107 protein-coding genes, 1 tRNA gene and 4 pseudogenes (2 of these 112 running past the window's edge) are annotated in these 115,343 nt (G+C 32.6%); 60 read left to right on the forward strand and 52 right to left on the reverse strand.

Features of this window, described 5'->3' with window-relative positions; all coding sequences use genetic code 11:
* Positions 1–84: pseudogene (locus tag ACVEGE_RS15770) on the forward strand (transposase) (its annotated part extends 385 nt beyond the left edge of the window); the annotation flags it as partial.
* 160 nt (positions 85–244) lie between these two features.
* Here ACVEGE_RS15770 and ACVEGE_RS15775 read toward each other — a convergent pair.
* The 4 genes from ACVEGE_RS15775 to ACVEGE_RS15790 all read right to left on the reverse strand — a co-directional run bounded on the left by ACVEGE_RS15775 (position 245) and on the right by ACVEGE_RS15790 (position 6,203).
* Positions 245–1,327, reverse strand: a complete 1,083-nt coding sequence (locus ACVEGE_RS15775) for a PepSY-associated TM helix domain-containing protein (RefSeq protein ID WP_192501562.1) — start codon at positions 1,325–1,327, stop codon at positions 245–247.
* 10 nt (positions 1,328–1,337) lie between these two features.
* Positions 1,338–3,725, reverse strand: a complete 2,388-nt coding sequence (locus tag ACVEGE_RS15780) for a TonB-dependent receptor (RefSeq protein ID WP_192501563.1) — start codon at positions 3,723–3,725, stop codon at positions 1,338–1,340.
* A 540-nt stretch (positions 3,726–4,265) separates the two neighbouring features.
* The gene (locus tag ACVEGE_RS15785) at positions 4,266–4,442 is read right to left on the reverse strand and encodes a histone H1 (RefSeq protein ID WP_192501564.1); all 177 of its coding nucleotides are present in this window, start codon (positions 4,440–4,442) and stop codon (positions 4,266–4,268) included.
* 96 nt (positions 4,443–4,538) lie between these two features.
* Entirely contained in the window at positions 4,539–6,203 is a 1,665-nt protein-coding gene (locus ACVEGE_RS15790) for a helix-turn-helix domain-containing protein (RefSeq protein WP_192501565.1), read from the reverse strand.
* A gap of 334 nt (positions 6,204–6,537) precedes the next feature.
* Here ACVEGE_RS15790 and ACVEGE_RS15795 point away from each other — a divergent pair, with 334 nt between their 5' ends.
* The 19 genes from ACVEGE_RS15795 to ACVEGE_RS15885 all read left to right on the forward strand — a co-directional run bounded on the left by ACVEGE_RS15795 (position 6,538) and on the right by ACVEGE_RS15885 (position 23,100).
* Positions 6,538–7,233, forward strand: a complete 696-nt coding sequence (locus ACVEGE_RS15795) for a hypothetical protein (RefSeq protein WP_108741744.1) — start codon at positions 6,538–6,540, stop codon at positions 7,231–7,233.
* A gap of 316 nt (positions 7,234–7,549) precedes the next feature.
* The gene (locus ACVEGE_RS15800) at positions 7,550–8,422 is read left to right on the forward strand and encodes a helix-turn-helix domain-containing protein (RefSeq protein WP_108741742.1); all 873 of its coding nucleotides are present in this window, start codon (positions 7,550–7,552) and stop codon (positions 8,420–8,422) included.
* Positions 8,423–8,472: 50 nt separating this feature from the next.
* Complete coding sequence (locus ACVEGE_RS15805; RefSeq protein ID WP_192501566.1) at positions 8,473–9,675, forward strand: hypothetical protein; 1,203 nt, start codon at positions 8,473–8,475, stop codon at positions 9,673–9,675.
* Between the two features lie 173 nt (positions 9,676–9,848).
* The gene (locus ACVEGE_RS15810) at positions 9,849–10,322 is read left to right on the forward strand and encodes a hypothetical protein (RefSeq protein ID WP_108741740.1); all 474 of its coding nucleotides are present in this window, start codon (positions 9,849–9,851) and stop codon (positions 10,320–10,322) included.
* A 135-nt stretch (positions 10,323–10,457) separates the two neighbouring features.
* Positions 10,458–10,796 carry a DUF4134 domain-containing protein gene (locus tag ACVEGE_RS15815; RefSeq protein WP_108742576.1) on the forward strand — a complete coding sequence of 113 codons (339 nt, stop codon included), beginning with the start codon at positions 10,458–10,460 and terminating at the stop codon, positions 10,794–10,796.
* 12 nt (positions 10,797–10,808) lie between these two features.
* Positions 10,809–11,132, forward strand: coding sequence for a DUF4133 domain-containing protein (locus tag ACVEGE_RS15820; RefSeq protein ID WP_108741739.1), 324 nt, complete (start codon positions 10,809–10,811; stop codon positions 11,130–11,132).
* Between the two features lie 33 nt (positions 11,133–11,165).
* Complete coding sequence (locus ACVEGE_RS15825) at positions 11,166–13,640, forward strand: TraG family conjugative transposon ATPase (RefSeq protein ID WP_192501567.1); 2,475 nt, start codon at positions 11,166–11,168, stop codon at positions 13,638–13,640.
* Between the two features lie 55 nt (positions 13,641–13,695).
* The gene (locus ACVEGE_RS15830) at positions 13,696–14,385 is read left to right on the forward strand and encodes a hypothetical protein (RefSeq protein ID WP_016988471.1); all 690 of its coding nucleotides are present in this window, start codon (positions 13,696–13,698) and stop codon (positions 14,383–14,385) included.
* 12 nt (positions 14,386–14,397) lie between these two features.
* The gene (locus ACVEGE_RS15835; protein WP_192501568.1) at positions 14,398–15,024 is read left to right on the forward strand and encodes a hypothetical protein; all 627 of its coding nucleotides are present in this window, start codon (positions 14,398–14,400) and stop codon (positions 15,022–15,024) included.
* The gene (locus ACVEGE_RS15840; protein ID WP_192501569.1) at positions 15,024–15,659 is read left to right on the forward strand and encodes a TerB family tellurite resistance protein; all 636 of its coding nucleotides are present in this window, start codon (positions 15,024–15,026) and stop codon (positions 15,657–15,659) included. The genes ACVEGE_RS15835 and ACVEGE_RS15840 overlap by 1 nt, the downstream gene beginning before the upstream one ends.
* A 12-nt stretch (positions 15,660–15,671) precedes the next feature.
* Complete coding sequence (traJ, locus tag ACVEGE_RS15845) at positions 15,672–16,868, forward strand: conjugative transposon protein TraJ (RefSeq protein ID WP_192501570.1); 1,197 nt, start codon at positions 15,672–15,674, stop codon at positions 16,866–16,868.
* A 30-nt stretch (positions 16,869–16,898) separates the two neighbouring features.
* A complete protein-coding gene (gene traK, locus ACVEGE_RS15850; protein ID WP_016988475.1) occupies positions 16,899–17,507 on the forward strand; it encodes a conjugative transposon protein TraK in 609 nt (202 codons plus the stop codon).
* Positions 17,508–17,520: 13 nt separating this feature from the next.
* Positions 17,521–18,018, forward strand: coding sequence for a hypothetical protein (locus tag ACVEGE_RS15855; RefSeq protein ID WP_192501571.1), 498 nt, complete (start codon positions 17,521–17,523; stop codon positions 18,016–18,018).
* Positions 18,019–18,046: 28 nt separating this feature from the next.
* Complete coding sequence (gene traM, locus ACVEGE_RS15860; protein ID WP_370566996.1) at positions 18,047–19,330, forward strand: conjugative transposon protein TraM; 1,284 nt, start codon at positions 18,047–18,049, stop codon at positions 19,328–19,330.
* 18 nt (positions 19,331–19,348) lie between these two features.
* The gene (gene traN / locus ACVEGE_RS15865; RefSeq protein WP_192501573.1) at positions 19,349–20,194 is read left to right on the forward strand and encodes a conjugative transposon protein TraN; all 846 of its coding nucleotides are present in this window, start codon (positions 19,349–19,351) and stop codon (positions 20,192–20,194) included.
* Positions 20,195–20,220: 26 nt separating this feature from the next.
* Positions 20,221–21,024, forward strand: a complete 804-nt coding sequence (locus ACVEGE_RS15870; protein WP_108741730.1) for a hypothetical protein — start codon at positions 20,221–20,223, stop codon at positions 21,022–21,024.
* Between the two features lie 6 nt (positions 21,025–21,030).
* Positions 21,031–21,318, forward strand: coding sequence for a hypothetical protein (locus tag ACVEGE_RS15875; protein WP_074722156.1), 288 nt, complete (start codon positions 21,031–21,033; stop codon positions 21,316–21,318).
* Between the two features lie 73 nt (positions 21,319–21,391).
* Positions 21,392–21,553: a hypothetical protein gene (locus tag ACVEGE_RS15880; protein WP_159086048.1), complete on the forward strand. Its 162-nt coding sequence runs from the start codon at positions 21,392–21,394 to the stop codon at positions 21,551–21,553.
* Positions 21,550–23,100: a recombinase family protein gene (locus ACVEGE_RS15885; protein ID WP_192501574.1), complete on the forward strand. Its 1,551-nt coding sequence runs from the start codon at positions 21,550–21,552 to the stop codon at positions 23,098–23,100. The genes ACVEGE_RS15880 and ACVEGE_RS15885 overlap by 4 nt, the downstream gene beginning before the upstream one ends.
* On the opposite strand, the gene ACVEGE_RS15890 is transcribed toward ACVEGE_RS15885, so the two are convergent.
* The 5 genes from ACVEGE_RS15890 to ACVEGE_RS15910 all read right to left on the reverse strand — a co-directional run bounded on the left by ACVEGE_RS15890 (position 23,066) and on the right by ACVEGE_RS15910 (position 27,267).
* Positions 23,066–23,139, reverse strand: a tRNA-Arg gene (locus tag ACVEGE_RS15890). The genes ACVEGE_RS15885 and ACVEGE_RS15890 overlap by 35 nt on opposite strands.
* A gap of 117 nt (positions 23,140–23,256) precedes the next feature.
* The gene (locus ACVEGE_RS15895; RefSeq protein WP_173854586.1) at positions 23,257–23,397 is read right to left on the reverse strand and encodes an SsrA-binding protein; all 141 of its coding nucleotides are present in this window, start codon (positions 23,395–23,397) and stop codon (positions 23,257–23,259) included.
* Positions 23,398–23,482: 85 nt separating this feature from the next.
* Complete coding sequence (locus ACVEGE_RS15900) at positions 23,483–25,486, reverse strand: M56 family metallopeptidase (RefSeq protein WP_192501575.1); 2,004 nt, start codon at positions 25,484–25,486, stop codon at positions 23,483–23,485.
* Between the two features lie 3 nt (positions 25,487–25,489).
* Positions 25,490–25,849, reverse strand: a complete 360-nt coding sequence (locus ACVEGE_RS15905; protein WP_173854588.1) for a BlaI/MecI/CopY family transcriptional regulator — start codon at positions 25,847–25,849, stop codon at positions 25,490–25,492.
* A 197-nt stretch (positions 25,850–26,046) separates the two neighbouring features.
* The gene (locus tag ACVEGE_RS15910; protein ID WP_192501576.1) at positions 26,047–27,267 is read right to left on the reverse strand and encodes an MDR family MFS transporter; all 1,221 of its coding nucleotides are present in this window, start codon (positions 27,265–27,267) and stop codon (positions 26,047–26,049) included.
* Positions 27,268–27,363: 96 nt separating this feature from the next.
* Here ACVEGE_RS15910 and ACVEGE_RS15915 point away from each other — a divergent pair, with 96 nt between their 5' ends.
* From ACVEGE_RS15915 to ACVEGE_RS15935, 5 genes are all read left to right on the forward strand, one after another.
* A complete protein-coding gene (locus tag ACVEGE_RS15915; protein ID WP_173854590.1) occupies positions 27,364–27,966 on the forward strand; it encodes a DUF1684 domain-containing protein in 603 nt (200 codons plus the stop codon).
* A complete protein-coding gene (locus tag ACVEGE_RS15920) occupies positions 27,966–28,628 on the forward strand; it encodes a TatD family hydrolase (RefSeq protein ID WP_192501577.1) in 663 nt (220 codons plus the stop codon). Before ACVEGE_RS15915 ends, ACVEGE_RS15920 begins: the two co-directional genes overlap by 1 nt.
* A 59-nt stretch (positions 28,629–28,687) precedes the next feature.
* A complete protein-coding gene (locus tag ACVEGE_RS15925; protein WP_192501578.1) occupies positions 28,688–29,401 on the forward strand; it encodes a tRNA threonylcarbamoyladenosine dehydratase in 714 nt (237 codons plus the stop codon).
* Positions 29,402–29,478: 77 nt separating this feature from the next.
* On the forward strand, positions 29,479–30,132 hold the full coding sequence (locus ACVEGE_RS15930) for an HAD family hydrolase (protein ID WP_192501579.1): 654 nt from the start codon (positions 29,479–29,481) through the stop codon (positions 30,130–30,132).
* 79 nt (positions 30,133–30,211) lie between these two features.
* Positions 30,212–31,054 (forward strand): DUF2911 domain-containing protein, encoded by an 843-nt coding sequence (locus tag ACVEGE_RS15935; RefSeq protein WP_192501580.1) that lies wholly within the window; start codon positions 30,212–30,214, stop codon positions 31,052–31,054.
* Positions 31,055–31,131: 77 nt separating this feature from the next.
* On the opposite strand, the gene ACVEGE_RS15940 is transcribed toward ACVEGE_RS15935, so the two are convergent.
* The 11 genes from ACVEGE_RS15940 to ACVEGE_RS15990 form a co-directional block, all read right to left on the reverse strand.
* Complete coding sequence (locus tag ACVEGE_RS15940) at positions 31,132–32,859, reverse strand: sodium:solute symporter family protein (protein WP_192501581.1); 1,728 nt, start codon at positions 32,857–32,859, stop codon at positions 31,132–31,134.
* A gap of 117 nt (positions 32,860–32,976) precedes the next feature.
* Positions 32,977–35,508: a PIG-L family deacetylase gene (locus tag ACVEGE_RS15945; protein WP_192501582.1), complete on the reverse strand. Its 2,532-nt coding sequence runs from the start codon at positions 35,506–35,508 to the stop codon at positions 32,977–32,979.
* A gap of 146 nt (positions 35,509–35,654) precedes the next feature.
* Complete coding sequence (locus ACVEGE_RS15950) at positions 35,655–36,218, reverse strand: hypothetical protein (RefSeq protein ID WP_192501583.1); 564 nt, start codon at positions 36,216–36,218, stop codon at positions 35,655–35,657.
* A gap of 172 nt (positions 36,219–36,390) precedes the next feature.
* A complete protein-coding gene (locus ACVEGE_RS15955) occupies positions 36,391–36,840 on the reverse strand; it encodes a hypothetical protein (RefSeq protein WP_192501584.1) in 450 nt (149 codons plus the stop codon).
* Between the two features lie 290 nt (positions 36,841–37,130).
* Complete coding sequence (locus ACVEGE_RS15960; protein WP_192501585.1) at positions 37,131–38,924, reverse strand: BamA/TamA family outer membrane protein; 1,794 nt, start codon at positions 38,922–38,924, stop codon at positions 37,131–37,133.
* Between the two features lie 59 nt (positions 38,925–38,983).
* Positions 38,984–40,153, reverse strand: a complete 1,170-nt coding sequence (locus tag ACVEGE_RS15965) for an AI-2E family transporter (protein WP_173854600.1) — start codon at positions 40,151–40,153, stop codon at positions 38,984–38,986.
* Positions 40,154–40,331: 178 nt separating this feature from the next.
* A complete protein-coding gene (locus ACVEGE_RS15970) occupies positions 40,332–40,868 on the reverse strand; it encodes a mechanosensitive ion channel domain-containing protein (RefSeq protein ID WP_192501586.1) in 537 nt (178 codons plus the stop codon).
* A gap of 1 nt (position 40,869) precedes the next feature.
* Positions 40,870–41,454, reverse strand: a complete 585-nt coding sequence (locus tag ACVEGE_RS15975) for a Maf-like protein (RefSeq protein ID WP_192501587.1) — start codon at positions 41,452–41,454, stop codon at positions 40,870–40,872.
* A complete protein-coding gene (locus ACVEGE_RS15980; RefSeq protein ID WP_192501588.1) occupies positions 41,447–42,373 on the reverse strand; it encodes a geranylgeranylglycerol-phosphate geranylgeranyltransferase in 927 nt (308 codons plus the stop codon). The genes ACVEGE_RS15975 and ACVEGE_RS15980 overlap by 8 nt, the downstream gene beginning before the upstream one ends.
* A 116-nt stretch (positions 42,374–42,489) precedes the next feature.
* Entirely contained in the window at positions 42,490–43,017 is a 528-nt protein-coding gene (locus ACVEGE_RS15985) for a KdsC family phosphatase (protein WP_173857351.1), read from the reverse strand.
* Positions 43,001–43,774 (reverse strand): Rossmann-like and DUF2520 domain-containing protein, encoded by a 774-nt coding sequence (locus ACVEGE_RS15990; protein ID WP_192501589.1) that lies wholly within the window; start codon positions 43,772–43,774, stop codon positions 43,001–43,003. The genes ACVEGE_RS15985 and ACVEGE_RS15990 overlap by 17 nt, the downstream gene beginning before the upstream one ends.
* A gap of 548 nt (positions 43,775–44,322) precedes the next feature.
* On the opposite strand from ACVEGE_RS15990, the gene ccsA reads away from it, so the two are divergent.
* Positions 44,323–47,514 carry a cytochrome c biogenesis protein CcsA gene (gene ccsA, locus ACVEGE_RS15995; RefSeq protein ID WP_192501590.1) on the forward strand — a complete coding sequence of 1,064 codons (3,192 nt, stop codon included), beginning with the start codon at positions 44,323–44,325 and terminating at the stop codon, positions 47,512–47,514.
* Between the two features lie 61 nt (positions 47,515–47,575).
* Here the strand turns inward: ccsA and ACVEGE_RS16000 are convergent, their stop codons facing one another.
* The 3 genes from ACVEGE_RS16000 to ACVEGE_RS16010 all read right to left on the reverse strand — a co-directional run bounded on the left by ACVEGE_RS16000 (position 47,576) and on the right by ACVEGE_RS16010 (position 50,056).
* Positions 47,576–48,526 carry a tRNA dihydrouridine synthase gene (locus ACVEGE_RS16000; RefSeq protein ID WP_192501591.1) on the reverse strand — a complete coding sequence of 317 codons (951 nt, stop codon included), beginning with the start codon at positions 48,524–48,526 and terminating at the stop codon, positions 47,576–47,578.
* 205 nt (positions 48,527–48,731) lie between these two features.
* A complete protein-coding gene (locus tag ACVEGE_RS16005) occupies positions 48,732–49,526 on the reverse strand; it encodes an anti-sigma factor (protein WP_192501592.1) in 795 nt (264 codons plus the stop codon).
* Positions 49,526–50,056, reverse strand: coding sequence for an RNA polymerase sigma factor (locus ACVEGE_RS16010; protein WP_173854609.1), 531 nt, complete (start codon positions 50,054–50,056; stop codon positions 49,526–49,528). The genes ACVEGE_RS16005 and ACVEGE_RS16010 overlap by 1 nt, the downstream gene beginning before the upstream one ends.
* Before the next feature lie 221 nt (positions 50,057–50,277).
* On the opposite strand from ACVEGE_RS16010, the gene ACVEGE_RS16015 reads away from it, so the two are divergent.
* From ACVEGE_RS16015 to ACVEGE_RS16035, 5 genes and pseudogenes are all read left to right on the forward strand, one after another.
* A complete protein-coding gene (locus ACVEGE_RS16015) occupies positions 50,278–50,928 on the forward strand; it encodes a DUF4331 family protein (RefSeq protein WP_192501593.1) in 651 nt (216 codons plus the stop codon).
* A 26-nt stretch (positions 50,929–50,954) separates the two neighbouring features.
* Positions 50,955–51,557 carry a DUF4331 family protein gene (locus ACVEGE_RS16020; protein WP_173854611.1) on the forward strand — a complete coding sequence of 201 codons (603 nt, stop codon included), beginning with the start codon at positions 50,955–50,957 and terminating at the stop codon, positions 51,555–51,557.
* An 88-nt stretch (positions 51,558–51,645) separates the two neighbouring features.
* Positions 51,646–52,941 carry a tetratricopeptide repeat protein gene (locus tag ACVEGE_RS16025; RefSeq protein WP_192501594.1) on the forward strand — a complete coding sequence of 432 codons (1,296 nt, stop codon included), beginning with the start codon at positions 51,646–51,648 and terminating at the stop codon, positions 52,939–52,941.
* A 2-nt stretch (positions 52,942–52,943) separates the two neighbouring features.
* Positions 52,944–55,157 (forward strand): annotated as a pseudogene (locus ACVEGE_RS16030) (TonB-dependent receptor).
* A gap of 141 nt (positions 55,158–55,298) precedes the next feature.
* On the forward strand, positions 55,299–55,886 hold the full coding sequence (locus ACVEGE_RS16035; protein ID WP_192501595.1) for a glutathione peroxidase: 588 nt from the start codon (positions 55,299–55,301) through the stop codon (positions 55,884–55,886).
* A 60-nt stretch (positions 55,887–55,946) separates the two neighbouring features.
* On the opposite strand, the gene ACVEGE_RS16040 is transcribed toward ACVEGE_RS16035, so the two are convergent.
* On the reverse strand, positions 55,947–56,444 hold the full coding sequence (locus ACVEGE_RS16040) for a GNAT family N-acetyltransferase (protein ID WP_192501596.1): 498 nt from the start codon (positions 56,442–56,444) through the stop codon (positions 55,947–55,949).
* Positions 56,445–56,582: 138 nt separating this feature from the next.
* On the opposite strand from ACVEGE_RS16040, the gene menD reads away from it, so the two are divergent.
* Entirely contained in the window at positions 56,583–58,247 is a 1,665-nt protein-coding gene (gene menD, locus ACVEGE_RS16045; protein ID WP_192501597.1) for a 2-succinyl-5-enolpyruvyl-6-hydroxy-3-cyclohexene-1-carboxylic-acid synthase, read from the forward strand.
* A gap of 233 nt (positions 58,248–58,480) precedes the next feature.
* Positions 58,481–58,825: a DUF2853 family protein gene (locus ACVEGE_RS16050; RefSeq protein ID WP_173851841.1), complete on the forward strand. Its 345-nt coding sequence runs from the start codon at positions 58,481–58,483 to the stop codon at positions 58,823–58,825.
* A 63-nt stretch (positions 58,826–58,888) separates the two neighbouring features.
* On the opposite strand, the gene ACVEGE_RS16055 is transcribed toward ACVEGE_RS16050, so the two are convergent.
* On the reverse strand, positions 58,889–60,241 hold the full coding sequence (locus ACVEGE_RS16055) for a M28 family metallopeptidase (protein ID WP_192501598.1): 1,353 nt from the start codon (positions 60,239–60,241) through the stop codon (positions 58,889–58,891).
* A 329-nt stretch (positions 60,242–60,570) separates the two neighbouring features.
* Here ACVEGE_RS16055 and ACVEGE_RS16060 point away from each other — a divergent pair, with 329 nt between their 5' ends.
* The 8 genes from ACVEGE_RS16060 to ACVEGE_RS16095 all read left to right on the forward strand — a co-directional run bounded on the left by ACVEGE_RS16060 (position 60,571) and on the right by ACVEGE_RS16095 (position 69,608).
* The gene (locus ACVEGE_RS16060) at positions 60,571–61,425 is read left to right on the forward strand and encodes a CvfB family protein (RefSeq protein ID WP_173851845.1); all 855 of its coding nucleotides are present in this window, start codon (positions 60,571–60,573) and stop codon (positions 61,423–61,425) included.
* Positions 61,426–62,063: 638 nt separating this feature from the next.
* On the forward strand, positions 62,064–62,897 hold the full coding sequence (locus ACVEGE_RS16065; protein ID WP_370566999.1) for a 1,4-dihydroxy-2-naphthoyl-CoA synthase: 834 nt from the start codon (positions 62,064–62,066) through the stop codon (positions 62,895–62,897).
* A 33-nt stretch (positions 62,898–62,930) separates the two neighbouring features.
* Positions 62,931–63,446 (forward strand): PH domain-containing protein, encoded by a 516-nt coding sequence (locus ACVEGE_RS16070; protein ID WP_173857123.1) that lies wholly within the window; start codon positions 62,931–62,933, stop codon positions 63,444–63,446.
* Positions 63,446–64,951, forward strand: coding sequence for a PH domain-containing protein (locus ACVEGE_RS16075; RefSeq protein WP_192501599.1), 1,506 nt, complete (start codon positions 63,446–63,448; stop codon positions 64,949–64,951). Before ACVEGE_RS16070 ends, ACVEGE_RS16075 begins: the two co-directional genes overlap by 1 nt.
* 71 nt (positions 64,952–65,022) lie before the next feature.
* Complete coding sequence (gene menA / locus ACVEGE_RS16080) at positions 65,023–65,985, forward strand: 1,4-dihydroxy-2-naphthoate octaprenyltransferase (RefSeq protein ID WP_173851853.1); 963 nt, start codon at positions 65,023–65,025, stop codon at positions 65,983–65,985.
* A 24-nt stretch (positions 65,986–66,009) separates the two neighbouring features.
* Positions 66,010–66,687, forward strand: a complete 678-nt coding sequence (locus tag ACVEGE_RS16085; RefSeq protein ID WP_173857125.1) for a metal-dependent hydrolase — start codon at positions 66,010–66,012, stop codon at positions 66,685–66,687.
* A 198-nt stretch (positions 66,688–66,885) separates the two neighbouring features.
* Positions 66,886–68,085: a tetratricopeptide repeat protein gene (locus ACVEGE_RS16090; RefSeq protein WP_370566997.1), complete on the forward strand. Its 1,200-nt coding sequence runs from the start codon at positions 66,886–66,888 to the stop codon at positions 68,083–68,085.
* A 470-nt stretch (positions 68,086–68,555) separates the two neighbouring features.
* Positions 68,556–69,608 carry an o-succinylbenzoate synthase gene (locus ACVEGE_RS16095; protein ID WP_192501600.1) on the forward strand — a complete coding sequence of 351 codons (1,053 nt, stop codon included), beginning with the start codon at positions 68,556–68,558 and terminating at the stop codon, positions 69,606–69,608.
* Between the two features lie 106 nt (positions 69,609–69,714).
* Here the strand turns inward: ACVEGE_RS16095 and ACVEGE_RS16100 are convergent, their stop codons facing one another.
* The 27 genes from ACVEGE_RS16100 to ACVEGE_RS16230 all read right to left on the reverse strand — a co-directional run bounded on the left by ACVEGE_RS16100 (position 69,715) and on the right by ACVEGE_RS16230 (position 94,867).
* Entirely contained in the window at positions 69,715–70,533 is an 819-nt protein-coding gene (locus ACVEGE_RS16100; RefSeq protein ID WP_192501601.1) for a transporter, read from the reverse strand.
* Positions 70,534–70,649: 116 nt separating this feature from the next.
* Positions 70,650–71,885: a cation:proton antiporter gene (locus tag ACVEGE_RS16105; protein ID WP_192501602.1), complete on the reverse strand. Its 1,236-nt coding sequence runs from the start codon at positions 71,883–71,885 to the stop codon at positions 70,650–70,652.
* Positions 71,886–71,888: 3 nt separating this feature from the next.
* Positions 71,889–72,788, reverse strand: a complete 900-nt coding sequence (locus ACVEGE_RS16110) for a mechanosensitive ion channel family protein (RefSeq protein ID WP_173857128.1) — start codon at positions 72,786–72,788, stop codon at positions 71,889–71,891.
* Between the two features lie 2 nt (positions 72,789–72,790).
* Positions 72,791–73,600: a mechanosensitive ion channel family protein gene (locus ACVEGE_RS16115; protein WP_173851865.1), complete on the reverse strand. Its 810-nt coding sequence runs from the start codon at positions 73,598–73,600 to the stop codon at positions 72,791–72,793.
* 34 nt (positions 73,601–73,634) lie between these two features.
* A complete protein-coding gene (locus tag ACVEGE_RS16120) occupies positions 73,635–75,413 on the reverse strand; it encodes an APC family permease (RefSeq protein WP_173851867.1) in 1,779 nt (592 codons plus the stop codon).
* Positions 75,414–75,652: 239 nt separating this feature from the next.
* Positions 75,653–76,099, reverse strand: a complete 447-nt coding sequence (locus ACVEGE_RS16125; RefSeq protein WP_173851869.1) for a DUF1572 family protein — start codon at positions 76,097–76,099, stop codon at positions 75,653–75,655.
* Positions 76,099–76,569, reverse strand: coding sequence for a nuclear transport factor 2 family protein (locus ACVEGE_RS16130; protein ID WP_192501603.1), 471 nt, complete (start codon positions 76,567–76,569; stop codon positions 76,099–76,101). Before ACVEGE_RS16130 ends, ACVEGE_RS16125 begins: the two co-directional genes overlap by 1 nt.
* 180 nt (positions 76,570–76,749) lie before the next feature.
* Positions 76,750–77,094 carry a hypothetical protein gene (locus tag ACVEGE_RS16135; RefSeq protein WP_173851873.1) on the reverse strand — a complete coding sequence of 115 codons (345 nt, stop codon included), beginning with the start codon at positions 77,092–77,094 and terminating at the stop codon, positions 76,750–76,752.
* A 1-nt stretch (position 77,095) separates the two neighbouring features.
* Entirely contained in the window at positions 77,096–77,443 is a 348-nt protein-coding gene (locus ACVEGE_RS16140) for a phage holin family protein (RefSeq protein WP_192501604.1), read from the reverse strand.
* Positions 77,444–77,461: 18 nt separating this feature from the next.
* On the reverse strand, positions 77,462–77,758 hold the full coding sequence (locus tag ACVEGE_RS16145) for a YtxH domain-containing protein (protein ID WP_192501605.1): 297 nt from the start codon (positions 77,756–77,758) through the stop codon (positions 77,462–77,464).
* 42 nt (positions 77,759–77,800) lie between these two features.
* Positions 77,801–77,953, reverse strand: coding sequence for a lmo0937 family membrane protein (locus ACVEGE_RS16150; protein WP_173851879.1), 153 nt, complete (start codon positions 77,951–77,953; stop codon positions 77,801–77,803).
* 40 nt (positions 77,954–77,993) lie between these two features.
* Positions 77,994–78,629, reverse strand: coding sequence for a porin family protein (locus ACVEGE_RS16155; protein ID WP_173857130.1), 636 nt, complete (start codon positions 78,627–78,629; stop codon positions 77,994–77,996).
* Between the two features lie 172 nt (positions 78,630–78,801).
* Positions 78,802–79,242 carry a sll1863 family stress response protein gene (locus ACVEGE_RS16160; RefSeq protein WP_192501606.1) on the reverse strand — a complete coding sequence of 147 codons (441 nt, stop codon included), beginning with the start codon at positions 79,240–79,242 and terminating at the stop codon, positions 78,802–78,804.
* A gap of 353 nt (positions 79,243–79,595) precedes the next feature.
* Entirely contained in the window at positions 79,596–80,327 is a 732-nt protein-coding gene (locus ACVEGE_RS16165) for an MlaD family protein (protein WP_173851885.1), read from the reverse strand.
* Positions 80,328–80,351: 24 nt separating this feature from the next.
* Entirely contained in the window at positions 80,352–81,122 is a 771-nt protein-coding gene (locus ACVEGE_RS16170) for an ABC transporter ATP-binding protein (protein ID WP_192501607.1), read from the reverse strand.
* A 1-nt stretch (position 81,123) separates the two neighbouring features.
* Positions 81,124–81,882: an MlaE family ABC transporter permease gene (locus ACVEGE_RS16175; protein WP_173857133.1), complete on the reverse strand. Its 759-nt coding sequence runs from the start codon at positions 81,880–81,882 to the stop codon at positions 81,124–81,126.
* A gap of 97 nt (positions 81,883–81,979) precedes the next feature.
* Positions 81,980–82,444: a PA2169 family four-helix-bundle protein gene (locus ACVEGE_RS16180; RefSeq protein WP_173851891.1), complete on the reverse strand. Its 465-nt coding sequence runs from the start codon at positions 82,442–82,444 to the stop codon at positions 81,980–81,982.
* Between the two features lie 219 nt (positions 82,445–82,663).
* Entirely contained in the window at positions 82,664–83,566 is a 903-nt protein-coding gene (locus tag ACVEGE_RS16185) for a YihY/virulence factor BrkB family protein (RefSeq protein WP_192501608.1), read from the reverse strand.
* Between the two features lie 286 nt (positions 83,567–83,852).
* Positions 83,853–84,326: a Dps family protein gene (locus tag ACVEGE_RS16190; RefSeq protein WP_192501609.1), complete on the reverse strand. Its 474-nt coding sequence runs from the start codon at positions 84,324–84,326 to the stop codon at positions 83,853–83,855.
* A 45-nt stretch (positions 84,327–84,371) separates the two neighbouring features.
* Positions 84,372–84,587 carry a hypothetical protein gene (locus ACVEGE_RS16195; protein ID WP_173851897.1) on the reverse strand — a complete coding sequence of 72 codons (216 nt, stop codon included), beginning with the start codon at positions 84,585–84,587 and terminating at the stop codon, positions 84,372–84,374.
* 443 nt (positions 84,588–85,030) lie between these two features.
* Positions 85,031–86,395 carry an NAD-dependent succinate-semialdehyde dehydrogenase gene (locus ACVEGE_RS16200; RefSeq protein WP_173857136.1) on the reverse strand — a complete coding sequence of 455 codons (1,365 nt, stop codon included), beginning with the start codon at positions 86,393–86,395 and terminating at the stop codon, positions 85,031–85,033.
* A 407-nt stretch (positions 86,396–86,802) separates the two neighbouring features.
* On the reverse strand, positions 86,803–87,288 hold the full coding sequence (locus ACVEGE_RS16205) for a hypothetical protein (protein ID WP_173857137.1): 486 nt from the start codon (positions 87,286–87,288) through the stop codon (positions 86,803–86,805).
* Position 87,289: 1 nt separating this feature from the next.
* Complete coding sequence (locus ACVEGE_RS16210) at positions 87,290–87,973, reverse strand: peptidoglycan DD-metalloendopeptidase family protein (RefSeq protein ID WP_192501610.1); 684 nt, start codon at positions 87,971–87,973, stop codon at positions 87,290–87,292.
* A gap of 163 nt (positions 87,974–88,136) precedes the next feature.
* Positions 88,137–88,430 (reverse strand): putative quinol monooxygenase, encoded by a 294-nt coding sequence (locus ACVEGE_RS16215; protein ID WP_173851905.1) that lies wholly within the window; start codon positions 88,428–88,430, stop codon positions 88,137–88,139.
* Positions 88,431–88,612: 182 nt separating this feature from the next.
* Positions 88,613–91,021 carry an alpha-ketoacid dehydrogenase subunit alpha/beta gene (locus ACVEGE_RS16220; protein WP_173857500.1) on the reverse strand — a complete coding sequence of 803 codons (2,409 nt, stop codon included), beginning with the start codon at positions 91,019–91,021 and terminating at the stop codon, positions 88,613–88,615.
* Between the two features lie 187 nt (positions 91,022–91,208).
* The gene (locus ACVEGE_RS16225; protein ID WP_370566998.1) at positions 91,209–94,037 is read right to left on the reverse strand and encodes a gluzincin family metallopeptidase; all 2,829 of its coding nucleotides are present in this window, start codon (positions 94,035–94,037) and stop codon (positions 91,209–91,211) included.
* A 101-nt stretch (positions 94,038–94,138) separates the two neighbouring features.
* Positions 94,139–94,867 (reverse strand): LOG family protein, encoded by a 729-nt coding sequence (locus tag ACVEGE_RS16230; RefSeq protein ID WP_173851909.1) that lies wholly within the window; start codon positions 94,865–94,867, stop codon positions 94,139–94,141.
* Between the two features lie 366 nt (positions 94,868–95,233).
* Here ACVEGE_RS16230 and ACVEGE_RS16235 point away from each other — a divergent pair, with 366 nt between their 5' ends.
* The 19 genes and pseudogenes from ACVEGE_RS16235 to ACVEGE_RS16325 all read left to right on the forward strand — a co-directional run.
* Positions 95,234–96,745, forward strand: coding sequence for a hypothetical protein (locus ACVEGE_RS16235; RefSeq protein ID WP_192501611.1), 1,512 nt, complete (start codon positions 95,234–95,236; stop codon positions 96,743–96,745).
* A 202-nt stretch (positions 96,746–96,947) separates the two neighbouring features.
* Positions 96,948–97,331, forward strand: a complete 384-nt coding sequence (locus ACVEGE_RS16240) for a helix-turn-helix domain-containing protein (RefSeq protein ID WP_192502009.1) — start codon at positions 96,948–96,950, stop codon at positions 97,329–97,331.
* A 23-nt stretch (positions 97,332–97,354) separates the two neighbouring features.
* The gene (locus tag ACVEGE_RS16245) at positions 97,355–98,194 is read left to right on the forward strand and encodes an IS3 family transposase (RefSeq protein WP_458008648.1); all 840 of its coding nucleotides are present in this window, start codon (positions 97,355–97,357) and stop codon (positions 98,192–98,194) included.
* Positions 98,195–98,343: 149 nt separating this feature from the next.
* Complete coding sequence (locus ACVEGE_RS16250) at positions 98,344–98,955, forward strand: hypothetical protein (protein ID WP_192502053.1); 612 nt, start codon at positions 98,344–98,346, stop codon at positions 98,953–98,955.
* A 359-nt stretch (positions 98,956–99,314) separates the two neighbouring features.
* Positions 99,315–100,004, forward strand: a complete 690-nt coding sequence (locus ACVEGE_RS16255; RefSeq protein ID WP_217424442.1) for a DUF4349 domain-containing protein — start codon at positions 99,315–99,317, stop codon at positions 100,002–100,004.
* Positions 100,005–101,181: 1,177 nt separating this feature from the next.
* The gene (locus ACVEGE_RS16260) at positions 101,182–101,853 is read left to right on the forward strand and encodes a hypothetical protein (protein WP_173857499.1); all 672 of its coding nucleotides are present in this window, start codon (positions 101,182–101,184) and stop codon (positions 101,851–101,853) included.
* 280 nt (positions 101,854–102,133) lie between these two features.
* Entirely contained in the window at positions 102,134–103,483 is a 1,350-nt protein-coding gene (locus tag ACVEGE_RS16265; protein ID WP_458008575.1) for an erythromycin esterase family protein, read from the forward strand.
* Between the two features lie 176 nt (positions 103,484–103,659).
* Positions 103,660–104,151 (forward strand): hypothetical protein, encoded by a 492-nt coding sequence (locus tag ACVEGE_RS16270; RefSeq protein ID WP_173857496.1) that lies wholly within the window; start codon positions 103,660–103,662, stop codon positions 104,149–104,151.
* 198 nt (positions 104,152–104,349) lie between these two features.
* Positions 104,350–105,072: a DUF3667 domain-containing protein gene (locus tag ACVEGE_RS16275; protein WP_192501649.1), complete on the forward strand. Its 723-nt coding sequence runs from the start codon at positions 104,350–104,352 to the stop codon at positions 105,070–105,072.
* Between the two features lie 192 nt (positions 105,073–105,264).
* Positions 105,265–105,765, forward strand: a complete 501-nt coding sequence (locus ACVEGE_RS16280) for a hypothetical protein (RefSeq protein ID WP_192501648.1) — start codon at positions 105,265–105,267, stop codon at positions 105,763–105,765.
* 484 nt (positions 105,766–106,249) lie between these two features.
* Positions 106,250–107,101: pseudogene (locus ACVEGE_RS16285) on the forward strand (IS30 family transposase); the annotation flags it as partial.
* 80 nt (positions 107,102–107,181) lie between these two features.
* Complete coding sequence (locus tag ACVEGE_RS16290) at positions 107,182–108,402, forward strand: IS4 family transposase (RefSeq protein WP_192501455.1); 1,221 nt, start codon at positions 107,182–107,184, stop codon at positions 108,400–108,402.
* Positions 108,403–108,546: 144 nt separating this feature from the next.
* A pseudogene (locus ACVEGE_RS16295) lies at positions 108,547–108,675 on the forward strand (IS30 family transposase); the annotation flags it as partial.
* Positions 108,676–108,828: 153 nt separating this feature from the next.
* Complete coding sequence (locus ACVEGE_RS16300) at positions 108,829–109,656, forward strand: alpha/beta hydrolase family protein (protein ID WP_192501646.1); 828 nt, start codon at positions 108,829–108,831, stop codon at positions 109,654–109,656.
* Between the two features lie 162 nt (positions 109,657–109,818).
* Positions 109,819–110,739: a DUF4240 domain-containing protein gene (locus ACVEGE_RS16305; protein ID WP_192501645.1), complete on the forward strand. Its 921-nt coding sequence runs from the start codon at positions 109,819–109,821 to the stop codon at positions 110,737–110,739.
* Positions 110,740–110,973: 234 nt separating this feature from the next.
* Complete coding sequence (locus ACVEGE_RS16310) at positions 110,974–111,771, forward strand: helix-turn-helix domain-containing protein (protein WP_192501644.1); 798 nt, start codon at positions 110,974–110,976, stop codon at positions 111,769–111,771.
* A gap of 79 nt (positions 111,772–111,850) precedes the next feature.
* Positions 111,851–113,449: a S41 family peptidase gene (locus ACVEGE_RS16315; protein WP_192501643.1), complete on the forward strand. Its 1,599-nt coding sequence runs from the start codon at positions 111,851–111,853 to the stop codon at positions 113,447–113,449.
* 284 nt (positions 113,450–113,733) lie between these two features.
* Positions 113,734–114,168, forward strand: coding sequence for a hypothetical protein (locus tag ACVEGE_RS16320; RefSeq protein WP_192501642.1), 435 nt, complete (start codon positions 113,734–113,736; stop codon positions 114,166–114,168).
* Positions 114,169–114,542: 374 nt separating this feature from the next.
* Positions 114,543–115,343, forward strand: partial view of an IS1595 family transposase gene (locus ACVEGE_RS16325; RefSeq protein WP_192501064.1) — the 5' portion only. 93 nt of this gene lie beyond the right edge of the window; only the first 801 of its 894 coding nucleotides appear in the window; the start codon lies at positions 114,543–114,545; its stop codon lies beyond the right edge, outside the window.

The following is a 115,343-nucleotide window of genomic DNA, read 5'->3' on the forward strand; positions in this document are numbered from 1 at the left end:
CATTTTGAACTCATCGGCGGAAGCCTTGTTGCGGGAGATAGCACCAAACTTCGGGCTCAAAATTCAAAGAAAAACAATTTTAATCCAATATTTATAAAATTTTTAAATTAGACTTACTTTAAAAGGAAGGAGCCAAGTACAGCACTGAACTCATTCAAAAATCTAAATTAATTTAACCGACTAACTTTTGGGGCGGTTGCTGTTTTAAAAAAAACCTTTTTGTTCTGAATATTAGTGACGATATTTAATTGCCGTCAACCAGAAACTTCTTTTTCCTGCGCTTCTTGAAAAGATATATCCTAAAGCCAGTTATATACAATGTAATTGGAATAAGTCCAGCAATAAAAACAAGAATCCTACCAAATGGTCCTGCAATTTCACCAATGTGTACAGGGTAAAATTGTGCTGCTACACGGTTGCTAGTAGCATCATTCTTATAATCTGTTAAAGAGATTATTTTTAGGTTTGTGCTGACCGTCAGTTCTTTGGTTTTTCTAAGTCCTTGCGTTTTAAATCTACTCTCAATATACCTAAATCTATAGTTATCATTTGCATCGTTAGGATAATATATGGCACGCAAGGCATAACTTTTATCGGAATTCGACAAAATCGCTGCAAAGGAAGTGGGATTGCTGTTTTGTATTTCTTGTTTAAAAATTGTTTTACTATCTAGTACTGATAGCGCCTTTTTATAATAGGAATTATATGTAAAGTAGGCACCTGTAAAGGCAATTGTCAAAAGTGGGATAAAAAAGCTAATGCCCAATACCTTGTGAAGATCGAAGTTAAATTTCTTTTTCTTACTCTTCCATTTAATTTTAAAACCGTTTTTAAGGGTAGCACTATAGGTTTTGTACCAAATATAGATACCCGAAAGCAATATCACTAGAAGGAAAATAATGGTACTTGTTCCAGTCACATACTTTCCTATTTCTGGAATTAAAAGGGTACGGTGAAATTTTAACAAATTTTCAAAAAACACAATTGAAGCTGACCTCTCTCCTAAAAACTGCCCATTTTCTGAATTATAATAATTGATTTTCCCGTTTTTAAATTCAATAGAAATTGTTTGCTGCTCTCTATACGGCAAGAACATTTTACTAATACTATCTGAGTGTGTTGCTGTTAAAGAGGCTGCCGTTTTTAAAAAAACGGCCTCCTCTAAACTATCTATGTTTTTCATTTTTAATAGCTCTGGGTTAAGAGCCGCGCTGAGTTCTGGTTGCCACACATACATAGCACCAGAAATGCCAGAAATCGAAGCTACTAAACCACATGTAATACCTACCCAAAGATGAAATTTACGCACTATATTCCCTAAAGCCATCAATCAGAAATTAAAAATTATATTGTAAACTTACTTTAGCATTAGCGCCTTCGCCAGCTCCTGTGAATGTTTTTAATGGGGATGCCCATTGCGATCTTGCAGGTAGATAATATTCGTTTAACAAATTATTTATCGCTAAGGATACAGACAAGTTAGGTTCTAACTGGTATGCTAAAGAAAGATTAACTAAAGTATAACCACTTACTGGAAACTCAGTATGTCTAAATTCATAATTGTTAGTTTTTGCATTTAAAAAAGGATCAAACCTCGCTCTGTCTCCGGAATTGGTAACTCTAATAGAAGTACTTACTTTTGGCATCGGTTTCCAGTTTGCATATACAGTCAATTTTGGTGCAGAGATTACATCACCTCCCAAATAGCTTAAGTTATTTTCATCTCCTACATTATATTTTGTACCTTCAACATACGAATAAGAGGTTCCAAATTGCCATTTATCGTTTGGTGTAAAATAATCTACAGCAACCTCTGCACCATAAATGCGTTGTGGTTGTTTTGAAGGTTGGAATGTATTTAGCTCGTCAACGAATACAATTCCCGTACCCAAACTAGAGGTGCTGTAATATCCAACAGCCTCCAACTTCAGGTTACTAAATCTAGATAAAAAACCAAATTCATAGTTTTTAGTTACTGCAGCTTCTAACTGAATATCATTAATATTACTTGCTGTTGCAGAACGCAATACAGAACCTAAATCTGCAATTGAAAAACCTTGTGAATAACTTATATATGGTATAAATTCTTGGTGCTCAATATAGCGTACACCAAAATTAAAGGCGAGATTATTAAAGTTTAATTTACCACCTTGTACGTCTACAGACGGGGTAAAGTTACCATCACTCTTACCGGAATACGGCAAAGTACTATAATCAACAATATCCATATTAATATCATCATAACGCAAACCTGTTTTGACAACCCATTTTTCATTAAATTTAAGTGTAGATTGTGCGTAAGGCGCCCAGCTAGTCATTTCGATATTAGGCACCCATAACCTACCATCCAATAGCCCTTGATTGGTTTTATCTCTAAGTAAATCTACACCATACGTAAGTGTAATATCTGCCGCTTTGTTGTCTGACAACTTCGTGATAAAATTTGGTCTTAAGCCATATTTTTCTGCGTTTATTACCGATTGACCTCCGTTTTCAAACTTATCAGAATAAAAGAAAATGTTCTCCGTATTTTGGTAATACAAATCAGTTTGAAAGTCTGTGGTTTCAGAAAATATATTATTTAAATTATAGGTTAATTGTCCATTACCAAGGATCGAACCATTAGCTTTTTCTCCCACAATAGTCCCTTTTTTACCATATCCAGCTGTTATAGTATAATCTCCTTCCTTATTAAAAACTTCAACTTTTGCAGTTACAGGAATAAATGGAGAGTTTTGCACCGATTTATAAAAATTACCTCCTAGCGTTATTTTTTGATTTTCAGATAATTGATAGTCAATCTTTCCTAACGCACTGTATATTTTAGAATTATCAAATCCATAGGTTGGTAAAAGAGGAACGCCTTTAGCATCATATTTATTACCCGTTTCTTCATAACTCCCACTAATATAATAACTGAATTTATCTAAATTCCCTTGAAAGGATTGGTAAACTCCAAATCCTAATGCGTCTTTTGTTTCAGCGAGATTAGATGTACCCCAAACATTGGTGGAGCCTTCAATTTTTTTGAAAGAATTAGGTTTTTTAGTAATGTAATTAATAAAACCACCGTTACCACCGTTACCAAAAATAGAAGTAGCTCCTTTTATAACCTCCACGCGACTAATATCATTAGGAGTAATTGATTTTATTCCTAATTGCCCGTTTCTTAAAGGTGAAGACTGCGGAATACCGTCGACCATAACTAGTAAAGATCGGCCACGTAATGTTTGTCCCCAGTTAGAAAAAGTACCTGAAGACATCGCTAAACCTGGCACTGTAAACTCTAGTATTTCACTAATATTTGAAGTAGATTTAGCAAACTCTTGCAATTTAGCTTGTCCAACTACCGTTACAGAAGCTGGAATTTCTGATAAATATTCAGAATGCCGACTGGCAGAGATTACAACTTCATCTAAACGGCTTATATCATCTGATAATGTAACATTGTATACTATTGAGCTAGTACCATCAAACGTAAAACTCTTGACTTTAGTTTGGTAACCAAGCATTTCAATCCTAACTGAATAAGTTCCCCCATTTATGTTAGACAACAAATAATCTCCAGAAACATCTGTAATCGTACTATTTCCTATTTCTTTAATTTGCACAGTCGCCCCGATGACTGTCTGATTATTTTGATCTGTAATTTTACCTTTTAAATTTGATTGCGAAAATGCCTGAACTGATAGAAATGCAGCAGCAATTAAAATAATAATTTTCATTTTATTCTTATTTAGATTAATTAAATATAAAGCGCGAAAGTAAAACTAAAAAGAAAGTTAGCAAAGGAAAATTAAGTTTATTTTAAGAAATATATGATCATAGGCTAAGTCAAGTTTATGACCTGTTGAATAGCCGTATTCGTATAGATGATAAAGAATTTGCGTTGGATGATGGACTTTTACCTAAAAATTTAGCCCAAGGAAAGATAAGACAACAATTCTTTGTAATTACTGAGCATATAGGTATCAGTGAAAAAAAAGTTTAATGATATCATAGCATTCATGATATCGCAGAGGAAATGGTAGCAGCTTCTTTCCTTAATGAGGCTAGTAAGAGAAATTATTGGCAGTCTTACCAAGGCCGACTAAAACAGTTAATGAAATGCTAAACTTTGAATATAATAAAATGTACCACAGAATATGGAAAAGTAGTACTGAAGTTGTTGAATTATAACTCCGAAAATTTAGTTTGCATTACAAGTATAAAAACCTCGTTTAAAAATATTTAAACGAGATTTTTTTACAATCAAAAAAGAAATATTACTTTTTTGATTGTTCTACAGAAACTTTTCTAAATTCTTTTAATAGTTTCTCTAACTCTAAAGTGGCTTTACGAGCTCTTGCTCCAGCTGCTTTAACACCTTTTTCAGTTAGCGACTCGGATTCAGTTTTAAATGTTGCATACTCGGCATTAATTTTTTGAATAAGATCTTTCATGATTTTTTTTTATTAAGTTTTTACGTAAAAATAGTAATTTATGCTGTTGTTTAGAGTATAAAACATGAGTTATTCTCTTGTTTAGAATACCACTTTCTATTCTTCTTTATTAAGTTGTGCTATATAAAAAGCTGCAGGCATATTGGCTCTTGCTTTAAAAGCATTCGCAAAACGTTGGGTAGAACTAAATCCGATTTCATCAGCCAGTGCTTTATTTGTATATTGTTGCAGAATTTTACTTTCTTTGAGAGCGTTGATCAGATAATCAATTTTCAAGTCATTAACGTAGGTAACAAATTTCTTATGGCGGTGATGGTACACAACAAGAGAAAGATATTTAGTATTGGAGTTAAAAGTAGCGGCTAGTTTTACTAAGGTTATTTCTTTATCTAGGAATTTCTTTCCCTGTTCCCATTTTTCTAATTGCCTAATTAATTCATTAACCGCTGCAGTATTGATGTCAGCTATTCCAGCATGTTGTATTGGGGTGATTTCTTTTGTAGGCTGGATGCTTTTATTCATTAGTGCGTCATAATTTTTTTTGTATGTACTTTTGATTTTAAAGTTGCGATAGCTTACGAAAAGAAGAGTTAAGAATATTAATGTTACAAGGACTATGAAAATTAAGTTGTTGGATTTTTGTCCATTTACCTGTCCCTCTAATTTTTGTTTTTCAATCAAAATATTCTTATTATCATACTCCTTGCTCACTTTGGAAACCAAGTAACTGTTAGTTTCAAGCAGCAAATGATCTGCTTTAAGTAGTTGGTCTATATAATACAAATGTAGATTATCATCTTTTTTTGTTTTGTAGTAGTTAATTAATAACACAAAAGTTTCTAATAAATCTCGTCTTATAAATTGTTTACTGTTTAGAATTTGGTCTACTTTTTTAAAATATGGGATGGCACTTTCATATTTTTTAAGTTCCCAATAACTTTTTCCAATGTAAAAATTCCCTACAGCCTCATTGGCAAAATCGTTGTTACTTTCTATTTCAGGCATTGTACTTTTTAAATTATCAATAGCCTTTTGGTAATTATTTAGAAAATATTGGTTCACACCTTCCGAGTGCTGGAAATAAGCAATCATTTCTGGACTACTACGCTTTTCACTTTCTTTGACTCCTTCCTCGTTAGTTATGGAGCACAAGCCATAATTCCCCACTTTATTATATGACAGTCCCAGTGAATGGAGTGAATTTAGATATGCTCTATCATGATTGTTTTTATAGTAGGTGACACATTGTCTCAATAAAGAGATGGCTTCGTCATAAAGCCCCATGTTGTTCTTCAGCTGTGCAATGTTATATTTCACTTTATAAATCAGGTAGAAATCATTTATTTTGGCTATATATTCATTAGCAATTAGATAGTCATCTAATGCCTCTTTGTGTTTTTTAATGGAGAACAAAACTATTCCTTTGGTCAAGAATGCACTACCTATTGCAGCATTATCTTTTGACCTTTTTGCTGCATATACCATGCTGTCAGCGTAAATTATCCGCATTGATGAAGGGGACATGTGCATTAAGTTTTGATAACCGTTTTTAAGCTCCTGCCAGTTGTGTTCCCTTTTCGCTTTTTTGATATAAGTAAATAAGTATATGGCAGCTCTGGTACTGTCATTTTTAAACTGATCTATTCGGTCGTCCAAATAAGCAAAATCTTTATTTTGAATGGAGTCTGGAACTTTGAACGAGGTATTCTGAGATTGTATCCACAGGGGTACAAATAACAGTAGTATAGAAAATCTCTTCATAAACACATCAATTAAATTTGGGGTAGTTGCTAAACACTCCTTATGTATTAAGATATAGATACTGGAATATTTTCAACAAAGTGTATTTCAAAAATACTATAATCTACTGATAAATAGTGTTTTATTGGTTCAGAAAAACTGTATGGATTTCGTGAAATTCCATAGTTAAAATCGTGAAAACCCACCACTATATTGTTGTATAGGTACTTTAGAGCATATAGATTTGTTTCGAATTCAAAAGCAAAAAGTTTAGCATCGTGCTAAATAAAGGTTCTGCTTACCCGGGTAAATGAACGGAGATATTGTTCTCAGTCACATTTTATAACTAATAATTATGAAAAATTTATTTTTAGGTTTGTTTGTTGTTTTAGTAATGATTTCCTGCTCTACGGATGAATATGGAAATACAATTGAAGAAGTTAATAGTGTTTCTGCGCAAGCAAGTACATCGAAAACAATTGGTCCAGCAAATAATGCTAATCCTTACGATGAAGTTGGAAAAGAATATGGTTTTTGGCTTTCGGAGTACTATCAGATTCATGGATATTCTAAAACTATTCAAGATTTAGCGACTCAAGTAAATTACATCGGAGCAAAGTTAAAGGCTCCCGATGTTTTAGGTAAAAGCAATATATTGATTACGGAGGACGGTATTAGTATCAGTATAAATAATCCTGAAACTGTGGTTATATCAACACTAGCTTCAGGTACATTGAGCGAAGCGGCAGAAAGTAGTTTACTCGGTTTTTTTGTATCTCTCATTCAAAATAGGGAAGCAGAGTATAATCTATTGTATGATTTCATTACCACATATGAAGCTGGAATAATGGACTCTTCTAATCTAACAAGCTTCGAATTGGAAACGATTTTAGGAATTACCTCAGTTACCAGATACGCACTTGATGCAGAAGGGGGGCATAAAGATCGAGATTGGGAAATCTCCGTTGGGAACAAAAAAGTAGCATCAGGGTTTCATCCTTTTCAGGCTTCACTCATTTCTGTAATTGCCAATCTGCGTTATTACTTATAATCGGATAATCTTTTTATAACAAAAAATGATCTTGTTAATGATGAAACTAACCACTTACTTTTCTTTAATGTTGGTCATATTTAACCTTATTAGTCTCTATTTCATTATAGATTTATTAAGCTATGATGAAATAGTTGGCTATTGGTTTAACGGTCGCAAGAAAAGTGCGAGTATTCAAACGATGGGGTATTTACTTTTTGTAGTAACCCTATTAAATCTGTACTTTATTTTTTTGATTGTTGTCGAAAAATCAAATAAGAACGATTAGTACGACTTTAGTTTGCCAGCATTCTTTTTTATTTGAAACGAGTGAATTATGATAATGACTTTACTACATATCGATTTAAATGAACTTCCTGTTAAAGGCTTAGATGTTCAAATTCTAAACGAATGTACGATTAAAAAAGTGGGGCATAAAGCTTTCCTTATAAGTAATACGGCTGTACTACTTATAAAATCAGGCAGCCTAAGAATTTCTTTTCGTGACGTTTTTTTGGAGTTATTTGCTCATGATTTAGTGGTACTTTCTAAAGGGGGGGCTTTAGTCATTTTAGAGACGGATCCTCAGCTAAAACTGTTCTACCTTTCGTTCAGTACAGCCTTTGCGATAGAAAATTGTAATAAGCAAGCCCTTCTTAACGCTTTCTATTTTCTTAGTGGTAAAAGTATTGGAAAGGTGAGTTTAGATCTTAAAAGTTATTTGGTGGTATCGCTAATCTATAAGTTGATGTATCAAGTGAACAGTGATAAAGCAATTCGGCATGTAGCAACCGAGTTGCAGCGTATTAGTTTTAATCTCTTTTTGTATGAACTTCGATGCATTTATGGGTATTTTGTTAGTGATTATCACTTGAGTTTTACAAGAAATGAAAATTTGACTATTCAGTTTTTAAATATTCTAGCGATTCATTTTAAAGAGCAACACAGGGTACAGTTTTATGCAGGTGTTTTATATGTTACGGCTGGGTATCTGAACAAAGTGGTCAAGCAGACAGCAGGTAAACCAGTAAAGAGAATTCTTGAAGAAACCCTTATCATGGAAGCGAAAAATAGGCTTGATGATGATCAAATTACTATCAATCGGTTATCTGAGGAATTGGGATTTAATAGTCCTTCTTCATTTAGCACCTTTTTCAAAAAGCATGTTGGAATAGCACCGTCAGTATACCGTAGTAGTTTAAGCAAGTAGATTTGTCGCTGCCTTCTTTAATTGTTTTTCACAACCAATAAAACAATTCTATGATACATACAAAATACCCCTTAGAATGGTTCGATTGTTTAATAGTGCAGGAACTTAACCCCAAGAGAGGCGTGCTACAATCCATATCAATTGCTGAAAGCGAGGAACTGGTTACTCATATTAAAAAAGAATCTCGTAGGATTCAAATACAAATCAAGGAAGAAGTTTTTTCTATTCGAAAAAAGAGACAGTTTCGACTTTTGGTTCGGAAATACCACTCTAGTTTTATTTATCTTTTAGATTGCACTATTGAAAACCAACAACATGAGTATTTTAATGAACCCCATCTTCGTCATATTGGAGTTACCATTACATCTGTTTTAGAAGATTTAATATCTTTTGTCGAAAATCGATTTTACAAATATCTTAGTTTGGATGTACGTGTTCCAATCACCTATCAAATAGTGTCAAAAAGAGAAATACTGTCCAAGTTGGACGGGTTTAAAAGTAACACTGTAATGTCTTCTATAACAGAAAATCCTTTACAAATTGTTATGGCAAAACTGTATCAAAAATTAGCATCAGAGCATCGCAATAAGAGCACCTATAGGGAAATAGTCTATAGAAAGGAGTTATTGAATGCCTTAGCTATTGATACGCTAGAAGTTGTAAAAAGCAGTACATATTCGGCAGCAGATGAAATACTCATATGTTTTAATTTTAATTGTCAGGAATACAGTGCTTATCTTAAGAATAGGATTCTGCTCCAGCTCGATCACTATGATACCGTTGGCGACAGATTGGCCGCTATTTTACTTATTTACAAAGAATTTGGGCAGCTCTATTGTAAGCCGAAAAGAATGTTTGACCCCCAGGAACCTCACTTGAAAGAGGTTTTATTCACTTGGTTTCAACATGAAATTCGCTACTTGGAACAGCAAATAAAAACCAAAGAAGAAGCTGTTGTCGTTGCAACTCCTCAAAGCGACACAATAGCAATTGATTCCAATCTTAAAATGGAGTGTGATTTATCGTGTGATCAGATTGCTCTTATTTTGAGAGCTGCAGATGAGTCTCGTGTCATAAAAGCCCGTTCCATGAGTCAAGTATTTAAAAGTATTGTTCCTTATTTATCTACTCCGTTTAAAAAAGAGCTCTCCTATCAATCTGTAAGGAGCAAGTCTTACAATGCTGAAGACCGTGATAAAGCAGTTGCTATTAAGACGCTGGAGAAGATGATTACTAAAATAAATAGCTATTAATTCTTAATATATAAAATAGATCATATAGCTCTTTTAATCAGGGGTACTAAAGGGTACAACTTAAAGTTGTACTTGTGAGTAAAGTTAACTAATTGTTCTTTTGACTTATGAAATCAAACATCAATTTTTTGTTTGAGGAAAAAAAAGGAAGTTGAACATTTAATTAAGAAGCTATGTTTACAAACATTTCATGGGGCAATTACATCGTTGTGATTGTACTACTATTAGCCAGTTGGTATCTATTTATTGGATTTAGATATTATTTATTTGACATCACAGAAATTGTGACAGGAAAGCGGAAAATTCGTAAGCGCAGAATTAAGGATTTAGAAATTCATTATGATGTAGTTCATCCGCAAACTTTAACTGGTACTTCCAAACAAACATCTTTAGGAGAAACAGAAGAAACTATTCTTGATATAGATACTTTCGCCGAAAAGCTAAAAAATCTAGTAAAAGTTGCAAGTCAAAGAGAAGTTATCAAATCAGAATTTATTGGACATCTCAGTTTGCTATTTACCGAATACTCCAGTATTAAAAACTCTCCTTTTAGATCCTCAGTCAGTGAACTGATTATTTCAGAATGTGAAAAACTAGATACTATAAGTTTAAGTTATTTAGAGGTGGAGGACTTGTGGAATGAGTAAAAACAATGTTACAATGTGGAGGAATTGCCCCTGTCCGTTTCAGTGCGGTATGGCTTAGTGTGACAAGAATGAGAAATTGAGACAGCGGCATGCTCTACATTATTTTTAATGATTTTAACTTTAAAACAAAGTGTTATGAATAAGTGCAAATTGAATTTAGAAGGATTGAGTCGGCAAAAAATAATTATTGGAGTTTGCGTTGTGGTATTGCTGTTATTTAGCTCTCACGGCTATGGTCAGGATGGTGTTGCTGGTATCAACGAAGCGAATCAGAAGGTTCGGAGTTATTTTGATGCTGGTACGGAATTAATGTATGCAGTAGGGGCGTTGCTTGGACTAATTGGAGCAGTTAAGGTCTATCAAAAATGGAATGCAGGTGATCCTGATACCGGAAAAGTAGCAGCGGCATGGTTTGGTAGCTGCGTATTTCTAGTTGTTGTTGCTACCGTAATCAAATCCTTTTTTGGAGTTTAAAGCTTTGTATATATGGGAAATAGCGTCTATCGTATAAATAAAGGAATTAATAAGAGTATCGAGTTTAAAGGATTAAAAGCGCAGTACATCTGGTATTTTGGAGGAGGAATAGTAGTGTTAATGATTCTTTTTTCGATGATGTATTTTATCGGGTTACCCTCTTTTATCTCGTTGGGAATTATTGGTATAGCAGGAACGGTGATGGCTGTAAAGATTTATAAAATGAGCCACAAATACGGAGAACACGGAATGATGAAAGAGCTAGCGAAAAGACAATTACCTACGGTAGTTAAGACTCAAAGTAGAAGGATTTACAAAATGCGAATGCTGCAGTGAAAGGAATGAAGAATCAGTTAAATTTAAATGAAGATGGAAAAGAGGATGGAAGCTGTTTTACCGATAATGGATATAGAACACGACTGTATTCTATCAAAGCAAGGAGATGTTACCGTGGTGTTTAAAGTAGCCCTACCAGAGATATTTACATTATCAGATCAAGAATACGAGGCATTTCACCAAGCTTGGGTGAAAGCTATAAAGCTATTGCCAAAGTTTAGCGTTTTCCATAAGCAAGACTGGTTCATCGACAGCAAACATCAACCACATTTTGCCAACGACGACCATAGTTTTCTAAGTCGTTGTAGCGAGCGACTCTTTAATGAGCGTCCATTTCTAGATCATTCTTGCTACATTTTTTTGACTAAAAAGCCAGTGGGAAGAAAAACTTCTAGCTCGCTATTTTCTAGTTTAATTAGGTCTTCAATTGTCCCTGAGGAAACCTTAAAAGAACAAGTGCGTCAAGATTTTGTCGATAGCACAGGGCAATTCAGACGAATATTGGAAGACAGCGGATTTGTAAAGTTACAGCGTCTTAGCGATGATGAGCTACGAAGTCACAGCAGAAAGATTGGTATTATAGAACGCTATTGTTCCTTGTCAGAGAAACCGGAATCCTTTGTATTCAATGACATTGCTTTCAAGGATAGTTTACAGGTGGGAGACAAACATTGCCAGATTTATACTCTAGGAGATGCAGCCGATTTGCCTGCGTTATGTGGTTCTAGAATTAACTATGATCGGTATTCAACCGATAGGACCAAATTTAGCATTGGTTTTGCTTCTACTCTAGGTCAGTTACTTTCGTGTAATCACATTTATAATCAGTACATTTTTATAGAAGATTTCCAAAAAACCTTGAAGAAGTTAGAAAGTAAAAGACTGCGACTACAATCTCTATCAGCATATAGCAGGGAAAATCTAATTGCTCGCGATGCTACAAATGATTTTCTTAATGAAGCCATTAGTGAGCAACGGCTCCCTGTCAAAGCGCATTTTAATGTCTTGGTTTGGACGGATCAAAAAGAAGAATTGAAAGATATTAAAAACAAGGTTTCTTCTGCGTTAGTACAAATGGATGCAGCAGCAAAACAAGAAACAGTGGGAGCAGCCCAGATTTATTGGGCTGGGATTCCTGGAAACGCCGCTGATTTTCCGATGAATGATAGCTTTGATACGTTTGTGGAGCAAGCAAGCTGCTTTCTAAATATGGAAACTGGCTATCGTTCGTCACTAAGTCCCATTGGGATCAGACTAGGAGATCGTTTGACTGGAAAGCCAGTACATGTAGATATCAGCGATGAACCAATAAAAATGGGGATATGCACCAATCGAAATAAGTTTATACTAGGGCCTTCTGGAAGCGGAAAATCTTTCTTCACCAATCATATGGTTAGAAGCTATTACGAACAAGGAACCCATGTTGTACTTGTCGATGTAGGTCATAGTTACAAAGGGTTGTGTGATATGGTCAATGGATACTATTTCACCTATGATGAAAAGAATCCAATCAAGTTTAACCCCTTTTACATCAGTGAAGGCGATACTTTAGATACAGAGAAAAAAGAAAGTATAAAGACCTTGCTCTTGGCACTTTGGAAAAAAGACGATGAGACTTTTAATCGGATTGAATATGTAGCCTTATCGAATGCTTTACAATTGTATTATGAGAAACTAGCTATAAATCCGCAACTTTTTCCCAGCTTTAATACATTTTATGATTTTCTAAAAGAGGATTTTGTAAAAATATTGGAAGGGGATAAGGTAAAAGAAAAGGATTTTGATGTAAATAACTTTCTCTACGTACTGCGTCCGTATTATCAAGGAGGAGAATTTGACTACTTGCTCAATGCTACTCAAAATTTAGACTTGTTGCAAGAGCGATTTATAGTATTCGAATTAGACAATATTAAGGATCATCCGATACTTTTTCCAGTGGTTACTATTATTATAATGGAGCTGTTTATCAGTAAAATGCGGAAGCTAAAAGGGGTTCGTAAAATGATACTAATAGAAGAAGCGTGGAAAGCTATTGCTAAGGAGGGTATGGCAGAATACATTAAGTATTTATTTAAGACCGTTCGAAAGTTTTTTGGAGAGGCAATCGTAGTTACTCAAGAAGTGGAAGATATCATTTCGTCACCTGTAGTGAAGCAAGCTATCATCAATAATAGTGACTGTAAGATATTACTAGACCAGAGTAAGTATCAAAATAAATTTGAGCAGATTCAAGAACTATTGGGGCTCACAGAAAAAGAAAAAGCATTGGTATTATCTGTAAATAAATCCAATGATCCAGACAAGAAATACAAGGAAGTATTTATCTCACTGGGAGGAATGCTATCTAAAGTTTACCGAACAGAAGTTTCGCTAGAAGAGTATCTCGCTTATACCACCGAGGAAACGGAAAAACTAAAAGTCCAAGCCTATTCGAAAATGTTTGGAGGCGATATTCAAAAAGGAATCGCTGCATTAGCAGCTGACTTACGGGGGGAAGCAAAAGGATGAAAAAGAGACTATAACGCTCTAATAGAGGAGAAAACAAACCTAAATTAAATGCATTATGAAAACAAAGAGAAAAATAAGCTTGTGTTTGCTTTGTCTACTGCTGGTCAGTAGTCCAGCTAGGCCTGCAGCAGTCGTTGCTTTGCCTATAGTTGGAGTGATAACTGCCGCAATTAAAAAAGTGATTTTGGCGATAGACTTGCGAATACAGCGGTTGCAAAATAAAACTATCTGGCTTCAAAATGCACACAAGAAACTGGAGAATACGCTTTCCAAACTAAAACTAGGAGAGATTTCTCAATGGACACAGAAGCAAAAGGACTTGTATAAGAATTACTACGAGGAGCTGATGAAAGTCAAATCAATAATTAGTTATTACCAGCGCATTAGGGATATTACTCAGAAGCAAGTACGGCTAGTGGATGAATATGACAGAGCTTGGAATCTCATTAAACAAGACCCACATTTTAATGTGGCAGAACTGGAGTATATGCATAAAGTGTATTCAGGTATATTAAACGAGAGCCTAAAAAACATAGACCAGATTTTTCTAATTCTGGATTCTTTTACGATCCAAATGAGTGACGCCAAAAGATTGGAAATCATCAATACCGCCGCTGATCAAATTGATGCTAACTATGATGACCTTAGACTGTTCAATAGTCAAAATAGGCAACTCAGCTTACAAAGAGCAAAAACGAAGCATGATGCAGAGAAGATTAAGAAGCTTTACGGAATTCCTCACTAAAATAATAAGTCCATGAAAAAAATATTTTTATATCTACTATTTATAGGCTTGCTCACCAATAATTTACAGGGACAAGCTAAGCAAAGAAAAGTGTTGCTGCAGCAAATTGCTGCTTTAAGGATCTATACGGATTATGCACAAAAAGGATATTCTGTGGTCAAAAATGGATTAGTGACAATAGGAGATTTCAAGCGAGGGGAATTTAATCTTCACAGCAATTATTTCAGCTCTTTAAAAACAGTTAATCCAAAAATAAAAAACTATTTCAAGGTGGCCGATATTATTGCGCTACAGCTAAAGATAATTCATAGTTCCCGTTTCATTATTAAGCAAGTGCAGGGGGACGATTTATTTCACGGAGATGAAATAGCGTATATCAAAAGAGTAGTAGATCGTTTGATTGAAAATTGTGAAGCTAATATGGAGGAGCTCCTGACTATTGTAATGGATGGACAAGTTGAAATGAAAGAAGAGGAGCGAATCAAGCGCATTGACGCATTATATCTTAATATGTTAGAAAATTACAGTTTTGGTGAAAGCTTTAATAAGCAAACAAAATTATTGGCTTTGTCAAGAGCAAAAGAGAAGAATGATCTGAAAATAAGTCGTAGCATGTATGGTATTAATTCTAATTTCTAATGAAAAAGATAATAATTATAGGTGTTCTTTTGATGGGTTTCTTTTGCCCCCCTCGGGTTTCAGCCCAATCACAGGAAATGCAACAACTACTTCTCAATATAGAGAAGTTGGCGCAATTCAAACAGATACTTAGTGATATGAAAAAAGGGTATCAAATTGTTAGTGGAGGGTACAACACGATCAAAGATTTGTCTCAGGGTAATTTTAGCCTCCATGAAACATTCCTTGATGCATTGATGCAAGTAAGTCCAACGGTACGGAATTATAAAAGGGTAGGTGCCATTGTGAAATACCAATTGCTTTTAGTAAAAGAATACAAATCTGCATTTGAAGGATTTAGAAAGAGTGGCAATTTCAGTCCCGATGAAATAGCCTATTGCGCAAGAGTATATGATAATTTGCTGCAACAGAGCTTACGCAATTTAGACGAATTGATCACGGTTATTAGCGCTAATACATTAAGAATGAATGATGAGGAGAGGCTTACCGCGATTGATAAGATTTATGCAGATATGCAGGACAAAGTTTTATTTCTGCGAAGCTTTAATAACAATACTACTGTACTAGCGATCCAGCGTGCAAAAGAGCATAATGATGTGCGTGTAATGCGTAACATTTACAAGGCAAATAACTAAACAAAGAATGATATGGCAAAGACAAGTAAGGAAGTATTATTTACTGCCCTAGGAATACTATTGCCCTTTGCGAGTCAGGCGCAAAGTGTAGCGGACGACATGAATAGCTTACATGGTGTACTGGACCAACTCTACGAGGAGATGATGCCTTTATGTAATAATTTATTGGGCGTAGGTCAAGGAATTGCTGGTTTTGCAGCTATTTGGTATATCGGCTCAAGAGTGTGGCGGCATATTGCCAGTGCAGAACCAATAGATTTTTATCCGCTGCTAAGGCCTTTTGTTATTGGTTTCTGTATTATGATTTTTCCTTCGGTCTTGGACTTGATTAACGGAGTAATGAAACCTACCGTTACGGCAACAGCGGCGATGGTAGAAGGATCCAACAAGGCTATTGGATTGTTGTTGCAAAAGAAAGAAGAAGCTATTAAAAGTAGCAACTCTTGGCAGGTGTATGTAGGAGAATCAGGAAGTGGTGATCAGGACAGATGGTATAAATATACACACGACAATGCTAATCCTGATAATGAAGGAATGCTTGAAGGGATCGGAAACGATGTCAAATTTGCTATGGCGAAGGCATCGTTTAATTTTCGCAATTCGGTCAAGGAATGGATGAGTGAAGTACTAAGAGTATTGTTTGAAGCAGCTTCACTTTGTATCGATACTCTGCGTACATTTCAACTGGTGGTTCTTTCCGTATTAGGGCCCTTAGTATTTGGTATCGCTGTATTTGATGGTTTTCAACATACTTTGACCGTTTGGCTGGCAAGATACATCAATATTTATCTGTGGCTTCCTGTTGCTAATATTTTTGGTAGTATCATCGGTAAAATACAGGAGAAGATGTTACAACTGGACATTACTCAGGTAAATGATTATGGAGATACTTTTTTTAGTAGAACCGATATGGCCTATCTGGTATTCATGATTATTGGGATTGTCGGTTATTTTACAGTTCCCTCAGTAGCTAATTACATAGTTCATGCCGGCGGTGGCGGAGCATTGAGTCAAAAGGTAACCACCATTTTTAGTAATACTACAAATTCTGCAGTAAGTAGCGTGGGTACTGGTGCCAGTATGATGGCGGATGCGATGGGAAATGCAGCAAGTCGTATGTCTGAAAGCATGTCGGGATCTAGTATTTCCACTCCGTACTTCAGTGACAAGAATAGTCATATGGGTGATAAATTAAAAGGCAATTCTTAATCTCTAAATTGAAATATTATGTTTAGTAAAATGAAAAATATTGACACGGCTTTTCGATATGTTCGAGGCTTTACGATGCTAGTTATAATTGGATGTGTGATTCTCTGTTGCTTTGCTCTTTACAAAAGTTTTAGTCTGGTTTCGCAAATGCAGGATAAGGTTTATATACTGGCTAACGGTAAAGCATTGGAGGCATTCTCATCGGATAGAAAGGATAATATTTCAGTTGAAGCAAAGGATCATGTAAAGACCTTTCATAGACTGTTTTTTAGTCTTGATCCCGATGATAAAGTGATACAAATAAATGTAACCAAGGCGCTTTATCTGGCGGATGATAGCGCAAAAAGAATATATGACGATTTAAAGGAAAACGGATATTATTCTGGGATTATATCCGGTAATGTCAGCCAAACGATAGCTGTGGATAGTGTAACAATTAACATCAATGAATATCCTTATCAGTTCCGTTGTTATGCGACTCAAAATATCATAAGACCCACAAGTATTGCTTATCGAAGTCTAATAACGGAAGGCAATCTTCGCAATGTTTCACGAAGCGACAACAATCCACATGGTTTTTTAATTGAGCGGTGGAACACTATTGAAAATAGAGATTTAAGTTCAAAAAACAGAAAATGATAAAAAACTGATTATGAAATTCACATTTAAAAGAAACAGCAGAAATAATCCTGAAAGTGTCAAGTACAAAGAACGCTTTCTACTAGAACGATGCAACGAAGCCATTTTTTTGTTGCAGCATAAATGCGCTCAGTGGCTGGAACAGAAGACGGCACATCTATCTGCAAAAAGCTGGATCGTAATCCTATTTTGTTTTATAGTATTTACGGTCGGAGGGAACATTTATTTAATTGTAGATGGCCTAAATGGAAACTCAAACAAGATAGAGCGCAGTCTCATCAGTAGGTCTACCAATGCAGCAGCATTCGATACTAAAAATAAAACATTTAATACATCATTAAGTAAAACTGAATTAGAAAGAATGGCTCGTTTTCAGATGTACATGGATAGTTTGGGACGTAGTCCTACTGGAAAGCTAATACAGGACAGTATACTAAGATCTCGCCCTGGATTACTAGACAGCCTTGTTATCGTAGAGAATTATTATCGCTCACAATTTAAAAATCAATAGTATGGAACGAAAAACAGAATCATTAAAAATGCAAAGACAGCGAAAGATGTTTATGGTATTGCCGCTCTTGGTCCTTCCCTTTATTACAGCTCTATTTTGGATTCTAGGAGGAGGTAAAATGGATGCCGTTACTTTAGAATCAGTCGAAAAAACAGGCTTTAATACAAAGCTTCCAGATGTAAATGGGAGAGAAGCTATTTTCTTAGATAAGATGAAATATTACGAACAAGCTGCAATCGATTCGGCAAAGCTGGATGAACTTATCAAAAATGATCCAAATTACCTGAGCCAAACTTTTCAGGATGCTGGAACGGAAACCGTTACGGATACCACTTTTAAAGGAAGTAGTTATACCAATGGAAACGGTGGATTAAATACATCGATTTATCGAGATTCAAATGAAGAAAAAATTCATAAAAAACTGGAAGCACTTCAAAAGGCTATTAATAGCCCAACTATAGTTGAGGAACAGAATCCTAGTTCGAATCAATATGCAAAACCCACTACTTCAGAAATGCATTCTGAAGATATTAATAGGTTAGAATACATGATAAGTTCTATGGATGGACGAAAAGAAGAGCAGGATCCTGAATTGAAGCAGCTCGGTGGAATGTTAGAAAACATACTTGATATTCAGCATCCTGAAAGAGTGCAAGAGAGACTGCGAAAAGTTTCGAAAGAAAATCGGGGACAAGTATTTACGATTAGTACCAAAACGATGGAAGGGATGGTTTCTTTATTACAAAGCAGTCCTGAAAATCCGTTAGGCACTGATGGACAATCCAGGCGTAATGGATTTTATTCTTTTGATGAAAATACCAGTACGGTCGATATGCAAAATACGATATCGGCTGTGATTCATGAAACACAAACCATCGTTACTGGGGCGACAGTAAAGCTGAGGCTAACCAATGCGATTTATATAAATGGAGTCGCGATACCAAAAGATCATTTTCTATTTGGAATAGCTTCTTTACAAGGAGAGCGATTGAATATTAAAATTAATAGCATTAGATATAGTAACTCTTTGTTTCCAGTAGCACTTTCAGTCTACGATATGGATGGATTGGATGGAATTTATATTCCAGGCACTATTAATAGAGATGTTGCAAAAACAACTGCAGATCGTTCGATGCAGAGCATCGGAATGGGAACTCTTGACGATTCCTGGGGAGCGCAGGCTGCGGGAGCAGGAATAGAGGCTGCCAAAAGCCTACTAAGCAAGAAAGTTAAGTTGGTTAAAGTGGTTGTAAAAGCTGGCTATCAAGTATTGCTTCTCGATGGCAACCAAAAACAAAATGATTCGAATTAAAATCTAAAACTTAAAAACATGAAAAAAATTAATGTATTGCTAGTGGCTTTTTTATGGATCTTTTCCAATTTGGCTGCTGCGCAGCAAACGGAAGGAAATTATTTTGAAGAAGTAGCATCGGACTCGCTTTTTATAGGGTATTCGAAAACTACGACTATCGTATTTCCTTATACTATTAAAACCGTAGACCGAGGGAGTCAAGATGTATTAGTACAGAAAGCGAAAGGACTAGAGAATGTATTGCATATTAAAGCGGCACAGCAAGGGTTTATCCCAACCAACCTTACGGTCATCACTGCAGATGCTAAGCTGTATTCGTTTGTGATAAGCTACGATGAAGAATCGCCACAATTAAATCTCAGTTTGCATACAACTAAGGCAGGTAGTCCAGGAATGTACTTTTCCGCGGAAGGTGCGAACGAAGAGGAGGTACATAAATACTCTAATTTAGCTTTTTACCATCATAATAAAATCTCTGGTGCGATGAGTAAAAAGTTTGAAATAAAGTTCCAATTAAATGGAATTTTTATACGAGATGACATCTTATATTACAGGATAAGAGTGGTAAACAGTTCTAAAATAAATTATGATTTAGATCAGTTACGATTTTTTATCCGAGACAGCAATAAGATAAAGCGTACCGCTTCGCAAGAGATAGAAATCGTGCCAATAATCAGTTATAATAAACCAACTTCAATAAAAGGGGAGAGAGAGAATACCACTGTTTTTGCGCTACCCAAGTTTACAATTCCAAGTAGAAAACACTTAGTAATCCAACTTATGGAAAACAATGGCAGTAGGCACCTTGAACTTCGGTTGAAAAAGGAAAAACTTTTACGGCTTACGGTGCTACCTAAATTATAAATAGTAATCATTTAAATATAAGAATTATGAACGAGAAAAATTATGAATACTTGCGTAACCAGGTTAAGTATACTGGTTTTGGAGAAGGACTGGACAGCGAATTAAAGGAGAAAATGCAGCAGCAAACCTCTACTTTCACATTGAATCATGAAGTGCTGTATGGAGCTGATCGTGCCAAAGCAACACTAAGCTTTAAAAAATCAGATCAGAGTGAGATGTTTTTTTTTAATTCTTACAAGGTTGATTTGCAGAAAGACAATTCAAAAGAATCGCTGGGGCAAACTTTCTATATTAATAAAGGAAGTAATATTACGATGAAGGAAGCTTACAATCTAATGGAAGGTCGAGCAGTAAATAAAGAACTAACTAATAAAGAGGGACAGCTTTATAATTCTTGGCTCCAAATGGATTTTAAGAAAACGGACAGTAATGGGAATTTCAAACTCAATCAGTACCATCAGAATTATGGATACGATCTTGAGGCTAGCTTGAGGAAACTGCCAATAAAAGAACTAGAAACTCCAAAATACAAAGAAGATTTGATGGATTCTCTCAAGAGAGGAAACTTGCAATCTGCTACATTTTTGAAGGATGGTGAGGAAGTTAAGCAATTTATTGAAGTTAATCCTCAATTCAAGACAATGAATGTATACGATACAAACATGAAGCGTATTGACAATATAGAGGCTAAAGTAGAAAAACAGTCGGAAGGCGAAAAGGCTTCTGTTAAACAGAGCAATAAAAAACAAGGGGCAAGCGCAGATAACGAAGAGCCTGATATACCAAAGGAAGTAAAGAAAAGAGTAAGAAAGCAATCTAATTCAATTTGATAAATAATGGAAAGTCTAAAACCCTTATCAGATTTCTTTTCAGCTATTGAGAAGGATTACCGTATTAGTATCACGCATATCGGTGTTTATGCCGCATTGTTAAAATATAGTGGGGATAGGGGTTTTACCAGTCCGATCCAGGTTTTTAGCTATGAAATTATGCATATAGCAAAAATATCTGCATCAAGCACTTATCATAAATGTGTCAAAGAATTAAATGAGTACGGCTATATTAAGTACGAACCTTCTTTTAAGAGAAATCAAGGGAGTAGGATTTATTTTAAATATATATAGAATTTAAATAATTGTATCAACATAATAAAAAGCCCCTTATCGGGCTTTTTTTGTTAATAAAAATAGGGTAATAATGGAAAATGAATTAAATGAAAAGGGAAAAATTACTGCTAAAAAAACCATGAAAATACTTAATTCGGGGGGAATATGTGTTACTCTTGAAGAAGCTGAAGCAATTTTGGTGTTTATGAAAAAAATAGCTAATATAGCGGTAACTAAATATTTACAAACATGAAAAAGGTAGCTGATTTATATATACGTGTAAGTACAGACGAGCAGGCGGATAGAGGATATTCCCAGCGAAATCAAGAGGAAGTTCTTCGGAAGTATTGTGATATTAATTTTATTGCGGTACGAGATGTAATTTACGAAGATCATTCAGCTAAAACATTTAATAGGCCGCAGTGGAAGAAACTTCTACTAAATTTAAAAAAATATAAAAATAAGACGGATTTTATACTTTTTACAAAGTGGGATAGGTTTAGTAGAAATGCGGGTGATGCATATCAGATGATTAGTCAACTTCGAAAGTTAGGAGTAGAACCTCAGGCAATGGAACAACCATTGGACTTAGCGGTTCCTGAAAATAAAATGATGCTGGCGTTTTACCTCGCGGCTCCTGAGGTCGAAAATGATCGTAGAGCCCTCAATACATTTCATGGTATGCGACGAGCAAAGAAAGAAGGGCGTTATATGGGAATAGCTCCATTCGGTTACGCAAATAAATCTAAAGAAGATGGGCAAAAATATATAAGTCAGATAGAACCTAGGGCTTCAGTAATGCGATGGGCATTCGAGGAACTATCAAAAGGTGTATTCAGTACAGAACAAATATTTCTTATGGCCAAAAAAAGAGGTTTTACAAGAGGTAAAAGTAATTTTTGGCTTCTAATCAGAAATCCTATTTACTGTGGAAAAATTTTTATTCCAAAGTATAAAGATGAAGAAAGTATGTTTGTAGTAGGGCAGCATGAGGCAATTATTTCAGAAGGATTATTTTATAATGTTCAAGATATTTTAGACGGTAAATCCCGAAATTATCGAGCAAAGATTGAAACTATAGAGGAGTTTCCTTTACGAGGATTCTTTACATGTCCTAAATGTGGGAAAAAATTATTGGGAAGTAAATGTAAAGGACGCACTAAATACTATTACTATTATCATTGTGTATCGGAATGCAAATATCGTATAAATTCAGAAGTTGCTAATGAGCTATTTGTAGAGAATTTAAAAGCATATGAGCCACTCCATGAAGTGAAAAAAATCTATACAGCCGTCTTAATAGAAACGCATAGAGATTTGACGGATAATGCAAGAGAAATGAAGCGGCGAATTTTAGAACAAGTAAAAAATTATGAAAATAGATTAAGCAATGCGCGAGACTTACTTTCAACAATGCAAATTGATCCGTCAGACTACAGGCTGATGAAGCTTGATTATTCTGAAAAGATAAGTAAGTTAGAATCTGAATTATCTGAAATAAGTAGCGATAAACAAAGTATAGCTGGACTATTGAATAGTGGTATTGAAAATCTTATTAGACTGAACAACAGCTACAATGATGCTAGCTTAGCAGACGCAAGGGAATTAATTGGTTTAATTTATCCCGAAAATTTCACAATTCGTGGGGAGCAAGTACAAACCACTAGAATCAACAAGGTTATCGAGTCTATATACATGATTAACAATGAGTTAAGCCGAAAAAAAAACGGGACAAAAGAGAATTTTTTCTCTTTGTCCCGTAAAGTGACCTTGACTGGATTCAAACCAGTAACCTCTTGAGCCGTAATCAAGTGCGCTATTCAGTTGCGCCACAAGGCCTTTTAATTTTAGCAGCACATATATTATGATGTGATTGCGGGTGCAAAGATAGAGATAATTTGGAGTTTTGCAAGCCTATTTTAAAAAAAAATCAAAAAATAATTGATGTTTTTTGCACTATACTAGTGCTCTTGTAGTTACATAATAACGAAAACCAATAATAGCCATTTGCCATTTACTAGCTTTGGCTAAATCTAATTGTTGCTTAGAAAAACTGGGTAGTACTAATTTGTTGATTTTAGCTAAAATTTTAAACATAAGGTTTTTTCTTTTTACAAAGATATAAAAAAAGACGACCGTGGCTCATGGTCGTCTTTTAAATAATGTGTATTTCGTTTTTGAACTATTTTGTATTGATGGTAATGATGCCGTTCAAAGCTTTTTCACCGTATTTAGCCACTGCTGCTTGTTTAGCACTTTCCGTTCCTTTAGCCGGATTTTGTATGTCCATGTTTTTAATGTTGTTAGGGCTTAGTTTGTCCATTGTTTTGGTATCGCTAAGTTTACCATCGATTATAATAACCGCATTTTTATAATCAGCCTTCTTTCCAGGCAGTACTTTTTCTGTACTGCTATCTTGATTGCTTTTAGCGCTAGTGAAAGTATAAGAATCACTGCTTTCATATATAGTTTTAGTAGTGATTTTGATTATTTTATCATTGTCTGAAGACTTGTCAACGTCCATTTTCTCAATCAAAGAGGGGTCTATTTTATCCACTTCTTCTTTAGTGACTTTTTTCCCATTGATGTAGTATGTAGTTTCTGTTGGAATTCCATTAGTTTCTCGCTTTACTATTTTGGTGGTGCGAGTGGTTTTATTCTCATCATTAATACCACTTAATTGATTGTTTGTTCTTATTGTGTTATTAGAACTAATACCGGCTGAAGTAGTTCCTGTAGTAATTTCGATTACACCATTTTTACCTTTCGAACCGTATTTTTTTTCAGCTTCGATAGGATCAAGTATATTAGAAGATAAAATTTCATTGTCAATAGGAATTTTAATGTGATCATCTGTGCTTTGGGCTAAACCGTTCACTAATATTAAATAAGCTTTACCTTCTTTTTTAAAGTCGGTTATGGTGTAGAAACCTTCCTCTTTCTTAATATTTAAACCAGAATTTTTTGAAGACTTCATCATTCTCGCTAATTCTTCCATATTTGGCGTAGCAAACCCAAAGTCTATTAAAACTCCGCTCTTTATCTCAGCGAATATGTCAAAAGGAGCGATAGCCTTATTTCCTTTAATTTGTTGTTCTTTTTCTGTTCCTTTGTTGTCTGTCAAAGCAACTTTAATCGCCGTAATTTCATTATTTGAATTGGTTTTAATTCCTGAAAATGCTATCACTAAGCCATATTCTTTTTCAAAATATTCTTTCTGAGTGTTCAGTCCTTTTTCATTGCTTAGTGATGTTACATGAAGTGCCATTTTTAAATCTAAATTGCCCATGCTAGGTTCTTCTTTGGCTTCCTGCGGCTTCTCTTGAGCAATTACATTTATTTGGAACATTAGTACAAATGCAACAAGTGCTGGCAGCACGACAGCATATTTCCACGAGTTTCTTTTTCTAGATTGATTTTTGTTTAACATAACGATTCGTTTTTTGATTAATGATTGATAAAAATGATTGGTAATGGCAACACAATTCTCCTGTGTTGTTATTTTTAATAACGTAATTTGATAGGCTTTTTTGTCGGTTAGTTTTTTAGTAGCCTCGCTGTCAGCAATGAACTCTAAATTTTGTAAAACTGCTTTTTTGTATAACCAAACAAAAGGGTTGAACCAAAAAATAATACAAAAAGCTCTAGCAATCAATACATCAATCGTGTGGCTCTGATCACTATGTACTTTTTCATGCTCAAGTATGTTTTCAAGTTCGATTGCATCGTATAATTCTGAATTGTAAACAATTGTCTTAAAAAATGAAAAAGGAGCTAGGTTTTCTTTGGTATCAACTAATCTATAATCTGCTTGGTGATAACTTGCTTTTCCTTTTAAAAGTTTTTTTAAACTGTAAAAATCATACAGTAGTTTCGCTGCTAATAGTGCTGTTACAAAACTATAAATCAATATTGAAATCAGTGGCATATAATCCATAATGCTTTTTTGTTCAGCTGCAGTAGTAAGCGGAATTGTAGTATAATCAAAATTAGATACTACAGGGGCAACCCAAATCACTTTGGTGTAAACTAACAAAGGCAAAACTACTGAAGTTATAAGCCCTGAAAGTAAAAACCAGCGGTTGCTGTTAAAAAAAGTTTCTTTTCGCAACAGCAGGTGATAGCTTATAAAAAACAACGCCAATAACCCACTTGACTTCAATAAGTAAATAAATATCGTTTCCATAGCTTATTTTTTATTTTCGATCATTTCTAAAATTTCACGTAACTCTGCTGCCGAAATCTTTTCCTCTTTGGCGAAAAACGAGACCATATTCTTGTATGAACTATTAAAATAATTGTCAATAGCAGTGTTCATAAACTTTTTTCTGTAGTCCTCAATAGTTACAATAGGATAGTATTGATGCGTTTTTCCAAAGGCATTATACGCCACATAGCCTTTCTCTTCTAGGTTGCGTACAATAGTCGACAAAGTATTGTAATGTGGTGGATCTACTGTGATTTCTTCCATAACTTCTTTTACAAAAGCCTTTTTTAGCTTCCATAAAATGTGCATGATCTCTTCTTCCTTATTTGTTAATTTTTGCATAGTTTGCTTTTTTTTTGGCATTAACACTGATTCTGATAGCCATCGGTGTATCGCAAATCAAACTTACAACTATAATTTCAGTTATACAACTATGTTTTTAGTTTTATAACTATTTTTATAGTTATGAAGTTTAGATTGCTGTTGTAAAGTGTTTTAATTCTTTTAAGAATAGTGTTGAATTTGTAAAAAAAAGAAAATTAAGCCGGTTCAGTTTCTAAAACTAATAGTTTTTTAATCCAGATAGAACAAAAAGCAGCTGCTACTCCAAATGTTCCCATAACAAACCAGTTTACTTGGTAGCCATAATCAGCTATGATGCTTAAACCAGCCTTAGAGCTGATGATATGCGCCATACTAAAACTCATCGTGTACAAAGCCATGTAACGACCTTCGTGTCCTTTAGGGGCTCGGCTCATGGCAAAAGTATTTGAAAACGGAAAGGCAAAGATTTCGCCTATCGAAATGAATACCATGCTAACAACTAACATTCCTGCCCAGACATCAATTAACAAAGTGTAAAAACTCACTCCCATCATTAAAGCTCCCCAAAAGATAACAGAGAGTTTAGGAGTTTGCTTGCGTTCAAAATAACTCACAATAGGCATTTCTAATGCAAAGATTAATAAACCGTTTAGCGTCATTAACAATCCGGTTTGAAATTCTGATAAACCAAATTGCTCACTGTGATATAAAGGTAAAGCCGTAAACAACTGAAAAAAGATCATTGCGGTTACAAAACTTACAAATAGAAAAATCCAGAAAACCTTATCCTTAAATACCGAGGTTATTTCAAGAATGGGGTTGTGAGCATCATGTTGTGCTATTTTCTTTTTCTCCTTTACTAATAAAGCAAAAATTAAAATAGCCACTACACATGAACTACCATCTACCCAAAATAAACCTTGGTAGCCTATTCCCATGATGATTAATCCTCCTAAAGCGGGACCAGCCGCAAAACCTAAATTCACCGCTAATCGAACTAAAGTTAAAGAACGGGTTCTGTTTTCAGGCTTAGAATAAGCGCCCAGCGAAACAAACATGGCGGGTCTAAACATATCAGCCAGAGTCATGATACTGAACATTCCTAGGCAAAGTCCCCAGAAACTAGTAATGTATTGCAATACAAAAAAGAAGATTCCGCTACTGAATAAGCTAAAAACCATCACTTTGTAAAACCCTATTTTATCAGATAGTTTTCCGCCAAGCCAAGAACCTAGCATAGAGCCAAAACCAAAGGCAACCATAATCCAACCCACTTCGCCATAGGTAAAATGTAAATCTTCCTTTAAGTATTTCGATAAAAAAGGCAAAACCATCGTTCCGGCTCTATTGATAAAAGTGATAATGGTTAAGATCCAAATCTCTCTTGAAAATCCTCTAAAATTATTTAAATAGCGTTGAAATGCGGTTACTAACATCGGGTTATGGTTATTTAACGCAAAGGTAGAAAACTTTGTAACGTAGCAACTTTGTCCCTTTGTAACTTTTAAGCTATTTTTGCTAAAATTATTATCATGAAAAAATACACTGTTTTACTTTTGTCATTCTTTTTTGTCTTTGGCTATAGCCAAGAAAAATTTGATACGGCCAAAGTCATAAAATTTCAAGACGAATTAAACGCAGAATATGCTAATGCTAAAACGAGTCCGTTGATGGAAGCTGATTTAGCACATTTTAAAGCACTTGACTTTTTTCCAGTGAATGAAAAGTTTTTTGTAAATGCACAATTCACAAGAACGCCAAAAGAGAAAGCGTTCAAAATGAAAACTTCTACTGATCGTACTCCTATATATGTCAAGTATGGTGAAGTAACGTTTGAGATTGATGGAAAAACATTCAAACTAAATGTGTATAGAAATATTGAGCTTTCGAGAAAGAAGGAATTTAAAGACTACTTGTTCTTACCCTTTTCTGATCTCACATCAGGAGCAGAAAGTTACATTGGTGGTAAATATATCGATCTAAAATTACCAAAAGGAACTACTATTGCCATCGATTTTAACACATCATACAATCCGTATTGTGCTTATAGTCCTAAATATTCGTGTCCTAAAGTTCCTTTAGAGAATGATTTGAATATTGAAATCAAAGCGGGAGTTAAAAAATTTCATGATTAATGCAGTACTTTAATTTTCATACACACCAATACACAAACACTGATTTAATAACTGAATTGGTCAATCAATATCCGCAAGAATTTGATGCTGGTATTCCGTTTTATTCTATTGGGATACATCCTTGGTATATCAATGAAGCGAGAATTAAAAGTGATTTGGTTATTATCGAAAGTAAATTAAAAGAAAATAACTGCTTAGCAATAGGCGAAAGCGGTTTAGACAAACGCATTGAAATACCGATGGACTTGCAACAGCAAGTTTTTGAAAGTCAGCTACTATTAGCACAAAAATACAATAAGCCAGTAGTAATTCATTGTGTAGCCGCTTTTCAAGAGGTAATAGATACTAAAAAGCGTTTAAAAATTACAGTTCCCATGATTATTCATGGATTTTCTAAAAGCCTACAATTAGCTAAGCAACTTGTAGATAATGGTTTTTACCTTTCTTTTGGGAAATACTTATTACGAAATCCAGAATTAGAAACGGTTTTCATCACTATTCCAAACGATCGTTTTTTTTTAGAAACAGACACCATTGAGGAAACAATTGAAGATGTGTATGCCTTGGCAGCCAAATATAAAAAGACTACAGTAATCGAAATACAACAACTAATTAGTACAAATTTTCAAACGGTTTTCAAAACTAGTTTGGAAACAACATAAAATTAACTGAGGGGAATTTTTAAAATAGATAACCTTAAACTTTAAAACAATAAACAGAAATGGCAGAGTGGACAGAAAGAGCGGAACTTTTATTTACGAATGACGGATTAACAAAATTACAAAACGCTAATATTTTAGTCGTAGGATTAGGTGGTGTAGGTTCTTTTGCAGCTGAATTTCTAGCTAGAGCAGGAGTAGGAAAAATGACAATTGTAGATGGTGATGTGGTTGATATTACCAATATAAACCGTCAATTGCCTGCTTTGCATTCAACAGTAGGACAACCTAAAATTACAATAGTAGGAGACCGATTGATGGATATAAATCCAGAGTTGCAATTGACTCGTGTAGAAGAGTTTCTTTCGCCAGAGCGTGCTTTTGAGATAGTTACTGAAGAGTTTGATTATGTGTTAGATTGTATAGATAGTGTCACACCAAAGCTGAATTTAATTATTGCGGCCAAACGCAAACGAGTTAAAATTATTTCAAGCATGGGTGCAGGTGGAAAAATGGAAGCGGCAAAAGTAAAAGTGGCCGATATCAATAATACCGAAAATTGCTTTTTAGCAAAAACCATCCGCAGACGCTTAAAAGAACATAAAATTGACAAGCTAAAAGTAGTTTTCTCTTCAGAGATTCAAGATGAAGCCAGTTTAAAAATGACCGATGGTTCTAATTATAAAAAATCCTTTTATGGTACGAATAGCTACATGCCAGGATTATTTGGTTTATATGCAGCAGAAACCGTAATTAGATACATTCTTAAAAAATAGGAATTTTTAAGTGAATAGCTAACGAATTTAATTTAAAAAAGGCTTCATGTCTTTGTGCCTTCTTGGCAAAATAGAAGATGATAAAAACCGTAATATTTGACATGGATGGTGTAATTGTAGATACTGAACCCGTACACCGTTATGCATACTTTCAACAATTTGGAGAATTAAATATAGCGGTTACTGATACTATGTTTACTTCTTTCACGGGGAATTCCACACGAAACACCTTCCAGAAAGTGAAAGAAATTTTTAATTTAGATCATGATGTAGAAGATTTGATTCAGCGTAAGCGAACAATTTTTAATGATGCTTTTGATAACAAACAAGATTTAGAACTTCTAGCAGGAGTTGAAAATTTAATTAAAGATTTTCATCAAAAGGGAATGCAGTTGATTCTAGCATCTTCGGCTTCTAAAGTGACTATTTCTCGTGTTTTTAATAGATTCAAATTACACGATTATTTTACACATATAGTAAGCGGTGAAGATTTCCCGCTGTCAAAACCGCATCCAGCAATTTTTGAACACGCAGCAACATTATCAATTGCTCCAAAAGAAAACTGTATTGTAATTGAAGACAGCACAAACGGAATAAAAGCAGCTAAAGCCGCTGGGTTATATTGTATTGCTTACAATAGTTTCCACTCTAAACAACAAGATTTATCTTTAGCAGATAAGGTTGTAAACCATTTTGACGAACTTAGTTTTGAGATCGTAAGCCAAATATAATTTGAGTTTAAGTAATTATTAACAATTATAACTACTTGAATTTGTAATTTTGAAACCAACATAAAAAAACCATAAAAAAATGAGAAAAATACTGATTGCATTAGCTATTATCATCACTCACTTTACCATTGAGGCACAGGTGAAAACACCACAGGCAAGTCCAAAGTCTGAAATCAAGCAAGTTGTAGGATTAACAGATGTTGAAATTGTATATTCAAGACCATCTGCTAGAGGTAGAGCGGTTTTTGGTAATTTAGTTCCTTTTGGAAAATTATGGAGAACAGGAGCTAATGAAAATACAACTATCTCATTTAGTGATGATGTTTTGATTGATGGAAAGACATTAAAAAAAGGGAAGTACTCTTTATATACAATCCCAAATGCACAAACTTGGGACGTTATTTTTTACAAGACTACAGATAACTGGGGAACTCCAGAAGAATTTAATGAAGCAAATGTGGTTTTAAAAACTACAGTAAAAGAAACAACTTTACCAACATCAGCAGAGACTTTTACATTAGGAATCAACGGAATCGATACTAATTTTGCTTATTTAGAAATGTACTGGGAAAACTCTTTTGCTAGATTAAAGTTTGAAGTACCTACTGAAAAAATGGCCATTGCAAGCATTGAGAAAACGTTAGCTGGACCTTCTGCAAATGATTACTTTTCATCTGCACAATTTTTTTACCAAGCTAATGGAGATGTTGCTAAAGCAAGAACTTACATCGATAAATCATTAGAGTTAAGTAAAGAAAAACCTTTTTACTACTTGCGTTTAAAATCATTGATTCAAGCAAAACAAGGTGACAAAAAAGGAGCTGTTGAAACAGCAAAACAATCTTTAGCAGCATCTGAAACTGCTGGTAATCAAGATTACGTTAAAATGAATAAAGATAGTATTGCTGAATGGAGTAAGTAATTTTAATCTTTACAGATACAAGAAAACCCGTTTTACGAACTAGTAAAACGGGTTTTTTTATGGGATTGTAATTATGTTTATGCTGTGATTTTTTCTTTGTCTTTTCTGAATATAGATGCTTGCATCATTGACGATAGCAGGATGGTTAGCATAGCTCCAATGAAATTCAGCCATAAATACCCTAGTTTTTCTTCTCCACTTGGATAGATGGCTATTGCGTAATAGTAAATGATGAATATGGTTGTCTGACTGATTAAAGCACTGTAAAAGATTGCTTTTGCTTTTACAAACTTGATGTAGAAACCAACTAAGAATATTCCCAACACAGTTCCGTAAAATATAGAACCAATAATATTTACTAACTGAATTAAATTTTCGAATAAAGTACCAATACAAGCAAAAAGAATCGCAACAATTCCCCAGAATAAAGTAAAAAACTTAGTTACGTTTAGATAATGTTTATCGGATTTTACTCCTTTTATGTTCCGTTTATAAATATCAATTGCCGTGGTAGACGCTAACGCATTTAAACCAGAAGCTGTAGATGACATTGCTGCTGACATGATTACGGCAAGTAATAAACCTATTAGCCCTTTAGGAAGGTAATTAAGAATGAAATGGAAAAACACATAATCCTTATCATTTGTTTCGCTATTACTGTCAGCTTTTAAAATTATTTCCTTAGCGCGATCACGCAAATCTTTTTCCTTTGTTGATAAAGCGATCAGTTCTTTACGCAGAATTGGATTGTCATAATCTTGATTCAATTGATCAATGTACAGTAAGTTAATTACTTTTTTGTCTTCTGATAATACATCTAACTCTTTTTCTAAAACATGGTATTCGTCTTTATAAGCCGATTTTTCAATCGTAATCTTATTGTTTGGATTAAAATTTAAGGGTACAGGATTGAATTGGAAAAAAACAAAAACCATTACTCCGGTTAACAATATAAAAAACTGCATGGGTACTTTTAAAAGTCCGTTCATGATTAAACCCATTTGGCTTTCTCGAACAGACTTCCCTGATAAATAACGACCAACCTGAGACTGATCTGTACCAAAATAAGCTAACGCCAAGAAGAAACCACCAGTAACTCCACTCCAAATCGTGTATTTATCTTCGGGATCAGTAGAAAAACTTACGATTTTCATTTTATCATTTGCACCAGCAATATGCAAGGCATTAGAGAAAGTCATGTCATTAGGTAAGAAATGCAATATCAAGAAAAAAGTGATTAGCATTCCTGACATAATCACAAACATTTGCTGTTTTTGAGTAACGTTTACCGCTTTTGTACCTCCTGAAAAAGTGTAAACAATTACTAAAACTCCAATCACAATATTCATGTAGGTAAGGTTCCAACCCAATATTGCTGATAGAATTATAGCAGGCGCGTAAATAGTTAATCCAGTTCCTAATCCTCTTTGAAATAAAAAAAGAATTGCTGCTAGTGAACGTGTTTTTAAGTCAAAACGTTTCTCTAAATATTCATAAGCGGTGTACACTTTGTATTTATGATAAATAGGAATAAAGGTCAGGCAAATGACAATCATGGCAAGTGGTAAACCAAAATAGAACTGAATAAATCCCATTCCGTCATGGTAGGCTTGACCAGGAGTAGATAAAAAAGTGATGGCACTGGCTTGTGTTGCCATTACTGATAATCCTACGGTGTACCAAGGTGTTTCATTGTTACCAAGGATAAATTCATCTACCGTTTTACTGCCTTTAGTTTTCCAAGCACCGTAAATTACGATGAATAATAAGGTAACGATTAATACAATCCAATCAAATAGCTGCATGTTGTTAAGAGTATAATTTCATTATTAAATAAAAAACTAAAATATAAATGGCATTGGCGATGAGCACCCAAGTATAATCTTTTTTCCAATTTCGGACTTTTTTTGGTTCCATAATAGTTAGGGTTTTACTTTTTGATTGGGAATCGTTGTTGGATTGTGTAACGAAATAATATTCGATAATAAACGGTAGGCTCCAGAAACGCCTTCAGGCAATTCTCTAAAAAAGCTTAAACCAGTGTAGATGTAATATCCTTTTCCGTATTGTGCTACTAATAATGCTCCTTTTTTAGCACTTTCACCTTTATCAGATGACGAAATAATAGGTGTAAAATTTGCATCATAACTATCGGGGTAATAAAGGCCTTGTTCTTGTTTCCATCCTTTAAAATCTTCTGCAGTGATTTTATTTGGATAATTTAAAACAGGATGATTGGGAGCTAAAAATTTAACCGCAGCATCCTCTTCAGTCACGCGGTCACGCGATATTTTTAAGGGATAAGGTGCAATATTTGCAGGGAGTGCATCACTTGGTGTGTTGTACTGTACCATCATTGTTTTTCCGTTTTTTACAAAATCGAGTAATATTTTTTGTTTGTTAGCCAAAACTTGAACCGTATTATAAGCACGTATTCCGGTAATGATTACATCTAGTGATTCTAATTTTTCAGTAGTAATTTCGTCAGGATTAAGTAAGCTAACTTGGTACCCCATTTGTTTCAAACTTCCGGGTACTTCATCGCCAGCACCCATAATGTAACCAATTTTTTGGTTGTTCATTTTTAAATCTAAACGAATGAATTTTGCTTCAGCATCAGGCAAAATTTGTTGCTTAGTAATGTGACTGTAATCAATGATTATTTGATCTTTATTGTATTTTTTATTAGCAATAGTTACCTCGCTTTTTGCATATACTTCAGTAGGTTGGGAGGGAGGAGTAACATTAAAGTACACCACTTGCTCCATTCCTTTTTTATCTAATGTAAACGGAATGCTGGCAGGTGAAACTGTCCAATCCTGAGGTAAATCTAATTGTAACACGCCTTGAATAGCGTCTTTTCCTGCTTTAACCTTTACGGCAATGGCTTTGTTTTTTTCAGAATTGAAAAGTGATACTTTATCAAGAATACTAGAAGTAACTTCAGGAACAATATCCAAGTAATTGTACATTTCGCCTTTTACATTATCATTGTATTTGTAAACAACCATTTGCTCAAACGGAATAATAATGTCTTCGATTTTAATATTAAAAAATAGTTTTACATTTCTAATAATATCTGGGATTCCTATGTTTTGCTGGTTAGTTACGGTATACATTCCTACCGATGCTTTTTCTTTTAACCAATAAGGTTGTGTGTATTCAATATCAGACGGTAATTGCAAATCAACTGCCATAGTTTCGTCTTTATTAAACTGTAAGGGTTTGTTTAAAAGTGTATTTTTAGCATCTGGTTGACTTGTTACACTTATAAGATCCATAGCAACAGTACTTCTATTTATTGCTTCTAATTTAAGATTTACAATGCTTCCAGGATACGCTTCTTGATTTGTTGCAGCAGCTTCTAAGTACAAGCCAGAACAACCAGCAATAATATTTTTTAATTCGTTTGTTTTGATTGTTTTCCAATGACTTTCGTCCAAAGACTGAATCATTTTGTACACTTTAATTAACTCAGGAATACTAGCGGAGGGATTTTGAAAATTATATTTAGCAATTACTTCTGTTACTAAAATTCCAATAGCTTTACCGCCTTGAACTCGGTTCCAAGTTGTATCAATTCCTTCAAAAATGTTGTTTTTGTCTTTTAATGGATTTCCGTTTATAAATTCAAGATATTCGGTGTCTTCACCACGACTTCCAGTGGCTCCAAAACCTTGTGATTGATGGCTACTACGACTTAACGCAGCAATTTCTTGATTAGATTTACCTAAATTAGTGTAATAGACTCCTGTTTTAATAGTTGTCATTTTGTTTTTATTAGCAGCATCAAATTTTTCTTGACTACCATAAAACCACCATGAAGTATTAAAAAACTGCCTTTTGGCTTGCCAAGGAGTTACCCATTTTAATTGTTCTGGAAAAACGGTAGGATCATTAGTTAAATCAAAACTTTTAGTACTCAAAATAGCTGATGAAGTATGGTGACCATGTGTTGTTCCTGCTGTGCGGTGATCAAAACGGTTAATGATAACATCAGGCTGGAATTTTCTAATGGTCCAAACCACATCTGACAATACTTTTTGTTCGTCCCAAATGTTTAATGTTTCCTCTGGATTTTTAGAAAAACCAAAATCATTAGCACGTGAAAAAAATTGTTCACCACCATCAATTTTTCGCGCTTCAATAAGTTCTTGCGTTCTTATTACACCTAGTAATTCTCTTAATTGTGGTCCTATTAAATTTTGTCCTCCATCACCCCTTGTTAATGAGAGATAACCTGTTCTCGCTTTTTGATCATTGGCTAGGTAAGATATCAAACGGGTGTTTTCGTCATCAGGATGTGCTGCGATATACAAAACAGAACCTAAAAAATTCAATTTCTGGATTTGGTTGTAAATGATAACCGAATTGGGTTTTTGAGGTTTTTGTGCTGTAATTATAGCGGTTGAAAAGAGTAAAATAACAAGGAGTAAAAATTTATTTTGATGCATTTTTTAAATATTAATTGGCAATAACTTCAAATGTAGTAATAATTTTTTTTAAGTAGAATATTCTCTTTTGTATTTTGAAAAATCTTAACGATATAAAAAAAGAGCACCTAGTTAGGATGCTCTCTTTTCATTTTTTTACTTTTAGACTAATGTCTTCTATGGTCATTGTGCTCTTTTTTTTGTTTTTTACCATTACTTCTATGGTTATCATGTTTGTCATAACGTTTATGATTGTCTTGATAACTGCGGTCTCTAGAACTACGACGGTTTGCAACATAACGATGGTTATTAGTATACCTTGTTTTATGAGCGTAACGTCTATGGTCATTTCGGTGACCTATTGTTCTTTGATTTGCTACACGATAACCTACACGATATTTAGATCTGTGGGTATTGTAATAGCTATATGGTCTGTGTCCATGGTAGTTATTTAGCACTACTTTGTAACCTGAGTATAAATCGTAGTTTCTATATCTTCCTGGTAAATTTCGAGATCTAATCCATCTTCCTTGTCCAAAATATATAAATTGCGAAGCGCGAATATCATAATACGCTTGTACATCAGGTAAATAATAGTAATCTATATTTGAGTAACCAGCAGGTCCCCAAGATGGCGCTGTGCCTATATTTAAACTTACTGAAACTTGTGCTTGACTAGTACTGGATATTAGTAGAATTATTCCAACGGCTATTAGTTTTAATGTTTTCATATTTTCATTTTTTTTGTATTGTTATTGAATGTTGTATCGGCTAGCACAATACTTTTATGCTAAAGCCAACAACTGTGCCACGATTATTTTGTTACCATTTATTAACAGATAAAAAGACAAAAAAAAGAGAAACATATTACTGTTTCTCTTTCTAATTTAACTTTAAGTAGAGTTAATGTTTTTCTTTGTGATTGTTTTTATTAGACTTTTCTTTATGATCACTTTTTTTAGCAGGATTCTTTTTATAACCTATTGTTTTTTGTGGTTTTCCTTTATATCCTTTATGATATTTTACTTTATGTTCTTTGTAGTGTGTGTATGGTGTTTTTCCATGATAATCACTCAAAACTACTTTATAACCACTGTATAAATCGTAACCACGATATTGTTTGGGTAAATATTTTGATCGAATCCATTTATCTTGACCTAAATATATAAATTGTGAATTATGGATATCATAATAGGCCTCTACATCTGGTAAATAGTAGTATTCAACTTCTGAATAGCCTGAAGGTCCCCATTCAGGAGCTGTACCAATATTTACATTAACCGAAATTTGTGCATGACTAGAAGTTGCTGCGAACAGAATTAATCCTAGAACTAATAATTTAAATGTTTTCATTTTTATTTTTTTTATTTAATAGTAGCTTAGTAAATTCAGGCTACTAAAGTTCATAAGCCAACAACTATGCCATGTATTTATAAATTTATCCGTTTGTAGGGATAAGTATATAAATAAGAGAGAATAATTTGTAGCAATGCTTAGAAAGTAATAATTTAGCTATTTTTTAAACTAACGAACTTCTAAAGCATCACTGTGAAAAATCAGTATGATTAAAACGTGAAGCAGTGGTAATTTAATTTCAGTCTGCATGGGCCCCAAAAAAAACAGGGATTTTATTCTACAATAGTTTATTTAAACAATACTGTTCTAGGTTTAGCCAATTCAAAACTTTGGAAACCAAAATCAGTTGTTTCAAAGGCATTTGTTCTAAATACATTGTCACCTTCAAAAGGGATCCTTGGATAGTAAGAAATAGAAAGTTGAAAAGAACTAAAAACTAAGTAATCATTATTGATTACCACGCCTACACCTATTTTAGAATAAGCTTTTCTTTCGTTTATTCCGTTATTAGAATTCCCAAGTACCGCTATGGTATAGTTAAAATAAGGATTCATTCTAAAGCCCCAAATGTCCTTTGGTGAATAAGTTTGTGTTTGCATGGTCATAACTGCTTTGCTAGTTCCATATACTGCGCTGTTAAAACCTTGAATTCCGTAGTTATCATTAATTGTTAATTGGTCACCTATAATGTCTTTTCGGTTTACACCAATGATAACTTGAGGTTTTATAAACTGTCTAATTTTCCATTTTCCTAGCTCCATCAAATTAGTGAAGTAATTCGCTTGAAATGAAAACGTAGTTTGTTCTGTAGTTGAATGATTAAAAAATGTTCCTACTTCAAAATTGGTACTCAAAAATCCCCAGTCGTGGTAATTCCCAAAAGAAACTTGAGCACCTAGATACGGTCTCCATGTATTATTTTTATACTGATAGCCACCTGTGATGCCGTAAATTCTTCCAATAGGCACATCCTCAGTAATTCCGTTTTTAAAAAGGTACTTGTCTTTGACAAATTTTCGCATATTGATTCCTATTCCGCCAAGATAAAGTTGTTCGGCAGAGTAGAAATTTAAAGGGTCTAAACTACTAATCGGACTTTCTTCATAATGAATATTTAAGTAACGAGCGGCTAGAATTAAATTTGTAGTTTCGTCATCAATAGTATTTCCTTTAAAAATAGTAAATGCTTTACCACCCCATACATCACGACTGCTGAACTTGAAGTTTTGTGAAATATAGCTCAAATCAGCTGCTTGTAACGTATCCTTTCTGAACAATTGTTCAAATGATATTCCACCTGCCCATTTAGTTAATGGGGAATAAAAAGGACGTTCAATATTAATTCCTTTGTCGTAATAATTATCTAAATCAATATTGTATTTAACCACTGTTTTCACAAAAGTGTTGCGGATATTCGGAACTGTGTATGTGAAATTATGAGCATCTTTTCCATCTTCAAATCTATTTGTAAAACGGTAATCAAGTTGTTGACCTGTTCCCATAAAACTCCTTTCATTGAGTCCAATAGCAATTTTTGAACTAGAAAAGGATAATCTAGGTTGGGTACTCCAAGAATCTAAAACCCGAATGGTTATATCAACAGAGTCCGCACTAGGACTTGTGAATTCCTCCGAGATTGTTACTCGGTTCACATATCTTTGAGATCTAATAATACGTTCAGATTCAGTTACCTTAAGATTGTCATAAGGAGTGTTTTTCTTAATTAACAGCAAATTCATAATTGCAAATTTCTTTGTTTTAAGATGCATTCTGTTTCCTGTTTTTTCGAACCAGTTTTTTGGAACTCTACTACTATCTGTGTCGGAGTAACCAAAAGGATCTAGCGTAACTACCTTAATATTACGTATGATCTTACCTTGGGCATTTATAGTCTTTGGTTTTACTATTTTTGGTTGTTTTTTATGCGAAGTTATTGGTCTAAAAATCAATCGATGCAATGCCTTAGTGAATTTTTTCTTTTTAGAATATTGCTGAATATCTTTATAAACCTTTGCGCTGTCTTTTTCGATTTTGCTACTTTGCGAAAACGAAAATTGACTGCTCAAAAGAAACAGAACCATTACTATTTTTAGATATATTCGAGGCATTAATTGTGATAACAGTAAATTAAGGTGAAAAATTATTTAGAATCTAAATCTAAATCAGGATCGATAGCGTTATTCTCATTATCGAAAATTATAATCGAAGGACGCTCTCGCTCCACAGGATTAGCATAACGCCAAACAAAAGTTTTGGGCATATTGTCACCCAATAAATAACCCCAAGGTTCTAAGGATTCTATTCGATCAAAAATAATTTTTAAAATAGCAAGTAGAGGTATAGCTAAAAACATACCCGAAATTCCAGCAATTCCACCGCCTATTATAATTCCGATAATGGATACAAAAGCATTTATTTCGACTTTAGTATTAATAATCATAGGTACTAAAATGTTGTTGTCAATAATTTGCACTACAATATTAATGATTAATATGCCCAGCATTATCGATATATCAGGAGTTGCCGTTAATGATGATAACACAGTAATTAATCCAGCGATTAAAATCCCTACGTAAGGAATTAAGTTCAAAATCCCAGTTATGATTCCTAGTAAAATAAAGTATTTCACACCAATAATATACAATCCTAAACCTGTAAGTACTGATACTACGATAGTTTCAATAATCAACCCCACAATATAGTTATTGATAGCACTTTTTACTTGTGATAAAATTTCCTTAAGTTTTGGGTGGTGCTGTTTTTTAACCAGTTTAGCAAAAAATAAAATAAAATGAGTTCGATATAATAAAATCAAAAATGTGTAAATAGGAATTAAAGTAAGATCAGCAATTATATCAGTAACTGAAATTAAGGTGTTACCTATGGTTTTTGTACCGTTTTTCATTGAATCTTGTGTTACATCATCAATGTATTTCTTCTGTTCCCAAATACTTAAATTAAAAGTAGCGCTAATGTAGCGGTGAACATCTCTAGTGAAGAGTTCGATGTTCTTTTTTATTCGATCAAAATCACTTGCAATATCACTAATTTGATAAGATATAAAAGTAAAAATGGCAATGATGATGAGTATAAATAGTAGTACCGTCAAGGATACGGCTAGTATGTGAGGCAAATGTACTTTAGTTGTAAGAAAGTTGGAAACCGGCAGCAGTAAAACAGCAAATAGAAAAGCCATTAAAACAGGTATGATAACATCCTTGCCAATAAAAAAAATATAACTAATGCAAATCACGCTAATTAGTGTAAAAGCCAGTCTAATATAAAACGGATACGTAGTGATTTTGCTCATGATTTTTAGATATAAATTTGAATAGAAATGGGGAACTGCAAACCGATGCAGTACAGCACAAAAATCCTCTTTTAAAAGCGGAGAATCCTTATGTGTTTTAATGTTATTTTTATAAAATTACCACTTTTTAAAAGTACAATTAAATAAGAAGCGATTGACAGAATAATCAGAGAGAAAATTAATCGGTGAATTCGTTGTCAATAAAACGGTCTTTCCTAATTGAAATTCCTTTTTGGAAAAGTAGGTTGTTTGGATAGATAATTGTCTCACCTTCTTTTGTTTTTAACGAAACATGAAAAGCACGAATGTCTTCGATCTCACCAATAATAGGATAGTCCTTATCTAAAATTTGGATTACATCACCTATTCTAAACGGAAAAGAGAAAAACAAGATAACCCCAGAAGTTATATTACTCAAGATAGACCATTGTGCAAACATGGCAACACCCACAACAGTTGCTACTGATGAAACGGCAATAAAAATATCCTTAGGTTGCACACCCCAAATAATGATTAGCGCAATTAAGCCAATTATAACTACTAATATATGGATGTATTTAATGACTAGATTTGTGCGGTGTTCTATTCTATGCGTGACTTTTGCAAAGCTTTTTACTAAACGAGTAAGTACGACGCGCAAAATGATAAATACAAGAATTAATATCCCTGAACTTACTATTTCTTTGGTGTAATTTTGAGCAAAATCTAAATACATTTTAGGCTAATTTATTAAGGTATTCATACACTTTATCAACTGGCATTCCCATAACATTTGCATACGAACCTTCAATTTTTGCGACTGCAATAAAACCAATCCATTCTTGAATACCGTAGGCACCTGCTTTGTCATACGGCTTGTAATTATCAATATAGTATAAGATATCCTCGTCTGTAAGCGTGTTAAAAGTCACCTTAGTCGTTTCATGAAATACAACCGCTTTTTCATTTGTTTTAAAACAAACCGAAGTGATTACTTCGTGAGTTGCATTAGATAGTGATTTTAAAATTGTAAACGCATCATCTTTGTCTTTGGGTTTCCCCAAAGCGTTACCGTTATGCCATACAATTGTATCGCTAGTGATCAAAATTTCATTTTCTTTAAGTTCCCCTTCAAAAGCATCTGATTTTAATTTTGCTAAGAAATCAGTGATTTCGCCAGCTTTCAATTCGGGTGGAAAAACTTCTTCAATTTCTTTTAAACGAATTTCGAAATCCAAGCCCAAATCTTTAAAAAACTGCTGTCTCCTTGGAGAACCAGAAGCTAAGATTAGAGTGAATTTTTTGAGTTTATTTTTAAGCATTGTATTTTATATTAAAAGTAATTACAGCAATAGATAAAATCCCGAAGAACAAAATCCACTTTAATAAAGTACTTAATTGATGAAAATCTTTAGTTGTTTTAGCAGTCCATGATTTAATTGTAAAAAAACATAATGGTGCCACTATTGTTGTAAAACCATATGCGGTAGCTATAAAAAGACTGTTGGCAACAAGGTAATTGTTAATGTAAACAAGAAGTATAACGATAGGAATAAAGCTCAATGCAAATACTAATTTTACGGTGCGTTGAGTTCCAAAAATTATTGGTAGTGTACGCATCCCTTGATTGTAATCACCATTTATATCCTCTAAATCTTTGACTATTTCGCGTAGCAAATTAAGCATAAAAGCATAAAGGGCATAATCGAGCAATATGGAGAAAAAGCTGGCCATGAGTGCTTTGTTCTCGGGGTTTATTACTGGATAAATATCAAAAATACCAATAATAATAATACTAAAAGACAACAATAAAGCAACAATGATATTGCCAACAATAGGCATTTGTTTTAAGCTTGATGCGTAAATATACAACGATGCTGCGATCAGAATAAATACAACAGCAAAACCAGGTTTTTCGATCACATTAGATAAATAAAATCCAATTCCAACTCCCACACTATTTAAAGCAATATAAATATTATAAGCCGTAGTTTCTGGAAAACTCTTGCCTACTATTACCTGCTCCGGTTTGTTTTGGAGATCAGTTTCTTGATCAAAAATATTATTAACCACATAACCTGCAGCAGCAATTAATACCGTACTTAGTACTAGTAATAGGTATTGCCAATCAGCTAAAGCTAAAGTGATATTTTGCATTTTTAAAAACCCATATCTAAAAATGAGTTGCATAAAAGCTAGCATTAATAAATTTTTGTATCTAATGAGATTTAGGAAATTCATGTTTTTTAGTATTCAGATTTAGTATTTAAAGGGTAATTCTCGACTTCTTTCGAACTCATAATCGGACTTTTTATAATTAGTTTACATGATAAAAATAAAACACTAATTACTGTGATTTAATCATGTTGACCATTAAAATGTTCCATCCATTTTCCTTGTACTTTCATTACTTGCTCAATTACATCGCGAGCAGCACCTGTTCCTCCATTTTTATGCGAGATATACGTTGAAATTGTTTTAATCTCTGGACTTGCATCTTGTGGACAAGTAGGTAATCCTACTAATTTCATTACGTGATAATCCGGGATGTCATCACCCATGTACAACACTTGTTCAGGTTTTATATGGTATAATTCAGTATATTCTTTAAAAGTTTCTACTTTATCAGGAGTACCTAAGTGAATGTCTGTAATCCCCAAATTACGCAAACGTACACGAACACCTTCATTACTTCCGCCAGAAATGATGCACACATTATAGCCACTTTCTACAGCTGCTTTCATGGCGTAACCATCACGGATATTCATAGTCCTTAGTATTTCTCCTTCAGTAGTTACTACAACAGAACTGTCAGTAAGTACGCCATCGACATCAAAAATAAAAGTTGTGATGTCATTCATTAATTCTTTATAACTTTTTGCCATTATTTTGTATTGATTGTGTTAGTATTTTATAAATATTCAATTGGTTTTCATCTGTTATGAATTGTTCATGCGCTTCAATTGTTTTTTGATCGTTGCGTTTTGCAGGACCAGTTTGCGCTTTTTCAGGAGTGAGTTCCAGTATTTTTTGTGCTGTTTCCTGAATTAAAGGCTTCAGTATTGCAAACGGTACCTGATGTTCGTTGCAAATATCGTTTCCTATTTGATAAATATGATTGGTGAAATTATTGACAAATACAGCTGCAACATGTAGTGCTTTGCGTTGTTCTGAATTAATTGCGGTTGCTTGGTTAGAAATCAGTTTTCCTACTTTACTGATTAATTCAAAATCAGCATCGTTTTCGGCTTCTAAGCAAATGGGAATCGTTTTAAAATCGACGGCTTTATTTTTAGTAAAAGTTTGTAATGGATAAAAAACCGCTCTTCTATTACTCGAATTCAAAACAGTCATAGGTGCACTACCAGAAGTATGAGCAACCAAACGGTTTTTAAAAGGCAAAGCATTAGATACCTCTTCGATAGCATCATCAGAAACAGCAATCAGGTATAAATCGGCTGCTAAAAGTTCGCTGAATTGGTTGGTTATTTTATCTAGAGGAAGTAGAGAAATGAGGCTTTCTTTTTTACGAGAAAAAACCTGAATTAATTCGATTCCGTTTTCTCTTTTTTCTTCATTCTGAAAAGCGTTTATTAAATGCTGCGCTACATTTCCAGATCCTATAATAATTACTTTAATCATGGTGCAAAAATAACAAAAAAAAGTGAAGCCATTATAGTAATTAAGAGCGAGTTTATTTTAGTTAGAATGGTAATAGAATTGTTTTTTAGAAACAGTATTTTATAGAGGTATTATATTTTCAACAGTTCAATTCGTTTCATCCAGAAAATTTCAGAATCTAGGAATTGTATTCTTGTTTTAATTATTTTATCGGATTTATTTTTAGGCGATTTGGTGATGAATCTAGAATTTGATAGATACTAATTTATAAAAAAAAAATACAAATTTCTTTATTTTATCAAAATAACACCTGCTTTTAAGCAAGTTTCGCGTGAGGGGTAGGAGCAAGCTACCGAAGTAGCGCGGATGACCCGACAGCATCCTGAAAGAAGGGCTTATATTGAATAAGTGAAATAGCCCTTTTTTTAGGATGGTGGCACACCCAAAATAAAGCGTGAAATAAGGTACTTGCCCCCTTAATTTTTGATTAAATTAACAATTGTAAAAATATAGAAGTCAACATTTTTAAGTACTTTTGTGACTATTTTATAAAACACAATTCCCTTAAAATGAATAAAAAATTATTCTCCTTTTTATTTTCAACACGATTAATGGCGCTTCTTTTTATTACTTATGCAGTAGCAATGGGAGTAGGAACTTTTATCGAAAGTAAATACAATACTGATACTGCTCGAATTATGATTTATAATTCTTGGTGGTTTGAAGCAATTCATGTTTTTTTCTTGATTAATTTCATTGGAAATATTAAACGCTATCAATTGTTAAAAAAAGAAAAATGGGCTACTTTAATGCTGCATTTAGCCTTTATATTTATCTTGCTTGGTGCATTTGTAACTCGTTATATTAGTTATGAGGGAATGATGCCAATACGTGAAGGTGCTGCTGAAAACCAATTTTACTCGGATAAAACGTTTTTGACTGTCTTTGTTGACGGTGAATACAAAGGCGAAATGAAACGTAGGGTTTTTGAGAAGCCGTTGTTGCTTTCTCCAGTTACGAATAATAATTTTTCTATAATGGAAAAATTTGCTGATACTCCTTTTGAAGTATCCTACGAAAATTTTATCATGGGAGCTAAGGAATATGTAAAACCAGACCCAAAGGGTGTAGAATATTTAAAATTAGTTGAAGCTGGTGATGGTGGTCGTGAAGAACACTTTTTGAAATCAGGAGAAGTACAAAATGTTCATAATGTACTTATTGCTTTGAACAAACCTACTGAAGGAGCTATCAATATAACCACTACAGGAAAAGAATATACGATACAAACTCCGTTTGAAGGGAACTTTATGCGTATGGCTGATAAACTTGAAGGTGCGGTGACTAAGGATATCGTGCAGCCATTAATGATGCGTTCCCTTTATAGCATAGGTGAGAAACGTTTCGTTTTTCCTGATCCTGCGGTTAAAGGAGTAATTGCTTATGAATCTAATAATGACTTTAAGGCTAAAAATCATGAGGATGCTTTAGTTTTAAAAATAAAAGCTAATGGTGAAGAAAAAGAAGTAACGATTGTAGGTTCAAAAGGAAAAATAGGAGAGGCTAAAACCGTAAGAATTGGTCAAATTGATTATAGTTTTTTCTACGGAAGTAAAGCTTATGTATTGCCTTTTAAAATTAAATTGAACGACTTTATTGCTCAAAAATATCCAGGGACAGAGAAAAGTTACTCTTCATTTGAGAGTAAAGTAACTGTTCAAGATCCATCAGAAACTTTTGACGCCAGAATTTTTATGAATAATGTATTAGATTATAAAGGATACCGCTTTTTTCAATCTTCATTTGATCCAGATGAAAAAGGTACAGTGCTGTCAGTTAATCATGATTTTTGGGGCACAGCAATCACTTATGCAGGTTATTTTATGTTGTTCTTTGCTATGATGGCAATTATGTTTACAAAGCACTCTCGCTTTGCTGACTTAAAAAGAAAATTGGAAGTGGTTAAAACTAAAAAATCGAAATTATTGACCATCCTTGTCTTAATGATGAGTTTGAGTGGTTTTTCGCAAGCGCACAACCACGATCATGATGAAAATGGCGATCACGCAGATCATATAGAAAACGGAACGCACACTAGAGTAGCGCCTACAGAGAAGCAACTAGATTCTTTATTGAATAAATTCAAAATTAAAGAGGAGCACGCGGCAAAATTTGGTCGTTTAGTGATTCAGGATGCTGGTGGTAGAATGAAACCTATCAATACATTCTCATCAGAGTTATTACGTAAGGTGAGTCATTCTAATTCTTACAAAGGGATGAATCCTGATCAGGTGTTTCTTTCTATGTCACAGTATGCACAGTTTTGGATCGAAATTCCTTTAGTGTATATGAGGGAAGGAAATGATAGTATTAGAAAAATTATAGGAGTTGACTCTAAGATGGTTAACGCTCCCTTCATTGCCTTCTTTGACGAAAAAGGGAATTATAAATTATCTCCCTACTTAGATGCAGCTTACAAAGCAGCAAATCCTAACCAATTTGAGAAGGATTTTATCGAAACAGATAAGAAAGTAAATTTAATGGAATCTGCCTTGAGCGGAAGAATTTTAAAGATTTTCCCTATCCCAAACGATCCTAATAATAAATGGGTATCTGCATTAGAATTAGGTGAAGCGGGATTAAAAGGAATGGATTCTACGTATACTAAAAGCGTTTTACCTTTGTACTTCGGTTCTTTGAATCAAGCATCACAAACGGGTGATTTTAAAAATGCAAATGATTTAGTCGAAAGTTTGAATGGTTTCCAAAAGAAATTTGGTGCCAAAGTAAGACCAAGTGAAGATAAAATTGATTTAGAAATTATGTACAATAAGTACGATATTCTACCTAAATTATTCTTTTGTTATGCTATTGGTGGAATTTTTATGTTGATTTTTACTTTGTTGAGTATTTTCTTTGATAAAAAGTATTTACGTGTAACTGTAAATGGTTTTCATATTCTTATTGGTGTGTTTTTTGTTTTGCATACCATTGCATTAATTGCTCGTTGGTTTATTTCTGGTCATGCACCGTGGAGTAATGCTTATGAAGCAATTATTTATGTGGCATGGGCAACGATGTTTTTTGGATTGGCATTTGATAGTAAATCTAAGCTGACAGTAGCTTCTGCTTCTTTTGTTACTTCAATGATTTTTATGGCAGCCTATGCTAACTGGTTAGATCCAGAAATTGCTAATTTACAACCTGTTCTTAATTCTTACTGGTTAATGATTCACGTAGCGGTTATTGTGGCTAGTTACGGTCCATTTGCATTAGGGATGATTCTAGGTTTTGTATCGCTTTTATTGATCTTTTTTACCAATGAAAAGAACAAAGCAAAAATGGATTTGAATATTCAAGAGATTACGTACATTAACGAAATGGCATTGACAATTGGTTTAATCATGCTTACCATAGGGAATTTCCTTGGAGGACAATGGGCCAATGAAAGTTGGGGGCGTTACTGGGGATGGGATCCAAAAGAAACTTGGGCCTTGATTAGTATCATGGTATATGCCTTTGTAATTCACGCTCGTTTTGTACCTGCGTTAAGAGGAAAATGGATTTTTAACCTGATGAGTATGTTTGCTTTTATCTCGATATTGTTTACTTATTATGGAGTAAACTTTCACTTAGTGGGATTACACTCGTATGCGAGTGGTGAAGCACATTCATTAAGTTGGATTTGGTATTCATTAGGAACAATCACTTTTATTGGAGCAATCACTTATCCAAAATATAGAAAATATTATAAGAAATAATGCTGTTATAAACAGGGTATAAAAAAAGTGTCAACTAATTTAGTTGACACTTTTTTTTGGTTTAAAACCTTTCCGCTTTTAGTATTTCTGCAACAGCTATTTCGTAATTCTTTATACTATTTGCCTTTTTAATTTTCTTGTGTACTTTATGAGGATTGGTAAAAATCACTGAAAAATATTCCCACAAATGGTGCATTTTTAAAAGGATGTGTGTCGATCCAGAAAGGGACTCACTGTATCCTTGATACAAAGTATCATGAAATTCACTGATCAAATCTATCTTGTTTTTAGGATATTCTAAAGTGTCGTTTTTAATCATGCTAGGTAAAAAAGGATCAGCAATCAAACCACGTCCTATCATCCAATGGTCAATACTAGGAAAACGCGCTTGCATTTCTTTAAACTTAGTTACGGTGGTAATATCACCATTGTAATATAGTTTTACTTTACTTTGATCAACGCAAGTTTGAAAAGCATCTAAGTGCACACCACCTTTATATAATTGCTTGCCTAGACGGGCATGTATGGCAACATTTTTAACATTGTATTTTTCTAAAATTGGCAATACATCTAGAATTTCCTCTGTGGTTTCATAACCCAAACGCATTTTCATCGAAACAATAACATCAGATTCGTTTTGTACGCGATGCAATATCTCCTCAATTTTTGCTGTATTGCTAATAAGTCCAGATCCCATACCACACTTAGTGACCATAGGGTAGGGACAACCAAGATTCCAGTTTAGTTCTTTGTAGCCTAGTTCGCGTACATACTTAGAAACAAATAGAAACTCATCAGCATCGTTAGTAATGATTTGGGGAATGACCTCTAAATCAGAATTGTTCTCTGGTAATAAATCGCGTTGGTACGAATTCTTGATGATCATTTTTCCGTTTAAACGGATGTATGGTGCGTAAAAGGTATCGATTCCGCCAAAAATTTTGTTTTGTGCATTTCTAAATCGGAAATCTGTAAATCCTTGTAAAGGAGAGGAAAGTAGGGTATAGCTCATGTAATATATAAAAGTGCAAATATAACATACTTTATAGTGCAATGGATTCATTTAACAGGAATGTTGTAAAAGTGTATTTCTGCTGCTAGTAAGCTGGCTCATCAGCGATATAAAAGCATAAAAAAACCAGACAATCTGCTGATTATCTGGTTTTTTATGATATCAAAATTAAGACCGCAGTCTTTACTTTCGAAAATAAATAATTTTATACTTTTCCTAGTGTATATAATTGTTCCATTGTAGGAGTTAAGCTTCCGCCTTTTGGTTCTAATGTGATTCCAAAAGCTTCTGCATCAGCTGTTTTGTCAACTGCAAATATGTGTTGGTTATTAGCAACAAAATTGTCTAGTAAACCAATACTTGTAGGAGTAAGAGGGTTTAGTTTTAATGCCCATACTTGATACACCATTCCGTCTGGTGGCTCTGGTAAATTAGCGGCATCAACATAAACAACTTCAGTTTCCTTATTCCAATATATTTTTGCTGATGATTCAGGAGCAACAACTTGTCCGCCTAAGTTTACAACGGTATTTTTTGGATCCCTTACAACGGCTAAATTTGTTTCAGATGTAGCGTTTTTTAGTTCTAAAATCTTGAACTCTTTCTCTAATTTTGCTTTTTCAACTGCAGTTGTAGCCACTTGATTAGCAGTGATGTTTAATTCATTGTATTGGTATCCAATACCTACTAATAATAATATAGCAGCAGCCCAACCTAAATATTGTGCTCTATTGCTTGTTTCGGGTTCAAATTCGATCACTTTAGCATGCTTAAGTTCTAGTTTTTCCTTTATTTTTTCATAATTAGCAACCGAGTGAAATGGCGAAAAGCTAGATGACAAAGCCACAATAGCTTTTTCAATCGCAATTATTTCGTCGTTTATTGCTGGGTTTGTTTTGGCATGACTTGCAATTTCTTCATTTTCTTTTTCAGTCAGTAAACCATAAATATACATCTCTAAAATGCCGGATTCGATATATTCTTTGTTTTCGTTTTCCATTATGCTTTCAAATAGTTTCTTAAATCATTTATACAATTTCTATTATGTGTTTTTACTGTTCCTAACGGAATATCCAGCTCCTCAGAAGCTTCTTGCTGGGTATATCCTTTAAAAAACAATAAATCAATAATTTGTATACACTTTGGTTTGAGTCTTTTTACAAACTCTTGTATTCCAATAGTATCTACTTTGCTAGTCAGTTTGTTACTGTCTTCTAATAGATTTACGAAATTATCTGAGGATAGGTTTTTTTGACTGTTGTTAAAGTTTTTAGAACGCAATTTATCGATAGAGGTGTTTCTAGCTATATTGAGGATCCAAGTGTAAAAACGGCCTTTACTTTCATTATAAGAATCAATGTTTTTCCAGATTTTTACAAAGACATCTTGAAGAACATCTTCGGCCTCTTCTCTATTTCGGACTAAAACATTTATAACCGAAAATAAACTCTTAGAATACATATCATATAGATGTGTAAATGCTCTTTCGTCCTTTTTATATATTAAGACTAATAATTCTTCTTGGGTCATATATCTCTCTTTTAATATTACAAACTTACTTACTATTGAAGTAATTACAACCTACATAGTAAAAAAAAAGAATAATATAAAAATAATTGTATTTTTTTTAAGGTTTTAAATTATTGATAATCAGTTGATTGATTAATTTGTTGGTTTTTTTTTGACTATTTATAAAACCGCAACTTAAACAAGCCCGTAAGTGCTATTATAACCTTTTAAACTATTATAAAATGAAAAAGTCAAAAATGATTTTAGGCCTATCGCTAGTGGCGATTTCGGGTTTGGTGTTAATAGCAGCAGATCACATTGATGCACCATCTGTTACAGGTAACGCAGCAGACATTACGGATATGTATGCTTTTCAAGGACAAGATACTAACAATTTAGTATTTGCAGTCAACACACAAGGATTACTTAGTCCAGGGGCAACTGGAGCCGCTACTTTTAGCGAAAACGTAATGATTGAAGTTAACATTGATAATACTGGAGATAATGTTGAGGATCTAGTTATACAAGCAATAAGAAAAGGAGATAAGATGTATTTCTTTGGTCCTTATGCACCATCAGTAAAAGGAACTTCAAGTACAATTGATGTAAGCAAAGCTTCAGGAAGTGTTGCTATTTCTAAGTACGGAGCGACTGCTACAGTAGCAACTGAAAACGGAATGAAATTTTTTGCTGGACCAAGAGACGATCCTTTTTTCTTTGACTTAGGTCAGTTTCAAGCAATCCTAGGAAGTACAGCTACGGCTTTTAACAATCCAGGTACGGATACTTTTGCAGAAACTAATGTTCTTGCAGTAGTTATAGAGGTTCCTAAATCAAAGTTAGGTACTGCTGATGCTATTAATGTATGGTCAGAAACTAAGAAAAAACAATAATTATTAGTATTTAAACAAAATATATTATGAAATCACAAGTGAACGAATTCCGTAATAATATAAACAACAACATGATGAGCAAATCAAATAAATTTAAAATTATAGCAATGGCATTAGTTGCTTCAGTTACTATCGTAAGTTGTAATGACGACGATAATAATAACGATACAATGGTAAGTGCTGATTTTTCAGGAACTTTTGTACAACAAGATCAAATGGCTAGACCAGCAATTAATACTGTTTTTATTGCATCAGGACAACCTAAAGATGATTTTAATGGAACGGTACCTTCTGCAATGGGAGCCAAATACCAATCTGTTTTTCAATCTAGATTAATGGATTTAAATCCTGCATTTTCTACAAATGCTTTAGGACAAACGGCAGCTCAATTCACAGGATTGTTAGCGACTGATGTTCTTGGAGTTAAAACAACTGGTAAAACAACTTTTTTTGACGGTCCAAATGTACTTACAGGTAGAGCATTAGCAGATGATGTTATTGATGTAGAGCTTTTATTAATCTTTGGTGGGTCTGATGGAACTGCTAATCCAGGATTAACTTCAGATCACGTTGATGCAAATGACAAAGAATTTACTACTGCATTTCCTTACTTAGCAACAGCTTGGTAATAATAAGCATTTAAAAAACAGGGTGCTTGTTAATTTAAGCACGCTGTTTTTTATTTTTTTTCTAAAACAAACAAACAAACAAACAAACATGAAACAGTATAAAATAATTCCGTTACTGATTTTTACAATTTTATTCCTTTTCGGTTGTGAAACTAAAAAGGATCAAATAACAAAAACGGCCGACTATGAACAATATCTTGATTTAAAAAAGAATCCTTCATTGGATTTTACAAATGAGGAAATCACTTTTTGGCAAACAAAATATGATAAAGCGCCTAATCAAAAGAGCTATCTTGGGATTATTGCTTCTAAATATGCCACGCTTTTTGAATATACAGGGAACATTAATTACCTGTACAAAACCGAAAAATTATTAGTAGCGTCAAATCAAGCGAGCAATTATTCTAAAGTAAGCACGCTACGTTCTTTAGCCCGTAATTACATTGCGCAACACCGTTTTAAAGAAGCTTTGGCTCTAGCCGAAAAAGCATTTGCTATTGGTGAAGGTAAAAAGGAAACCCAAAAATTATTATTTGATGTACAAATGGAATTAGGCGATTTTGATAGTGCCTTAACTAATCTTGATGCCTTAAAAGATATGAAAGAATATGATTATCTTATTCGATTAGCAAAATGGAACGACCATAAAGGAGATTTGAATACTGCCATTGGTTTCATGGAAAAAGCAAGAGATATTGCTGAGAAAGAAGATAATAAAACACTTAAAATATGGTCATATTCTAATCTAGGAGATTTTTACGGTCATGCCGGAAGAGTTCAAGAGTCTTATGACTGTTACTTAAAAACATTAAAAATAGATCCCAATTATTCCTACGCATTAAAAGGAATTGCTTGGATAGTTTTCTCTCACGAAAGAAACACTACTGAAGCAAAGAGAATTGTTGAAGCTATTGAAGTTACCCATAATACTCCAGATTTCTTCTTGATGAAATCACAAATTGACCAGTTTGCAGGAAATAAGGAAGACGCTATAGCAAATGAAAAAGCGTATTTCAAAATGTTAACAGACCATAATTATGGCGCAATGTATAATAAATACAACGTTTTAATTTATGCTGATCAAAAACAAAATGCTGCAAAAGCACTCGAAATTGCTAAGATCGAAGTTGATCATAGGCCTACGCCAGATTCTTATTCATTATTAGCTTGGTCTTATTTAAATATTGGTGAGCATGAAAAAGCATTGGCTATAGCCAAAGAACACGTTATAGGAAATTCATTTGAACCAAAAGTGCAATACCATTTAGCAATGATATATAAAGCGAATAAAATGGAAGATAAAATTGCTCCTATTAAAGAGGAATTATTAGAAAGCATTTATGAATTAGGTCCAAATTTTGAACAGAAGATTAATACCCTGTAACTATGAAATTTTTTGTAACTAGTATTATTTTGTTTTTCGGAATCCTATCGTATGGGCAAACGCAGCAGGGGAAAATTACAGATGAATTGGGCAACCCAATAGAAAACGCCTACGTAACTAATTTAAAAACAAATACACACGCGCACACTAATGAGTTAGGGATATTTAGTATTGATAAAACGGGAGTTTCTGATGTTTTAAAAGTAAGCGCTTTAGGATATAAAAAAGCGAATTACATAGTTATAGAATTAGAAAATACGATTATTTTACTTGATGATATTTTTAGACTGAATGAAATCATAATCCAGCCAAAATTATCGGCTATGAATATCGTTTCTAAAATTGATTTGCAAACAACGCCTGTTAACTCATCTCAGGAAATACTCAGGAAAGTACCTGGATTATTCATAGGGCAACATGCTGGTGGAGGTAAGGCTGAGCAAATTTTTTTGAGAGGATTTGATATTGACCACGGTACTGATGTCGCTATTTCTGTAGACGGGATGCCTGTAAATATGGTGTCACATGCACACGGTCAGGGTTATGCTGATTTGCATTTTGTAATTCCTGAAACAGTAGAAAAAATAGATTTTGGAAAAGGTGCGTATACTGCCAGTAAAGGGGATTTTGCAACCGCAGGATACGTTGCCTTCCAAACTAAAGATAAATTAGACAGCAATAGCATTAGTTTTGAAGTGGGACAATTTAATACATTGAGAACAGTAGGGTTGTTTGATTTATTAGGCAAACAAAACAAACAATCCGCTTACATTGCAACAGAATATATCCTAACAGATGGGCCTTTTGATTCTCCCCAAAATTTTAATAGAGTCAATTTGTTAGGAAAATATAGTGTGATTTTAGACGATAATAGTAAGTTTTCCATATCGGCATCACGATTTTCAAGTAAATGGGATGCTTCAGGCCAAATTCCGTAACGATTGGTTGATTCGGGTGCAATTTCACGATTTGGTGCCGTTGATGATACTGAAGGTGGTAAAACTGCTCGTACTAATGTAAACGCAACTTTAAGCAAATCTATTGATGAAAATACGTTCTTAAAAGCCAATGCTTTTTATTCTAAATATGATTTTGAGTTGTATTCTAATTTTACTTTTTTTTTGGATGATCCTATTAATGGTGATCAGATAAAGCAAAAGGAAAACCGTTCAATATATGGCATGAATACCGAGTTAAATAAAAGTATAAAAAACAATAATTGGGATGTATTGTTCCAGTTGGGCGTTGGTTTTCGCTCTGATGCTGCTGTAGATACAGAGTTATCACATACTTTAAATAGAACTACCGTTCTTGAAAATTTAAAATTAGGGGATATTGATCAAACAAATGGTTTTACGTATCTAAACACCGAGTTTAAATTTGGAAAACTACTTATTAATCCAGCAGTGAGAGTGGATTATTTTAAATTTAATTATCAAGATAAATTACAAACGGCTTACAAAACGCAAACAGAAACTGAAGTGAAAGTTTCGCCAAAGCTGAATTTTATTTATTCTCAAAATAATGACTTACAATTTTATCTAAAGTCAGGAATTGGTTTCCATTCAAATGATACGAGAGTGGTGGTGCAAAACGATGGTAAACAAGTTTTACCCACTGCAATTGGCACTGACTTAGGGACGATTTGGAAACCTTTTCCTAAATTACTAGTTAACTCAGCGCTGTGGTATTTGTACTTAGAGCAAGAGTTTGTATATGTAGGTGATGCAGGAATTATTGAGCCTAGCGGAAAAACTAGAAGAATGGGAGTGGATTTAGGATTGCGTTATCAGTTAAATGACTGGTTGTATTTTGACGCTGACGCAAATTATACTTATGCACGTAGTATTGACGAAGCAAAAGGCGAAGATTACATTCCGCTTGCACCAGACTTTACTTCTACTGCTGGATTGAGCTTTCAAAAATGGAAAGGATTCTCTGGAGGGTTGCGTTACCGTTATTTAAAAAGCCGTCCCGCTAATGAAGATAATTCGATTGTTGCAAAAGGGTATGCAATAGCCGACTTTAATATTAACTACCAATATAAAAGTGTGACGTTTGGGGTATCAATTGAAAACCTTTTTGATACAGAGTGGAATGAAACACAATTCGCAACCGAATCAAGATTGCAAAACGAACCCAATAGTGTTGAAGAAATACACTTTACCCCAGGAACACCGTTTTTTATGAAAGGAAAAATTACCTATACTTTTTAGGCAAAGAATTTATAATTTGTTTGTTTTTGTTACTAAGCCCAGCTTTGTTTGTTTTGCTGGGCTTTTTTATGTCCATTAATTAATGAGAACAATGGAGGTATTATCATACTAATTACTTAATTTTATAACGAAATAGAAACCATGAAAAAATTAGTCTTGATTACTTGCAGTGCATTACTCTTAATGGCTCATTACACACAAGCACAAAATAAAAAGCACCTAAAAATAAATTCAGAAAAAACAATGATAAAACAAAATATATATCAGTTTAAAGTAACCGATTTATCAGGTGAAATATTTGACTTCGCAAGTCTAAAAGGTAAAAAAGTCATGATTGTTAATACAGCTTCAAAATGCGGGTTAACACCACAATACAAAGATCTGGAAGCAATTTACAAAGAATACGGAACTAAAGATTTTGTTATAATAGGTTTCCCAGCTAATAATTTTGCATCACAAGAACCAGGAACTAACGAGGAGATTGCTACTTTTTGTCAAATGAATTACGGAGTTACTTTTCCTATGATGGATAAAGTATCTGTAAAAGGTGATGATATGTGCGCGGTTTATCAGTTTTTAACTCAAAAAGATAAAAACGGTTTTCAAGATTCTGATGTGGAGTGGAACTTCCAGAAATACTTAATCAATAAAAAAGGAGAATTAGAAAAAGTAACATCTCCAAAAACATTACCTACAGATCCATCAGTTATTGACTGGATTAAAGCATAAAAATAGTAAAAAATGCTAATTCCTACTCCTATTAATATAAGAGTAGAAATTAGCATTTTTCTATTTTAAAATCAATTGCATAAAAACCGAGTGCAACCAGCGCTCAAATTTCCATCCTGATTCTTTGATTAATCCTACCGTTTCAAAGCCGTATTTTTCATGAAAATCAACACTACTTTGATTTTCAGAATCTATCACTGCAATCATGGTGTGTATGCCTTGTTTTTTTGCAATAGCAATCAATTCTAACAATAAAAGTTTGCCTATCCCTTTACCATGAATATCATTATTCACATAAACGGAATGCTCTACAGTAAATTTATAAGCTTCTTTGAATCGGAATTCACCGTACATTCCAAAACCTGCTACAGCACCATCTAGCTCAGCTATAATAACTGGAAAACCTTTTTTGACTTTGTCTTCTAGCATTTCAAGTTGCGCTGCGTAACTTCTAATGTTGTAATCATAAAGCGCTGTAGAGTGTAAGATATTATAATTTATAATGTCAAGTATGGCTTGAGTGTCTTCAGTTTTATAGTTTCTTAACTGGATATTCATAATAGTATTATTTGTTTCCAAAATTAAGAAAATTCAGTTAAAATAAAACGAAAAGAGGATGCAAGTTTGTAACTTTGCTTGGATTAAGATTTCCAGTAGTTTTAAACTCGAAATCCTTAAAATTAAACTAAAAAAGGAATGATTTACCCAAAAATACCCTTAGCGCAAAGCATTATCGAAATTTGTCGTGCAAAAGGAATCGCCACCATAGTAATCTCTCCAGGTTCTAGAAATGCACCGCTTACATTAGGATTTTCTACAAATACTAATTTTGAATGTTTTAGTATTGCTGATGAACGTTCGGCAGCATTTTTTGCGTTAGGAATAGCACAACAAAAAAAAGTTCCAGTTGCTTTAGTTTGTAGTTCTGGCTCTGCTTTACTAAATTATTACCCCGCTTTTGCCGAAGCATTCTACAGTCAAATTCCGGTAATTGTGATATCTGCTGATCGACCACAAAGTAAAATTGATATTGGGGATGGACAAACCATTCGTCAAGAAAATGTTTATGCAAATCATTGTTTGTATAATGCCAATCTAACCGAAGAAGCTTCAGTTGTAAATGATCAATTAATTTGTGAAGCCATTGATACCGCCATTCAAGAAAGTGGACCCGTACACATCAATGCGCCTTTTGAAGAGCCATTGTATGAGACGGTTACTGCACTTTCGGTTTCGCCAATAGTTACCGCTTCCGCAAAATTTACTCCTGCAATCACAACTAAAGAATTGGCTCCATTTGGAGATATTTGGAACAAAGCAAGCAAGAAGATGATTCTTGTAGGAGTGAATCCACCTGAATTTGTAGAGCAAGCCATTATGGATCATCTAGCCACAGATCCTTCAATTATTGTAATGACAGAAACAACTTCTAATTTACATCACCCTACATTTATTAATAACATAGACACCATAATTACGCCTTTTACAGCAACAGATTTCGAGGATTTTTGTCCTGATATATTGCTAACTTTTGGAGGAATGATTGTTTCTAAAAGAATTAAGGCTTTTCTACGTAAGTACAAACCAACTAATCACTGGCATATTGATACTTTAAGAGGTTACGATACCTTTGGTGCATTGACACATCATTTTAAAGTATGTCCTAACGTTTTCTTTAATGCTTTTATACCTTTGGTTGATACCAAAATAAAAAGTGATTATTTCCATAAAATGGATGCAATAGTACAATTACGCAAGTTAAAAACAGAAGAATATTTAGCTAAAATTCCATTCTCCGACTTTAAAGTCTTTGAAAAGGTGATTCAGTCATTGCCTAAAGATACCCAGTTGCAAGTCAGCAATAGTTCCGCCATTAGGTATGCGCAGTTAATTGATATTGATCCTTCAATTGAAGTATTTTGTAATCGAGGAACAAGTGGTATTGATGGAAGCACGTCTACGGCAATTGGTGCAGCTGTTGCCAATAAAAAGCAAACGGTATTCATTACCGGAGACATTGGTTTTTTATACGATAGTAACGGCTTGTGGAATAATTATATTCCGAGAAATTTTAAAATTGTTTTGATCAATAATGGAGGAGGGGGAATATTTAGAATTCTGCCTGGTCATGAAGAAACAGAAGTATTTAATACTTTCTTTGAAACGGCACATGATCTAACTGCTGCGCATTTAGCTAAAATGTACAATATGAATTACCATGCTGTAGCTAATGAAACTGATTTAGTAGCATTGTTACCTGCATTTTTTGAAAATAATGAGAAACCAGCAATTTTAGAAGTGTTTACACCTACATTAATTAATGATAAGATATTGCTTCAATTTTTTAAGGAATTGATCTAAAATCAAGAAATCATGTTTGGTAGAATACCTTTATTATGCTTTTGTTTTAACGAGAAATACCTCTTTGTTTTGTGTTTTAATCTTTAAAAGCTTTGTTTTTATGTTTTTTATCGGATTTTTTAACTTATTATCTTTATTTTAAATAATTTTTGGTAAAATTATAGCTACTTTTGAATAAATCCTTAAATTTGAGATAATAAAAACCATTAACCTTAATTATTAAATATATTTTTATGAGCAAGAGAGACGAATTAATTGTAAAATACGCAGCAGATTTAAAAGACAAATGTGGAGTAACTCCGGATATGGATTTATTGACCAAAGTAACTATTGGTTGTGGACCATCGATTTATAATGCTGATTCATCAACTGTTGCTGGTAGCCAACAATCAGAATTGGATACGGTTAAAAATAATTTTTTAATTAAAAAATTAGGATTAAAAGATGGACCTGATTTAGACGCAGCTATTGATGCAGTAATTGAAAAATACGGTCGTTCAAACAAAACAAAACATAGAGCTGTAGTTTACTACTTATTAGCTGTTCACTTTAAAAAAGAAAGTGTTTACAATAAATAATACAAACCACATATAAATAAAAAAGCGCCTTAATGGCGCTTTTTTTATGGGTAAACTTTAAATTTATCGTACAGGTATGGGAAAAATAGGCAAACTTGCATGTCCTAACTCATCTACTGCTTGCACTGCAAAAAGAAAGTTATCTTTAGAATAAGGAATAGTTGCTCGAGTATCAGTTAAAAAAACACTTTTCTGCCAGTTGGCATCAGAGGTTTCTCTAATTAATATTTGATAGCCATGAACTTTTTTATCATTTGCAGGTTTCCAAGCTAAAGTAGAGAAATTAGTTAAGTCTTTTACTTCTATAACCACATTTGTAGGTGATTTAGGTGCCCAAGCTAAGTTAGCTAAAGTAACTAAATTTGAAGCTGTAATTTTTCTGAGGTATTCAAAATCCATGAATTCAGGAAGATCTCCATATTTAATTGCATTTTCTGTACGTAAATCTTGGTGTTGGTGGTCAAAATTTTCATTCATTTCACAAAAACGAACGGCTGTAAATCCATTTTGACTAAAAGGAGTGTGATCACCACCGCGTAAAAAACGGTCGTTTCTATACACAAGATTCACTTCAAGCTGTTCTACATATTGTTCAGTTACGGTTTTAATATAGCGTGCTAATAATCTAGACGGACTATCATTGTCTCTATTTGTTAGTTTGCGCATTTTAGCTTCGTCCTCAGTTTCTAAATAGGGTGTTGCTTCACTAAAAACACGAAATTTAGTATTGTCTCTTAAGTTTGTTCCACTAGACAAACTATTTCCTATCATGTCATTATTAAGCATGGCAACAATATTCCATTTTTCTTGTTTAGCGACTTCGGCTAAATGTTTTGCACCGTACAAACCTTGTTCTTCTCCTGTAACAGCTACAAAAATTATTGTATAAGGAAAAGCTCTTTTACTCATAATTTTAGAAAGCTCCATCATAGCCGCTACACCTGAACCATCATCGTTAGCCCCTGGTGAGTCTGCTTTTGCATCCATAACATCAGTAACTCTAGAGTCTATATGTCCGCTAACAATAAGTACACGGTCATCTGCAGGATCAGTTCCTTTTAAAGTAGCCATTACATTAGCAAGTTGGCTGTCTTTTGCAATGCGTTTGCCATCGGCTTTTACATCAAAAAAATCCATAGTAGTGGTTAATCTTCCATTTGAAGCCAACGCATATTTTTCAAACTCCAACTTTACCCAGCGTTGTGCTGCTCCAATTCCGCGACTGTTACTTTTAGTGTCGCTTAGGGTATGGCGGGTTCCAAAAGAAACGAGCTTTTTTACAGTGGCTTCAAGGTTATCTGCTTTGATCTCAGTAACCATTTTTTTTATTTCAGGATCATCAACAGTAATTTGGGCTATAGTTATTTGCGTAAAGAAGAGCAATGCAAAAAGATAGAAAATAGGTTTTGGATTCATTTGTTTAGGGTATTTGTGTTTGAAAATTTAAAAATAAGTAAAAAATTAAGGTTTATAAGCAGTAAAAATAAATTTAATAGTTGTTTAAGCTTTTGGGGAGTTGTTTGTGTTCGTTATTCAATAAAAAAGTAGTTGCTAATTAGCCCTGATGGGAGCAAGTATCCTTTTTTGGCTGGTGTTCAGCCAAAAAGATACTGCGTACAGCAGGACAAATCGTATTTTTGAAAAGGATAGTTGCTGCTCCTATATAAAATAAGTAGTAATTATGGGCTAGTGTGGGTTTGTTATTTTCAAACTTCGTACCTTTGCGCTTTAGAAATTGAAAGAATATGATTGAAATAGGAAAATACAATACGCTTACCATTTTACGAGATACCAAAGTGGGATTATTTTTAGGGAATCCTGAAGAAGATCCTGAAGGAATACATGACATTTTGTTGCCTAATAAATACGTTCCAAACGAATTTGAAATAGGGGAAGAGCTCATTGTTTTTGTTTATTTGGATCATGAAGAACGTCCCGTTTCTACTACATTAGAACCGTATATTTTGTTGAATGAATTTGCGCTTTTACGTGTGAATTATGTCAACCAGATAGGTGCTTTTATGGATTGGGGAATGGAAAAAGATATTTTAGTTCCGTTTAAAGAGCAAGCACGTCCTATGGAAAAAGGAAAACGTTACTTGGTTTACCTTTATATGGATGAAAAAACTAACCGTCTTGTTGCTTCAAGTAAGACCAACCAGTTCTTAAAAAATGAAGAGCTTACGGTAGAAAAAGGAGAAGAAGTAGAGTTGATTGTTTCGCATATTACTGAAATTGGAATTAACGTAATTATTAATGAGCGTCACAAAGGACTGCTTTATAAAGATGAGGTTTATGATGATGCAATTCGTACAGGAGACCGTATGCGTGGCTACATCAAGAACATTCGTCCTGATAATAAAATTGATGTTGCATTGCAAATTCAAGGTTATGAAAGCATTGAACCTAATGCCGACTTGATTTTAGATGAATTGAGAGCGAGCCGTGGTTTTTTACGCCTTACAGATAGTTCTCACCCTGAAGATATTAAAACTGTGTTGAAAATGAGCAAGAAAACGTTCAAGAAAGCGATAGGTGCTTTATATAGAGAAAAATTAATTGAAATTAAAGAAGACGGAATTTACTTGATTAAGGAGTAATTAAATCTTAGAATTGATATAAAAAAAAGAAAGACTAATCGTTGCCGGTTAGTCTTTCTATTTATAACACCTTATGAATTGCGTGTTATAGTTGCATTTTGCAAATCCATTACTTTATAATGTCTTACTTTTAAGTCTTTACCTTTTTTTACTTATTAAATAAAATTGAGGCTCAAATTCACATTATTGCCATCTGGTTGCTATTATTACGAGTAGATTTTACTTTTTCATTTTATTGATTAGTGTATAATCAAAGTATAGTAATCTACTTTTTAACCTTAGGGGTTACTATTGAAATATCCTTATTTCGTTTAATAAGTTCCTATTGGTCTCTTTTTCTTCGATTTTTAATTTGAGTACCGTACAAAAAAGAGTGGTAAAGCAATTTGAATTTTTCAAAAGCATTCTTTTTTTAGGTTAATAAATCAGTTAAAATAAAATAACCAACTGTATTGTGTTGATTAACAGTTATAAAATTAGTAAAAAATACAGTTACAAACTGTTAAAAGTGTGTGTTTTTTTCAAATTGTTTTTTTTTTAGAAAATGGAATGAGCGATTTAGTTCAGCTTTAGCTATTGTTGAATGTTGTAAAGTGTAAAAAATGATTTAATTTTACACTATAAAATTTAAAACTCATATAATGGACTGGATAACTGCTAGAGAATTTGAAGATATAACCTATAAGAAATGCAATGGCGTTGCGCGTATTGCATTTAATAGACCTGATGTGCGCAATGCTTTTAGACCTAAAACAACAGCGGAATTATACCAAGCTTTTTATGACGCTCAAGAGGACACCTCGATAGGAGTGGTTTTACTTTCGGCAGAAGGACCTTCGTCAAAAGATGGCGTTTATTCTTTTTGTAGTGGAGGGGATCAAAATGCACGCGGACATCAAGGATACGTAGGTGAAGATGGGCAACACCGTCTCAATATATTAGAGGTACAACGTTTAATTCGTTTTATGCCAAAAGTAGTTATTGCTGTAGTTCCAGGTTGGGCTGTAGGTGGTGGACATAGTTTACACGTAGTGTGTGATATGACTCTTGCTAGTAAAGAACATGCTATTTTTAAACAAACAGATGCTGATGTAACAAGCTTTGATGGTGGTTACGGGTCGGCTTATTTAGCTAAAATGGTAGGGCAGAAGAAAGCCAGAGAAATTTTCTTTTTAGGTCGCAATTACAATGCTCAAGAAGCAATGGATATGGGGATGGTAAATGCCGTAATCCCGCATGCTGAATTAGAAGATACTGCTTATGAGTGGGCGCAAGAAATATTAGGAAAATCTCCTATGGCGATCAAAATGTTGAAATTTGCAATGAACCTTACTGATGATGGTATGGTTGGACAACAAGTTTTTGCTGGTGAGGCAACTCGTTTAGCGTATATGACTGAAGAGGCTAAGGAAGGTAGAAACGCATTTCTTGAAAAACGTAAGCCAAACTTTGAGAAAAAATGGTTGCCATAAAACTTTCAATATTTTAAAATTTAAATAATTTACATGGAGCATTTTACAAATGAAGTAATTGACACCACACAGCTTCCTCGATTTGAAGCTGTGGCGTTGTCTAAGTTGGATTCTAATTATTGGAAAGTTATTGGACTTAATATTCTGATTACTTTTTTGATTTTAGGAATCGGACTTGGTGCTCTATTGTTTTTTAACCCAGGCTTACAAGAATTCTGGATGCCGTTATTGGGGCTTTTTGGGTTGTTTTTTGGATTTGTTATTTTGTTTGCAGCCTTAAGCGTAAAGAAAAAAGCATTTGCATTTAGAACTCATGATGTTATTTTTCAGAGCGGTGTTATCGCGACAAATACTATTGTAATTCCGTATAACAGAGTTCAACACGTGGCTTTACATGAAGGATTTATTGCTAGAATTTTTGGGCTAGCCAAAGTAGAAATATTTACAGCAGGAGGAAGCGCGAGTGATATTGCTATTCCAGGAATTGCTTTGGCGCAAGCCGAAGATATCAAACAGCTGTTGATGGGTAAAATTCAAAAGAAACTCTAATGGAGGAACAATTTGGACAACCGCAAAGGCAATCCTCAGTAGGGGTTTTGATTATGTTTATGAATACACTGCAAAAATGGTTGCGTGCTTTAGGACCTATTGTTTTAATCTATTTTATTAGATTCAAAGACTTAGATAAAGCATACTTAATTTTAGGTGTTTTTGTTTTTTTAGTATTGATTGCTGTAGTGGCTTTTTTAAAATATAAAAATTTCACCTTTTATCTGGACAGTGATAATAAGGAGTTTGTCATTCAAGAAGGTATTTTGAATAAAACAAAAACCATTATCCAACTGGATAAAATCCAACAAGTAAATATCAATCAGTCGTTTATTCAGCGGTTGATCAATGTTTATGAAATTAATGTAGACACAGCTGGAAGCGCTGAAAAAGAGGGGCAAATTAAGGCAATTACTCATTCATTGGCATTAGCATTAAAAGCGAGACTTTTAGAAAAGGAAAATAATGAAGTTGCTGAAAATGAAGGGGTTTTTAATCCAGTAACGTCACATGAAAAAACGGCTGAGGAATCGTTTATCAAAATTAGTTTTTTGAGTTTGTTAAAAGTTGGAATCACATCAAATTACGTAAAAACGTTCAGTTTGATTTTAGCTTTTTTTATTACAATTTACGAAAACACTAAGAACATATTATCAGAGTCGGATTTTGAAGTTCAAAATCAAAACATTGATAGTTTTTTTGAACAGAGTACCTTTATAATACCAATAGTGTTGGTAATGCTTTGTTTGATTCTAATTATTAATTTGATTCGTGTAATTTTTAAATATTTCGATTATAAAATAGTAAAGCAAAACGGATCGTTACTGTTATCATTTGGATTGCTGAGTACAAAAAGTACCATCATCAAGTCAGATAAAGTGCAGTTAGTTACCATTACTAGTAATTATTTTCAGAAGAAAATGGATATTCTGGAACTTAAAATTAAACAAGCTACCAGCGGCGAAAAACAAGAGAAGAAAGCGCTTATTGAGATTCCAGGATGTAATAAGGAGGAAAAAGACGCGATTTTAGCGCTTTTATACAATACAATACCTGAGAAAGGATTGGCTTTAAAACCAAATTATAGGAAGTTAGTATTCTCAATATTTTTGTCCATTGTATTGCCTTTTAGTGGGTATATGGCTTTTGCATATTATATTGAGCCACAATTTTTTCAATATTTTATAGGAGCAGTTTGCTATGTATTGTTTGTAGGAACGATATTGGTTTTTGGATTTAGAAACAACCGTTTATTTATCACAAATGATTTTATCATAAAGCAAAGTGGCGCTTGGGATATTGATAATACCATTGTTGAAACAGGAAAAATACAAGCCATTACCACATCGCAATTATTTTGGCACAAAAGAGCTAATATTGGATCAGTTACAATCCATACCGCAGGCGGAAACCTGTCTTTTCAGTTAGGAAATTTTTCGACCATTAAAGACTATGTTAATTTATGGCTGTATAAAATAGAAGTTTCTAATAGCAATTGGATGTGAGTTTTGTAAGGTTACAGAATAAATATAAATAGAGAATAGAATAAAAAGAATAATAAATAAATAAAATAAAAATGAAACATTGGATTGAAGCTGCACGACTACGAACATTACCCTTGTCCGTTTCTGGTATAATAGTAGGAAGCATCTATGCATTGGCACACCCAACAGATAATATCTTGACACCAACTGATGTTTTCAACTGGAAAATATTTGGTTTTGCTATTTTGACAACTTTAGGATTACAAATATTATCTAATTTTGCTAACGATTATGGTGATGGAGTCAAAGGAACTGATAATGCAGATCGAGTAGGACCGATGCGCGCAATTCAAAGCGGAGTCATTACTCCAGCAGCTATGAAGCGGGCTATAATTATTACGTCACTGTTGACCTTAGTATCGGCAATATTGCTAATTTTTTATGCTTTCGCAGATACGAATTTGTATTACTCCCTGTTTTACCTAGTTTTAGGAATAGTAGCAATTGCATCAGCAATTCGATACACTGTAGGGAATTCAGCTTACGGCTACAAAGGATTTGGTGATTTATTTGTGTTTGTATTTTTTGGACTTGTAAGTACTTTGGGAGTGAATTTTTTATATTCTCAGGAACTAGATTTTAAACTTTTTTTACCAGCAACAGCAATAGGTTTATTGAGTGTAGGTGTTTTAAATTTAAACAACATGCGCGACGAAGCTTCAGATAAAGCTGCAGGAAAAAATACAGTTGTAGTGAAAATGGGAGGGAAAAATGCTAAAAAATACCACTATTTCTTGGTTATTACCGCTATGGTTTTAGTGGTCGTTTTTGCTATAATAAGCGATTTTCAGTTTGACCAATACCTATTTTTACTAGCTTACATACCTTTGACTAAACATTTAATCAACGTATATAAAAACCAAGAACCAAAAGCTTTAGACCCAGAATTAAAAAAATTAGCCCTTAGCACTTTTGCACTTTCTATATTGCTAGCGTTGAGCATGATTTATTTTGTTTCGGATGTTATTGTCAATACGTTCTTAGGAGGTAGATAATTATAAATTTTTAAATTTCACATAATGAAAATTACATTTTACGGACACGCTTCTTTGGGTATCCAAGTAGGAGGCAAACATATTTTAGTGGATCCATTTATTTCAGGAAATCCACTAGCAGCACACATTGATATTAATGCCTTAAAAGCCGACTATATCCTAGTTACTCATGCACACGGTGATCATGTGTTAGACGTAGAAACTATTGCTAAAAGAACGAATGCCATTATCGTGTCTAATGCCGAAATCGCAGGTCATTACGCAGCTAAAGGACTTACAGCGCACCCTATGAATCACGGTGGGAGTTGGAATTTTGACTTCGGGAAAGTAAAGTATGTCAATGCAATCCATTCAAGTTCGTTTCCTGATGGTTCTTATGGAGGGAATCCTGGAGGTTTTGTAATTGAAGGAGAACATAAAAATATTTATGTTGCCGGTGACACTGCTTTAACAATGGACATGCAGCTAATTCCTATGCGTACCAAGTTAGATTTGGCTATTCTACCTATTGGTGATAATTTTACTATGGATGTTGAGGATGCTATTATCGCTTCTAATTTTGTAGGTTGTGATAAAATTTTAGGATATCATTACGATACTTTTGGATACATCGAAATCAATCATAAAGAAGCCATTCAAAAGTTTTTTGATGCAGGCAAAGATTTAATGTTGCTCGACATTGGACAAAGTATCGATTTATAAATAATTCATTTTATACCATTAAGCAACCGGAGAAATACTTTGGTCTTAATGGTATATTTTTTTAAAGTTGTTTCGTTTTTAGGAGCTATTTCCAGCTGTACGTTGCAATCTTTGTTGCCTTCCCTAAAAATCGGGAAGGCCGCAAAGGATTTCCACTTCCATCTGGGCTAGGGCTTATTGTTATTAAAATACATACCAGTGAAAAAAATACTTTCTGTGCTATTCATTAGCATTATTTATCAAGCAGCTTCTGCGCAACAAGATGGTTTTTGGGACCAGCAACGATCCATAACTAAAGAACTAATTGTTTCTGCTGGAGAGCGCACAATTTTCAAAGCCGATGATTTTCCCATAGGAACAACAGAGCTAATTTACCGCATTACCATTCTAGATGATAATCAGCAATTAGCAACGAGTCTAATATCGCTTTTAAAAGCCATTCCTGATCCTACAGGAATAAGTCAAGGATCTGCAGGTGCTGTTTTCTTGATGTCAAAAATCTCCGGAGATGATAAATGCAATTACGTAATTTTTACTAGTAATGATTTGGCTACAGCCTATCAAAAAACGGGTAAAACTGATAATGCCTGCTTTAATCAAAACATGCCGTTAAGTAAGGATGCCAAACGCCTTACGATTGATAAATCGAGCTGCATGCAATCAAGTAGCAGTAGTTTGTGGTTTGGTTTTCAAAGTTCAAATTGGATTATGAAACAAAAAATCGTACTCGAAATTGTACCTTGGGTAGATAATAAACTTAGCCGTGGCTGGACATTAGCCAACCGAAAAACGGTAATTAATCAATGTAAAACATCCTCTTTAGCCAGAAAAATGGTCAATTCTGATGATTTTTGTATTTGTGTAGAAGAAAAAATCCAAAAAAAATACAAGTTCCAAGAGTTTCAAAAAATGCTAGCGATAGAACAAGCTAAGGATTATAAAGATTTTGGTGACCTATGCTTCGTTGAAACAGGGGCTTCTAAGATGCAAAATGAAGCGTTTAGGACTAGAGCTATAGATTTTGAGAAAAGAGGCGATTACAGCAACGCAATTGCGCAATATAACTTGATAATAGCAGATAGGAAAGCTACCGTAAAAGATTATAGTGCTATTGGTTTTGATTACATTTTGACAAAGCAATATGCAAAAGCCATAAAGTTTTTAAAAGAAGGTGAAAAACTAGATGAAACAGAGTTATTGATTAAACTCCGTTTAGCGCACGCCTATTTACTAAACGACGATTATAAAAACGCAAAAGCAATTTATAAAGAGTACCAATCTCAAAACGTTACCGATACCGTGAGCTGGGTTGAAAAGATGAAGCAAGATTTTCAAGTATTCAAAACAGCGGGACTAAATTCGGATGATTTTGATAAGGTATTGAAGTTAGTGAAATAGGTGGTTTATTTTGTCAAATCGAGCGGAGCTGATATTGATTTTTTTGAATTGTAAACGTGTTCTCGACTCCGCTCGAAGTGACAGTAGGTTTTGCACAAGAGGATAATTAGTGTCAAATCGATTTCTCGACTCCGCTCGAACTGACAATAGATTTTGCATAAGAGGATAAGTAGTGTCAAATCGAGCGGAGTCGAGATTGATTACGGTAGTTGTGAAACGAGTTCTCGACTCCGCTCGAATTGGCGGTAGGTTTTATTCAAGATGTTAAGTAATTGTCAAATCGAGCGTAGTCGAGATTGATTTTGAAATTGTAAAACGAGTTCTTGACTCTGTTCGAGTTGACAGTAGGTTTTTTTCAAGATGATAAGAAATTATCAAATCGAGCGTAGTCGAGATTAATTAAAATAAAACTTAGCGAACCTTTGTGAAAAATATTTGCGCTCTTTTGCAATTAAAAAAAACATTATAAAATGAAAGCAACTTACCATAAATATATTTTAGACTTCAAACATCCTTCGGGAACTTCTCGAGGGGTTTTAACCCAAAAAGAAACTTGGTTTATTGTACTTGAAAAAGACGGTAAAAAAGGAATAGGAGAGTGCGGAATTTTACGTGGCTTGAGTATTGATGATCGACCTGATTATGAATCAAAATTGCAGTGGACTTGCAATAATATTCATTTGGGTGAAAACCAACTTTGGGAAGCGTTAATTGAGTTTCCTTCAATACAGTTTGGTGTTGAAATGGCATTTCAATCTTTGCTTAGTGAAAATCCTTTTTTACTGTTTCCATCACCGTTTACTGAAGGTAGTAAATCGATTCTAATTAATGGCTTAGTTTGGATGGGGGAACCGTTGTTTATGAAGCAGCAAATAGAAGAGAAACTAGCACAAGGATTTCATTGTGTCAAGTTAAAAATTGGTGCTATCGATTTTGATAAAGAATTGCAATTATTGAGTTATATTCGGGAGAATTTCACAGCCGAAGAGGTTGAAATAAGGGTAGATGCAAATGGTGCTTTTGATATAAATAAAGCTTTAAGTAAAATAACACAACTAACTGAATTTAAAATACATAGCATTGAGCAGCCTATTCAAAAAAACAACACTGACAGTATGGCAGAGTTGTGCAAAATCACTCCTTTACCCATTGCATTAGATGAAGAGCTGATAGGTGTGTTTAATTATGATGAAAAGGAGGCGTTATTAGTCAAAATCAAACCACAATTCATCATTTTAAAACCGAGTTTTATAGGTGGTTATAAAGGAACTCAAGAATGGATTTCGCTAGCTGAAAAGCATGATGTTGGCTGGTGGATTACCTCTGCTTTAGAGAGTAATATTGGGTTAAATGCTATTGCACAATGGACGTATTTAAAGCAAAATAAAATGCCTCAAGGTTTAGGAACTGGAGCGCTTTATACTAATAATTTTGATTGCCCCTTGCTAGTTTCTGAAGGGCAATTGTGGTATGAAAAAGATGTTAATTGGTCATTTGATTTTGATGATTTTGCAGTTCTATAAGTTTTGATTCTAACTTTAAACTTCACAAAAAAAGCGATTCTCACAAGGCTGTAAGAATCGCTTTTTTATTGTAAAAACTGGGTTGTTTTTTTTGCCTTAAATAGGTTTATAATTTAGCGTATACTGCAAAGTTAATTGATGGGGCAAGTGGTGCATTATCGTTTCCAAAAGCGCCAAATGTTGCTATATTAGCACCGTATTTGTCTTTGGAAAACTCATAATTAAATTTTAAACCAAATGCATTATAAGTTTGACGGTCCAAATAAGAAGGCCATTTTGAAGTATTATTTTCAAAAGCACTTTCTTTAGCTACGGGATTTTTAGTATCCAAGGCCAGTATAAGGTGTCCTTTTGGGATGATGTTATATCCTAATTCAGCAGCGAATTTTAAGTAATCAGAGTAGTCATTTGTCATGTAACCATACCCTATATTTCCAAAATAATACCATTTACCACTACTACTTCCTACACTTAAGTAAGGAATAAATGTTGCGGCATTAAAGTCGGTACTTAAGCTGTTTGTTACATCTTTTTTAGAAGTATTAGCTTGAAATTGTAATCCAGTACTGATCTTCCATTTATGATCATAAACCTTGTATTTAAGCCCAAAAGTTAGGTTTCCTAATCCAGAAATACTTCCGGATGCATTTGTTAGCTTAGACTCAAAGCTAGCAAATTTTACAGGAACAATAAGCAAAGCTTCTAGGTTATCTGTAATTCCGTACTCGGTATATAGTTGTGTAGTGACATCAGTGTAATCAGCTCCGAGAGTAATTTTTTCACCATCAATTTGTGCTTTATCATAAAAAAGGCCTGACACACCTAGTTGAACGTAAGCCCTTCCTTTTTCTTTTGTCCATGGACTTTGCGCTTGGATAAGCTGAGCGGATACAGCTATAAATAATACTAAAATACTCTTTTTCATATATTTATTGGTTTATTATTTAGACGGTAAACATGATTTTTCCTGACAAAAAAACAAAAAAATCCGTTTTTATTTAAAAAACGGATTTGATATGCTATAAATAATGTATTGTGATTTTATTTTGATTGCATTTTTTTAGCAAATTTTCCTATTGTCATTCCTTGAACTAAAATAGAGAAACAAACAATAACATAAGTAATGGTTACCCAGATATCTTTGTTATATTCTGGTGCAATAGATAATGCAAGCGCTATAGAAATACCACCTCTCAGTCCACCCCAAGTAAGTATAAGAATCGTTTTTTGAGTAATTCTTTCTTTTAAACGTACCGCAATTGACGGAATGTAAACAGAGATATATCTTGTAATTAATGTTATAAATAATAGGATTACTGCAGCGATAATAATCTTTTGATTTGTTTGTATAATTAGTAATTCTAAACCAATTAACACAAACAATACTGCATTTAGGATTTCATCAATTAATTCCCAAAATTTATCAATATATTCCGCAGTAATATCAGACATACCTTTACTTTTCCCTTGATTTCCGGTAATTAATCCAGCAGCAACCATTGCTAGAGGTCCAGAAACATGTGTGTAGTGCGCAAATGTGTAACCACCCATTACAATAGCTAGTGTGATTAAAACTTCTACTTGGTAGTTATCAATACTTGCAATAAGTTTGTAGCCTATATAACCTAGTGCGACTCCTAATAGTAATCCTCCGATTGCTTCTTGTCCAAACAACATCAAGATATTTGTTAAATCAAAATCAGTGCCTGGTTTTGCTAGTTTTAAGATGGTGATAAAAACCACAACTGCTACACCATCATTAAATAAGGACTCTCCTGCTATTTTAGTTTCTAATGACTTCGTCACTCCAGCTGTTTTTAAAATACTTAATACGGCAATAGGGTCAGTAGGGGAGATTAAGGCTCCAAATAGCATGGCGTGAATCAGTTCTACTTTTATACCCATAAAGTTTAACAAATAGAAACTAGCAAACCCAATAACAAAAGTACTGATCAGTACACTTATTGTTGAAAAAAGTAAAATACTCAGTTTTTCGTTATTTAAATCCTTGAATTTAATATGGATAGCTCCCGCAAAAAGCATAAAACTCAACATACCTTCGAGAAGTAATTCACTAAAATTAATGTCCTCCATTTTGATAGCAATACTCTCCTTGAATGAAGGGAAGTAATAGCCAAGAATTAGCATTATAAAAGAGAAAATTAAAGAAACAAACATCAATCCAATAGCATTGGGAAGTTTTAAAATTCTGAAATTAATGTATGCAAAACCAGCAGACAGCACGATAAGCACTGAAAAAAGATGAAAGAAATCCATTTGTTATTTTTTAATATTAATGTTAAAATCGGGTGCTTGAACCAATTGAAATGTAGCAGAGGCCATTTTTACAAGACCATTTGTGGCTTCTATATCGGTCATTATTTTGGTAAATAATATTGTTTTAGTAGCCCTTCTTTTTTTATACCCCACAACATAACGCAGCGTGTATTCAGCCCAATTGTCATTTGCTACAAGCGACACCATTGGTTCAGTTTGAGCCTCTTCAAGACGGTATTTGTTTTGGAGTTTATGCCATTTTTCTTTAGAAGCAGCTGTTAGGTCTTTGGCAACTAGATTTCCTGCATTTAAGATAATTTCTTGTGCTTTGTCATAATTGCTTCCGTATTGAATAGGTATTTTAATTTCATCCCATAAAAACGGAAAATCGCCTGAGTAATTAAAAACGGGTTCTTTAAAAACATAACTATTAGCAATAAGAACAATGCGGCCATTATATAAATCGCCATCAACCCATTGTCCTGTTTCCATGATAGTAGTTCGTAAGACGCCAATATCCATCACGTCACCTTTGATTCCGCCTAATTGAACCCGATCTCCTGTGTTGTAAAAACCACCAAACATGATGGCTAGCCAACCAGCAAAAGAAGCGATTACTTCTTGCAAAGCAAAGGCTATTCCTGCTCCTGCAACTCCTAAGGCAACTGTAAATCCACCTAGTTTATCGCTAAATACAATGGTTAGAAATACGATTGTTATTAGGTAACCTATAAAAGTGCTTATTTTTTTTGCCTTATAGCGGTTGTCGTTGTCTTGTATTTTAGTAAACAACTTTTTTTGAAGTAGATTTATTAAAACCCAGATAACGCCCATGCCAATAAGAAAAGTCACAATTTTTCCAACAGTGGGATTATATAGATATTCTTGAATTTGCTCTTCCATATTTATTTACTGATATGTACAACGCGTTGTGGAAATGGGATAGTGATGTTATGTTTTTTAAATAATTGAAATATCCGAACTCTTAGTTCGCTTTTTCTATTTTCGACTCTAAAGACATCTTCAGACCAGAAGTAAATTCCGAAATCCAACGAAGAATCTCCAAAATCATTAAAACGTACAAAAGGTTTTGGTTCTTTTAAAACGCCTTCTTGCTCGTCAATTGCCTGTTTTAGTAATAGCATTACTTGGTCAACATCTGAAGTATAATCAACGCCCACAGCTACATCAAATCTTGATGTAATGTCGCTATGTGTCCAGTTAATTAATTGGTTTCTTGTTAGATCAGAATTGGGTAGAATAATGAATTTATCATCACGGGTAAGTACTGTCGTGGTCCTCATATTGATTTCTTTTACAATACATACTAAGCCATTTGATTCTAAAACATCATTAACCTTTACAGAGGAGTCCACAAGAAGAATAATTCCTGATATAAAATCACTAAATAAATTTTGTAATCCTAAACCAACACCTACAAGCAATGCTGCAGAACCTGCAACCAATACAGATAAGTTGAAACCAAACATTTCTAAACCAATGATTATGGCAACAACAGTTACTAAATATTTTATCAAATTGTAGATAGAATATTTTTTACCAACATCAATCTTATCAATTCGATAAATTGCTTTTCTAATTACTTTTAAAGTTATTAGAATAATTAATATAAAAGCTATAAGCTTAAGGATGCTTATAATTTGTAAGTTATAAGCACCTATTTTAATAAGCGTATAGTATAATATTTGTTCCATGTATGGTTTAAATTAAGCGCTTGGTTTTTTAGAATTACATAATTAAACGTACCCCACCAAGTTCAGAAACACGGTATGAAAAACGATCCCCAGGAGAACCAATGAACATAAAGTTTTTAGGAATTCCCCATTTAATTGATAATTCATCAATGATTTTAGGTCCAAATTCCCCTTCTAATTCAATGAATTCAATGTCGATTTCAGGGTAAGCACGATCAAGTACTTTTAAATCTTTAATCAATAATTGATTATCCTCTTGATCTTTATTAATATTTACAATTTTTAATTTCTTTGTAGTTTCGTTATTCTGAACGTACTGCATTACTTTATTTATGATTGCAACATCGTCTCCTTTAGTAAAAAATACAAATTCTTGGGAATTTATCTTTAGATTCATTTTTAATAAATAACGGTTACTAAAGATGACCATTTTACGTAACGGTTTGTAGAAATATTCTAAAGCTTCTATTAAAAGTCTAATGATTAGCGAACGGTTAAGCATAATGGCTACAAAACCAAAGGCAGGCACTAAATACTGTAAAAAAGTATAAAAAGAAGCAAGATTCAATTTCATATTTCCAATAAAAGCAGTGATAATTAACGCCACAGCAATTACAACAGAAATACCTCGTGCTTTTTCAGGTCTTGGTAATTTTTTTCGTTTAAATTTCAATAGTAAGTTTCCTATTCCAAATAATGCCATTACAGCTAAAAATGAAAATGTGTAAACACCTGCTAGAGCTATGATATCTCCTTTTGTAACAAATAAAACCGATACACATAAAACTAAAAAGCTAATGATGATACGGTAATTAGAACCTCTTTTATTTTGCTTTAAAAAGTAATTAGGTAAAATTCTATCTAATGTCATACGGTTTAATAATCCAGAAACTCCAACAAATGAAGTCAGTACAGCTCCGCACAATACTAAAACAGCATCAATAGATATTAAATAAGCTAACCAGGATCCGCCAGTTGTTTGCCCTAAAAAGGCAAGCAATGATTCTTGGTGTTCTCCCACTTGTGCTAGGGGAATGATACAAATAAGTAATAACGCAATTACGGGATTGAAAAAACTAACAATTGCCCACATGTTACGAAGTGTTTTTGGAAAAACACCAACTTCTTGTTCTTCAACAAAGTTGGCCGAACTTTCAAAACCAGAAATTCCTAACATTGCCGCCGAAAATCCTAAAAACAAGGCGTTGACAATTGTTCCTGATGTAATAGGCAGACTCCAGTTCATACTAAAAACTTCAAATCCGTTCATGAATATAAACCAAACTGAAGCAATTACTAATAAAGTTAATGTAGATAAGTGCGTGATAAAAATGACCACTGCAACAATTGCTGACTCTCCAATACCTATAATAGCTAAGGTGGTAAAAATCAATAAGATAATTACTGTAGCAATTGTAATAAAGCTGAACTCAATATAGAATAAACTAAATGTAGAATGTATTTGAGGAATTATATTACTTAAATAGTGCACTCCTTCAGAAGCTGAAATTACTGCAGTTGCCATATATGACAGTACCGTTAAGGTTGCCGCTACAGAAGCCAATCTTTTTGAAGAAGTATTTAAAAGTACGTTGTATGCTCCTCCATTTAAAGGTAAGGCACCAACTACTTCGCCATATATTTTTCTAAATAAAAACAGTACTACAGCAACAAATAATAAAGAAATCCAAGCATATTGCCCTGCGTACATTATAGTAAGTGCAGAAACATACAAACAGGAGGAGCTAATGTCATTTCCGCAAATTGCTGTTGCTTGTAATTCATTCAGTTTTTTGTGCATTATTTTTTTCATTTTAATATAATAATTTATCGTTATTTTAACATTTATTTAGCATTGCAAGATACTAATTAGATCCTACAAACCCAAAAAGTATGTATTAGCTTATTGTTATACTGTGTTTTAGATTTTTATACTGTTACTAACTTTAATGATGTAGTTACTTAATTATTTGGAATCCAAGGATTTGTTTTTACTATTTTTAAGCTTTTAATCTAAAAGTATTAATAAACAATGTAGAAAATTTTACTAATTTAAGATGATAATAAGCGCCTGTGGTAATTAATTTGCCCCGTATGATAGCTAAGATGTGTCGTTAAATGGGTCAATATATACGCTATTGTAGTTTTTTTATCAAATACTAAAATAGGATAGTCGCACTCTAATGCTGTTGTGGTAATGGTGTCTAAAACCTGGTTTATCTCGATTATAACAGCATCAATTTGCTTTATTAATTGATTTCTAGAAATATTTATCTGAGAAAATTCTTCGGGTCTGTTTCTAGTATAATTGCTATTTGCTAAAGCGCCACCAATATAGGTTTTAAGGTTTCCTATGAGGTGTAAACATAAATTACCAGCCGAATTAGTTATTTCTTTATCGGTCAACCACAAGTCACTTTGATTAGAATAAGCCATAAGTTCTAATTTGAGTTTGTTTAGATCTCGATTATAGCTGTCTTTTAATATATTGGCTAACATTAGATTGTTTGTTCAAATTTTTTTAAAGACTGTTCTGCTGTAGTTTGAATTTTTTGTTGCATATAACCTGTCCATCCCAACAAATATCCAGGAATACCAAAGGCTTGTTTTGACCATTTCCACAAATCAAAATTATCTTGATGCTTAATAATTAAGCCGTCTTTGAAGTTAAAGCTAGCATGAATTACATTGACAACCTTTCTATTTGTTTTACTAAAATTATACGTTGCTATCCATTGTGCGCTTCCGGTATAATCGTCAGCTTGTATGTTTGAGAATTCAATTTTTATATTTCCTTTACTTCGTTCCAATAGCATTTGCCACATATTACCGACCTCTTTACCACTTAAAGATTTAAAAACGGGATCTCTAAATTGAATATCGTGATGATAACATGTTACCATTTCTTTGTAATTTGCTTTCGCAAAAGCGCTATAGAATTTATGGATTGTTTTTTCGTTTTCAGTCATAATTTTATAAAGTATCTAGTAAAAATACATTTTTTAAGATTACATTTTACTTTTATCAATAATTTAAGTCGCTTATTTGTAAAATAAAAAAAAATCGAGAAAAGAATTTCTCGATTTTAGGTAAGTGTTGTTATAATAATTAAATACTATTTAATTAAAAAAACATTGGTTTTAAGTAATTTATAGTTTGTTGGTAATGCTATCACTATGTTTAGAAACAAAGTTGGTTATAAAAAACTGCGCAACGGTTCCTAATACTTTTTTGACAGGACCTTTAGCACCTCCAAACATGATTTTCTTTGATAAATAACCCGTTGATAAACCAATTAAATTATTGATCAAGTTATGTTTCAAGTTGGGTGTATTTACTATCTCATTAATAGTAGACTTGATTAAATTAGCAGGTTTAACACTATCATAAACATTTTGAAATTGTTCATTTAGTACTACTAATTCCTGCGTTTGCTTGATTTTTAAAACACGTATTGTTTCTTCTAATGTTGCTGTATGATTGCGCTCTTTCATCTTATTTATGTTTTAAAAGTTTAGCTATAATTTTGTCACTTATAGGTTTTTTAATCCATTCACCTCTAAACAAGTATAGAATAATAGCAAGTAGTAAATAGAATGCAGCTACGATAAAGAAGCCCCAATATATATTACCCATCATTTCGCCAATCATAAATGAAATTCCAAAGCTCAACAACATAATAAACATTGCAACAGCAATAGAAACAACTATTCGGGTCATAAATGACGATAAAACGTCTGTAGATTTTGCAATAGCGTTCAGCTTTGTTAGCTCTATAGTGGTCTTAGTGTAATCCTGTATTTTTTCAAATAGAACTTCTATTGATGTTGCGTTGTTACTCATAATTTAAGTTTTAAGCGATTATACTTGTGCTTTTAAACGTTCCGTTTCTTTTTCTAACTCTTTCTTTGTATCCTCAAGTTGTGATTTTCCTTCAGCATACATACTTTTAGTTTCCGACTTTAATTCGTCGTATTTTTTTGAAATTGTATCTACAGCAGAGTTGAATTTACCTGATAAGTCATCAGCGTAATCAGTACTTTTATCTTTGATTTTCTTTCTTGTTTTTTCTCCTTTATCTGGTGCAAATAATATTCCTAAAAGTGCTCCTACAGCAATTCCACCTAAAACTCCTAATATTGTGTTGTTCGTTTTCATAATAATTTTATTTATTTGTTATTAATATTTTTGTGCCTAAAATTATAGGCGTTTTCCTTGTATCAGTCTCAATAATATTGCAATAATTGCGATTACTAAAAGAATATGAATAATTGCTCCTGCGCTGTACGCAAAGAATCCGATTGCCCAAAAAATGATTAAGATTACGGCTACTGTATATAATAGGTTACTCATGATTTTGTATTTTAGTTATTAAATTTATTTTTGTTTTTTATTAATTCAATGCAAATCCTACGTATACATTAAGTACACTGTTTTTTGCATCTTGCGCGATAGTATTTTCTTTTCCAATTTTAGTTAAACCGTAGTTGTATCTTACTCCGAAACTTAACAATTCAAAATCAACACCTACACCTGCAGCAATTCCTGCTTCAAATCTCTTAAAGTCATTAGTATCTAATTCATTTTCTGAATCAAAAAGACTAGAATTAGTACTTGTTTTTCCGCTTACCATATAAGCAGCGTAAGGACCCGCATGAACATTAAAATTTTCAGTAATATTGATCACTGCTAATACAGGAACCTCAACATAGTTTACTTTAAATTTTGACTTTCCTGATATAAGTGCGTTGTCATAAGTTAGTTCAGCACCTTTTGTAGTGTAATACACCTCTGGTTGAATAGCAAATGAATTTGTAATTGGTAATTTAGCATATAAACCTGCATTGAAACCAGTTAAAACGTTGTTGTCATCTACACCATTGTCATTAGAATATAAGTTAGAGAAATTTACTCCCCCTTTAAAACCTATTGTTGCTGGTTTAGCGATTCCGTCTTGTGCATGAACACCTGTATATGCTAGACAACTAAATAAAAAACTTGCTAAGGCTATTTTTCTTGATTTTTTCATTTTAATTTTTGTTTGTTTGTTATTGATTGTTTTGATATTTCAAAGGTCGCACTCTTCGTGAGCGTTTGTGTTATACAACTTTAGGCAAAAGTTATGTTATTTACATTTTTGCTTAAAGCAATGAAATTATTAGTATTTGACCTCTTATATTACTATGTAATTTCTAGTATTTTTATTTTTTATTATCGACTGTAAGGTCTTTTAATGCATTCCCTAATTCGTTCATATCGTAATTAAGTTCTGTTTTAAAAGAATCCCAATTTTCACTAGCATCATTTTTATAATTGTCTAGTTTCATTTTCATCTCTTGATTTTTTTCTTCAAGTTGAATCACTTTGTTTTGATAACTTGAATCAATAGTTTTTTTACTGTCTTTCATTCTGACTTTTAATTCAGCAATGCGCATTTCATTTCGATTGATAGTACTGTCAGTGCTAATTTTAAAAGCTTCCCATTCTTTATTTTGAGTAGTGCTTTTCACCATCACAGATGTTCCTTCTGATTCGTCAGTGTTAGCTTCTATTGTTTCTTCTTCTGTAGTTTGTTTACACGAAACTAAAGTCGTTCCAGTAATCAATAGCGCAAACGCTAGGGTATAGATTGCTCTTTTCATGTTGGTTGTGTTTAATTATTATTGTATTTTGTTACTACAAATATCCCCCAATAAACAATAATTTATATTACAATACTTTTATCTATTATTGTGATATTTACATATTATAGTTTAAAGTATTACTTTATATAAAAAATCACCCTCTACTTGTAAAAGCAAAGGGTGATGGATATAATTATAATGTAAAGTGTATTTTTTATTATTCTTAAATAGAGTTTAAAAAGATTCCTTTTATACTACAGATTTAAATGATTTAATCAGTGATAATCAGTTTAAGATTAGTAAGTTATGTTATTAAAAATTTTAAATATTAAAGCTGTTTAGCCCAATCTAGGTTTTCAATAGCGAGTGGTTTATTTTTTCTTTTCTGCAGCTTCTTCTTTTGCTTTTTCAAGAGCTTCTTTTTTCTTTTCTTCTTCTCGTTGCTTTTTCTTAAAAAATCCTCTTAGTAAGAAATTGTGTTTTGCTGCTTCCATATTTTCACTCAAACCTTTGGTTCCTTTTTGCAAGTTATTCATAGTCTTATCTAAGCTGTTTGCAAAATCTTCATCGGTTAATAATTTTGATAAAGCACCATTTCCGTTGTTCATATCGTAGCTAAACTGAGCTAGTTCTTGAGTGATTACACTAGCGTTTTCCATTGTTACCTGTGCACTTTTCATGATTTCGTCCATTTCTACAGAGGCAACAGAACCGATACGGCCATTTTCTGCAATCATTTTGTTAGAATGTGTTCCTGGAGAAATCGTTAAAACTTTATCTCCCATTAAACCATCTGATCCAATACTAGCTTTAGCATCAGTTTTAATGAATTTTTGAACGTCTTTCTCAATTGACATTTTAACTACCACTGTTGAGTCGGATATTAATTGTACTTCATCAACAGTTCCAATTGTTATTCCAGAAAAACGAACATTGTTTCCTACCATTAGACCGCTTACGTTTTTAAAGTTTGCTTGTAGGATGAAGGTGTTTCCAAAAAGGTTTTGTTGTTTTCCTATGAAGAATATTGTCGCTGCAAATACTACTAATGCACCAATGACGAACATTCCTAATTTCCAGATATGATTTGATTGCTTATTCATTGTTAATTGCTTTTGGTTTATTATTTATATAAAAAAAGAACGAACCCATTCTTCTTCACTGTTTTCTAATTCTTGATAGGTTCCTTCGGCATGGATAACACCATCTTTTAAAATCATAATACGGTCTGCAGTCATTTTGGCGCAAGCCATATCATGGGTAATAATTATTGAGGATGTTTTACGTTCCTCTTGAATACTTAGAATTAATTCACTGATTTCCTTTGATGTGATGGTGTCTAACCCAGTAGTAGGCTCATCATAAAGTATAATTTCAGGTTTTAAAATTAAGGTTCTGGCTAAGCCAATGCGTTTGCGCATTCCTCCAGAAAGTTCTGAGGGCATTTTATCAATTGCTTCCGCAAGACCTACGCTTTCAAGAACATCTTTTATTTCGCTTTCAATTTCTGCTTCAGTAAGGGAGTCAAAATGCCTACGAAGAGTAAAATCTAAATTTTCTCGAACCGACATAGAATCATATAACGCAGCATTTTGGAAAAGAAAACCCACTTTAACCCTGATTTTATTGAGTTCTTGCGTATTGAGTTTGGTGATGTCATGTCCTAGGACTTTTATTTCTCCCTCGTCAGCTTTTATCAATCCTACAATACATTTAATTGTTATGGATTTACCAGTACCTGATTTTCCTAGGATAACTAAATCTTCACCTTTATTTACTGTAAGGTTAATACCTTTAAGAACATGGTTGTCTTCTCCAAAGGTTTTGTACAAATTTTTGATTTCAATTGCAGCAACGTTATTGTTTGAATTATTGTTTAGAGTTTGTTGTTGAGTCATATTAAAAGAATAAATCGGTTATTTGAACGGCTAACATGTCAATTATAAATATGGTTAGAGAAGCAGTAACTACGGCAGAATTTGCTGCTTTACCAACGCTTTCCGTTCCGTGATCAGCAGTAAATCCTTTATAACAACCTATGATTCCAATAAAAAATCCAAAGAATATGGTTTTAATTGTTGCAGGAAATACATCCGAAAAGGTTAATATTTCGAAAACTTTAGCGATATATAAATACAAGCTAGTATCCCCGTGAATGTTGACACCAATATAACCACCTAAAATTCCAATTACATCAGCCAATATTACTAATAATGGAACCATAAAAGTTGTAGCTAGTACGCGGGTAACCACCAAGTATTTAAAGGGGTTTATAGCCGCAACTTCCATAGCATCTATTTGCTCTGTTACTTTCATTGAACCAAGTTCGGCTCCAATTCCAGAAGCTATTTTTCCAGCACATATTAATGCTGTAATTACAGGAGCTATTTCTCTAATTAAAGATAATGCTACCATACCAGGCAACCATGATTCTGCACCAAAACTAACTAGAGTAGGGCGGGATTGTAATGTAAGTACAAGTCCCATTATAAATCCAGTTATAGCCACTAAGGGTATTGATTTGTAGCCTATTTTGTAACATTGTACTAAGCACTCTCTAAACTCGTAGCGAGGGGTTAAAACCTCTTTAAAAAATCTCGTGATAAATAGCGTAATGTCACCCACATCGCTAAAAGTGTTTTTTATGTATGTAGTCAAAACGATCCGTTTTTAATATTAATAATGGAGTAGGAATGCGCGGTCTTAAACACTATTTTTGCGCTATTAAAATTGCATACTAATTTTAATCTAAAATTTATACAGCACTAATAAAAAAATTGTCTTTAAACGACTTGATTTCATAATGTTCTGTATTGATAGAAAAATATTGTTCACTCAACATAAGTTGTTGATTGTCTGTCAATAAATCACGATTACTATAAATTGTATCGTAATACGTTTTCATTACTTCATTTTCATTGATCTCACAGCTAGAAATCAATTTTTTAATGTCTTTATAGATAAAGTTGTTTTTTACAGCGAGCCAGAACTTACTAACCGAATTAAAACTGCTTTTATCTTGTAATGGAGTTCCGCCAAGTTTTATAATTTCTTTGCTAAGTTCCATTTTACATTTTTGACTTGTTTTTTGAAAATTTTCAAAAGCCTTTTTTAAACTGTAGTTGGTAATATCTCTTGAAGCAACTTTGTATCTTTCTATACGATCATTGTTGATTATTATAAATGAATTTAATACGTTTATGGCTATTTCTGGATTCATATTTTTACTATTAAAGAGTTTAACTTCCTTTATTTTGATACTGTAAAGTTCTTTAATAAGTAGGGCAAAGCTGTTGCAATACTTTATGATAAAATTATAATATTAACACTTTTTATGATAAAAGGCTTGTATTTAAATATTTGTTAGTTAATGCGTTACGCCTTTTTTTATGTAAATACCGAATAATATTATAATTATATTTGGTTATCCTTTAACTGTTTAAGTTCTTGAAATACAATTAGGGTCTTGTTCTGCAATATCAGTAGGAGGGATTTCCCCCGAATAAGTTCGGGTATAAACTGCTGTAAACTCAGCTCCAAAAAATAATATCATTGAAGAGTAAGAAACCCATAAAAGTATTAAAACAATTGATCCTGCTACTCCATAAATAGATCCAGGTTCAGCAGTACTAAAATAATAAGCTAAAAGTGTTTTACCAATCGTAAACAAAATTCCTGTTACAAATGCGCCCAGCCATACGTGTTTCCATCTAATTTTAGCATCAGGTAAGATTTTAAACATTAATGCAAAAAGTGCTGAAATAATGGCAAGTGAGAAAATGAAGTTAATAATATTATATAGAAAAATAGTAGAATCGTGGGTGTAGACTTTGAGCCAAGTTCCCATACTAGAAAGTAATGTTGATACCACTAAGGATACCGTTAGTAAAAAAGCAATGGCTAGGATTAATCCAAATGAAAATAAACGTGCTTTTATAATATGTATAAAGCCTTTTTGGGTTTTGAGTTTTACTTTCCAAATCAAATTTAATGTTTTTTGTAATTCTACAAATACTGCAGTTGCACCAAATAGCAAAACGGCAACACCTATTATACTTCCCCAAACAGTTGATTTTTCTTCGGTAGATTTGCTTAAAATCTGACTGACTTGTTTTGCAGTCTCAGAGCCCATTGTACTGGATATTTGACCCATAATATTCTCATTAACACTAGCTGCACCAAAGAAATATCCAGAAATAGAAATTACCAAGACTAATAAGCCAGGAATACTAAAAATAGCATAGTATGCAATTACAGCACTTTGTCTAAACGGATCTTTATCATTCCACTCTGTAAATGTTGTTTTTAAAAGCTGAAAAATATGTTTTATATTGAATTTCATGGGGAGGTTTTTTTAAAATTACTAGGTGATAAAATGTTGCGTAAGTATTTCTATTGGTTATTAACTAGTTTCGATTAACGATAGTACAAAATTCTATATTTAGGATACAAATAAGTTACAAGCACAATTTATTTTATTATAATATTCTCATTTTTAGTGATTATAGGTCGTAAAAAAGGGCTGTTTTGAAACAAAACAGCCCTTTTACCAAACCAAAAAACCAATTTATAAAATGCAGTACTACTAATTATATGAAGTCATTAGTAGCTACACTGCATTACTTTTACTAGTTTAGATACCTTCTAAGTTTCCAAGCCGTAGATTCGTGTTGTAATAATAATGCAGTTAAGAAATCAGCAGTACCTGCGTCACTGTTTTCTTCTTCTGATGTAGTGATGTCTTTTCTTAATTGTACAGCAACTGCTTCGTGATCACTTAATAATTCTTTAACCATATCTTTTTGAGCAGGATAAACATTTGGAGCTTCTTTTAGTCTAGTCATCTCTGCAAACTCAGCCATTGTTCCTATTGTTTTTCCTCCTAATTTGCCTATTCTTTCAGCAATTTCGTCAATATTCACTTCTAATACTTTGTATTGATTTTCAAAAAGCACGTGCATTTCCATAAAACTTTCTCCAGATACATTCCAGTGAAATTTTCTAGTTTTGGTATATAACGTCATTGCATCAGCAAGTGTTAATGAAAGTAAATCAATGCTGTTTTTTAAATTTTTATCTGTAATTCCAATGTGTGGTTTCATAATAATTGTTTTTATTTATATTAATATAATCTGTTTATGATAATCTTATCTTTTTTTGTCGGCAACAACTAGTAAAATTCCGCCTACTACAAGTACAATTCCTACTACTGGAGACCATTGTACAGGATGATTTTCTTCTTTATTGATTTCGATAGGACCAATATCAACTACTTTCTTTTTAGTAACATAATTAAACCCGGTATAGAATACCATTATTGCTCCTATTACTATTATTGCGATTCCTATTGATTTTGATTTCATCTTTAAATGGTTCTTTTTGGTTCATAAATTCTTAATAAACAACAATCATTTCGTTACTTAAAAGCAGTAAAAATTATAATAATGATTAAAAGCTTTTGATCTTTTTAAAAAATAATAAGCTATCTATTTATGATAAATAAAGTAACTTATTTGTTGTTCGTTATTGCTTTAACAAAGGTAGCTAACAAGCTAAGAATAGGCTTTATACTATTACTTTCAAAAGTTATAGTATTTACTGATTTGTATTTTTAAATACATAAACCTTATAAAAAGACTTAATTAAATATCCAAAATTAAGCGGAGATTAAATTGTATTTCGACTTGGCGACAAATAAGAAAAATGAGTTCAAATAGCATTGTATTTTTTTACTGTAATAAATCTAAAGAGCGGTACCCATCAAATGATGAATACCGCTCTTTTACCAACCAATATAATAAACTATTTAACTAACTCTAATCAATTTTTTATTTACAAACTCTTGAATTCCTTGTTCAGACAATTCACGACCGTAACCAGAACGTTTAGTTCCTCCAAATGGTAAATCAGCTTGTGTCCAAGTAGGGGAGTTAATAAATACCATTCCTGAGTCTATTTGATCAGCAATTTTAATGGCATTTTTAATATCTTTAGTATAGATTGATCCTCCCAATCCAAAGGGAGAGTCATTAGCTAAATCAATTGCTTCCTGCTCATCTTTAACTTTATAAAAAGATGCTACAGGTCCAAATAATTCTTCGTAGAAAGTCGGTTCGCCTCTTTTTAAATTAGTCAATAAAGTAGGTTGCATATAAGCCCCTTCTTTAGATGCTCTTTTTCCACCCACAACTACGGTTGCTCCAGCAGCTTCGAATTTTTTCACTTGCTCTAATAAACCTTGTAATGCTTCTTCACTGCTCAAAGGACCAACATCAGTACTTGGATCCATTGGGTCTCCTACTTTTAAAGCAGCTACTTTAGCAGTAAATTTTTCTAAAAATTCATCAGCTATAGCTTCAACTGCAATAAATCTTTTTGAAGCTACACAACTTTGACCGTTGTTATTCATCCTTCCAAAAATTGCTAAATCAACTGTTTTATCAATGTCTGCATCGGCTAAGATGATAAAAGCATCACTTCCTCCTAATTCTAGAACGGAACGTTTAAGGTTTTTACCAGCAGCTTCGGCCATACTAGCACCAGCACCTTCACTACCTGTTAAGGATATTCCCTTGATTCTTACATCTTCAACTAATGCGGTACTTCTTTTACCCGAGATCATTAAATTAGTGTACAAGCCTTCTGGTGCACCTGCTTCTTTAAATAACTCGTCTATTGCAATTGCACACTGCGGAACAATTGAAGCATGTTTTAATAAAATAGTATTTCCTACCATTATATTAGGAGCAGCAAAACGTACTACTTGGTAGAAAGGAAAATTCCATGGCATAACGCCAAATAATACTCCAATTGGACTGCTTCTTACAAAAGCTTCTCCTTGTTCAGGGCTTAATTTTTTATCAGCCAAAAAGGTTTCGGCATTGTCAGCGTAATAATCTAATATGCTTGCACTAAGATCAATTTCCCCTTCTGATTGAGCAAAAACTTTACCCATTTCTAAAGTAATTAGTGTGGCAAGTTCTGTTTTTTTAGCGCGCATTAATTTTGCTACTTTATGAAGTATCGTAGCACGATCTTTATAGCTGGTTTTTTTCCAGTCTTTAAAAGTAGTATTTGAAAGTGCAATAGCATCTTCAACTTGCTTGTCAGTCATTTCATCAAATGATTTTATGACTTTATTTGTAGCGGGGTTTGTTGTTTGAATAGACATATAATTGTAAATTTTAATTAATAAAATATTCAACTACGGGATTCTGATTTTAATACTACCTAAAGTAGTAGTTTCTCATTATATAACCAGAAAATAATGCGGTTGAATTTTGTTTTATAAAATTACAGCTATCTGAGGTAAACGAGTTTGAAAATAAAGTTAAATCTCGTTGGAATTAATATTAATAATAATACAAAATTTAACATTAGGTAATAATATTTGTCTTTCTTATTGAGTCTTAATGACTGATTTATAATTGTTTATTTGTTTTTATTGCTAATAATACTGCGTTAAAATGGGTTTTGGTTTTTATCGAATGTGTGGCGTTTTCGAATAAAAAAGACCAATTACCAATTATAAAACGGATTTTATTAGTGGTAATTGGTCAATTATATAAGGAATGAAAATTATTTCTTTCTTTCAAATGTAGTTTCCCAATCCATTGATTTGATTCCAGAGACTTTGTTTTCTTCATTCATGTAAACTCTAAGCTCTTTATTTGCTACTTCTTTAGTGTACAAAGCTTTGTACCTAAATATGGTTGTTGCATCATCGTAGTCTTTGTAGATTTCAGTTAATTCAATATCTTTAAAATCACCATAATATTGTCGGTAACGGTTGCAGGTTTTTGAAAGCTTTTCTAAAGTAATATTATTGATAATACTTTGTGTAGCTTCATCAGTACTAAAAGGTTTGAATTTTGATGTGTTACAAGTCATTAGAATCCTTTTTCCTAATTCATAAGCTCTTGCTTTTTGTACATTATCAATTGCTGATAGTGCAAGCTTGTTTAAACCCGTTTTTTCAGGTTCAGTGGCTCTAGTTGTTTTAATTGTTGTCGATTTACATCCTGCTAACAGAATTAAGCTTAGGATAATGATAATTTTTTTCATCTTATTTCGCTTTAATTTTTAATAATATATTGGGATCTGGACAATTCTCTAAATAGTAAGCCAATTCCTTTTTACTACAAACGCCAGGATAATCGCCTGAGTACTTTTGAATATCATGAATAACTTGAAAATGCAAGTGAGGTGCATAATCTCCATTTACTGCTGCAGCTCCTAAAGTCGCAATTTGCTCTCCTTTTTTGAAATTAACTCCTACCGATAATCCTTCAAGGCTTTCCATCGATAAATGTCCGTATAAGGTATAAAAAATATGTTCTTGTGACTGATGTTTCAAAATAATAGTTGGTCCGTAATCTCCAAAACCCGAATTATATTGAAAACTATGTACTGTACCCTCCAAAGCCGCTAGGATAGGAGTGCCTGCTTTAATCCAAAGGTCCAAACCAATGTGCATGTTACGCTCCTCAGTTTGTTCGTCCTTAAAGATAGTACTTCTTTTGTAAATATTACGCTCTTCATTATAGCCACCATAAGCAACTTTAGCATGATTAGTTGCTAATTGTTTCTCTATGTAATTTTCAAAATCAGTAGCATTGCCAAGAGATTCGTTTTCTAACGATTTATTAGTAACCGATAAATCAAGCGGAGTATAGTTATTCTCAGAGATGCTTTCTGGAATTACGGCAACGTCTAAGGTATTATGTAATATCGTTTCTAAAATGGTCATGGATAGTGTTTTATTTAGAGTGCTAAAATAAAAAAATTAAAGCCAACATAAAAGATATAGGTTGGCTTTAAAAGGTATAATTTGTTTTACAGCGATTAAAATGAGCTATAAGTAACTTTTTGGCTATTTCTAGCAATCAATAAGTAAAGGAATTACTTTTTAATTATTTGACAGCAATTAAATCTACCATTTCAATTACTGGGTCTTTTGAAAGTAATGATCCTGCGTTAGCCATCAAGGCCTCGGCAATTTTTCCTTCAAGATGTGCTTTTCTTCCAGCTTCAGTTTCAAAAGTATCAAAAATACCAAAAGTTGATGGTCCTAATTGCAAACCGTACCAGTTAACAGTATCTGGTTCGTCTAATACTAACGGTAAAGCACTTTTTAAAAATGCAGCAACTTCTTCTTCTTTTCCTGGTTTAGCTTCTAATCGTGCTAATAATGCATATTTTTCCATGATGATCTATTTTATTTAGACAATAAAAGTACTACTAATGACTTTTACATTTATATAGTTTAACTATTGTTCAATCTAAAATTTAACAACTAGCCATTCTAAATGGTTTAATGAGTAATTTATAAAAACAAAAAAATCCCAAACTAAATAGCTTGGGATTTGAATTATATAATTAACAATGCTTAGTATAAATTAGGAAACTTAGCAGGATTTACCTCGCTCATCATTGCATAGACTTTTTCGTAAATATCTTCAGTAGAAGGTTTAGAGAAATAATCTCCATCAGTACCGTAAGAGGGTCTATGTGCTTTTGCAGTTAATGTTTGTGGTTTGCTGTCTAAAAAGTTGTAACCATCTTGTTGCTCAATGATTTGTTGCATGATGTATGCTGAAGCTCCTCCTGGAACATCTTCATCAATTACTAATAAGCGATTTGTTTTTTTAATACTTTCTACTAAGTCTTTATTGACATCAAATGGGAGTAAAGACTGTAAATCGATAATTTCACAATCAATTCCTATTTCAAGAAGCTCTTTAGCGGCTTGCTCTACTAATCTTAATGTAGATCCGTAAGAAACTAAAGTAATATCAACACCTTCTTTGATTGTTTCTACAACACCAATTGGGGTTTTAAATGCTCCGTAATTGGTAGGAGTTTGTTCTTTTAATCGGTAACCATTTAAACATTCAATCACTAAAGCAGGTTCGTCACACTCTAATAAAGTATTGTAAAAACCAGCAGCTTTAGTCATATTTCTAGGAACAAGAACATGAATTCCTCTAACGGCATTTATGATCATTCCCATAGGAGAACCAGAATGCCAGATTCCTTCTAAGCGGTGTCCACGAGTACGTATAATTAGTGGTGCTTTTTGCTTTCCTACTGTTCTATATTGTAGTGTCGCTAAATCATCACTCATGATTTGAATTGCGTATAACAAGTAATCTAAGTACTGAATTTCGGCAATAGGGCGTAAACCACGCATGGCCATTCCAATTCCTTGACCTAATATAGTTGCTTCACGAATACCAACATCGGCAACACGAAGTTCTCCATATTTTTCTTGCATTCCTTCTAAACCTTGGTTAACATCACCAATAGTTCCAGCATCTTCACCAAAAATAAGCGCTTCAGGATATTTTGTAAAAATAGCATCAAAGTTATCACGTAAGATCATTCTTCCGTCAGCTTCTTCTTTGTTACTTTCATTATAAGTTGGCAACACTTCTGCTACTGAGAATACATTCAAATCAGAGTTGGAGTGCAAGTGACTGCTAAAATTGGGTTGTGTTTTTACAGTATAATCGGTGATCCATTGTGATAATTTGGCTTGACCACCTTCATTAATCAACAGTCTCAACGTTTTACGCGCAGCAATTAAAATCTCTTTTTTCAAAGGATCCTTAGTGGTTTTTAATTGTGCAACTAGTTTTAAAATTGCTTCTTGCTTTGTGCTGTTAGCCGCTAGTTCCTCTAATAAACTAACTAGCTCTTTTTGCTCTTCAACAATAGGATTGATAAAAGCTGCCCAAGCTGCTTTTTTACCTTCTAATACTTGTTTTTTAGCATTAGTATCAATTTCGTTCAATTCTTCTACAGATGCAATATTGATGGCAATCATCCATAAACGCATTTGTCTAATACAGTCAAACTCTTTTTCCCAAGCTAAACGGTTGGCGTCTTTATATCTTTCATGAGATCCTGATGTAGAGTGTCCTTGTGGTTGTGTCAACTCATTTACATGAACTAGAACCGGAACGTGCTTTTCACGAGCAACAGCCGAAGCTTTCTCATAAGTAGCAATCAAATCAGTATAATCCCAACCTTTTACTCTCAAAATTTCATAACCATCAGCGTTAGTATCGCGTTGGTATCCTTTTAATATTTCTGAGATGTTTTCTTTTGTAGTTTGGTGCTTAGCGTGTACTGAGATTCCGTATTCATCATCCCAAACACTAATAAGCATAGGTACTTGTAATACTCCAGCAGCATTTATTGTTTCAAAGAATAATCCTTCTGAGGTACTTGCGTTTCCTATGGTTCCCCAAGCAATTTCATTACCATCTATGGAGAAGTTAGCTTTGTTTTTGATTCCGCTAACTTTTCTATATATTTTAGATGCTTGCGCCAATCCTAATAAACGAGGCATTTGCCCGGCGGTAGGAGAGATATCAGCACTTGAGTTTTTTTGTTTTGTTAAGTTTTTCCAAGAACCGTCTTCGTTTAAACTATGGGTAGAAAAATGTCCGCCCATTTGTCTTCCTCCTGACATAGGTTCTTTTTCAATACTTGTATTTCCATACAAACCAGCAAAAAACTGTTCAACAGTTAATTCGCCTATTGCCATCATAAAAGTTTGATCACGATAATATCCAGAACGGAAGTCACCATTTTTGAAAAATTTAGCCATTGCTAGCTGTGGCACTTCTTTACCATCTCCAAAAATCCCAAACTTTGCTTTTCCAGTCAAAACCTCTCTTCGTCCTAATAAACTACATTCTCTACTAATCATAGCAGTCTTGTAATCGTTCAAAACTTCAGTTTTAAAATCTTCGAAAGTCAAAGTAGTATTAGCTTTTTCTTTTATCATAATTGCAAAGTATAACTTAGTGGTGCAAATTTACTTAAAAAGTGTTGATTTTCATAATTGATTAAAGGAAATATAATTTAATATTTGCTGTATAATTTTCAGTATAAATATTATTTTTTTTGATATGTGTAATTTAATAGCGCTTTTACTGATGATAATTTAATTTAATGATGCTAAAAATATCATTTTAAAACCATTTTCGGTTAAATAAATTGATTAAAATTTTTGGAGATAATGTAATAATAAACCTGATTTTTTCATTGTATTTGTTTTGCCCTATTTCCCAACCATTTGAAGAGTATATCGGAAGGTAGATTTCAAAATAATCAGGAACCAAATTCAGCCGTACGCCACTGTCAAATAAAAACTGTTCTTTTAGAGTTTTATTCTTGATGAATCCTGCATCACCGTAAATTTCGAACCAATTAAAAAGAGCGTAACTCCCGTTTAGTGTTGTAATCCATTGGTTTGCGTAAGCTGTGTTTAATTTCGATTTAAAACCTCCCTCGGCTACAATTAATTGCTGACTAAAAAATCCCGTACTTTCTGAACGGCCGTAGTAATTGTAATCAAACAAGTAATCAGTAGGCCTGTCTAAAGCAAAACTGTAGTAATCAGAATTGGTTTTGTTGTATAAAAAACTTCCCGCATACAAACGCAAGCTAATTTGCTGGTTATTCTCAAAAAGTTTTCGGTATTCAATCTCTGCTGCTAGTTTTCCAAATTGGCTTGCAAGTTGCAAATCAGTCATGAAACTAAGGTGGTTAGTCACTTCGGTTTTCGTATTGAAATACTTGGCGTTAAAAACAGAATAATTTTCGGCTGGTTGATTGGCTAATAGTAAACTTTTTTCTTTATTGACTAAAACTTGCCTTACTAGAATGAGTTGCTTTCTATTGTCTCTATAGTCTTCCTGCCTAATTCGCAGCTGTACAGTAGGGGTTATTCTTAAGTATGTGGCATCTGGTGCGTAATGAAAATAAGATCCTCCAATGGAATAACGCACATTATAAAGTTTACTTTCCCGATAATTTTGATTCACCACAAATGAAGCCGAACCTGAAAAAGACCTCGCCTTTGTAGAATAAGCAGGATTAACATCAAATAGAAAGGGTTTTTCAAGAATGGTTTTGTTATGCAGCCGCAATCCAGGTGATAAACCATCGTAGAGGTTATAGGAGATTGAAGGGACATATAAAATTTGGTTGTAATACGGATCCTCTAAATCCTTCATAAAGACAAATTTTATAGGGCGATTATTGGGAAAAAAGCCCTTTAAAGTCTTCCAGTTATTTCTTAAGTTGTATTCCGGAACTTCATTTTTATAGTTTAAAACTAGTTTATCGGCTGCTTTTCGTTCAATAGTAAAAATAGTATCGCTACTTTTTGGCTCCAGCCATTTTTTAAAGACAATGCCGCTTTTATTGATGCCATAAATAGGTACTGGAACCACAACTCCTGTTCTGTTTTTAATGGTAAAGGACACACTATCTTTGGTTTTTGTAGCAGGGCCAAATTTATAATCAACTAAATCTCTTGAGTTGATAATGGTCTTGAAAAACCAATTGATATCCTTAGTAGTATTCGATTTTAATAAACTTTCAAAATCGTGACTGTTTTGCTGCTTGAAAGCATTGTTTTTATAAAATGTTTGAATACTATTGCCCACAATGTTGTTGCCTAAATAATTATCTAAGAAACGCAAACTAAGACCGGCGCGGTATTTACTAGCAATTTGTTCATTAAATTTGACCAAAGCATTTTTAGAACTTGCCAGCGGTTGGTCCAGGTTTTTTCGAGCCATTAACATATAGAAATAACTGTATTGCTCGTTAAAGTCAAGATTGGTCAGGTTATAACTTTTTAATATTTTAAAACGAGAGGTGCTCCCTAGCATTTTACTCTTTGGATGATTGATTTCTATGTATTTCATCATTGCATAAACTTGAATTCCGTCATAAATCCAACTGTCTTGACGGTTATCAAGACGCAAACTGTTTTTTAAATACGCATTCAAATAGGTCTTTAAAAACTTAATCTCATAAGTGAATTCATTCGTAAACGGACTAATAAATGCCGGTAATTGATTCAGTCCATAAAACGGATTTCGATCATAATCCGTTTGCGAAACGATTATTTTGTCCTCAGGATATTTCCCTATAAAATCAGTAGTAAAACTTACCACACGGTCAATAAGTAAAGCTTGCTGAATGGTACTAATTTTAGTTTCTTTAATATTAGTAAGGACTTCTAGCGCATCATTTTTAAAACTATAAAACGCGGATTTGGGCGCTATAAAAAGACCAAAATTGATGTTGTTTTTTCCGCTAAGGCTATAAGTCGAATATTGAGCATCCTGAGATAATAATTCCGTTTTTAAATCAGAGGTTACTTCTTGACCCAGCGGAACCTTTAAAGTAATCTCTAAATCAGTAGCGCCATTGACAATATCGTCTAGATTTTCATTGCTATAGATTACAAAATCATGATTCTCATAGCGGGCAGGAGTGAGGTACCAGTTTTTTAAAACCAGAGCACCCGACTCTTCATAACCAAATTTAGTAAACTGAGCACTAGGGATTTTGACGGTATAAGCAATCTTTAGTGTAATATTTTCATGTGGAAGTAAAGGTTGTCTTAAAGTAATAGAAACTACATCAGGATTTTTATCAGTTCTATTCCAGTTGTAATAGAATTTACCAGTATCCACAATACTTATAATTGTTGTTTTGCCTCTTTCGGCTTCTTGAGCCAAATGGAAACCACGATAAAACTCATCCGAAAAACGTTTAGCCAGCGGCGTATTCACATCTGCATACGCGTTATTCCAATCGTTTAAAACCAATTGGTATAGCGTATCATTAGAATCATTTACAAAAGTAAGTTCCTGATCAATTGTTAGGATTTTAGTATCCATATTTGCCGTTACAACCATCGCAGTGTGATGTTGTGCATACTGTTTTATGGGAAGGCATAAAACAAAAAAGGAAAGCAAAAATAAATAATGTGATTTCAAATAGAGTGGGGTTAAAATGCTTTCCTAAGGTACATTTTTTTTACCACGCTTTTAAAAAAGGCCAAAAAAAAAGCTGTTTTATAAAAAAAACAGCTCTAAGCTTAAAAGTTAGGTTTCAAATTGTATTTCTTATAGAAATTATCTAAAACAGTGACCACTTCGTCCTCCGTATCTACAATTTTTATTAGTTTTAAATCATCAGGACTAACCGTTTCAAAACGTTCAATTAACATTGTTTCTACCCATTGCATTAAACCCGACCAAAAACTAGTTCCTACTAATATGATAGGAAATTTAGCAATTTTCTTAGTTTGGATTAAGGTAATCGCTTCAAATAATTCATCCAAAGTTCCAAAACCACCTGGCATAACCACAAAACCTTGTGAGTACTTTACAAACATCACTTTACGAACAAAGAAATAATCAAAATTCAAGTTTTTATCTGCGTCAATATACGGGTTAAAATGTTGCTCAAACGGCAATACAATATTCAACCCCACCGAAGTACCACCACCAAGATGCGCTCCTTTATTACCAGCCTCCATAATTCCAGGTCCACCACCAGTAATCACACCATAACCAGCTTTACTAATTTTATAGGCAATTTTCTCAGCTAATTTATACGAATCATGATCCGGTTTTGTTCTAGCCGACCCAAATATAGACACACAAGGACCTATACGCCCCATAGTTTCGTATCCATTAACAAACTCGGCCATAATTTTAAAAATAGCCCAACTATCATTTGTTCTAATTTCGTTCCAAGTCTTCTGTTTCAATCGGTCTTGGATTATTTTATCCTCATCATTGTCAAAATCTTCTAATCTCATTTCTTATTTATTTTTAACGATTATTATCTGGAGCTATTTCCTGCTGTCTACTGTATCTTTTTATTTTTATAAAGAAAAAAATAAAAAGGATGCCGTGACCATCAGGGCTAAAAATCCAGAATACTAAAGTACTTCTTTTTTTAAAAAACTACGCGCAAACTCTTTTTTTATTTTAGAAAAAGCTTAGGCTTTGCTTTATAATTCTTCCATTAAATAATCAAAAACAATACCATTCAATGGAATTTAAACAAGAAAAAACTTAATATTTAATGTTGAGATGAGAAAAAGAGGTGTATATTTGATGATATATAGAAGTTGGCAGAAATAGTACCGCAGAATGGGAGAAAACAGACTTAAAATCAGTTTATGAGAATAATTGAAATAAAACCATATGAAAAGTTAGAAAGTCAGCGTTTTCAAGAAGAAGTTACATTGGTAATATTAAAAAATAATTTTGACGGTCAAGATTTTATTGATGGAAGAATTACTTATGCAATTTCTGATTGTGATTTTAAAAAAGTAATAATTGAAAACTTTGAAGAAACTGATTTTAACGTTTCAATATCTTTATCAGGTTGCTATATTGAAAATATTCAGATTGAAAATATAGTTTCTAAAAAAATTGATTTGCATTTTTTTACTTGTTTATTTACTGGCAATATAAAAAACAATAATTTAAGAGGATTGTCAATAAACAATTGTCTAATAAATGGAGTTCTATTTGCAAGTAATTTAAATACAATAAGTATATCATTTACAGAAGAAAATGTTTTTCCGAGAATTTGGCTTAGATTAATTTCCAGATTAAAAATCGAAGATTTTAATGAAGTTATTAAACAATCTCAAAGTTATAATTTAGAGAACATTTCAAAAATAAATTTCTATACTCACAATATTGATAAAAAAAATACAGGCTTAAAAATCGACCGACAAAGTGGAATAGAAGATTATAAAATAAAATATTTTTTAACTGAAGAAAATAAAAAGAAATTTTCTATTAATTTAAGCGTAAAATATTCAATTGATTTTCAAGATGACTATACAAAAATAAACAATTCGTATTTATATTCACTCTATTTAAATGGAACTCCTAAAGGCCCAATAACCGTAGAAAATGCACTAGTTCAAAGACTATATATTCACAATTTAATTCCAAAAAGTGAATTGACATTTTATAATATTAGACCGCTTTTAAATTTAAAAAAATTAGCTAAAATTGAAATCCATAAAAGTAATTTAAAAAATACTTGGTTTGATAATTTTGATTTTTCTAAATATTCAACTATTTCCTTTTTTAGAACAAGATTTAGTGAAACCAGTTTTACATCTTGTAACTTCCCAAAAGATAGTATAAGTTTTGAAAACTTTAAATCATTAGAAAACGTACATTATCCTGAAAATCTTAAGGAAAGTTTCTATAAAGACCAATATGAAACCTTCTTACAATTAAAAAATGCGTTAGAAAAAACAGGAAATATTTATGAAGCACAAAAACTTCAAGCAATCTCTTTCGAAGCATTAAGAAAAATAAAAGACATTTCTGGTTGGGATAAATCAATTCTTTACTTAAATGATTTTTCAAATGGTCACGGTTTATCAATTGGAAAACCCTTAAAATGGTTTTTACTATCTTCTATTTTTATGTATTTAAGCTACTTATATAGTTTGAATCGAATTTTTAACTACAACGATATCGATTTAAATCTAATTGGATATTATTTTTCTTTTATTGATTTAACACATAGAAGTGATTTTTTAGTAGATAAAGATAAGTTTAACGTGATGTCTATGACTATTGATTTTCTAAATAAAGTAGTGATTGGATACTTTATATATCAGTTTATTGCATCATTCAGAAAATACGGTAAAGGAAAATAACTACTTCTGCCAACAGCGGTTTGCATAAATGGCGAGATATGTGGTAAATTCACGTTTATCTTTCGCAAGAAATTTTATCTTAGCCGAAAATAATCGGTCACGAAGTTCGCCACTTCTGCAAGCCGCGAAACGTTATGCACAATCTTAAAAAATGACAAATCCTGAAATAGGTTGACTAAAAATTAAACACTTTTAGTAAACTATGGAACCCACAAAAAACGGACACTGTCCAAAAATTGAGTACAAAAAAATTGGTTTTGACCTAAAACTTTCCATCATTGACCAAATTTCAAACGGTCAAATTTCGGTAAATCACGCTTCCAAATTACATGGAATTTCTCGCTCTTCAATAACCTATTGGATGAAAAAATTGCGTTCCTTTGAACAAAATTCTAAAGCCATGAGTAAAAACGAGGAAATCAAAAAACTCAAAGAACGAATCGAAGAACTTGAGTTCATCAAAGACTTTCAACAAATGATAATTGCTGATTTTGAAGTAAGCACTAATCTTGATTTTGCAAAAAAGTCATTACCCGAAGCATTACTAAAAGAAGTGGAGAAAAAAAAGAAAGACCTTTTAAAATAAAATGGTTCTCCCAATGCTTCGGAATAAGCAAACAGGCTTATTACAAACGAATGAACAAACAAAAAACAGAAGATTTACAGGCTGTAAAGATCAAAGAACTCATAACACCTATCCGTCAAAAAATGGTACGATATGGAGGTAAAAAACTACACTTGGATATCAAAGATGACTTTCTAAAAAATGATATAAAAATGGGTAGAGATAAGTTTATTCACTTTTTAAAATATCATAATTTATTAATCAAAAAAACAAAGCTTTATCATATAACAACTGACTCTAAACATGGGTTTTACAAGTCAGACGACTTACTTAAAGACCTTGAAATAAAACACGCAGAACAAGTCTTTGTTAGCGATATAACCTATATTAAATTAGCTTCACAACATGCCTATTTAGCCCTGGTTACTGACGTTTATTCCAAGAAAATAATGGGATACAAAATTGATACAAATATGAAAGTTCAACTTGTCAAAGACGCAATGCAAATGGCTGTTAAAAACAGACTTTATAAAAATGAAAATCTAATCCATCATTCCGACAGAGGTATACAATATTGCTGTCCGGACTTTGCTGAATTTGCCAAATCAAAGAACATTATTTTAAGTACAACTCAAAATTCAAGCCCTTACGAAAATGCAGTAGCCGAAAGAATAAACGGAATTTTAAAACATGAATTTGGACTAAATAAAACAATTCCAAATTTAAAAACAGCACAAAAAATGGTGAAACAAGCTATAGAAATTTACAATAATGAGCGTAGACATTGCTCTCTTGAAATGAAAACACCACAATATGCACATAAAAATCAAACCCATCAATACAAGCCTTATAAAAAGAAAAAAAATACTAATTTAGTTGCGTAGGAATGTTGACAAGTTTGGAAAAAAATCCTTTCAAAGATTTTTTCTAAACTTATCAATATTCCGACTACAATCACCTATTTTTGAAATTATACATTAACAAAAAAAGGTCAACCTATATCAGGACAAGACAAAACCGAACTGATAAACAAATGAAAAAAAAGATTAAATACTCAATATTTTTGCATTGGATGACATTTTTATGTTTGTGTCTGCCCTTTTTTTACACTGGCTGTAAAAAAGCAGAAGCACCTGCAGAAGAAACAGTACAGATTGATACGACAAGTGTAACCACTGAGTTAACTAATACATTAAAAATAGATAGTTTAGTTATAGATAAGGAACATAAATCAATTGTAAATGAAGAATCAAAGCCTGAGGAAAAAGAAAAAACACTTTCACAAACACTTTCCAAAAAATACACTTTTCTGCAACCTATTCTTGTTTCAAAAGAAAATACATTTTCAGGATTTGCAATGATAATAGATTCCGTAAGTTATATTACCATTTTTAGTATCTTCATATATTTCTTATTGTCAATTTTAAGTTTGACAATAAAATACCTTGATGCCAACGCAATTAAAATTATTGTTCTTTTAGATGCTTTAGCATTACTCTTTTTAATCATTTCAGAACCAATTGGAATTTTTAACGACAGACTTTGGGGGTTATGGATTGCGATTATTTTATTTTCGACTGTAACAATTCTTGATATTTATATTTTGACAAAATATCATCAGAATAAAAGAAAAGACTGTGCATAACAGCGGTTTGCAAAAATGGCGAAATATGTGGTAAATTCACGTTTATCTTTCGCAAGAAATTTTATCTTAGCCGAAAAATCTCGGTCACGAAGTTCGCCACTTCCGCAAGCCGCGAGACGTTGGCTGTAATGCCCGAAAACCGAATAAAAAATAAACAATTTGACAATATGAATACAAATTTTAAAACACGATTTTGGAAAACAAGTAAATGGTTTGGTGGAATATTTATTTTACTTTTTGCGTTTAGACTACTTTATGGTTTTGTGGCAACTGACAACAATAATGGAAACGATTACAGCGACAACTTTTTTAGTAGTATTGACAATTTGAGAAAAAACTATGCTTCTGAAAAAATTGCTATGAAAGGCGATGTTCAAGTTTCCTCTAATGTTGCTTCTAATCAAAAGTTTGAAAAAACAGCATCAATTAAAACAAAAACTTCTGAATTTGAAAAAGATGAAAAGACACTTAAAGCAAATGCAAAAAAATATAATTCTGTTATTCAATATGAACAGAACCTTGGACAAAAGGGAAATAGACAAATTCATCTACTAATTGGTGTAAATCCAATTCTTTTTGACAGCTTATATATTGACCTTCAAAAGATAGGTGTTATAAAAGCAACTGAAATTACAAAAGTTGATAAAACAAACGAATATAGGCAACTAAATGCAAAGAAAACCTCTATTGAAAAAACTCTACAAAACTTAAACGACCTAAAATCAAAAGGTGGACAAATTGCAGATTTTGTAGCATTAAACGACAAAATTTTAGAAATTGAAGAAAAAGCTCAAGAACTTGGCGTCGAACTTGGCAACTTTGACACAGAAAATGAGTTTTGTACGGTTAAACTTTCTATGTACGAAGGTGCTACAGAAAAAAATATAAGTTTTATTCACAGGGTAAAAGTTGCTTTAGAATGGACAATTAAATATTTTGCAATTTTTGTGTTCAGTTTGTTTGGACTTTCGCTTACAGTTTTTGTGCTTTTACTAATAGTGGATAAAACAAAAATATTAAATGCAATAACAAGTAAAATAAACGAATAACGAACCGAAGAAAATAATGCACTACAGCTAACAGCGGTTTGCAAAAATGGCGAAATATGTGGTAAATTCACGTTTATCTTTCGCAAGAAATTTTATCTTAGCCGAAAATAATCAGTCACGAATTTCGCCACTTCTGCAAGCCGCAACACGTTGTAATATATTTTAGCGCCGAATTTTGCGGTGAAAAATTCCTTGCTTATCTCCTACTAAGAAAATAATCTGCAATCCAAAAAGTTGTCGTTTATCAAAGAAAATTTGAAAAGTTTTATGTGAAATAGATTTTGGCGAAATCTTTAAGCAGAAAGTAATTTGGATAAATTGAAGTTATGCAGTTTGCGTCGAAATAGATTTTAGTAAAATCGTTAAGCCGAAAGTATTTTGGTTAAATTAAAGTGATGCAGTTTGCGTCGAAACAAATTTTGTTGAAATCATGTAAGTAGAAAATAATTAGCTTTAATGAAAATGATGCAGTTTGTGGCGAAAAGTATTGTGCCTAAAAATTGAATAACGAGGAATTTTTGTGCTGATAAAAACATATTACAACACTGGTTTAGCATGATGGGGAATTTAGTGGAATTTCCGTTTTTTTTCATATATTCGTACAGCCAAAAATAATCTGCTTAAAAGTTCCCCACCAAGCTAAGCCAGGAACCGTTAGCACCAATACTATGACTGTAAAATCCTGAAATAGGTTGACAAAAAATTAAACACTTTTAGCAACTTATGGCACTAACAAAAAAACAACAACACAAATACAAATCCTATAGAAAAATAAAAAAACCAACTTTAAGTGCGTAAGGAATGTTGGTAACTTTTTTAAAACCCGAAGGGAATTTTTTAAAAAAAGTTATCAATATTCCGATTACAAAACACTATTTTTGAATATCAATTTGACAACAAAAATTGTCAACCTATATTAGGAAAAGACACTTTACAAGAATTTCAAACTGGTATTCCTGTTACAGAAGGTACAAGCCCACAACAAATCTTTAGCGATTTAGCTTGGGGAGGATTAAATGGGACTCCCGTATTTGATGCAACGTATCCAGTAGGAAATCCAAATAGACAAAGGATAATCAATAGAGCCGCATGTGAACAAAATGGAACAGTAATAGGTGCAGGAACACCAAACGAACAAACACCAACAGGTAACCCTTGTAACTAAATTATAGTAATTATGAAATATTTAATTTATACATTATTAATTGCAATCTTTACTTCTTGCACATCCCAAAAAAAAACTCCGAAAATAAAAGAAACTCAACCATTGACACAATTACAATCATTAGTTGACACCTTAACCATAGAAGAAAAAAACATTGTAAATGATTTTTTAGATATAGAACTAGCATCTGAAAGATACAAAAGTTATAATAACCTTGAAATTATTATGATTGAAGATGCGGGTAATGGTATTGAAAACCTTTTGGCTTATGAGTATGCATATAGAGATTTTCATAGTGACGGAAACGAGGCAACAGCAGAGGATAACCAAAGACTTGGTTGGATTCTTGACTCTATACAAATCAAAGAATTAAAAAATAAATATAGTGATAAAAAGGAGTATCATTGGAAGAGTTCTGATATAAGAAACTTTAAAGTTAATATAATGAAAAATGATACATTAAGAAACTATTTAAAAAAAGATAGATTTATTGAGCTTTCTGAAAAATTAGTTTTATTTATAAAAAAACCTATAATAATTGACGAAAACAATGCTTTTATAAGTATTACTGCTAGAAAAGGTTTTTTATTTGGAAGTGTATTTAATAATTACACTACTTTGATGAAGAAAACTAATAGAAAATGGAAAACAGGAGCAAGTTACTGGGATGGAAGTATTGAATAATATGCGAATATGCTTATGAGTAAATTGTGAAGTCAAAATAAAATTGATGATTGTAGACATTTTCGCAAAAATATTATGTCAATTATACTACTAATAATAATAATAAATAATTAACGGGAACAAATAGACATTTAGAATGCTTTTATACACTATAAAGGCTTACTGTAACCGCCATTTTGAGCAAGCTGGAATTTAGTGGAATTATCGTTCCGCATCAAGTTTTCGTTAAGCCGAAAAATTAGCGGTTACGAACTTCCAGCCATCTCAAAGTGGTAAAACGTTGTACGATATATTACCCAAAATGGGAGAATTCAATAACCTAACGCAACAAATGAGAATTTTTATTTTAGCCATTACATATTTTATATCATTTCAAACATACGCCCAAGATGATAAAGCTGTTAATTGGATTAATGAAAATGCAATTAAAATTGAAGATGCAGATCCAAATACGAACCTTACGATATTCAACAATAACCTTCCGCAAAAGTTTGCTGATGCAAAAATATTCGGATTCGGAGAAACTACTCATCAAGGTAAAGAATTTTTCGACATAAAAACAAAATTCTTCAAATATTTGGTTGAAAATCAAGATGTAAAAGTGTTTATTATTGAGGATTCATACACTTCAGAAGCAGGTATCAATGAATGGATTAGTGGTGGAAAAGGAAACGCTGAAACTATTGTTAACAATTTTAGCATCGGATTTTGGTATTGCAAAGAAGTAGTAAACCTTTTGGAATGGATGAGAAGTTACAATTTAAATAAACCAAAAGACGAACAAATTAAGTTTTATGGTATGGATATTCAAAATGTAAAAAATATTAATCAAGAAATACGTGATTTAGTTAAAAATTATAATATCCCTATCCCTGAAGAACTTCTTTTAATAGCGGATAAATGTGTAGAAAAAAAAGTTGAATATATGAAACAAAATAATTGGGCAGATACTCAAATTCCAAAGCTAATTGAAATCGAAAGTATTTTAGTAGATTTTAAAAAAAATATTAAAAATGAGAATAGTGTTGAGTTCAATTCTGCAATTAGAGCTTTAGATTATTTAATAAAATATACCTACTATGTACAAAACTATTATAGTCAAGATAGAGATTTAAAGATGTTCGAAAATGCTAAATGGATAGTAGAAAATAAATCAAAAAACGGGAAAGCTTTTATTTGGGCTCATAACGAGCACATTAATAATAAAGGATTTGGAAATTATAGTAACCGAAACATTTATAATTTCGGACGACATATGAAAGAATATTTTAAAAATGATTATTATAGTGTTGGGTTTGATTTTGGCACAGGTACACAAGCAGGTTATTTCTCTAATACAAACGAAAAACCCAGTTGGAAAAAAGTTGAATTAAATAAACCATTTGCAAAAACTTATGCCGAAACACTTATTGATACAAAGGACGAAATTTACTTTATTGATATCTATAAAGCCTTAAATGGTAGTTCATCAAATTTCTTCAAAAAGAAAACAGAACAAATAGTTGCAGGTGGTGGTGGTTTCAATCCAAAAAATAATCATTTGTATCAAAAAAAGTTTTCGGAAATGTACGATGGATTAATCTTTGTAAAAAATATTACACTTCCGACTAATAACTTGATTTCGAAATAAACGTTTTACAACAGCCGTTACACGAGATTTGGGCATTTGGCTGCATTTAAAAATGGTTTTGTACTTGTAAAATTTGTGCATAATGGAAAAATCTCGCATCTATAATCCCAAACCTCTTGTAGCGCCAAGACGTTGGTGGCAATTATCTCGCAGATACCGAAAAATAAGACAAATAAATGAAATCTAAAATAAAAATAACTTCCTTTTTGCTTGTTCTAATTATAAATTTTCTTGTGGGAATTTTATTTTGGACAATTTTCATAAAAGCAGGTAATCGAATATTTGAATATGGATTTTGGACTTACAAACCGTTTATTTTATTTCTCATAATTTTCCTTGAAATATTTGCTTTAAGCTTAGTTTTTCAACTAAAAAGAATAATAATTGAAAAAGATAAAGTCATTTTTAAAAACTTAATATTCCCATTTCTGAAAACAGAAAGATTATTTACTTATTATGACTTTTCAAAAATTGTAGACCAATATTCTAAATCAGGTTATCACGAATCTTTGTGGTTATTTAAAAACGGAAAATTAGAAAATCAAATCTCTAGTTTTTATTATTCAAATTATACAAAACTCAAATTTGAAATGAAAGTCCAACATAAAGGAAAATTAAAAATAAATAGTTTTAAACAAATATATTATAAACTTGGTAGAAAATTATAACTGCCACCAACAGCGGTTTGCAAAATTGGCGAAATATGTGGTAAATTCACGTTTATCTTTCGCAAGAAATTTTATCTTAACCGAAAATAATCAGTCACGAAGTTCGCAACTGAAATAAAGCCACGAAACGTTAGTAGCAATTTTACCGAAGCGACGGAAAATATAAAAATTGACAAATTTTAAAAAATAATAAATAAAATGAATTGTAAAAATTGTAAGACAGAAATAAATTCAAAATTTTGTCCAGAATGTGGAAAACCGACAATACTAAAACGAATTGACGGACATTATATAATTCACGAAATTGAACACATATTGCATTTTGAACGTGGAATTTTTTATACAATTAAAGAACTTTTTATAAAACCTGGTCAGAATATAAGTAATTACCTCTCTGAAGATAGAAATAGACTTGTAAAACCAATTATTTTTATAATTATAACATCATTAATTTACACTCTTATTATCAACTTTTTTCACATACAAGCTCAATATGTAACATTTAAAAGTGATGGCGATGAATTAAACACGCCAATGAAAATTTTCAGTTGGGTACAAGGACACTACGGTTATGCAAATATTATTATAGGAATCTTTATTGCATTTTGGACAAAAATCTTCTTCAAAAAATATGATTTTAACTTTTTTGAAATCTTAATATTAATTTGCTTTGTTATAGGTATTTCTATGTTGATTTTCTCAGTATTTGCTCTAATTGCAGGATTGACAAACCTAAACATATCACAAATAGGTGGAATTTTAGGAGTGATTTACTGTACTTGGGCAATCGGACAATTCTTTGGAAAAAACAAAGCAATAAATTATATAAAAGCTTTCTCAGCTTATATTTTAGGAATGATATCTTTTACGGCTTTAGCATTATTTTTAGGTATATTAATTGACTTAGTAATCAAACATTAGAAATTGACAAGTAAAAGAAACTGAAAAATAAAAACTGCCACTAACAGCGGTTTGTAAAAATGGCGAAATATGGATAAATTCACATTTATCTTTCGCAAGAAATTTTATCTTAACCGAAAATAATCGGTCACGAAGTTCGCCACCATTGTAAAGCCGCATCACGTTAGCGGTCAGTTGAAAAAAAATGTAGAAATGAAAAAAAAGTGTTTAAATATTGTAGCTTTTGTTTTTCTAACTCTTTTGAGTTGTGAAAAAAAACATGCAATTATTCCAAATACTTTTGAATATAAATGGTATTCGTTAAATGGAAATTTAACAATCAAATCGAACAATACATTTGAGTACAGTCGTTCTGCTTGTGTTTCACATTCAATATCGAAAGGAAAGTGGAAAATTAATAATGACACTTTAGTTTTAAATAGTTTTGAACCTAAAGGATGTTATTATATCGAAAGTTTTATACTTAAACCTCCTCCACCTCCAAAAGATACGATTGCAAAAGATAATTATAAAATTAAAGAGATTATAAAAGACTGTATACCAAATATTGGCTATATAATTTTCACAAACGAAAAATTCTACATTAAAGATTCATTATTAGTATCGAAATCATTTCCTTATTTATATGATGGTAGTACAAAACTTAATAATTTATATAATTTTCAAAAAACAGCTTATTATAAATATAATTAATTAACATTAGTTATTTATGGAGAAAAAATTTAAGTGAAATAGAAAAGTGCAAATTTTGAAAACTAAAACGCAAAACCAAACTAAATCGAAAATTGGCATTGATAAACTTTATAAATAAACAACCGAACCGCGAACAGCGGTTTGCATAAATGGCGAAATATGTGGTAAAATCACGTTTATCTTTCGCAAGAAAATTTATCTTAGCCGAAAATAATCGGTCACTAAGTTCGCAACTGAAATAAAGCCACGAGACGTTGGCAGATATATTATGAAAAAACTACGAAGAACTTTAATTTTACTGATATTAACACAATTCAGTTTTGGTCAAAATTTTAACATCTTAGATTCAAGTGATAAATGCAACACTCCTTATTTGTTTAAATAAAGCCTACTGATAAGTCTTGAAGATCTAGATCTTCAAGACTTATCAGTAGGCTACGAAAAAAATTTCTCTTATTTTTGGGTTACTAAGCACAAAAAAAAGATGTCACATTTAACGATTGAACAAAGATACGAAATTGCTACACTTCGTTCACAAGGATTTTCAATGAGTAAAATTGGAGAGGTTATAGGTAGAGATAAATCTGTAATTTCAAGAGAGCTATCCAGAAATTCCGATCAAAGAAATAAAGTTTATAAAGCTAAATTAGCCCAAAGTAAAGCCAGTATTCGACAGCATGAAAAAGCTAAGAAAATACGCTTTACTGAACAGATAAAAGCACATGTTATTCATCTTTTAGAAGAAGATTTCAGTCCTGAACAAATAGTAGGATATTGCAGTGATAAAAACTTTGAATGTGTTTCGATTGAAACAATTTATCAATTCATTTGGAGCGACAAAAAGAAAGGCGGACAACATTATAAGCACCTACGCACAAAAGGAAAGCGATATGCTAAAAGAGGGGCTTTAAAAGGCTCAAGAGGTATTATTAAAGATAGAGTTGGTATTGAAAACAGGCCGTTGGTTGTAGAAGAAAAGCAAAGAATTGGGGATTTAGAAATTGATTTGGTAATAGGTAAAAATCACAAAGGAGCTTTGTTAACAATAAATGATAGAGCATCAGGTGTGCTTAAAATGGCTAAAATAAACAGTAAGGAATCACAAGAAATTCAGGAGAAATTAATTGAATTATTAATGGATTGGAAACCCATTTTGCACACCATCACATCTGATAATGGGAAAGAGTTTGCAAACCATAAAAAAGTATCTGAAATACTAGAAATCTCATACTTTTTTGCCAACCCATATTGTAGTTGGGAAAGAGGTGCTAATGAAAATTTAAATGGTCTAGTAAGACAATATTTTCCAAAAAAATATAACTTTGATTTAATAACATTGTTGTCCGATAAAAAAAGAAGCCAAATTAATGGCTTCTTAAAATAATCGTAATTTAGAGTTGCAAAATTCAAATAACGATGGGTAAAAATAAGTATTTTTCGACTAAGTCTGTTTTCGGACAGCTAATTTCTTTAATAGATGACTCCATGATTCAGAAAGCTGTTGAGAAATATAATTCAGACCGATATGTAAAACGTTTCAAGAGTCAAGATCATCTATTTAGTATGATATTTTGTTGCATAGAAAAGTGCAACTCTTTACGAGAAGTATCTGGAGGAATGCTTGGTTTGTCAGGTAAGGAAGAAACTGTTAGAATCAACTCTCTTCCCAAAAAGAGTACTTTGGCGGATGCCAACAAGGGACGTAAGGTTGAGTTTTTTGAAGAAATTTATACCAATTTACTTCAGAAATATAGCTTCGTTTTATCGGACAGTCGAATTAAAGAAGCTTTGAAGAAGAATGTTAAGATTGTAGATAGCACCACAATAAGCTTGTTTAAAGATATATTAAAATGTGTTGGTAGAAAGTCTGTTGACGGAAAAAGTAAAGGAGGAATTAAATCGCATAGTGTGATAAATGCCGATGAAAAAGTACCAAGTTTAGTTTGGTTCACATCAGCCATAACGCATGATCATCAGTTTTTGAAAAGACTAAAATGCGATGAACATACCGTTTATATATTCGATAAAGGATACAATGATTACAAAGCTTTTGAGCATTTTACAGCTCAAAAAACAGGTTTTGTAACGAGAATAAAAGAGAATGCAAAATATGAAGTAACACAAACAAATGACATTCCAAGGAACATTCACTGCGGTGTTTTATCGGACGAAATAATTGAAGTTGAAGTCAATAAGGAAGGCGTAAAAACCAAATTGAAATTAAGGAAAATAATGTACTATGACAGAGAACACAAAAGAAGATTTGAGTTTATTAGTAATTTGTTTGACTTTAGAGCAGACACAATAGCTGCACTTTATAAAATACGTTGGCAAATAGAGCTTTTGTTCAAACAAATCAAGCAAAATTTTCCTCTAAAATATTTTTTAGGAGACAATGAAAACGCTATTAAAATCCAAATTTACTGTGTTCTAATAGTAAATCTATTGCTAGGCGTGATAAAGAAAAGCTTGAAACGACAATGGTCTTTCTCGAATTTAATTAGTTTTTGTAGAATTCATTTATTCAATTACATTCACCTAACTAAATTCTTAGAAAGTCCTGAAAAAGACTGGGAATTAGATCATATAAAAGATGGTCAAATAGGTTTATTTGATGATTATTTAGCAACTGGATAAAATTCGATATAACAAACCAAAAATTATATTTTTTAGTACATCGAATTCTCAAGATAGTACTCGAAAACAAGCTGAACTAGGTTAAAACCTCGTCAAGCCTTGCAAAATAAAGAAAAAATAACTTTCAAATTATTTTTACCGGACAACAATGATTTAATAACAGAAGAAGAGGTTTTAAGAGTAACAAATAAATTAAATAACAGACCCAGAAAAAGATTTGGTTTTAAAAGTCCAAATGAAATTTTTGAGCAAAAACTTAAACAATGTGCATGAGGTTGCATTTGTTAATTGAATCCACCCATCATAAACAATGAAGCAATATTATTTAGTTTAAAAGAAAAAAAAGACATAATAAACTTCATAGTAATTGATACAAAACTTGATGAAAAAAAACCAATTTTTTTATTTTGTCAAGGGTCATTACCAATGCCTTTATTTATTAAACCTGAAAAAGAGCAAATGTGGATGTTTGGAGGCGGAATTACAAATTTTGATATAAATGAAATACGCAGAAACTATCATTTAATCGTAATTTCTATGCCAAAAACACCAGTAATAGTAGACGAAAAAAACTTAAATAAATCATATTGCTTTATTCCAAACTCAAATGAAACTAATGAATTTTCAAAAGAATATGTAAAAGCTGATTATTTAGAAAATTATAAAGATAGAGCTAACAAAGTATTAAGCTTTTTAAGAAACCAAAAATGGGTTGACAATTCAAAACTCATTGTTGCAGGACATTCTCAAGGTTCAAAAGTAGCCACATTAATTTCATTAAAAAATAAAAATGTTACTCACTTAGGTCTATTTGGTTCAAACCCTTTTGGTAGAATTGACCAATTAATTCGTGAAGATAGAAAGTCCGCAGAAAACAAAAAAATTACTTGGATAGAAGCCGATAAAAGTATGGTAGATACATATCAAATGTATAGAGATTCTTATAATGAAGATACTTTAAAGAAAAATCCAAATTTATTAGCTTGGAAATCATTTTCAAGACCTTTAATAAACGATTGGTTGAAAATTAAAATACCAACATATTTAGCCTATGGGACAAATGACATTGCTTCTGATTTATGTGATTTAGTTCCTCTATTTTATATTCAAAATGCAAAAAATAATTTGACATATAAAAGATACTTAAATTTAGAACATAATTTTTACGAGGTAAATGATGACGGAAGAGCTGATTATGAAAAAGATCATTGGACAGAAGTAATGAATGAATTTATAAAATGGACGTTGAAATAAATACATCTGCTAACAGTGGTTTGCATAAATGGCGAAATATGTGATAAATTCACGCTTATCTTTCGCAAGAAATTTTTTTTTAGCCGAAAAATCTCGGTCACGAAGTTCGCAACCTCGCAAATCCGCAAAATGTTGGCTACAATTATACCGAAAACATTAAAAATGAACGAATTAGCTAAAATAGGGAAGGGGAAAACAATACTTATTTCCATAAGTATTTTGTTAGTTTCTATCCATACAATATATTTTTATCAATCTGTAAGACCTGAAATTGAATCTACAAAACTTGTTAGACAATTAATTAGTTTTCTATTTACAATTGGACTTTTAATAATGGTTTATAAGGGCAAAAAATGGGCAAAAATTACCTCAATAGGATTATTTTCTTTAGCTCTTTTAGTAGCGGTTATTAGTTTATTTACTTTAGAAGTACCTTTCATAAATAAAGTTCCTTTATTAGTTATGACTTTAGTTTATTCAATATCAATTTATCACTTTGGTTTTGCTAAAAGTTTTAAAGAATTTTTTAAATATCAAAATACGGAAACTGAAATTAAAGAACCTGTTCAAGATTCTAAACAATTAATGGAAGCCGAAAAATTTTGGAAAATTATTGAGATTTGCAAAACTAATAGCTTCGGAAATTATGAGAAACAACAATCTGAACTTTCAAAAGAACTAATTAAACTTACAGCTATTGAAGTTTTAGAATTTGACAATAAATTTAGAACTTTAAAAGGCGAAATTTATAATTGGGATTTTTGGGCGTCTGCATATATAATTAATGGGGGATGTTCTGATGATTGTTTCTCTGACTTTAGAGGTTGGCTAATTGGACAAGGAAAATCAATATTTGAAAGTGCAGTCCAAAATATTGAAAATCTTTCCGAACTTAGCGAAACAAATAATGGAGATTGGGAAGGTTTGAGTTATGTTCCGAACGATATTTATATAAAAAAGACAGGTAATAATATACCACAAGGAATTCAAGAAAACATTGAAATTTCAGGCGAAGAATGGGAAGAAGACGAAACATATTTAAAAAATAAATATCCGAAATTATGGTCGAAATTCGGAATGTGAAAAAATAACTGTGGCTAACATCCGTTACAAGATATTTGGGTTTTAGGCTTAATTTAAAGTTGCTTTTGTACTTGTAAAATTTGTGCATAATGGAAAAAACTCGCATTTTTATCCCAAACATATTGTAGCGCCAAAACGTTATATACCGTTTTGAAAAAACGCTCGTGCTAAAATAGGCAAACTAAAATCAACATTTTAAGTGTACAATAGACAGATTTAGGATCAATTAAACAAATGAAAACAAAGATATTTTGCCCAAAAAAACCTTTATTAAAAGAATTTATTCAATATTTCTTATTTATAACCAAAAGTGATAATGAGATTATAAGTCAGTTGTGTTATCCAAATACTAATCATTGCCTTAGTTTAATTAAAGGAGGAACAATGGTCGAATTAAATACGAATGAATACAGTATTTCTCCCTCAACAAAAAATAGTAGTTACTTAACAGGTATTTACAAACAGCCTATAAAGATAACCACAAAACATGCATATCAAGAGTTATGTATAAATTTTAACCCAATGGGTTTAGAGGCTATTTTTGGAGAGATACTTTCACAAAACATTTTTAAAAACAATGTACTGGATGAAAACAAAAATTGGACACCACTGTTTGAAATTGCATTTAGCAATAAGCCCTTGGAAATTATTCAAAACGAAATTGAGAGTTTTTTTATTTCAATTTTAAGAGATGAAATGATATCCAATAGTTTATTATTTAACGAAACAATGAAAGCAAATCAAATTGAGGAATTAAATGATTTATTGTGTAAAAGCTACCGTTCTACACATAGATACTTTGTAAATCAATTACAAACTACTCCAAAAGAATATTTACAAATACGTAAAGTCAGAGAAGCCATGCCTTTAATTTTAAAAAATATACCATTGATTGAAATAGCTTTTTTATTAAATTTTACAGACCAATCTCATTTTATCAAAACCTTTAAAAAATACACAAATAAAACTCCTTCTCAATTTAAACAAAGTAGTTGTCAGGTTGATAATACGCTAATTTGGGATTTGAAATAGCATTTGATAAGGTTGGCAGATTTTTACAATTTTCATTGTCTAAGGAAATATATTTTTGTACTTCACTAAAAATAATGAAATGAAAATAAATCTAAAGCTAATCGTAACTTTTGTTATATTACTGTCTTTTTTCAAGCTCAAAGCGCAAACCGCCCAATTACCAAAGGAGTTAGAAGGAACACCTAAACTAACCTATTCGCAAATGTTAGCCGACCACGATTCGTTAGTGTCTTACATAAGACAAGTAAGCCCTATTATTTACTTTAATAAGCAAGTTCGCGGTATTGACTTTAATAAGCATGCAAAAAAATTAAGAAAACAAATTACCAAAAAAACTACTTTGCCAGAATATTTACGGATAGTACTAAAAACCGTTAATTCTGCACAAGATGACCATACTAGTTTAATGTGGCCATATTTGTTAGATATCGCAAAAAAATATTGGTTAGCACCTAATGGAAACATAAAAGGTATTGACACTTTAGATATGAACCATCACTATAAATATTGGAATTATCTTCGAAGCAGTTCAACAGGTCCAAAGTTGAAATTAAATTTAGTTTACACTGATGGCGAATATCATAATTTATTACCGTTTGCATATAATGGTAAAAAATATCCTTACGGTCTAAAACTGCTAAAATGCAACAATGTAAGTGTACATAAAATAATAAACCATAAAGAAATGGAGCAGGTATTGCCGGCATTATCATGGGACAGAAAGTATAAACGTGTGTATAATGAAAGGTTTTATACGCTAGGCAAACTTTATAAAAAAGACACTTTACGGTTAACTTTTTCAGATAAAAACAACAACAAATATCAACTTAATATAGCCAAAAAAGACACGGTTAATTTTTTAGAAAAAAATAATAATAACTTTGGTTTCGATAGTTCTAACAATGTGGTTACGCACTATTTTGAAAAGGAACAAATTTTTTATGCCAAATTACCGCAAATGGAACCAGAGCTAGGAGATACCTTGGTTAAAAGATTTAAAGCAATTATAGATAAGCATTCTATAAAGTCTGTTGTATTGGATGTTAGGGGGAACGGTGGAGGAAGCGATGAGACTTATCAAAAATTTCTATCCAAAATATTAAAAGATACATTGAGCGTAAACTTAAGGCTTGGACGAGTTTTTAGCCCCTACAATTGCAAATATTTTGAAATAAATACAGACACCATAAATAAGGGTAAAAACTATTCTTTCACTCAAAACGGACCAAAATTAAAAAATGTTAAAATGTATTACATAAACGAAAAATTTGACTATGTAATTCCTGATAAAGAACCTTTTACATTCGATGGGAATGTTTATATATTACAGGATCGTTTTATATATTCATCAACCAGTAATTTGTCTAGTTTAGCCTTCAAAACCAATCGTTTAATTAGTATAGGAGAAATGCCTAATGCGTTAGGTGGGATACAAACAAGTGTTTCTTTACTTTACACACCTTACAGTAAAATATTTTTTAGAGTAGAACCGCAAATTGATTTTACAGATTGTAAAACAGTTGCTGATATTTTCCAAAACCAAGTAGAACATTTTATCACTTATTCTATTGATTTTTTGCATGATCGTACTACAACAAATGAAAATATATTTGGAAAAAACTTTTTGTTACAAAAAGACCCAATGTTTAAAAAGGTATTAGAGTTAGAACTTCAATAATAATGTTTAGATTTTAAAAAGAATGTTTGTTTACCTAAACCAAATCATGTATTGAACTACAAATAAAGTGACCAAAGGAAAAACGGCGTATAACAGCGTATTTGCAAAATGGCAGGATTGATGTTTAATTGAAAGATTGTTCCTGTTTAGGAATGATGGTTTTTTAATTTAAAGATTAGGATTTATTCCCCTGCCACTTCGCAAATACGCGAAACGCTATGCGTAATGTTTGCGCAAATAAGAGACTAAAAGAACTAAACCAAAAATAATTTACCAAAAGAAAAATGAAAAAAATACTTCTAAAAATCAATTTATTAACACTATTAACATTAGTCATTTCGTGTACAGAAAACGATGATAACTCTTCAAATGTGGATTTAATAATTGGAAAATGGGAATACTCAACTCAATATGAAAATGACATTCAATTTACGCAAAACGATTGTCAACCATCAACTATTGAGTTTACAAGTAACGGAAATAGAACCGACAAATATTATGATCAAAACCTAGCTAATGAATGTGTTTTAGTTGATAATGTTAATCTTACTTGGACAAAAATTAATAATAACACTTATCAATTCAATCAGAATGGAGATATTTATACCGAAAATGTAACATTTGAAAACGGTAACAATAAACTTATTTTAGAAAGTTCTGATGATGATGGAAATGGGAATGTTATAATTTATAAGTTTGTATATAATCGAATAAATTAATACTACGCACAACAGCAGTTTGCATAAATGGCGAAATATGTGGTAAATTCACGCTTATCTTTCGCAAGAAATTTTATCTTAACGGAAAATATGCGGTTACGAATTTTGCCAATTCTGCAAGCCGCGAGACGTTGTAATATATTTTATCGCCTGTGGGAGAATTCAATAACCTAGCGCAACAAATAGATAATTCACTTCAAAAAATTCACCAAGATGAACCGTATTTTAATTAGCCTCTATTTTATATTTTTTGTTTGCATGGGGTATGGACAAAAAATTAAAAAAAAAACAATTTTTTTAAACTTTACTGATTATAAATTTATTGAGGTAAGTAGATAATTTCATATCTTAGAGATCAATAAAACAAGGGAAACATGGATTTATTTACAGGGCAAAACCTTTTAGAGTTCGCTGAACGGTTTAAAACAGATGAACACTGCAAAGAATATTTAGCAAATTATAAATGGGAACGAGGATTTATTTGTTTAAAATGTAAGCATACAAAGAGTCAAATCCGCAAAGATTTTTCCAGAACTTGTAATATCTGCAGCCATACAGAAACCGCGGCGGCAAACACTTTATTTCATAAGGTTAAGTTTGGTTTACGCAAAGCCTTTTTTATATGTTTTGAGATGTCAACCACCACTAAAAGTTTATCTGCCAGTTACATGGGAGTTCGCTATGGAGTTACAGAAAAAACAGCACGTTTATTTATGCACAAAATTAGAGAAGCGATGAAATCTAGTGAGAATCATCCAATGGACGGAACTGTTCATGTTGATGAATTCGTTATTGGAGGAAAGGAAAAAGGTAAAGTAGGCAGGAGTTATGATAGCAAGAAAAAAAAGGTTGTAACAGCAGTGGAACTAACAGATGAAGGAAAAATTAAAAGAATGTATGCCTTGAAAATTGATAATTATTCAGCCAAAGAATTAGAGACAATATTTGAAAAGCACATTAATAAAAATGCAAAAATAACCACAGATAAATGGAAAGGTTATCGTCCTTTATTTGGAGATTATAATATCACACAAATAGAAAGCAACAAAGGGATGAATTTTATGGCATTGCACACAATGATTCATCAAGTAAAATCATGGATTAGAACAACATATTCATCGGTAAGTGACTTTAATATAAACAGGTATCTTGATGAATTTTGTTATCGAATTAAC

The sequence above is a fragment of the Flavobacterium sp. PL002 genome (assembly GCF_054165825.1).

Bases quoted from the DNA above. Each gene is read 5' to 3' on its own strand.
- menD (WP_192501597.1), top strand. From the start codon at position 56,583: ATGATTTACCCAAAAATACCCTTAGCGCAAAGCATTATCGAAATTTGT.
- ACVEGE_RS16055 (WP_192501598.1), bottom strand. From the start codon at position 60,241: ATGAATCCAAAACCTATTTTCTATCTTTTTGCATTGCTCTTCTTTACG.
- ACVEGE_RS15795 (WP_108741744.1), top strand. From the start codon at position 6,538: ATGAAAAATTTATTTTTAGGTTTGTTTGTTGTTTTAGTAATGATTTCC.
- ACVEGE_RS15805 (WP_192501566.1), top strand. From the start codon at position 8,473: ATGATACATACAAAATACCCCTTAGAATGGTTCGATTGTTTAATAGTG.
- ACVEGE_RS16000 (WP_192501591.1), bottom strand. From the start codon at position 48,526: ATGAGCTATACCCTACTTTCCTCTCCTTTACAAGGATTTACAGATTTC.
- ACVEGE_RS16120 (WP_173851867.1), bottom strand. From the start codon at position 75,413: ATGAAAAAAATAATGCACAAAAAACTGAATGAATTACAAGCAACAGCA.
- ACVEGE_RS16025 (WP_192501594.1), top strand. From the start codon at position 51,646: ATGAAACAGTATAAAATAATTCCGTTACTGATTTTTACAATTTTATTC.
- ACVEGE_RS15825 (WP_192501567.1), top strand. From the start codon at position 11,166: ATGGAAAAGAGGATGGAAGCTGTTTTACCGATAATGGATATAGAACAC.
- ACVEGE_RS15785 (WP_192501564.1), bottom strand. From the start codon at position 4,442: ATGAAAGATCTTATTCAAAAAATTAATGCCGAGTATGCAACATTTAAA.
- ACVEGE_RS16205 (WP_173857137.1), bottom strand. From the start codon at position 87,288: ATGAAAAAAATTATCATTATCCTAAGCTTAATTCTGTTAGCAGGATGT.
- ACVEGE_RS15815 (WP_108742576.1), top strand. From the start codon at position 10,458: ATGAATAAGTGCAAATTGAATTTAGAAGGATTGAGTCGGCAAAAAATA.
- ACVEGE_RS15955 (WP_192501584.1), bottom strand. From the start codon at position 36,840: ATGAAAACATTTAAATTATTAGTTCTAGGATTAATTCTGTTCGCAGCA.
- ACVEGE_RS16290 (WP_192501455.1), top strand. From the start codon at position 107,182: ATGGGTAAAAATAAGTATTTTTCGACTAAGTCTGTTTTCGGACAGCTA.
- ACVEGE_RS16020 (WP_173854611.1), top strand. From the start codon at position 50,955: ATGAAATCACAAGTGAACGAATTCCGTAATAATATAAACAACAACATG.
- ACVEGE_RS16110 (WP_173857128.1), bottom strand. From the start codon at position 72,788: ATGGAAGAGCAAATTCAAGAATATCTATATAATCCCACTGTTGGAAAA.
- ACVEGE_RS16050 (WP_173851841.1), top strand. From the start codon at position 58,481: ATGAGCAAGAGAGACGAATTAATTGTAAAATACGCAGCAGATTTAAAA.
- menA (WP_173851853.1), top strand. From the start codon at position 65,023: ATGAAACATTGGATTGAAGCTGCACGACTACGAACATTACCCTTGTCC.
- ACVEGE_RS16185 (WP_192501608.1), bottom strand. From the start codon at position 83,566: ATGAAATTCAATATAAAACATATTTTTCAGCTTTTAAAAACAACATTT.
- ACVEGE_RS15775 (WP_192501562.1), bottom strand. From the start codon at position 1,327: ATGGCTTTAGGGAATATAGTGCGTAAATTTCATCTTTGGGTAGGTATT.
- ACVEGE_RS16135 (WP_173851873.1), bottom strand. From the start codon at position 77,094: ATGAAAGAGCGCAATCATACAGCAACATTAGAAGAAACAATACGTGTT.
- ACVEGE_RS16270 (WP_173857496.1), top strand. From the start codon at position 103,660: ATGAAATCTAAAATAAAAATAACTTCCTTTTTGCTTGTTCTAATTATA.
- ACVEGE_RS16320 (WP_192501642.1), top strand. From the start codon at position 113,734: ATGAAAAAAATACTTCTAAAAATCAATTTATTAACACTATTAACATTA.
- ACVEGE_RS16170 (WP_192501607.1), bottom strand. From the start codon at position 81,122: ATGACTCAACAACAAACTCTAAACAATAATTCAAACAATAACGTTGCT.
- ACVEGE_RS15900 (WP_192501575.1), bottom strand. From the start codon at position 25,486: ATGGAAACGATATTTATTTACTTATTGAAGTCAAGTGGGTTATTGGCG.
- ACVEGE_RS16075 (WP_192501599.1), top strand. From the start codon at position 63,446: ATGGAGGAACAATTTGGACAACCGCAAAGGCAATCCTCAGTAGGGGTT.
- ACVEGE_RS15780 (WP_192501563.1), bottom strand. From the start codon at position 3,725: ATGAAAATTATTATTTTAATTGCTGCTGCATTTCTATCAGTTCAGGCA.
- ACVEGE_RS16095 (WP_192501600.1), top strand. From the start codon at position 68,556: ATGAAAGCAACTTACCATAAATATATTTTAGACTTCAAACATCCTTCG.
- ACVEGE_RS16010 (WP_173854609.1), bottom strand. From the start codon at position 50,056: ATGACCCAAGAAGAATTATTAGTCTTAATATATAAAAAGGACGAAAGA.
- ACVEGE_RS15875 (WP_074722156.1), top strand. From the start codon at position 21,031: ATGGAAAGTCTAAAACCCTTATCAGATTTCTTTTCAGCTATTGAGAAG.
- ACVEGE_RS15985 (WP_173857351.1), bottom strand. From the start codon at position 43,017: ATGGCAAAAAGTTATAAAGAATTAATGAATGACATCACAACTTTTATT.
- ACVEGE_RS16275 (WP_192501649.1), top strand. From the start codon at position 104,350: ATGAATTGTAAAAATTGTAAGACAGAAATAAATTCAAAATTTTGTCCA.
- traN (WP_192501573.1), top strand. From the start codon at position 19,349: ATGAAAAAAATTAATGTATTGCTAGTGGCTTTTTTATGGATCTTTTCC.
- ACVEGE_RS16190 (WP_192501609.1), bottom strand. From the start codon at position 84,326: ATGAAACCACACATTGGAATTACAGATAAAAATTTAAAAAACAGCATT.
- ACVEGE_RS15945 (WP_192501582.1), bottom strand. From the start codon at position 35,508: ATGCATCAAAATAAATTTTTACTCCTTGTTATTTTACTCTTTTCAACC.
- ACVEGE_RS16235 (WP_192501611.1), top strand. From the start codon at position 95,234: ATGAGAATAATTGAAATAAAACCATATGAAAAGTTAGAAAGTCAGCGT.
- ACVEGE_RS16125 (WP_173851869.1), bottom strand. From the start codon at position 76,099: ATGTTAGCCAATATATTAAAAGACAGCTATAATCGAGATCTAAACAAA.
- ACVEGE_RS16200 (WP_173857136.1), bottom strand. From the start codon at position 86,395: ATGTCTATTCAAACAACAAACCCCGCTACAAATAAAGTCATAAAATCA.
- ACVEGE_RS16035 (WP_192501595.1), top strand. From the start codon at position 55,299: ATGAAAAAATTAGTCTTGATTACTTGCAGTGCATTACTCTTAATGGCT.
- traK (WP_016988475.1), top strand. From the start codon at position 16,899: ATGAAAAATATTGACACGGCTTTTCGATATGTTCGAGGCTTTACGATG.
- ACVEGE_RS15800 (WP_108741742.1), top strand. From the start codon at position 7,550: ATGATAATGACTTTACTACATATCGATTTAAATGAACTTCCTGTTAAA.
- ACVEGE_RS15810 (WP_108741740.1), top strand. From the start codon at position 9,849: ATGTTTACAAACATTTCATGGGGCAATTACATCGTTGTGATTGTACTA.
- ACVEGE_RS16180 (WP_173851891.1), bottom strand. From the start codon at position 82,444: ATGAATCCAGAAATAGCCATAAACGTATTAAATTCATTTATAATAATC.
- ACVEGE_RS16155 (WP_173857130.1), bottom strand. From the start codon at position 78,629: ATGAAAAAATCAAGAAAAATAGCCTTAGCAAGTTTTTTATTTAGTTGT.
- ACVEGE_RS16005 (WP_192501592.1), bottom strand. From the start codon at position 49,526: ATGGAAAACGAAAACAAAGAATATATCGAATCCGGCATTTTAGAGATG.
- ACVEGE_RS15830 (WP_016988471.1), top strand. From the start codon at position 13,696: ATGAAAACAAAGAGAAAAATAAGCTTGTGTTTGCTTTGTCTACTGCTG.
- ACVEGE_RS16260 (WP_173857499.1), top strand. From the start codon at position 101,182: ATGAAATATTTAATTTATACATTATTAATTGCAATCTTTACTTCTTGC.
- ACVEGE_RS15925 (WP_192501578.1), top strand. From the start codon at position 28,688: ATGGCAGAGTGGACAGAAAGAGCGGAACTTTTATTTACGAATGACGGA.
- ACVEGE_RS16145 (WP_192501605.1), bottom strand. From the start codon at position 77,758: ATGAAAACGAACAACACAATATTAGGAGTTTTAGGTGGAATTGCTGTA.
- ACVEGE_RS15910 (WP_192501576.1), bottom strand. From the start codon at position 27,267: ATGTTAGTAACCGCATTTCAACGCTATTTAAATAATTTTAGAGGATTT.
- ACVEGE_RS16255 (WP_217424442.1), top strand. From the start codon at position 99,315: ATGAAAGGCGATGTTCAAGTTTCCTCTAATGTTGCTTCTAATCAAAAG.
- ACVEGE_RS15855 (WP_192501571.1), top strand. From the start codon at position 17,521: ATGAAATTCACATTTAAAAGAAACAGCAGAAATAATCCTGAAAGTGTC.
- ACVEGE_RS16305 (WP_192501645.1), top strand. From the start codon at position 109,819: ATGAACGAATTAGCTAAAATAGGGAAGGGGAAAACAATACTTATTTCC.
- ACVEGE_RS15965 (WP_173854600.1), bottom strand. From the start codon at position 40,153: ATGAGCAAAATCACTACGTATCCGTTTTATATTAGACTGGCTTTTACA.
- ACVEGE_RS16160 (WP_192501606.1), bottom strand. From the start codon at position 79,242: ATGAAAAGAGCAATCTATACCCTAGCGTTTGCGCTATTGATTACTGGA.
- ACVEGE_RS16105 (WP_192501602.1), bottom strand. From the start codon at position 71,885: ATGGATTTCTTTCATCTTTTTTCAGTGCTTATCGTGCTGTCTGCTGGT.
- ACVEGE_RS15950 (WP_192501583.1), bottom strand. From the start codon at position 36,218: ATGAAAACATTAAAACTAATAGCCGTTGGAATAATTCTACTAATATCC.
- ACVEGE_RS15990 (WP_192501589.1), bottom strand. From the start codon at position 43,774: ATGATTAAAGTAATTATTATAGGATCTGGAAATGTAGCGCAGCATTTA.
- ACVEGE_RS15980 (WP_192501588.1), bottom strand. From the start codon at position 42,373: ATGAATTTCCTAAATCTCATTAGATACAAAAATTTATTAATGCTAGCT.
- ACVEGE_RS16300 (WP_192501646.1), top strand. From the start codon at position 108,829: ATGCCTTTATTTATTAAACCTGAAAAAGAGCAAATGTGGATGTTTGGA.
- ACVEGE_RS16315 (WP_192501643.1), top strand. From the start codon at position 111,851: ATGAAAATAAATCTAAAGCTAATCGTAACTTTTGTTATATTACTGTCT.
- ACVEGE_RS16210 (WP_192501610.1), bottom strand. From the start codon at position 87,973: ATGACCATTTTAGAAACGATATTACATAATACCTTAGACGTTGCCGTA.
- ACVEGE_RS15905 (WP_173854588.1), bottom strand. From the start codon at position 25,849: ATGCAAAAATTAACAAATAAGGAAGAAGAGATCATGCACATTTTATGG.
- ACVEGE_RS16115 (WP_173851865.1), bottom strand. From the start codon at position 73,600: ATGGAACAAATATTATACTATACGCTTATTAAAATAGGTGCTTATAAC.
- ccsA (WP_192501590.1), top strand. From the start codon at position 44,323: ATGAATAAAAAATTATTCTCCTTTTTATTTTCAACACGATTAATGGCG.
- ACVEGE_RS16310 (WP_192501644.1), top strand. From the start codon at position 110,974: ATGAAAACAAAGATATTTTGCCCAAAAAAACCTTTATTAAAAGAATTT.
- ACVEGE_RS15820 (WP_108741739.1), top strand. From the start codon at position 10,809: ATGGGAAATAGCGTCTATCGTATAAATAAAGGAATTAATAAGAGTATC.
- ACVEGE_RS15975 (WP_192501587.1), bottom strand. From the start codon at position 41,454: ATGCTTAAAAATAAACTCAAAAAATTCACTCTAATCTTAGCTTCTGGT.
- ACVEGE_RS15940 (WP_192501581.1), bottom strand. From the start codon at position 32,859: ATGCAGCTATTTGATTGGATTGTATTAATCGTTACCTTATTATTCATC.
- ACVEGE_RS16060 (WP_173851845.1), top strand. From the start codon at position 60,571: ATGATTGAAATAGGAAAATACAATACGCTTACCATTTTACGAGATACC.
- ACVEGE_RS16015 (WP_192501593.1), top strand. From the start codon at position 50,278: ATGAAAAAGTCAAAAATGATTTTAGGCCTATCGCTAGTGGCGATTTCG.
- ACVEGE_RS16220 (WP_173857500.1), bottom strand. From the start codon at position 91,021: ATGATAAAAGAAAAAGCTAATACTACTTTGACTTTCGAAGATTTTAAA.
- traJ (WP_192501570.1), top strand. From the start codon at position 15,672: ATGGCAAAGACAAGTAAGGAAGTATTATTTACTGCCCTAGGAATACTA.
- ACVEGE_RS15880 (WP_159086048.1), top strand. From the start codon at position 21,392: ATGGAAAATGAATTAAATGAAAAGGGAAAAATTACTGCTAAAAAAACC.
- ACVEGE_RS16240 (WP_192502009.1), top strand. From the start codon at position 96,948: ATGGAACCCACAAAAAACGGACACTGTCCAAAAATTGAGTACAAAAAA.
- ACVEGE_RS16230 (WP_173851909.1), bottom strand. From the start codon at position 94,867: ATGAGATTAGAAGATTTTGACAATGATGAGGATAAAATAATCCAAGAC.
- ACVEGE_RS16195 (WP_173851897.1), bottom strand. From the start codon at position 84,587: ATGAAATCAAAATCAATAGGAATCGCAATAATAGTAATAGGAGCAATA.
- ACVEGE_RS16215 (WP_173851905.1), bottom strand. From the start codon at position 88,430: ATGGAAAAATATGCATTATTAGCACGATTAGAAGCTAAACCAGGAAAA.
- traM (WP_370566996.1), top strand. From the start codon at position 18,047: ATGCAAAGACAGCGAAAGATGTTTATGGTATTGCCGCTCTTGGTCCTT.
- ACVEGE_RS16040 (WP_192501596.1), bottom strand. From the start codon at position 56,444: ATGAATATCCAGTTAAGAAACTATAAAACTGAAGACACTCAAGCCATA.
- ACVEGE_RS16250 (WP_192502053.1), top strand. From the start codon at position 98,344: ATGAAAAAAAAGATTAAATACTCAATATTTTTGCATTGGATGACATTT.
- ACVEGE_RS15915 (WP_173854590.1), top strand. From the start codon at position 27,364: ATGAAAAAATACACTGTTTTACTTTTGTCATTCTTTTTTGTCTTTGGC.
- ACVEGE_RS16280 (WP_192501648.1), top strand. From the start codon at position 105,265: ATGAAAAAAAAGTGTTTAAATATTGTAGCTTTTGTTTTTCTAACTCTT.
- ACVEGE_RS15840 (WP_192501569.1), top strand. From the start codon at position 15,024: ATGAAAAAGATAATAATTATAGGTGTTCTTTTGATGGGTTTCTTTTGC.
- ACVEGE_RS16140 (WP_192501604.1), bottom strand. From the start codon at position 77,443: ATGAGTAACAACGCAACATCAATAGAAGTTCTATTTGAAAAAATACAG.
- ACVEGE_RS15920 (WP_192501577.1), top strand. From the start codon at position 27,966: ATGCAGTACTTTAATTTTCATACACACCAATACACAAACACTGATTTA.
- ACVEGE_RS15960 (WP_192501585.1), bottom strand. From the start codon at position 38,924: ATGGTTCTGTTTCTTTTGAGCAGTCAATTTTCGTTTTCGCAAAGTAGC.
- ACVEGE_RS16070 (WP_173857123.1), top strand. From the start codon at position 62,931: ATGGAGCATTTTACAAATGAAGTAATTGACACCACACAGCTTCCTCGA.
- ACVEGE_RS15970 (WP_192501586.1), bottom strand. From the start codon at position 40,868: ATGTATTTAGATTTTGCTCAAAATTACACCAAAGAAATAGTAAGTTCA.
- ACVEGE_RS15885 (WP_192501574.1), top strand. From the start codon at position 21,550: ATGAAAAAGGTAGCTGATTTATATATACGTGTAAGTACAGACGAGCAG.
- ACVEGE_RS16085 (WP_173857125.1), top strand. From the start codon at position 66,010: ATGAAAATTACATTTTACGGACACGCTTCTTTGGGTATCCAAGTAGGA.
- ACVEGE_RS15935 (WP_192501580.1), top strand. From the start codon at position 30,212: ATGAGAAAAATACTGATTGCATTAGCTATTATCATCACTCACTTTACC.
- ACVEGE_RS15835 (WP_192501568.1), top strand. From the start codon at position 14,398: ATGAAAAAAATATTTTTATATCTACTATTTATAGGCTTGCTCACCAAT.
- ACVEGE_RS16130 (WP_192501603.1), bottom strand. From the start codon at position 76,569: ATGACTGAAAACGAAAAAACAATCCATAAATTCTATAGCGCTTTTGCG.
- ACVEGE_RS16100 (WP_192501601.1), bottom strand. From the start codon at position 70,533: ATGAAAAAGAGTATTTTAGTATTATTTATAGCTGTATCCGCTCAGCTT.
- ACVEGE_RS16165 (WP_173851885.1), bottom strand. From the start codon at position 80,327: ATGAATAAGCAATCAAATCATATCTGGAAATTAGGAATGTTCGTCATT.
- ACVEGE_RS15870 (WP_108741730.1), top strand. From the start codon at position 20,221: ATGAACGAGAAAAATTATGAATACTTGCGTAACCAGGTTAAGTATACT.
- ACVEGE_RS16150 (WP_173851879.1), bottom strand. From the start codon at position 77,953: ATGAGTAACCTATTATATACAGTAGCCGTAATCTTAATCATTTTTTGG.
- ACVEGE_RS15895 (WP_173854586.1), bottom strand. From the start codon at position 23,397: ATGTTTAAAATTTTAGCTAAAATCAACAAATTAGTACTACCCAGTTTT.
- ACVEGE_RS15790 (WP_192501565.1), bottom strand. From the start codon at position 6,203: ATGAAGAGATTTTCTATACTACTGTTATTTGTACCCCTGTGGATACAA.
- ACVEGE_RS15930 (WP_192501579.1), top strand. From the start codon at position 29,479: ATGATAAAAACCGTAATATTTGACATGGATGGTGTAATTGTAGATACT.